This is a genomic window from Legionella birminghamensis (assembly GCF_900452515.1).
Classification (GTDB): domain Bacteria; phylum Pseudomonadota; class Gammaproteobacteria; order Legionellales; family Legionellaceae; genus Legionella_C; species Legionella_C birminghamensis.
The window spans coordinates 114,359-204,136 of sequence record NZ_UGNW01000002.1 but is presented as its reverse complement, the minus strand read 5'-3'; the positions used below and the strand labels follow the sequence as shown (position 1 = coordinate 204,136).

The following is an 89,778-nucleotide window of genomic DNA, read 5'->3' as shown; positions in this document are numbered from 1 at the left end:
GTTCATTATCCGTAACTTGGTAGTTGAGAATTGCTATTAAATTCTAATAACAAAGCATTATTGTTAAGTTTAAACTTAGAGTGAAATATAGCGCAGAGCTCTCATTCTTAATTTCCTTATTTTTGAATGAATTAGCTTGCTTTAAATGGTATTATTGAGGCTAAGACATTCGTTTGTGTAATGTCGGTTACACCAAGAGTACTGTTTGGCGACTGCGCTCTTGGTGTTATAAATTCAGAATGATCTTAACTTTAGCGAAAATAAATTTCAACTTTTTACTCGATTTTTTTTCGACTAAAATGTATGATTGTCAAAAACTTCAAAAGAATTACATGGCCAACTGTGTACAGTACAATTGCTCTTGGGATGATATAAAACAACAGGTACTCCAAGTTAACCCTTCGCTCTATAACATTATTGAGAGTGATAGGAGTTTGGTACCAGATACCGTTACAAAGCTCAAATATCGTTACGGTCAACAAGTTGGGGACGAGTCGTTCTTTTACTTCCCAAACTGTCAAAAATCTCAAACTATGCCGTTTTGCATGGTTCTTGAGAACAATTTCGAGATGTATATGGAGTTTAATGATAATATATCACCTTGGAAGATATATAAGCCTGGTCAGGTTTTTCCTTACACTAAATTTTTAAAAAATAACTATCTTTATGAACCTTCCGACATATTAAAGATGACAGCTGGTATAAAAAACTCTTTTATTTTGTTAAATAAATTTAGTGACAAGAAAAAACACGCTAATTTGAAAAAAAGATTTAACCTTTCCTCCGAGCCTCCAAAATGCTTTACAGAACAATTTCATATTTTTAAAGAAATTTGTGATTATGCAAAACCAGACTGGACAGCCACTCTTCTAGCCTTTCCTACATCGTGGGAGGAAAAAGCTTACCGATCACCCGAGTTTGCCAACTATCTGAATCGTATCGCAAATGAAGACCATCTATTTAAAAGAAACTCTTTACTTTATGACTATATTTTAACAACTGTCATTTTAAAGAATCGAATTACATCAAATAGTTTCATAAAAGAGATTATTAAATATCTTCTATACGTGGCATGCGGTGATCAATCTGCATATATGCCATCTTTATGTGAAGCGAATGCTCCAATCAGTTTTTTAAGAAATACCTACATAGAGGTATATAAATCTGAATCAACACCAATATTTATGGTCCCACACAAGCTTGTTCCCTTTGAGTCAACCGAAACAGTTTACTACTCTTTAAATAAAGATGATTTTCTATTCAAACCAAATCAAATTTCTAACTTAAATAAATTATCCCAAGAAATCAAAATTGCATTTACAAACACGCTTCATGAGCTTAAGTCTTGTGAGATTGCAACCAACACCTTACTTTACAAAAGCACTTCTGTGACTGAATTAGATATTAATCATCGCTGGAATGGGAGTCCTAGTGATAACAACCAAAGTTCTCTATCATTTTTTGAAGACCCAAACATACAATTGCAAAAGGTTAGTGCATTACAATTACCAATAAACTCCCAGTTTCTGTCAGGATGCTTTTCAATGAAATATCTCAATCAATTTAATGTACATAAAAAATAGTCAAATAGTTTTGTTAAATTTTCAAAAATCTTTTTTACCTGCGACATCGGTATTTCATTTTTGTTAAAATAATCATGAATAGCTTGTATAGAATCTAAATTTAGTTCTACCTTAACTTTCATGATGAATGGCTTTATTTTATCTTTGTTTGGGATTACTCCTGAGTATTTGTCTAAAACTGAAGCTATCCTCCCAATATAATCTGGTGGGATTGCTAAGAATTTACAGATATTTAAATAATCACCTTTGCAAGACAGGTTGGTTAGACATTCGGCTGCATTAATTTGTTCCAATCGATCTCGAATAAACTTTAACACCGACTTATATGAGTACATCTGTTGTGCTGAATTAAAATATATATTTGGAATAAACTTAATAGTTGGTGAAAATTTAGGCTCAATTTCATTACTAAAATAATTCAATACATCCTCTTTTTTAATATCCACATAGAGTTTGCGAAATTTGGCTAGGATATCACTTCCCAAATATGTGGATAACGTCTCCCAAGTTCTCTGTTTGAAGTGGATGTTTTTTATAATAGATAAATAGCTTTGAAGTTCATTATGCTCCAGGGCTGTTTTCCTAAAATTTATGATTGCCAGAGTTTTCGAATTAGAAGGATCTCGAGGGTCATACGACACTGCGACTTCGTCGTCTCCATCAACATAATGATTCAAGAATTGTTCGTACACCCAACCAAAACCCAACATCCCTACTTTTCTAAGCTCAAATGCTCTTAATGCCCCCATCGAGCCAATACCTACTACTTTAATACCACGAGATATCAACCACAAAATTTCTTTATGAGTAATGCTGGGCTGTTGATCAAATACACCATCAACAATAACAACCTCTTTAATTGTTGGATAGGAAAAATACAAATTCAATAAATGTCCTCTTCTTATACTTGGTAAGATAAGGTCAAAGTCTGTCAAATATTTTTTCATTTCTATATTTGATAATGTGGATTCGATAAAAATAGCCCTATCGATTCTCATATATCAACCAAAAATGACTTCAAAACAGTGATTTCACTCTGGATATAACAATAGTAGGCCAAATCTTTTTTATGTTGACTTAATATGTTTTTAATGTTTTTGAATTCTTCAGATACTGAGATCTCATAAAGAGCATAGTTTAATAGCATTCTTTCTATTCTAGGGGATTCTTTAAGTTCCGTTTTCTTACTGGCTCTCACGTATAATTCATCAGTAATATCGTCACGAACACCTGAGATCACTCCTACTTTTGATTGAATGGCCTCAAATAATGCTCTTTCCATAGCAAAGTAAATATTGGAATGACTAGCGTACCCTGCAAATATTTTACCGATATCTAAAGGACTCTTATTTCTAATTTGACACCCTACTACAGGAATACAAAAAGGACTTTCATACAGATAAAAAATACATTCAATATTGTCATCAATACAAAAAGAAAATTTTTTATCTACCAACAATTCACTCTTCTTGTTATTTTTAACTGAAATTCGTTCATTTAACTCCCAAAAACTATAAATAAGTGCTTCTTCAAAAGAATTTCCTGATGCTAAACCATTAGAGTTCTGACCTACCAGCCTATTCATTACGTTGTTACTGTCGAGGCTTAGGAAACAGTGTGGAATTAAGACCTCTTTTTGTAAATTAAGAAGAGTTCCCCAACACCAATCTATAGGAAACTCTTCACTAATTGACACAAATGAAGAAATTTGGTCAGGTCTTATAAAATAATTATTGCTCGAAATGATGTTTTTTAGTGAGGTGTTTGAAACATCTGGAAGAACCTCCTCTGCATAGAAGGTCTCAACCGACTCCATTAGAGCAGAGCATTTGGCATCTTCGATAGTTATGCCCTTTCCCATACTACTGGTAAGCGACTTTGCAGAAGGTCTTATTGCGGAATAAACAAAAAGCTTAAATGAACTATCTAGATAAGTTAAATCTGAAATCCTAGAAATACCAAATTTGTCTAGATTTTCTAATAAGTAATTGACGGTTTCCAATGATGGCTTAATTCGTGCCATAGACTATCCACCAGAGGTTGCAGAAATAATCAGTAAGCTATCTTTATCATGACAATGTAATCCTTTTAGATCTAAGACTTTACTTTTATTCAGATAGATAGCTATAAATGGTTTAGGTTTTCCATCATTGTTAAAAAGTATGTCATAGTCGCTACCAATCAGACATTTAAGCAGTTCAGTCCATAACTCATTAGAGTTAACCTCGTAATTGCCATTATATATCTCTAAACTACCTGGCAAACTTAATTGAATAAAAAACATTATATAAAATCAATAGAATTTAAAGATATGGACTCATCAGTATTACTTTCCTGATTGTCGAAATCAAAGAACTCAGAAATATCCTCATATCCAATTATTGTATCTTCAGTATCCACAAGTATACCTACCTTACATTTTGATATTCAATAATACTATTATTTTCTAACCAACGGAAATCATCTAGTAGGTTTTCAACGCTATCACTCTCACCAAGGAATGCTATTGAAGCATTACTAGCTGAAATAGGATGTTCACAAATATCCCCCACCTTCACTCGAACATCGAAATTGTACTCTCCCTTGAGCTTGGGTAATGTAATACTCATAACTTTACCCTTTTGCATGGGAATATATCCACTTATTTGAAAACCTTCAAAATTCTCTCTTAAAGGTAATGGCTTATTTAATTCTAAAAGTATCATCGCAGTTTCCATGCTAATACCCGATCGCTTCTTGTGAATTAGATTAATTGCACCGCCAGCTTGACGAATGTTAGTCTCAAGAAAAATAAGCGTTCCATCATTATCAACGAAAAACTCAGTGTGCATGACTCCATTAGTAAAATTCATAACACTTGCAACTAGTTTACTCGCTGATTTTATTTTCTCTTCTAGATAATGATTTTGTATGGGAAAACTAGAAATTATCTTACCTTTTAAAAAGAAGTGATTAGGGTAAGAGTATTGTCTTGCTTGTATATACTTAATTTGTCCTTGTTGTACATATAACTCACAATGAACCAACGGAAGGTTATAGAATTTTTGAATGATAAATTTGTTGTCACTCCAAGATTTAAATTTTTCCCAGCAACTTTCAATTTCTACAGATTTAACCTGCAAGGTGCCTTCTGCACCAGCTAAATTATCAGGTTTTATAAAGTAATCTCCCTCTCCTAATCTTTCTCTAAGTAACCTTGGAGTTATAGAAGAATCGAATACGACTGTTTTTGGAGTAGATAGTACTCCATAAAGAAGTTCATACATTTGGGATTTTATTTTAAATTTTGTGATTTCTCTAACCCCCATCCCGGGAATAGAGAAATGATCCCTTAATTGTGCAACCTGCATCAAAAAATTATCGTTATAGCAAACAATAGCATCTGTCTTTTTTTGAGATAATATTTCTATAAAATGTTGGAATGTTAAATCTTCATAATAAACTGCTTCAAATTCATCTGAAATGTTTGTATGCTCACTTCCTTTCTTGAAGGAGTAAATTGGGTAAATATTATTCTCTTTTAGAATTTGAGAATCTATCTGGTCATACAAAAACGATGGCCCTATAAGTAACACGGTTTTCTGTTTCATATCTTACTGAAATATTTTTGCATTAAGCTGCATAATGTTGAGAAAATAGTTAAAATTACAATTGCTATTATCAAAATGTGCTTTAGCTCTAATAATGTTAATTTTGATAGTCCACGAATGAGCAAATATAGTAAGGCTGGACTTAATCCGTTTAAAACAAGAGAATGAAAGTTAGTTAATTTTGCACCCTGCAACTCGTTATACTGCTCTAATTGTGCAATCTGTCGAACATAAAACAAGCTTAAATACTCCAAGAGTGCATAGGCAGCAAAAATAAGCAAGAATACACTCAAACCCATCACTTGTTTATTTATAGACCAAAAAAATAAACCCAAGAAAACAGGAACAAACAGGTTTATATAAAATATAGAACTCATTAGCTCTTTTCTAGAGAATGTTACATTTCTTTTTAAAAGAAATAAGGTGAATACGAGGCCAATAAGTATGGAGAAAAAAGGTTCGCAAGAATAAGTATAATTAAATACATTTAAAATATTGGACTCATTTTTAACAAAATAGGTTAGAATTGAACCCGTTAATACAGCTAACACCAAACCATAACCAAGGCCAATGCTAACTAGCAACTGCAAATCAATTTTTTCGACTTCTATTTGATGAATTTTATAGAAGTAGGCAATGAATATCAGTATCAATAAAGCACCAACCCAACCTGAAAGCATGAATGCAGTTGAGACTATTGATGCAACAATCAACATTAAAAAGATCAGTGAAAAGGCAATTAAAATTTGTATGAATGAATATTGACCACAAATTTCTTTGAAAGATAGATGATATCTACGAACAAATACCAGATAACAAACAAACGCCATCTCCAAAACCATACAGAATGTCCTGTATTGCTCGGTATAATCATTTGCGAAAAACCAACTAAAGATTCCAAGCGTTATTACGCCGGAAAAATTCAAAATAATTCCGAAATAATTATTACCATGAGCAGTAGATAAATTAGTTTTTCTGGAGTTGCTAATTTCCTCTCTGACTAATAACTGGAAATAACAGATAACAAAATAGTGTGCCCCGCTCCAAGCATACAGTGAAAGTATATTATGTGGATTCATTACAAAGTAGCTGGTGATAGTAAAAAAACAACTAAAAACTATAGCTAACAATCTGTATATATGTAGGATGTGATTCTCACCGCCTTTTTTTGTTAATGCTTTACTGAGAAATTGATAGAAGAACGACAAGAGCATACTATTACATGCTAACAACATGGTAATTTGAGAAAAATATAAAATTAGCTCTAATGGGCTGCTCGAAACTTCGTCATAAAAATGAGTTTCGATTCCTAATGCTCTTATTGGAATATATACAGGAAGAATAAAGAAATAGATGAAACCAATGCTTGAGAATAGTCCATTAACAACCATATTCCTTGAACTACTCATTATAGATATCTTCCTAACCTTTTAATTTAAAGTAGGTTATTATACCTAGAGCTTCAATTCGTTCAAATATCCCAAAGTATTTTCTATATGAATAATAGATATTGTAGACAAATCCCAATTTTGGGAAAAGAAGGCCAGTATAATTTGGAAAACACCTCTGTATTAATCATTGGGGCAGGAGGAGTAGGATCGCCACTTAGTTTATACCTTGCCGGCTCTGGTATTAGTACTCTAGGACTTATTGACTTCGATGATGTTGACCTGACAAATCTTCATCGCCAAATTCTATTTTCTGAAAAAGATATAGGAAAAAACAAAGCTCTCCAAGGTGTTCAGAAACTTAAAACTTTAAACTCTGGAATTAGTATTAACCCCTATCCAGAGAAATTAACGATTAAAAATGCAAAGAGAATTTTTCAAAAATACGAACTTATCATTGATGGTTCTGATAATTTTCAAACTAGATATTTAGCAAATGATATTTGTTGTCAGTTAAATTTACCACTTATTAGTGCTAGTATCTACAAATCGCAAATTCAAATTGCCACAATCAATCCCAAGGTCGCATGCTATCGCTGTATTTTTCCCGAACCTCCACCTCCGAACCTTGTCCAAAGCTGTTCTTTATCAGGAATTATTGGCACTACCTCTGGTATTGCTGGTAGTATTGCAGCTTCAATTGCCATTCAAATAATCTGTCATAAAACCCCATTGGAAAGCAAGATACTCAGAATTAACTGCAATGATTTCTCTTCTGAAAAGCTTGAAATTCTTAAGAATCCAACTTGTACGTCTTGTAAGGTTAAATTAGTTTCATGGCCAGCAATTAGCTATAGAATCAGGCTAGAAGACATAGAGGTGAATGATTATTTAGTTATAGATGTTAGAGAGTTAAATGAAGATCGTTCCAAAATGCTTGTATTAAACCAGCTACACTTACCATTCTCCGAGCTAATCAAATGCCTTCCCCAATTACCTGATAAAAAAATACTTGTATATTGTTCACAGGGAGTAAGAAGTGAATATGTGGCACATCTTCTACGTAGTAGAGGGTTTGAAGCATTTTCCTTAGGTATATGTATATCATTAGACGGGAAATAGATTTGTGAACTGCGTCTCAAAAACGAGGTTCATCAGAGCCACTACCTTCGACTAAGGAAGGAAGTGGCTCTGCGAAATTTAATTTGAGATTAAAACCTGCGGACTTATTCATTATCGGACATAATTTTGTCAAAAAAAGCTTTATCTCCCAAGCTAAGTCTAATAGACACTGATTTTCTTATTAATCCGATCCTAACGTCCTTCATCAAAGGTCTTGTAAGCTTTATTTTCTTTTCAAGCTCTATTATCTTTTCTTGAGTTTCTTGAGTGAAAAATACTTGAGTTGGCCCTTCTAATGGTGATTGGTTCAATCCTTCGTGAATGTCATCAATCAGTTCAATATAATCTGGATCTCTTTCATAATCCGCCCAATTTATTTTTGATATGGTATACAAATAGTAATTCACTGCATCCTCTATTAAACTAGACTGCTTACTCCGACCTGGGTAATCTCTTTCTGCCTGAATCTTTAGTTTTTTCTTAATATCGGTTGGAAAACGCACGCACACTAACCATTTCTCTTTTTTTTGTGGTGATCGAAAAATCATTTTTTTCTTCTTAAAGCCCTCGGTCATAATCATTCCCATTCATAATCAAAAAAATCTACATAAGCAAAATTACTTTAAAATTCAATAAGTTGAAAAATTATGACCCGGGTCATAATTTTTCGTTAATGGCTAATTCTTTCACTTTATATAGTAGGTCTTCTAAGCTTTTGAATGTAATTTCCTTGTTCACGTCGTCAATCTCAGGAAATCTCGAAAGAAGAACTTTATAAAGAACTGATGTTTCTCTTTCATCACTAACTTTAAATGTTGCATATTTCTTTTTAGCTCCTCCCTGACGACCTCTGGGCTGAGGTTTATGTTCCGGCTTAGACTTAACAGGTTCACCACCGTTCAAAATATTTTCAATTTCTGCGTATGTTTTTGGAACAAGCATACGTATCGTTTTAAAAGATAATTGATTGGCATTCAGTTTGGAAAAAAAAATGGGAGGAAACTTCTCTGGCTTAAGACAAATAATTTTCAATGCACTAGCTATTGCTTCATTTAAACCTATTATTGAAGACAACTCTTTATTGGATAAACTAATAGTTTCATCATCTAATAATAGATTTTGAACTATCAAAAAATTTTGAGCAACTGTTAGGCCTTTCCTTAAGTTATTTTCAGAAAGTTGTCTTCTTAATTTCCTGTGTTTTACTTTGAGTTTAGCAAGCAAGCTTTCATCAGTAATTTCTATACAAGTTACATTAGGAACACCAGCCATAATTGCGGCTAACCTCCTTTGATGCCCTTCTAAGATGACATACCCGTATTGCTTCTCGGAATTAAGGAAATAATCTGGATCATTTTCTTTATCAGCCAAAAAAATTTCAATTGGCTCTATCAAACCATCATTTCTTATTGAATAGGCAAGATCTCTTAGAAAGTTATAACTATCTTCTAACTCATCATTATCTAAAGTACAAACTTCAGAAAAGCTTGGAATTATATACTCTCCTGTTGTTGGGTCTAATCGACAAAGGCTTTCTTTTGTATCTATTTTAAGATTGTGCCTAATCCATGCATCATCGATTTTATCTCCTGGCCTAGGATTATAAGGATCTGGTATTAAGAGTAATGGATCATGCTCCACTAATTGTTTGCCTCTTGTATATTTTGTATTAGCAGTTATACCTGCACGCATAACCGTATCTGGCTTACTATTTTTAAGCTTGAGCGAGGTTGCAATGATTTTCTTTTTCATTTCTCTTATCCTTATCATTTAATACTTTTTGATACACAAACTCACCGAGCTCAATTGCTTCTATGGCGAACCTATCATTTTCTTTTAACTCAGTGTAGGGAGCAGTTATGGGAGCTTGATCTTCATCAATATCAACGGCTCTAGGGGAATCATGTATCTCAACATTATCTAAAAGTAATTTACAGAGCATTTCATTTGATTTTATGGTTTCGACAATACGATTCTGCGGAGTCCGTTTATTGTAATCCACTTTATTTTTTAGCAGTCCAATAATTTTAGCTTGAGCGTTTGCTGGTCTATGTATATTTTGTCGATTTACTAAATCAACCATTCCTGCTAACCCTTGCAAAGATTTATTACTTAGTTCTATTGGAATGAGAACATGCGTAGCAGCACGGATAGCGCTTTGGGTCAAAGGGCCTTTTGCTGGTGGAGTGTCAATTATTACCAAATCATAACCACATTCAATAAAATCATCCATTGCAAAGAAATCGTACGCTCTTTGAACTATACTTTCTAAGGTTTCGCTATATTCAAATGATTCGATATCCTTAATTAGGCTTGCATTACTAGGTAAGATATCTAAATTTTCGAGATCAGTAGGGTAAGGAACTACTGGATTTCCTGTCCACATATCTAGTGCAGAGGATCGCCCATCCCATCCCTCGTCATCTTTGCTATTAGGATCATAATCAGGATGCAATGGGGGTTTATAGTTAGACATTTCCCTAATACGAGTATCTCGCAAAAACCTATATGACATATTTCCTTGTGGATCAAAATCAAGAACCAGAACTTTTTTATTTTTTTTAAAAGCGATATATGTCGAGATCAACTGGCTTATTAGGCTCTTACCTACTCCTCCTTTATTGTTGGCTACAACCAAAACACGCGGGGTTTTAGATTTCATTTATCACTCCAATTTGTAATTTCTCGAAGTTAACAATACATAATTACTCACCAATACTCAATACTGTATTGAGTATTTTATATAGAATAATTAATTAGCCTCACTTATGTGTCTAATCGAAGTAAAATCAGTAAGTTATAGTAGTAACAAATTCCAATTGAATTTGCCGTGTTGAGTATTGACACGAAGACTTCAGATCACGTATAAATCCAGATAGTGATAAATTCATAGACTCTTATAGTCGAACAGAAAAACATTTCAGATAAGCTAAGGGAAAAAAATGTAGAAGATAAAAGAAGACGACAGTTGTGAAGAGCGGCAACTCCTCACAACTGTGAAAACAAGCCAAGAATGAAGCTAAATACATTCTCGAATGAATTTGATCGAGATATGTTGCTTGTTTATAAACACACCCATATATTAGCTTCGTTCCCTAAAAAAAACAATAAGATAAGGAATTATCTATGGGGAACTTTTGTTCTATTTTTCACGCGAGATTTAAACATCTAGTCGCGGTTATACCCTCAGTAACAAAAGCACATTTTATGGATTACCTTCTGTTAGGATGGGAAAAAAGCACCTATCAATTAAAAGGATCCAGTAATAAATGGTTCATGAAACCATATGAAGAAATCGCTACTGATACAGGCATTCCCAAGGGAACTTTTCAGCGTTATTTAAAAGAGTTTTCTGATAAGGGCTTTATTGAACGTCGTCAGGCTTTATTTACACGAACGGCAAATGGTGAGTTTCAAGTTAAGAAGGGTGCGTATATCAATATTACGGAGAAATTTCTCTCTATTCTCAAACAACCTGGAAGCGAATCGAAAAACGTGTCGGATGAAAGTAATTCAATTCACAGCAAAAGGGGTAAATCAAACACCGACATTACTTCAAACAACATGAAGCCAACTTGTTCAAATAAAAGCACTTTTGATATGATCGAACCTCTCAATTTGCGCAGTCTATATATAAGTGATCTTTATAACACTTCTCTTAAAACTAATGTTATTAGTAGAAATTTATTCCCATCTGTGGATAAAGACAAGAATCAGCGAACCGTTAAACAATTTGAAGCAGTACAGCAGTTTTTATTTTCTGACGTTAAAGAAGAAATACCGGAGCCCATAAAAGAATTGATCTCCGGTACATTTTTCAATTTACTGGTTAAAAACAAGGTTCAGATATCCGCACCGAAACAGCTGGCAGCAGAGTACTTATTTGCCTTGTTAAACACGCAGTACTATCTGCCTAAAGTCACTTGTTTCAAACACAGAAATAATATCCTTTCCAAGCTCTTACGGGCGAATCAATGGCAAACCCCCAAGGGGTTTTATAACCATTTTTATCTGGGGGGCCAGTTTAAAGATAAGCAAGTGCTTCGTGAAACCCGTTGGCAAGAAGATAAAGACGCAGAGATTAATCCCCGCACTAATCTATGCAAGGAGGACAATCAAGAGCCTCGTTTGGCGGCAATTGAGGCAGCCATTTACGCAAAGGCCGCCTTGTTAGAGACGTTGAAGCAGGCGATTATCCAGCAATCCGATGAAGAAAGTATTTTACTCATGCGAAAGAAAATACAAGAGGCTCGTCAAGAACTGGAAGCATTATGGGAGCAGCAAAGAATCTTTGAATTAGAATTGGAACAACAAACGATTGAGAATCATTCATTGCTTTGTGCCTAAGTGTTGCTTGGCATGAGAATAAAAGAATAGGGAAGAGGTACTCTAATCTTTTTTCTCATTGAGCCAATCCTCAATGGCTTGGGTAGTTGCAAGAACCGCATGCACTGTTTGTTGATATAGTGGCTCTAATTGCTCGGTTTGGCCTGATTTCCAGTATTGATCAAAGTACTGGCAAGCCATCTTTAACTGAGTGGTGCCCACATACACCGCGCCGCCTTTGATTTTGTGAATGAGTTGCTGGGTTTTTTCCCAATCACTGGCTTGGTGTGCCAGCTTTAATTTTTGCATGTCTTCAGGCAGTGATTCTGTAATCATAAAGCGAAGCATATCGGCTACATTGGTCTCGGCTCCCAGTGTTTTTATTCCTTCTGCAATATCAAGTAAGGGGAACTCAGCCAAGGATAGGGGCGGCCGCTCTGTTGAACTTGCCAGTTGAGAGGGCGTTAATTCTTTTTGGCGTCCGGGAATAAAGGCATTGATCATATCCGCACAGTTTTTAGCCGTGAGTGGTTTGGTCAGTACGGCATTCATTCCGGCATCGATACAGCGTTTTTTATTTTCGTCGCCGGCATGTGCCGTTAAAGCAATAATAGGCGTATGCGTTTTTTTGGTTAATTCCTGCACGCGAATCGCATGCGTCACCTCGTAACCGTCTACATCAGGCAAGCCGATGTCCATCAGGATCAAATCATAGTGTTGCGTTTTCCATAAATCGAGCGCGGTCTTGCCGTCTTCTGCGATATCAACGGCACATTGAAGTTTGGATAATAATGATCGGGCGGCATGCTGTGCAATGATGTTATCTTCAACCACGAGTACTCGGTGCTCAGCGGATTCTACGGAGGGGCAGGGTGGTGGTTTAATTTGCTGTGCATACGTCGTTTCGTACAGTTGATCGACCAGCGAATCCTGTTCTTCCATGCCTAAATCATTATCGAGAAGCGGCTCCTGGAGAGGGATGACGCAGGTGAAGGATGAGCCCTTGCGAGGCTCACTTTTAACATAAATTTCACCGTTTAATTCATCCACAAATTGCTTCACTACCGATAAACCCAAGCCAGCCCCTTTATAAATGCCCTGGTAGGAAGGGGTTAAGCGCTTAAATTGAACATAGATTTCCTGCTGTTTGTCTTTGGGAATGCCCATGCCTGAATCTTCAACAACCAGCATTAACACCAATTGCTTCCCTTCCTGTTTAGCAAGATGCGCGGATAATTTCACAAATCCAGTATCCGTGAAATTTAAGGCATTGGCCACTAATTCAAGGATAATGCGATGAATACGCACCTTATCCCCTATGACATAACGGGGGATAGCTTCATCAAATTGTAAAGACAGCGATAATCGTTTCTGGGCGGCTCTCGCCATGTTCAATTTAATGACATGCTCTAATGCTGCTTTTAAATCAAACTTCTTTTTAAGCCTGGGGATTTCTCCTGAACTGACACGAATGGCTTCAAGCACTTCATCCAATAAATCCAATAGGGCATGGCTGGAGGCTACCAAGTTCTCAGAGTATTCTTTGATGTGGGGGTTATCCGATTCCATTTTAAGTAAATCGGCAAACCCTACAATACCGGTTAATGGGGTACGGATATCGTGGCGCATGTTCTCCAGAAATTCTGTTTTCGCCTGGCTGGCTGCTTCAGCGCCTTTTTTAGCTTCAATGAGTGATTTTTGCAGTTGTTCTATTTCGGTAATGTTAATGGATATCCCCATTATTCCTACCGTTTCATTATTTTTATTTTTTAAAGGCACTTTTTGAGATAGAAAAGTGGATTGAACGCCGTTGATTAACCCGGTTTCTTTGATGGTAACGGGCTCTCCGGTGCGCATCACTTCCCTATTGGTTTGATTCACTGTTTCGGCAATTTCTTTCCAGGGCATATCGTCGTTCGTTTTTCCAACAATATCCAATCGGTTACTAAGACCAATATTGTTGGCATGCTCCTGATTGCAGCCCAGATAGCGATTGTTTTGATCTAACCAATAAATATGCCCAGGAATATAATTCATCATGTGATGATAAAAGGATAATTCCTCTTCAAGCTCCCGAAGACGTTTTAGTAATTCATCCTGCAGTAGTCCGTTAGGATTATCGCTCATTTAGTCTTAGCCATTCTGACATAGTTTATTTTTCTAGCTAATTATAGTTCAGTTTCATTGAACAATAGTTCCTGATATTTACGGGGTGTTGGGTCATACAGGGGATAATAAGTAATTGAATCACAAAACACATGGTTTAAAAACAAAAGACTAGGGTTTTCAAAAGTGCATCCCTCTTTTTTTGCGAAATAAGCATGCTGATTAAACGCCTCCCATTCCTGTGCGATAGGGGCCTTGAATGCGCTGTTATTTTCATAGGCTTCCTTGTAAATACAGGGCGTGTTTCTTAGATTGCCTGAAAATTGAGGATGCGCTGCAAAATTCGCCAAAAGGATTTGTATAGGCGACTGTTGATTTAAACGATTAACATAGGTCTCGGGCCGTTCAACACCGTCTGGGTAGTTTACAATTCCTTCACAGATTATCGCCGCTTGACACTTATTATCGAAACGGGGTGTTAAGTAAAATTCTTTTTTGTCGAGGGATGGTGTAAACCCTAACAAGAGTTCATCATGATAGCGGTGCTTTACAAAACGAGAAACCTTAATGATGAGTGGAATATTGTGTTGCAAAGCGCTCAAAAGGATCACTTTGGCTGTTGGATACTGTGGAAGATAGCTGCGTTTATGATCGTCGTAACGAATGACTAACAATTCCATTAGTGCTGGGTTATCATACAGCTGACTATGTCTCTGAATAATTTGGCACGACATAAAGGACAACTCTTTCTGCGCACTGGAAACGAAAGACTTTATTTTATTGTGCACTAATCCAAGACCATTTAATGCCTCCAAACAGGTTTTTTCATAGAGCATAAACGACGAAGAGGGCAGTTGTTTTTTAGTCAGGGTTAGCAAATAAGACAACACGATAAATTTAACATCGAAAAGCAATTCATTATCAAACCCAAGATAGAGGCCATGTTCCTGAAGATAGCTCTCAATGGTTTGTCTTGTATGCTCATTGATTGGCGGTAATGCGCTTATTTTTTCAATGATTGTATTGAAGGATTGCATCACCGAATGCCAAACAGAGAAAGCGCTCGTATCGCGATACTTATTAGTCATATGCCATAAAGCAAATGCTCTAATGTGGCAAGCATTCTCACAAACCAGCGGGTCTAGGGCATTCAGCTCGTTGGTTATGAACAGGTGAACGGCTTCCTGGCAAAGCATGAAGAGGTTTTTCAATGTTTCTTTAGGAAAGTTAATCAGTTTATGAAGAAAGTCTTGAGGAAAGAGGTGCGAGAGATTTTGGGTCATAAATGTATTATCCATAATTACATGGACGATGATTGTACAAAAAATAATCATAAAAAGCAATATGTGATCAATTAATAAAGCGGGTTGTTTTAAAATAAATTCTAGAGTCGCACTGCCTGCGGAAAGAAATAAGGTAAACTTGATTAATTATCAATGAGATAGAGAAAATAATGTCTCTAAAGAAAACAGCGGAAAAAGTCAAGACTGGTTCTTCTTAAAAAAAGAAGATACAATGCATCTCCCAAATCTTTATCCAAAGCCAGGCTTTTGTGGATAAGTTTTTTTGAACATCGCTCTATAAACCCCTCTTTTATTGCTTTCCTCCTTCAAGCCCCTTGATTACAAAGGCTTATCGCGTATTAACGACAAGAAATCACGGTTTCACTTATCCACAAAATCTGTGGATAACGATGTGTATAGAATGTTAGAGCGCTGATAAGTAAAGGAAAAAAGCCACTGCCCAGACATTTTTTAATCTGTGTTGAGGCGAAGAGCACTATGATGCTCGTCTGCTTGCCAGATACTGGAGACGTTGGCATCTTTGAGGAGTTGATTGCCATGCAAATGCTCCCAGGCTGCATGGCGGCAGGCGATTTGCGATTCGACCGGCAAGGACTCAACGTCAATTCGTTCATCAGAGTCCATCACCTCAATGATATCGATACTCCCGTATCGTTTGTGCTGCCAAAGGACGTATGCTTTTGGCCAGTAATAGCGGAAATGAACGGTCACTTGTTTTCCATCCAAATGACAATCGGTTTGATGCAGAGACATGGTATTCACTCCTTAGAAAGACCACAGTAGGGTAGGGGAGTGTTTAATAAAAGACAAGACTGGAAAAATCGGCGCATTATCGTTAAGCTTCGCGCATGAAAACCGTATCGCTCTTAATTATTCTTTTATTTAGCCAGGTGTGTGATGCAGTACCGCCTACTAATTTCGCGCAAGCTAAAAAAATAGCAACGGCCGTATTTGAGTCACATCCCATCACCCTGTATTGCCAGTGCCATTACCAAAACAAGCAAATTGATTTGGCAAGCTGCCAGATGAATGCCGCCGCCGATAAAAAACGCGCCCTGCGCCTGGAATGGGAACATATGATGCCCGCCGCAAATTTTGGCCGGCAATTCGCCTGTTGGCGGGAGCCGCTTTGCCGACGTACTAACGGAACACCTTATAAAGGGCGGGCTTGTTGTGAAAAAATAGAGCCGCGGTTTCGTCAAGCGGAAGCTGAGCTTTATAATTTATGGCCGGAAGTTGGTTTGTTAAATCAGCTCCGTTCTGATTATCGCTATGCCGAGCTCCCTAATAAATCCAAAACCTACGGCTGTGAGTTTTACGTGGATAGCGCTACACGTCGGATTGAGCCTGCCGATGCGGTGAAAGGCCTTGTTGCCCGTGCAAACCTTTTTATGGCTGACCGCTATGGCATTGCATTAAGTGGCGCACAAAAACAATTATTTCTTGCCTGGCATCGTCAGTTTCCGCCAACGGCTTGGGAAAAAGAGTGGGCTAGTCAAGTGGCTGGTATTGAAGGTTATTCTAATCCCTGGATTGATGCGGCTTCTTAGACCATTAATTGATGATGGGTGTTCGTTTTTAAAGTCGGCTTATTGCCTTTTTGCGACAATTTGACAGCCCGTATGGCTTTACTATACTTAAAGTGTAGACAGAAGATCGCGAAAGCGAACTCTTTAGTCTGCATCAGAAAACCACCTCAGGGTGGTTTTTGTTTTTCTGTCACAAGCATTGGAGAAACCATGGGCTTAGGGCAGTATCGCGCCAAACGAAATTTTTCCCGTACCCGTGAACCTCCGGGCTGTGAATCTTTCACTAATCAGTTCCGCTTTGTTATCCAAAAGCATCAAGCCTCCCATCTGCATTATGACTTTCGCTTAGAGCTTCAAGGCGTTTTAAAAAGCTGGGCGGTGCCAAGGGGGCCGAGTTCTAATCCCGCTATCAAACGCACCGCTTTTCAAACAGAAGACCATCCATTGGATTACGCGGAATTTGAAGGGGAAATTCCAAAAGGGGAATATGGTGCGGGTACGGTAATACTTTGGGATAACGGCATTTGGGAGCCGCTCGATGACAATCCCATCGGCTGTTTCTATAAAGGACATTTACGATTTAGCTTACACGGTGAGAAACTCCAGGGGGATTGGGAGCTGATTCGAAGTGCCACAGAAAACACCTGGCGATTAGTGAAGATGAACGATGAGTTTAGTGACTTCAATCCCATCCCCATTGTGGACCGAATGCCTGCGAGTGTATTAAGCGGCTTAACGCTGGAGGAGTTCGCTGATAACCCACATGCGAAGCCACAATTAGTTCATCGAAGCGCAAAACAACGAATCGATGAGCGCCTGGCTCGGTTACACAATGAGGCGATGCCTGAGAAAATGTCACCTCAGCTCGCCACCCTGGCAGATATACCGCCAACAGGGGATGCCTGGCTTCATGAAATTAAATGGGATGGTTACCGGATGCTGGCCTTTAAGAAGGGCGATACGGTATATATCATGTCCCGCAATCACATCGACTGGACAATATCCTTTCAGGTGATTGCTGATAAAATTCGTCTGTTGCCATTTGAAAACCTCATTCTCGATGGCGAAATGGTCATTTTTGATGAATCCAATCGCGCGAGTTTTCAGTGCATGCAAAATGCCATTGATGCCGGTTCCCATTCACCATTTCGTTATTATTGTTATGACATGCCGTATTACCACAGTAAAAGCTTACTATCTTTGCCGCTTATTGAGCGTAAATCGCTACTAAAAGCAGTACTTCGCCAGGCACCAAGTGCTATTCGCTACAACGACCATATTATTGGCGAGGGCCGTGAGGTGTTCGCCAATGCCTGTCGTTTGGGCCTTGAAGGCATTGTGTCTAAATTAGCGGATAGCCCTTATCAGACCAAACGCAGCAAAAGCTGGCTTAAAATCAAATGCGTCAAACGCCAAGAATATGTTATCGCGGGATTTACACCGCCGCAGGGGGCCAGGCGTTATTTTGGCTCTTTATATTTAGGGGTTTTTAATGAGAAAGGGAAGTTGGAGTACAGCGGCAATGTGGGTACGGGGTTTACGGAAGCTTCGTTAAAAACAGTTTATCAGGCATTACTGCCGCTGGTTATTGAAAAAAATCCCTTCACCACCAATCCACCGGGTTGTCGCACCGCCACTTGGGTTAAACCGGAATTAGTCGCTGAGGTGGAATTTAGCGAATGGACTAAAGAAAGTAATTTAAGGCATCCGAGTTTTAAGGGGCTTCGGCGTGATAAGACCGCAAAGACGATTCACCGGGAAGAAACGCTTACGGTCTCGTTGCTTGAAAAGGTAGTACCTGAATCAGCGAAGCCATCTGAAAAATCCCGCGTTCGTCTGAGTCACCCGGAAAAACTTCTTTACCCAGAGGATGGGATTAGCAAACAGCAGCTGTATGATTACTATGAAGCGGTGGCTGAATGGATGTTGCCCTTCATTCGGGAACGTCCGCTCACCTTGTTACGTTGTCCTGGGGGTTATCAGCAGTGTTTTTATCAAAAGCATCGAACGGCTTCTTCAAGCCCTGCATTAAAACCGATTCCAATTCAAGACAAAAAAAACCGGCAATGGGAGGACTATCTTACGGTGGAGGATGAAAAAGGGCTTTTAAGTTTAGTGCAAATGGGGGTATTGGAAATTCATCCCTGGGGCAGCACCATTGCTCACCTGGAACAAGCGGATGTTATCGTCTTCGATTTAGATCCTGCCCCCGATGTGGCCTGGAAAGAGGTAGTTCTTGCGGCTCAAACCGTGCGCCATTACCTCAACACAATGCAATTGACCTCCTTTGTAAAAACCACCGGCGGCAAGGGCTTGCATGTGGTTGTCCCTATTCTGCCCGAACACGATTGGGAGGCGATTAAACGCTTTACCAAGGCGTTTGTCGAAACACTGGAAACCATCGCACCTGATCGTTATGTCAGTAACATGGCCAAGAAAAAGCGCCAAGGGAAACTCTTTATCGATTATCTGCGCAATCAATGGGACACCACCGCCATCGCCCCTTATTCTACCCGAGCCCGCCCAAAGGCGCCGGTGGCAGTGCCGCTTCATTGGGATGAATTAACCGACCAGTTTGAGGATACATTTTATACCATAGATTCATTACCAGAACGGCTTCAAGCCTTGCGAGAAAATCCCTGGCAGTTGATTTATACCCTTCGTCAATCCCTGGATTTGGATTGAAAAGAGGATCCGAACCCCGTAGCTTGTTGCGGTCTTTGCACTACTGGCTTGCTTAGTCACTTAGTGCAAAGAATGAGGCTTCCTCGGTGTCCGGTGACTAATAGAAGGTTTTCGCATTGTTCAATCAATGCCTTTAAGGCCTCTTCTGCGGAAGGAAACGTTTCTTCTGCTTTTAAGTGGCGGTCATAGTCAGTTCTATACAGCGCGTGCCCTGATTCACCGGTTATAATCTCTTCGATGCGTTCTTTTTGAATTGAAATATCCAGTGGAAATGTACCCTCGTTGGCGTCATGTTGTGCTTGCGAAAGCCAGTATACTGTATCACCAATACTTAACATCCTTGTTCGCCTTGTTTGGAAGCTGTAAACGCTTATCTTGATTGAAGTTCGATTGAATTACTGCATTCGGTAAAAATTGGAAAGTCGTTGCGTTGGATTGCTTAAAAACGCCATCGCTTGTTGCTTTAAAGCGTTCAATGCCTCTTCTTTATTTTTAAACACCTCATCCAGGCAAAAAGCGAAACGGGCGGTCACGATAGGATTTTGTTGAGACGTTTGCGGGCGAATGTCTTGGATAGTCTCTTTTACAATCGCAATCGATAAAGGGAATAAACCAAAATCTGGGGTGTGTTGTTGGCCTAACCAGTACACTGTCTCGCCGATTTGCCATTCCATAGACACTCCTTGTCTTTAAAAGGAATTTTGCGGTACAGATAATGGTGGCTTAAACGCGAAAGAAAATCCAGTGCACTGACGTTTGAAAATTGTACGGCCTCAGAAATCATTCTGGCATCGAGGTATCAGTCGAGAGGGCTTCAATGCAATCGTCCCCCTTGTACAGTGCGGAATTCACTTTAGGCGTTACGGGATGGCAGGCAAGCTCAACGGATTGGGCTGTTGGAGTAAAAGACTCACTTCCTCAGCGGAAAATGGGGTAGGGGAGAGCCATTTTGCTTGTCGGGTCTCGTCTAAAAACCAGGGCATGCGGTCATGAAGTTTCGCAACCAGCTCATTAGGAGAAGTGGTCAGTAAGCAGCAGGAAGGAATAATCAGGTCTGGCTCAGGCTCGAAGCGCTCCCAAATGGCCGCAACGGCTAAAAGAGCATTGTCTTTTTGGTGAATGTAATAGGGTTGTTTAACGGTTTTATTGTCTTGATGGTGATGCTGCCATTCAAAAAAACCATTCATCACTAAAAGACAACGCCGGTATTTAATCGCTTGTTTAAAGGCCGGTTTTTCGGCGGCTTGTTCTGCACGTGCATTAATGAGCAGCATGGATTTTTTGCCTTTCGCATACCAGGGCACAATGCCCCAGCGCATTTGAACCGCCTTTAAGCCTTCTTCCGTTCGTATAAGGCAAAGTGCAGCTTCGGTTGGTGCGACATTGCGGCTTTTAGGCAAAGGCTCCACAGTGGTGACTGCAAATTGCTGTTTTAGTTTTTCGATATCGGTGTCGACAGAAAATCGGCCGCACATGGTAATTCCTCCAAAGACTCTTTAATCCTAGTCAACGGCGTTTTCCTTGTCCATTGTCAGTATAAGCAATAGGTAAATCAGACCAGCGCGTGGTGTAACAAGGCGACATCAATTGCCGCTTCATCGACCAGGATTTTTGGAAGCCTTCAGCGGCTAAACGTAGGGTTCTTGCGCCATATTTTTGATTGATGCTATCCATTAAATGCATCAAGGTAGTCGAGTGCTGCAAATCACTTGGTTGGTTGAATAAATCGGCCTGGTAAAAGCGGTTGCTGGTTAAATCATTTAAGAGGACGCCTGATTTATGATAGAAAATACCTGGTTGATAAATTTTCTTTAAACAGTATTTCGCCCATTTGGTGATAACCCGCACATCATCGGTGGGGTTGACCAGGCGAAAGCCAATAGAGTTCGCATACTGCTTGGTATCTTCACGAAAAGGATTGGAGCGAATAAACACCGAAAGGTATTGGGTGGTTAACCCTTGTTTTCGCATCTTGGCCGATGCCGTGGCGCAGTGATGGCTAATGCCTTCTTGAATGACCTGATAGTCGGATTGCAGGCCGCCAAAGGAGCAGGAGGACATAATTGATTGCTTAGGTTCTGGCGATTCCAATTCCAAACACGATAGGCCATTCAATTCCAGCACGGTTCGCTGCATGACCACGCTAAATTTGTTGCGCATCAAATTGGCGTCAGATTCTGCTAAATCAAGTGCTGTTTGAATGCCTAGGCCATTGAGTTTTTTTGACCATTGGCGCCCAATCCCCCAAACATCCGACACTTCAAGCTGCTTGAGCCAGCGCGCCTCATGGCCCGTGATGTCAAAGACCGGGGTTTGCAGTTTTTTCTTGGCGATGAAATTAGCGGCTTTGGCCAGTGTTTTGGTTTTGCCGATTCCAATGGATGTTGGGATGTGCACGCCTTTTAGAATGGTCTTTTGTAATTTTTCGCAAAAGGAAAAGCGCATGCGTTCGGGCAAGGTGCTTAAATCCAGGAAGGCTTCATCGATGGAATAAATTTCAGTCTCCGGCCAGTGTTCTTCAATGAGGCGCATAACCCGATGGGAGATATCGCCATACAGCGTGTAGTTTGACGAAAACACGTTTACCTTGTGCTTTTTGCACAAGGCTTTGACCTCGAAAAAGGGTGCGCCCATTTTAATCCCTAAGGATTTGGACTCATTGGAGCGGGCAATGACACAGCCGTCATTGTTGCTGAGCACCACAATCGGCGTCGTGAGTAGGTCTGGCCTGAACAATCGTTCACAGCTTGCATAAAAATTGTTACAATCGATGAGTGCATACATGGCAAATCCTCAAGCAATGAGTCGTGATAGCCCTGTCCTTTTGAGTTATTCTTCTCGTGTTGAATGGGTTGGTTTGAAAAGCGTACTTAATTCAAATATACTCGTCTCTTTCATAGAATGTCAAATAATTGACAGACCACATGAGCGGAGTTGCAATGAAAGGCGGCAAACTAGAGGGGGCGGGGCGACCCAAAGGCAGTAATCAATACGGTGAATCCACTCAAGCGATGCGCATTCCCTTATCGCGTATCGAAGAGGTCAAACATTTCATTAGTGCCTCAAGTCCCTTAACGCTGCCTTTATACAGCTGTAAAGTCAAAGCAGGATTTCCATCCCCTGCGGATGATTACATTGAAGCGCATTTGAATCTAAATGAGTTTTTAATTAAACATCCCTCCTCGACTTTCTTATTAACCGCCTCCGGCGACTCCATGAAGGATGCCGGTATACATAACGGCGATTTGCTGATTGTTGACAGTAGCCTTGAGGCGACACACGGAAAAATTGTCATTGCCGCCATTGATGGAGAGCTCACTGTGAAGCGCTTATCAAGGACCGGAGGGCAAGTGCAACTTTTGCCTGAAAACCCAGCCTTTTCAGCCATCGATATTACTGAAAATCAGGATTTAGTCATTTGGGGCGTGGTTACGCATGTGATTCATCAGGCGGTATAGGCCTAATAGTTCAGAGCTCTGCATCCTTGCAGAAGGTAGCGTCCTGGTACCGCTAAAAAGTCCGTTTAAAACGTCCAATGTCTTTGCTCATCTGTCTTAAAGATAGACAAAGTGAAATAGAAAAGCAGTAGGTTATTGGCGCAGTGGAGGGCGAGAAATTTCTTAAAACACTGAGCGTATTCGGGCTTAGTGATTTACTCAGTGCCTTTTTCAAGGCGAAAGTATAGCGATGGGGTTATGGATCCCATTGCAGCCCGCCATCAATCGACTTGCTTGTAATATGCATTTTAAATCAACCCTGATATAAAGACGATTTGTGGAATTTACCGAATATAAGGGCATCATCATTATTATTTGCATTGGGTTGCCAAGCAGCTATCTGCCGAAAAGCCACCAGAGCCACCAGAGCCAGTCTCTTTCAGTGTTAGAGTTTCCACCAGAGCCAGAGTTTCCGCCAGCCCCAGAATCGCCGCCAGTGCCAGAGTTTGTTCCTTGAGTAGCATTACCCCCTCGACAAGTCGAGGGACGGTATTTATCGGGAAGTGTTCCGGCACGACAATCCCAGATCATTTCCCCTCCGGACTGTACTGTTGGAGTCAGTATGATCGTACCATTGCCAGCTAAGGGAGTGTAAGCGATTGTTATCTGACCATTTTGAATATTAATGGAAGAAACAGAAGGAGTAGCCGCTGGAGGTGAATAGCCTGCTGCGTTATTATCAGCCGGAAGCACCCCATTTTTAACTTGAGTGGTTTCCGATACGGTCTGTTTTGCAGCACTGGCTAAACTCAAACCTTCCGTCACGCGTGCTCTTATCGTGTAATCTTGATAAGCTGGAATTGCAATGGTTGCTAGAATTCCGATGACTACGACAACAATTAATAATTCGATAATTATGAATCCTAATGCTTTCATAGCATGGCAGCCTTTAAATTCCCATTATTTAGTATAGCTTCTATATTAGACTTAAATCCACTTTTCCAAGGCCGACTGTGACCGACAATGTTCATCGGATTCCAGGCTGAAAATGCCGCAAGAGATGAGGCAATTAGCTCGGACCTGCGTAATTAAGGTCAGTTTTATTTTTTTGTCAATGTTAAAACAATTAATAAGGGATTAAAGCTAGGGCGCATTCATTACAACTTCAAACACTGAAAGTGACTCATGGGATTACTCTCGCTAAAACTTAAAGACAAGCGTGAAAATATAAAAAATGCTCAAAAGAAAGTACTTAAGCTGTACACTCTCCATTTATAAAATATAGGCAAACTGAGTTCCGGTATTTGCTTAACCTGTGTGGTGGTTGTCGCTGAATAATCTGCTGTAAATTTTCACTGATGCCAGTTCCACAAATACCAGAGGCTATTCTGTTATCAATTAGGATACCCTATGGTCCCATCCATTATTTTGGGATTGTTTATACTTAGTAATTAAATCCTTCAACGTATCTTCTAAAGTCCATTGGTGCTGAAAAGACGTCAGTGCGAATAAGGTATTGAGGTTAGGGCAGCGTTGCTCAATATCCACATAGTCGACCCCATAAGCCTCATCATAAGGGATGTGAACAATTTCAGAGTTACTTTTTGAGTAACTTTTTGTTAATTCCGCCAGATTATTGATAGAGATTTCTCTATTATTTCCAATATTGATACTCTTACCAATACTCTCAGGGGTATTGATAACTAAATCAAGAGCCGCTACCACATCCCTTACGTCACAAAAAGAACGGGTCTGATGGCCATCCCCAAAAACAGTGAGTGGTTCATTCTCACAGGCTTGTCTTATAAAACGGGGGACAACCATCCCATATTGCCCTGTCTGCCGAGGGCCAATCGTATTAAATATTCGGGGTAAAATGACCGGTATATTTTTCTGATAAAAATGGGCATACCCGATTACTTCCTCAGAGAGTTTACTGATGGAATAAGTCATATGGGAGTTTGTAAGCGGTTTTAAGTTTAGGGAGCTACTTTCGCATAAACCTTTAGAATCTCCATACACAGCGGATGAGGAAACAATCACCGTAATAGGCTTTTTTTGAGCGTTAGCGATGGCCTGTAGCAAATGGTTGCAAGCAATAATATTATTATTGATTACAGCGATGGGATCATGTAGGACTTTAAACATTCCAACCGATGCGGCTAGATGGAAAATAACATCTGCCCAGCTCACTGTATCTTGCAAGTTTGGCCAAGTCAATAAATCGGCTTCCTCAAATGTAAATGACTGATGCTGTTGAAATTCACTGATATTTTCAATTTTTCCAGTGTCCAAATTATCAATGCACACCACTTTATGCCCTTTTTCAAGATAATATTGGGCAAGATGAGAGCCAATAAAACCGCAGCCACCAGTGATTAATATGTTCATTTAGTAATCCTTTTGGTTAAATTATCCCGCTTATGCCAATAGTGCTCTGGATTACAGGCAATTAAGCTGTTGCGCTCGAACTTGATTTTTTCCGCTTTTCTTCGCTTCATACAAGGTTTTATCGGCTACTGAAATGATTTGCTCCACGTTTTCCTCTGGGCAAGAAGGTGACACACTCACAATACCGATACTTAGTGTAGTTGCATTCGAAACTTCAGATTGAACCTTATTTTGTAATTTCCTGCATAATAAAATAGCCTCTTCCAATGAAGTGTTCGTAAGAATTGTCGCAAACTCGTCACCGCCAATTCGAAAAGAAGTATCATTTGCTCTTTGAGCAGATTTTTTGATGGCTGAAGCTAAATGCTTCAAAAACAAATCACCTGAAGGGTGCCCAAAGTTATCGTTAAGTCGTTTGAAGTCATCGACATCGATTAACACCAAGTTAATGGGGTGATGGTTTCGTTTGGCTCGAGCAAACTCTTCACTTAATCGTTGGTCAAAATATCGACGATTATAAAGACCCGTGAGTGAATCGGTGATGGACAACCGTTTGATTTCAATGAGTGCCTTCTCTTTTTCTTGGGTTAAGCGAATGGTGCTTTGTAAAATTCTAGACTGGGATTTTGCTGTAATGAGTAACATGAGAACAAATAAAGAGAACATCGTCGCTAAAATACTGTGATTAAATTCTCCTAACCAATAGTTGTAAACGATGAGAGGTAAAAACATCGGTAATAAATACGCACAGTAGGCGGGAAGGTAAACGGATAATGATGCGAGCGCGCCTGCAGCCATTCCCCCGAGAACCAAGGTAATGATATTTTGATTCACTTTTAAAAAGTAAGGATAAAATAATAGATAAGAGCTACCCCATAATGCACCCATTAGGAATGTCAAGGCAATAAATAGGTGTAATGTCTGTTTTTTCTTTTTAATATAACGCTTTGATTTAATGCAATACTTACTATACAGCAAGCGTGCTATGCTTAAAAAGATGACAGCAAGTAACCAAGTCATCACCCAATAAAGTGGTGCTTGTCGGTAGAGTAGATAGAAGGATATCAATACCGATAATAAGCCGTTGAAAGGAATTGACCTAAGGGAGCTTTCCAGTAATAACAAAAAGCACTCGTCTTGTAGTTGAGAGCGGTTTGGTTTCATGTTCTCTGCAATAACCTTTTTAATTAATGTTACCGATAGATTATTTTCTATTAGCGTTAACTCCCATTATCAATTATAGCCTGTATACCACGTCGTTTCTTCGGCGGTGTTCTGGGTAAAGCATGGACGAACAGAGCCATTCACATCATTGTTCTTGTTCCAAAGGTTGACTCAAACAAGCTATCACATGATGTTGTAATAAAAATACACAAGTCGTTGCTGCCCATTGCAAAACTATATTGTTGTGATAGGTCTTTGTTAAACCGGGGGCAGAATTTTTTTTTAAGCTCTCAAAAAGTGCATGAAGCTCAGTGTAGTGACTGAGGGAATCACTAAATAAACACTCCTCAACATGGAAAAAATCTCTATACGCTTGATTATTTAAAATCATAGTCCCTTCTGTATCACAGAGAAAGGCAGGATATGGGTATTCTTCAATGAAGTGCAAGCTCATAGTTGCTCTGGGGTAAGAGACTAAAGAATAAATAGTACTAATAAAACGAATGTTATACTAGATACACTCAATCGAATGATAGTATGGACCTCGTACTCGTTTGAATTCACGGCCTACAAGAAGCTGGCCTGTATTTAGCTGCTAATGTTCCCCCGGTGCAGGTCCAAGTCAAATCACCATTTGCATTTAAAGTAGGCGTTAATAGGATGGTACCGCCTCCGGCAGCTGCTGTATAAGTAATTGTTATCACTCCGGTATTGGCTGCAATGGTGATAGAAGAGACGTTTGCCGTAGCGGCCGGTGAGACATAACCAGTAGCGGCTTGAGAGGTGGGAAGTGCATTTCTAGCGATGGTGGTTTCGGCGACCGCCGCTTTTGCAGAGGAAGCTAAACTTAATCCCTCTGTCACTCGAGCGCGAATCGTATAGTCTTGATAAGCAGGGATTGCAATCGCTGCTAAAATGCCTACGATAGCCACAACAATCATTAACTCAATCAGTGTAAATCCCTTATGTTTTTTCATCTTATTATCCAAATCCTGTGACACTTCCGAAGTAACCATTAAACTGATAAACTGATAAACCAGAACCACCACGTGGTGGTTCTGTGCGATTGTCGTTTTGGAACTTTTGCAACTCCCAATATAAGAATAGTACATTTGAGGAACAAAAGTTATACTTTACAGTGAATATAGTTTTCAAAAGCACGCTAGTTTATTTTAACCTCTTCGTTGTTAATTTATACAGTATGTGGAAATGGAGCTTTCGTAAGTGTCTGTTTAAATAGCTCTGTTGTGTATTGGATAATAAATGAGTCCACCCTTCCTTTATGACAGTACCAACATAAATTAATGGTCTCGTTAAAACCTGCTAATTTAAGTTTTACTAATTCCGGATCACAATAATGCAATGGCAATACACTCCAGCACAATCCTGCCTTTACTAATTTGCCTAATGCTTCGAATGAGTAAAGCTCATGCTCAATCATCAGAGGTAATTCAAGTCTGGTAAATATTCGATCCAGCCGGTCGCGTACTGAAAAACCTGACGGCGAATGTACACAAGGGTATCTGGATAAATCATCCCAGCTAATTTCTTTCCTGCTTGCCAGAGGATGTCTGGGCGACACCACAATAAATAATTCCTCTGAGGAAAGTACAGTGCATTGAATAGAGGAATCTACAATTAAATCTTCAGTCGCCAACGCAAGATCTAAAATTCCATTGAGCAAGGAATCCACTAATTCCTTTTTTGGCAGCTGTCTGATATGAAATTGGGGGTAGGCAGCTTGGTCGTTGGATATAAGCTCTATAAATGCGGGAATGAAATCGAGTGCTGGATAAAGAGTAGTTCCCAGCGATACGGATAGTTTGGATAACTGATTTCCTCTTAAATCAGAGTAAGTATTATTCAAAATATTGATTAATTGTCGAGCATAAGGAACAAGTAGTTTAGCTTTAATTGTAGGTAAAACCATATTAGAGCGATTTTCAAATAGTTTTACCCTTAACTCTTTTTCCAGATTAAAAATGCGTTTACTAATAGCAGATTGAGTAACAAAAAGTTTCTTCGCTGCAATTGAATAGGAGCGATATTCATACACCAGCAAAAAGGATTTAAGTTCATTACTATTCATTTAACCCTGCTTCAATCCACTCACGGCTATAGAAAATGTAGTGGTCTAATATGCCTGGACACTTTTATAGGTTAAAATATAACCAATAGGAGTGAAGTATTGAATCAAAGAAAGAGACCGTATTTTAGTTTAGAATTCAAACAGGATGCTGTTCAATTGGTGCTATCAAAAGGCTATAGCATTCCAGAGGCAGCTACAAGTTTAGGTGTTTCGATTAGTGCCCTAAGGAAATGGGTTAGTATGGAAAAAGGGGCTGAAAAGAAAGGGGCTAGTACCTCAGGCTCTCAGCTGAGCTTAAACGAACGCGAAGAGTTGTTACGCCTCAGAAAGAAAATAACAAGCTCAGGATGGAGAGAGAAATCTTAAAAAAGGCCGCGCTTTCTTTGCTCAGGAACAGAAATAAAATATCAATTTATCAAAGAGCAAGAGAAAGCCTACTCGATTAAACTGTTATGTAAAATGATGCAGGTTAGCCGAAGTGCTTATTATCGCTGGTGTTCTAAGGTCCACCATCCCAAACCACAAGACACAATGCTTGAATGTATGGACTTTGGAGGGCTGGATGTATATTGCAATCGTTATGGACCTGTATTCACGCCAAATCATCGGTTGGGCAGTCGATGATCATATGCGCACATCTTTGTGCTCCAAAGCTCTGCGGATGGCGTTTTGGCGCAAAAAACCCTCTCCAGGATTACTGCACCACTCAGATCGCGGCAGTCAATATGCGAGTTATGAGTACCGAGAGCTATTGAAATTAATGAAAATGCAGCAGAGTATGAGTCGCAAAGGCAATTGTTGGGATAACTCCCCTACAGAGCGTTTTTTTCGCAGCATCAAATATGAATCCTTGAATTACCATCGATTCGCTACTAAAGCCTGTGCCAAGCTTGCCGTGATTGACTATCTTGCCTTTTATAATGGTAGACGGCTTCATTCAACTTTAGGCTATAAAACACCGTTAGCGTTTGAACAGGAGTTTTATCAGAGAATCGCTTGAAACTGCTCAATCAGGAGCGCTGGACTGCGCGGGATTGAGGAGTCGACAAACCGCGGAAGTGGTGCGTCAGCAGGGAGGAATTTTGTTTAGTAAGTTGTTTAAATAAGTGTCCGAATTTACTTGACCATTACAGTACATGACTTTTATTTAAGAGCTGCGCCTATATGGGTATTTGATTTTAAAAATGATAATCACGTAATGCCCTTAAGTTTAGGTGCGGGTAAAGTAATTAATCAGGAAAAACCGTATACAATTTATTTGTAGAACCTCAATTTTCTGTGTCCACTAAAGGCATTGCTCAACCTACCACACAAGTATATGCTGGCCTAAATCTACAATTCTATACCTAAATGCTCATCGTACTACCCCTCTTGATCTTCATACCTTTTGTAGCGGCTGTGTTAAATAATTATCCGCGCACGCTCAAACAAACAGAGTAAATAACCAAAGCTTTGTAGAATCAGCACTAAACAGCTCTCCAAATGATGTAAGCCAATTACTTTCAAGAAGAAAAATGGCCTAATTACCCAAACGGAAACCGCCTTTATTTAATACATTATAATCATGTGGCACTTGAGACATTAGATTCGACCGAACAAATAAGGTCAATGAGTTAATAATGCAGCCAATCCCCCTTGCCATTTCCCTGAGCCAAGTACTGACGGATTTGCTGTAGGCGCTATAATGGGAGGCCCTTTCAATCTGGTTTGATTTTTAGGAAGAGTCAAGGCCATTTTCTTGCTGAATGTATAATGCGAACAATAAACAATGTGTTGTCCTTTACTTGGTACACAACAATAAGAGGAGTTCCACTAACAACTAATTCTTTAGTGCGGGGAACCCGTCCTGTTCGACCAATACTTGGAAAAGTTGCTATATGTTCTATTGCCTCCATAATGCGCTGCATTACTGTAATTGCTTCATCTGGTTTATCTTGGCTAATATAGTCTTTGGTTGTTTGTAAGTCATTCAGAGCAAGCCGAGTCATTTTGATCTTCAATTATTGATTCCTAATTCTTTCTTGACATCAAAAAAATCGATAACTTGTCCTTGTTCAATTTCTTTCAATCCTTCGTGGATAGCCTGAACTTGCCATTCATGAAGGTCAAGATATTCTTCAATAGCCTCAGCTGCAAGCCAAGATTTTGAGCGCTCAACTGTTTGAGATAAATGCTCTAAGCGCTCAGCAACTTCTGAAGGCACTCGAACTGAAATAAGAGATGTGGCAGCCATGATCATCCTTTGTATACAAGTGAATTATTAATCATAATTATAGCATCTTCTATTCATCACGCAATCTAGGGTTTGTTGAGGTAGATAACGTACCTTATCTACCCCAACAGGGTATGATGAAAAAAGTACTCAGTAGACGGTCTTGAATTTATTGATTGATAAAATGACAAAATCAAAAGTTTGGGGGTAGATAAGGTACTTCACCCTCTGGATGTTCATTTTGATACCAACTTTTATCAGCTTGGTAACACTTCCTTTGCCATCCTGACGCCACTTTTTTTAAAGCTTCCGGTGATTCCATGAAAGAAGCGGGCACTCATCATGGGGATTTATTGATTGTGGATGCGAACTTATCGCCTTCGCATAGAAAAATTGTCATCGCGCTATCGATGGGTAGTTAACGGCCAAACGGTTATCTCGAATCCATGGCGAAGTACAGCTCTTACCTGAAAACCTTTCCTTTCCTCCCATCGCTATTACCGACAGTCAGGGGTTGGTGATTTGGGTTGTTGTAACGCATGTGATTCACCAGGCAATCTAAGTGGTTACAGTAGCGAACATAACCAGAAAGAACCCATGATGGGAAGAGAAATGCTCTCTCCTAATTAAAAATTTTGCTATAAAGGGATTGCCCTGCAATTTAGGTAACCTTTTCTAAACGGAGATTAAATGAAAAACGGAGTCTTATTTTATGTTGAGCATTATTGCAGGTTCATCGGATCCCAAATTGATTATTCGTTCAGTGGCTCATTATTTCACATTGATAGAGAGGAGTTTGGGCCCTATAAAACAATGGGGAATAAACAAAATTTGATTTACAACACCATTAATGACCTGGCAGCTGAGCATGACCACTACGCTTGCATTCGTTTAATGCTTCAATATCGCATTGGCGACTGTGGGGATCAATCCGCCTATTTATCGGCCCTGCTATCCAATACCACTTACTTATCTAAACGCTATAGAGTGTTCTATGCAGCCTATGAAAGCGAACGGGTCAATCACGGCTTTGTACTCATGGTTCCACGTTCTAATCAATTACTTCAAAGCGATCCGTTTCAAAACAAGACCGGCCCAATGATTGTCGATGCTGAAGTATTTTTAGATAATGAAGCCATTATTGTTGCTGATCCCTGGCAGAATAAAATTTTTCCCAATGGGATAAACCAATCGAATAATCCCTTTAACTTTACATCTGAAGTTAGTATTTCAGCGCAACAATGGGTTTTGCAGGAGTTTAAAGTCTCTAACCGTTTTCAGCACCTTCAATTGCATTGCCTTGACTCTCTGATAGAAGGTTTTGACTGTCTTGATAGAACAGTGAAGCTAGAAATTAGAGATACTGTCAATTATCAAAAGGTCTTAATCGATTCAGCAGCACGACCCGATCAAATTGAATTGACAAGAATATTGCTATGTAATATTCCATTTATACCCCTCTCCACAACTCCCGACGATGTGTTAAAACAAGCAAAATCCACCGCGATACTGGCTGATAATTGCACCGGACTGGAGCTGATAAACGCCTTCATCGCTCAAAAAGAATTGGAAAAAACAAGCAAACACAATAAAGCGCGAATGGGATTCTTTGATGAAGCCATTGTGGATGAAAATCCGCTCTGTAGCAACACGTCAGGCGAAACGATATCGCTAATAAAAAATTGAGATAAAGGGGGATATCAATTGAATTAACAACGAATAGCATTTTCTCTTTCGTCAGTCTTAACGCCAATCCCGACTACACGGGGCAGTTATTCTTTAGGCGGGCAGGATAGTAATACCAGGAGCCGATAAAGAAATCGTTTTGTATGGGAAGAATGTAAAGTTTTCGGCAGGCGTAACGGCCCGTAAGGTGATTTTTCCTAAACCGGGCGTTAAGCCATCCGCCTCCGGCCTTGGCTTTTGCAATCTCCTCTTGAACGACTAAAACGCCCAAATCATCTTTATACAACCATTGATTAGTTCCTATCATTTCGGGATGAATAGGGGAGGCGAGCACTGTACCATTCAGTTTAATGGCAAAAATCTGACTTGAATTTTTTTGAAACGCATTCAACGCCGCCTTTTTTCCCTTTGTCTCGATTAATATCCTGGCTTTGGTCACACGGTTGATGACCTTTTTCTCTTCAGTGGTTAAAGATTCCATCGCGAACGCATTCATAGCCGGGAAAGTCGCGAGTAAGAAATAAAAAGTATAAGGCCACTTGCTAAAACTCATTCGATTGCTCGCTCATTAGAATGCGGTTTGTTAACACCACCGGATAACGTTGTAAGCCAGTTCCACCGCCCGGACAGTGGTCGGAGTCACTGGAGACCATTGACCAATAGTCTACGCTATCCGACCGGGGCTTGGAACATGGAAACTAGTTCCTTACGTTCTTCAGACTCTACCATTCCAGGAATCACCAAACCGTTTGCTTAAATGGGCCTGGTGCTCAACATCCGTTTTCTTCGTTATAGCCAGGCGCATATACTCAAGTCTTCCCACGCAAAACTGAACGCGATTTAAACTTAAAGCCCCGTCGGTGAATTGTTCGATTGCAGGGACTAATTCGTCTATATAAAACACATTGGGAGGTTTGGCGCTTTTAAATACGGCTTTCCCGCTAAAAACGACGATATTATGGACATGATGAGGCTCTATAAAATCAAGCGCTTTCTGGATAGCCTTAACGTGTTTATAATTCTGACGGAGGGGATTTTGAAATCTGAATTTATCGTAATAAAGGGATTGAGACCAGCTTCTGGCGTTTTCTTTCGCGAATATCCACCCCTTGTAATGCTTGGTTTCTATCACGAAAATACCTTTTGGGGTGATTAGAATATGATCGATTTGAGTGGTGGAACCATCCTCCAAGCGTAGGGTAATATTAGACAGAACATGAGCCTCCTTGTTTTGACAATACTGTGTTAGCCTGTGCCTGACTCGGGCCTCACCACAATTTTCAGCGTTGTGTTTACGATTTCGTCCGGCAGCATAACCCACTACCAGACCTATAAAAAATACTGACAAGAAAATAAAAATATCCACATCAACCACACATCCTACCTCCAATAAGCCCATTATTTTAACAGTGCCCTCTGGCTTCTCCAAAGATTGTTAAAAACAGTGATTGCATTGGATAAGAACCAATTCAAATTGAATAGATTAGCCCTACAGTTATTTCCGGGATTTAAGTCAATTAGCAGGACACATCAAGAAGTCGATTAGCCCTTGTTTACCTGCTGCAAGAAGCTTCTCAAACAGCCCGCTATGGAACCAGGATGTTCTTCTTGGACTTTTTTAGTTTGGTTTGCCGTAGCCTCATACATAAACTGATATCCTAAGGCCGCGAAGACCCCTAAAAGTTGATTCGAGATATTAAAGGCTGTAATTAGATCGCTTTCTTCATGCTTATCTAACCAGGGCGAAACGCAAAGTTGTTGTAGGAGACGATACTGCCTATCAGTCTGCTTTAAGTTGTGAAAATACGTCAGATTCCATAAGCAGGTATTCAGCGAAAAAAAGGGATGGCTAATTACAGTTTCTCCCCAGTCAATAATACTGACTTCTCCTGTCGCTTTGGAAAGCAGCATATTGTTTTCTTGAAAATCACAATGATTGATGGTTTCAGGAATGTGGTAGCTTGACAGTCTTTCACATTGCTCTACACACCAATCATAGGCATGATGAAGCGATGCGATTTCTTGACGCGTCAGGCCATCGACAACTAAGCAATCTGTTTCCTGTATGAGCTCACGATATAACAAAGGAAATTGGTCTAGCCGCCAATCGGGGATGCCAAAGTTGAGTAATGTAAGTGTATCACTCTCCACGATTCTTTGAATAGAAAGGTAATGATAGATCCCCTTCTCCAATACATTCATATCGATGCCACCGTTTGAAAACAATTCACGCAGAGAGATATCGCCACAGGCGGCTGTCAAGAAAGAATGATAGTAGTCATTTTTTGCAATAACGACAGGAATTTGCTGACATCCATGGGTTTGAAGCAGAGCGATGGTATCAGGCTCACGAAATAGGGCAGGCGGTGTTTGTTTCAAATAGAAGAGCCCTTGCGATGTGGTTATTTTAGTCACTATCGAATGAGCGGGTTCAGCCACTTTTTCTAGTGCAATTACCTTGCAATGACGAGATCTCAAATAATCAGTTGCCCATTGAATCGCTGCGTTATCGTTATTCAAGTGCGTATATCCTGTGATTCAACAATTAGGAATTAGTATAGGATGATCCTGTATTATAGTGACAATGCTTAATCGGAAATAAATCGTAATTAGGGTTACACAAGCATCGAAGAGTCTTCCAACCTTCTGAGCAGGGACAGACTTTGATTGCATCCTTTCGGTGAGTTCACCATAAAGCGTTTATCGCGCGTCAATGGAAAGGGCCATTGCAACTTAAACCATTATTGCTTGGAAAGTAAACGATACCGCAAGGTGTCGGTGCTAGCATTCAACAGAATGTAGAGTTGGCCATTGAAGAGCAGGGGTTCTATGGATGAAAAAATTTGCTACAATCGCTTTCTTTTTTGGGCAGGCCTTGCATGTCAAAATCGATAGTTCTAGCCGCCATTCGAACCACCGGTTTAAAAATAACCCAAGACCGTATTATTGAGATTGCATTAAGCCGATATCACCCCGATGGGGAAAGAGAGTGTTGCAGCATAATCATTCCCTCCTCTTCACCCGAAACAGGGTTGGCACTCAGTGAGGCACAATCCATCGCTGATTGGTGCGCAGGCAGCATTCTGTTGGCATGGAATGTGCGTCTAACCCATAGTTTCTTGAAAAACACCCTGCAAGGACAGGGATTAGCCATTCAGTGTAAGCAGCTCAATTTGGATGCATTAACGCTGCATTTGCTTCCTGAATCGCCTCTTCAGTCTTTAGAGGACCTCAAAGCGTTTCTCAATTGGAATGAATCATTACAACAAGCCATTGATGAACGGGATTTATTAGATGCTTATCTTTTGTATCTTTTCAGACGTTTTGAAAAGGGTACTGTTTGGGAAGTAATTCATGGTCTGGCGAAACGGCGTAGTTCCCCGCCTAAATTAAAAACCGATATTTCAACCATTCCTAATGCTCCGGGCGTCTATCTTTTTTATGGTGAGCATAGTGAGTTACCTATTTATATCGGTAAAAGCATTCGGCTTCGTCAGCGCATTTTGTCTCATTTTCAACAAGACCATTGTTCTGAAAAAGAATTCAAAATGGCACAGCAAGTCGCGTGTATCAAATGGATAGAAACCCCTGGTGAGCTCAGTGCCTTATTATTGGAGTCCAAACTGATTAAAGAGCAGTTACCGCTTTATAATCAAAAACTACGACGAAAAAAACGCATTGTCGGGTATCAACTCAAGACCAATGTTCTGGGCTATCTGACGCTGCACATTCACACGCAAATGGTCATGGAGGATACCGAAGAGGAGACTGTACTGGGTGCATTTACCAGTGTCCATGCCGCCAAGCGCCACCTGGAACGATTAATAAAAAGCTATCAATTATGTCCCAAGCTTTGTGGACTGGAAAAAACAAACAGTGTCTGTTTTTCATTTCAGTTGGGCCGCTGTCTTGGGGCTTGCAATGAAGAGGAGGGGGTCTTGTCTTATAATAAACGAGTTCATGAGGCGGTTACTCTCTTTAAAAACGCAATCTGGCCTTATCCTGGCAGCATTGCGATTAAAGAACAACACCTGAAGGGCGCACAGTGGCTTTTGTTTAATCAGTGGCGCTATCTGGGAACCTTCGATAATGAGCAGGACTTAAACGCTTTCACAGGGAACTTGCACGCAGTCGATTGGGATAGGGATACGTATCGAATTTTAAAGCAGTTTTTAAAGGAAGAACGGCCCCAGGATGAAGTAGTGGTTCTATAGGGGTTAGACTAAGCATTTATTAGGGTGACGTTTAAGAGTAGTAATCCACATCCTTGTGGAGGGCATCTTCCTGATGCCGAGAAAAATTCCGTGTATGACATCCATTGTCTTTACTCTTCTTAAATAGAGTATTCAAAGAAAAGACAAAAAGCAGTAGGTAATCCGCGCAGTGATTTGTAAGACATTTCTCAAATAAGAGGGATTAGCGATTACAACGTGGTGGCCAATTCGATTGCGATGAAGCCTAATGCGAAGTAGTCCTATGCTGCTGGTTGTTCAATTGAACAGCATCTAACAGGGAGTTAAAGAGGGTAAGCCGGGTAGCTCTATAATTTATTTCTTAGATTAGGATGTGGCCGTGGGAAAAGAAAACGCTTGCCCTCTCTGTTCTTCTGTAGCTACTTCATTGATCATCTCTTCCATTGTTGAATCGATTACGCCGTCATTACGGCATTGGAAATACCAATCCCAAATCAAATCAACGACATTTTCTTCATTTGTTTCCTTAAAAAAGCCAATATCCATGTTGTTCGCTTTACAAAGGGCTTCAATGGGTTCCCAATTGAAGAGTAAATTACTCGTGGGTAGGCGTTTACAGGTCAATTGGGAAAAGTGAATATCAGCGGGAATATTAATTTGAATTGCTTTCATAGAAAATAAGGGTTATTAGTTTTATTTTAAAGGGTATATAGGCCTGATTGTTAAAGCAAGTTTGATTAATAAATTATTTTGAATATAAATCTTAAGAGAATCACAGAGTACAATTGGAACAGGGGCTTTTGTAATACTAATGGTATTAGTATGCATTATACGAGAACAGGCGGCTGGACAATTCCCCTAATTCTGCTCCATGGATTAATTGCGAACGGAAACTGCTGGGCAGACGTAGCGTCGTATCTGATGTTGGACGGCGATGTTCTCATGCCTGACGCGAGAGGGCATGGACAATCCTCTTCGCCTGCTGATGAATATCGATATGAGAATCATGCCCAAGATGTAGAGGGTCTAATTAACGCATTAAGGCTCGCTCCTTCAGTGGTAATTGGTCATTCAATGGGAGGCATGACAGCCGCTTTGCTGGCGTCTCAGAAAAAAACGAGGCTTCGAGGGCTTGTTCTAGCTGAGCCTGCTTTTTTAGAGAGCAAATTACAGCATCAAGTGTATGCTAGCGATATTGTAGAACAGCATCGACAATGGCTAAAGACGCCATGGCGAGACTATTTGTCGTACTTACAGACGAAACATCCTAATCGCTCGCTCACTATGCTGACTCGCCTGGCGAGAGCTCGGTATCAAACACGCATCAATGCATTTCAAGTGTTGCGACCTCCCATCCCTTGTTTCAGGCAATTACTTAAGGAGATTGACATTCCCATGTTGCTTGTCATTGTGGAACGCAGTGTGATTTCTCCAGAAACAATTAGAGCACTGACCATTGATTATCAAAGTATGAAGATTAAGAGAATAAAAGGGGCGGGGCACGGGCTTCATTATGATAAGCCCAAGGAATTTGCCACCATCATTCAATCGTTTGTACGTTCGATTGACCATGGAGTTTAACCTGGTATCGAATTCCCAAGACTCATCAAGAGAGGAAAGCGAACAATTTGCCGGAGATGAAGGAAAATGAACAACGAATACGAGCTTGGATTACCATTGGAATATCAGCAAATGCCTGAATACTTCGATGCACATAATGTCAGTGAGCAAACAGACTATAAAAATGCGTTGATTGAGAAACTTTTAAGAGACCAGGGAGTTAAAACGGTCCTTGATATGACTTGCGGAACTGGCTCGCAAGTATTTTATCTTGCCGAAAGAGGCTATAACGTGGTGGGCAGTGACTTCAGCCCAAAATTACTTGAGTTTGCACGGGAGAAAGCCAAAGCAATCAATAAAGATATCCCTTTTATTGACGGTGATATGCGAACGCTTGCCGCAGGACAGTTTGATGCAGTGATTACCATTTTCAATGCAATCGGTCATCTAACGAAAGTAAATTTTGAAAAGGCTCTACACAATATAAAGTCTAATCTTAACGAGAAAGGCATTTATGTTTTTGATATTTTCAACCTGGAAGCCATCACGGCCGAAAGGTTAAGAGAGTATGTAATGGATACAGAGCACTTTGTTAATGAAGTACATATCCGCCATAAACAGTATTCTGAGGTGGATAGGGAAAAAGGGCTTCTTACCTCGCATGACCACTACCTAATTTCCAACGGCTCGGATGAACCGGTAAGTCGCAACCACCGTTTCAGTCTTCAAATCTATACCGCCTTCGAATTACAGACCATTCTTGAACGAAATGGGTTTGACGTCATAAAACAATGGGATATGGAGGGAAATGATTTTATAGCTGAGCATAGTATAAGCATACTCACGGTGGCGAGGAAGAAAATATCACGCTGACGAGATTCGGAGTAGCATGGACCATGTCATAGGTTTAATGCTATTCCCCAAAAGTACCCCGAACAGGGTTTCAATAATTAGAAATTCAATGGACCAGGGACCGGTTATTGCTAAACCGATCGCAGACTAAACTAAATCTATGAATAGGCCTAGCGTTTCAGATTGGGTGTTCTGCTGCAAAAATTTTAATTTCAGATAAGAAAATCCTCAATAACATTGTGTTATATTTCCCCGTGCCTCAGCCAGGTTTAGTTTCAAAAGGATCTCTTAACATGGATTGAGGAAAATTTAACCAATAGAAAGAGGTAGTATGCTTGTTTTTATAAAGCGCATTAAGATATGGCCAGCCATCATTTTAATGATTGTAACAACCACAATGTTTGCTAGGAGTTTGGCAATGGAAAATAACCCATCTGAGATACAGAAAAAAATAAAGACCCTTTGTCTGGACAGAGCCCAATCACCAGGTGATTTCACAGAGTTTACGAATACATTAATGTCGTTAGGAATCATTAGGCAAACTTATGATGTCTTAGAAAATAGTCTCTATTTTTATTCTAAAGAGACAATGTTGTATCGACTACCTGTATCCGAAATTGAAAAATCAGATAGTGCCCCATACATTATTGGAGATACATTGGATGTAGCCAAGGTTAAAAGTGCAATTGAGGATCTCGAAGAAAAAAAACTATCGATTATTGAGTTCCACAGAGAGCTTGCTAAAGCAGGCGTTGTATATGTCAGTGTATTTTTAAATAAAAAAACAATCTACTATTTTGGTCAGGATGCCAAGTATTTCCTTGAAGCGTACTAACTTAAACGTAATTTTATTGAAATCTATTCAAAGTTCGGTATCGCTGAGTTTGAGTGCGATCTTATCGTGAACGAACCAGCGTTGAGTTATAGTCGAAAGTGGTGTATGACAAAATAAATTAGGTGGCGTATTCTGTTGCTTGTTCTTGTCGGAACACAAATCAACAAAGGAGATACGCCATGAAGGATTGTAATCTAAAGCAGTCATCGACACCAGCGGTAGCCAAGGGCTTTGAAGACCCGTTAACGGAGGTGTTGAGACAAGGAGCAAAAGAGTTGATAAGGAAAGCGGTTGAGGCCGAACTATCAGAGATGCTCTCAGCGTACTCAGACGTGCGTTTACTGGATGGTCGTCCAGCAGTAGTCAGGAATGGTTATCTCCCCGCGAGACAGCTTCAGACGGGGATAGGAGAAGTAGAGGTTCAAGTCCCGAAGGTACGAGATCGTAGCGGTTCAGGTATTCATTTTAGCAGTCAGTTGTTGCCGCCCTACTTGAGACGGACGAAGAGCATGGAAGAACTCATTCCTTGGCTGTATTTAAAAGGGTTATCAACAGGAGATTATACAGAAGCCTTATCCGCGTTAGTTGGCGAGAGTGCGCGCGGACTGTCAGCCAATACAGTGTCGCGATTAAAAGAAAAATGGCTTGATGAACACAAAGAGTGGCAACGCCAGGATTTAAGCGACAAACGCTATGTTTATTGGTGGGCTGATGGTATTTACAGCAAGGTTCGCATGGATGACAAGGTGTGCCTTCTAGTCATCATTGGTGTTACTGAGAGCGGGGTAAAAGAGCTTGTAGCGGTTAATGATGGGTATCGAGAGTCCGCAGCGAGCTGGAGTGAGGTGCTTACTGACCTGCGCCAACGAGGCCTTCCAACGGCTCCGAAGTTAGCCGTGGGGGATGGGGCATTGGGATTCTGGAGTGCCCTTGGAGCCATTTACCCTGAAACACGGCAACAGCGGTGCTGGGTGCACAAAACAGCGAATGTATTAAACAAGCTACCCAAATCGATGCAGCCAAAGGTAAAGGCCGCTTTGCATGAGATTTGGATGGCATCGACCAAAGAAGAGGCCTATAAGGCGTTTGATAATACGGTGGAGCTTTACAGCGCTAAGTACCCAAAAGCGATGGAGTGCCTGGCCAAGGACAAAGAGGAACTGTTGGCCTTCTACGATTTTCCGGCCGAACACTGGATTCACATACGGACAACCAATCCCATTGAATCTGCCTTCGCTACAGTGCGTCTGAGGACTAATAAGTCCAGAAACTGTGGCTCCAGAGACACCACCCTGGCAATGGTCTTTAAGCTCATGGAAGTGGCTCAAAAACGATGGATTAAAATTAGAGGGTTTAACCTATTAACATTAGTTGTTAATAATGTGAAATTTGTAAACGGAGTGCAAGTTAATGAGCAGTCAAACAGAGTGGCCGCCTAATGGGCATACACCAGATTTGACAATAACTCACCAGCGTTGTATTCTGATGAGAACATGACACAACAAAACCATCTTAGAAGTATAAAAATGTTTACGTTACTGTGTCTTTGAAAACAATTCATCAAACAATGCCTGAGCCTTCAGAGCGTTGACCTCGAAGAGTTCTTTTTGAAACTGCTCTTGGCTAACGAGATAACAACGATCAAGCTCAAAACGGCTTAATTGCTTTGGTGGACGATAGGGCGTAAGGTGCCTTATTAATCGATAGTTCCCCTTCCACTGCATATAATAAATAGTTCTTCATTCTTATCTTTCCTGAAATCAGTACGAATAGAACTTTCCCCATCAATGGGCCAGAATAAATGCTTGATATCACAATGTTTATAACGATTTTTTCCTTTTAAAAGGTCATTTAAGAAATTTTCTAAGCCAAGAGTACCGAAATACGTGTGGCCGGGATCGCCATAATGGCTAAAAAAGGATTCAGATAGACGCCTAAGAGGCCTAGCGCTCCGGAACTTGCGCCCTGATGCAAAAAGACAAAAGATCAGACTGGGAAGTCTCCTATAACATCATTATATTTCTCTTGTGCATCGGCCAAACTTAATTTGGAATAAATTTCCAGCGAGTCTCTTTTCGCATGTCCTGAATAGGGCTGAATAAAAGCATCATCAATATTTTTCTTTTTAAGCCAAGTAAACAAAAAATGTCTTAATTTATGAGGTGAGATCGATCGCTCAATCCCGGCGAGCTTGGTATATCTCATCAGAATTTTTCTAATTCCTCGATCAGTGTAGTGGCGGCGAAATCCTGACTCGAATAGAAAAAGTCTATTTTCATTTTTATATTGTCTTATATGAAGAGCTAAAGTTTCTTTAAATGCTGGTGAAAAAGGTACAACTCTATCTTTTTTACCTTTGCCCTGATTAATTTTTATTCGGCAACTCGTTAAATCAACATCGATTAATTGTATGTTGACTAATTCACTGACCCTTATTCCTGTATAAAGCAAAACTTTAACGATGAGCATAGGAACAATATCATGAGATTCCCAAACCGCTTTATAAAAAAGCCTGATTTCTTCTTCTGTGGGCACATAAGGTAAGCGTTTTGGTGTCGTGGTTACTTCGATATTAAGATTTTCTCTTACAAACCGAAATACGTCTCGAATATAATCATAATTAGGATTCTGTGCTTTAAGCAAATTTGAAACCTTTTGGGCCATTTTTTTAGCTGATATTCGCTCCATTATGCAGCTTCCTTATAGTGCAGATGCGGCAGACGTGTTGATAAATCTAGTGGGAATAAGCCGTAAGGATTTACGTGCTCATAAATAAGTGGTGTTAATACTCTTTTATCTTCCTTTGTTAATTTGTTTTTTAGCCCATGTTCTTCTATTATTTGCTGAATCATTAAGGTGTTGATATATACCATTGAGAGTTGTAAAAGGTGTAAAGACAATACAGATAATGTCTGCGTCTTCGCATGGTTAGAAGAAATTTCGCCTGAACGACCATAAAAAATGAATTTGGCTACGCCATTCCAAAGCTCAACTACATTCAATCCTTCTTGAATTTCTTGCCTGATAGATTCATGCATTAAGTATTCACAGATGAAGATGGTTTTTAATACTTTGCCCAACTGTGATAATGCTAAATAGATTGGATGTTTCAGGTTGTTTTGATTAAAGCGTCTAAGAATAGATTCTGGATCGGCATGACCGGCCTTCATTGCAGCAGTATATTTTACAATTTGACTATATTGCTCTTTAATTAACTGCCAATTAATACTATCCATCAGCACTGCTTGTAGATTTGTATACTTTTGATAATCTCCAAGTTCACATTGTGCTAATTTTTGTTTATTCAAATTAGCAAGCCGTGGCATAAGTGAAAAACCAAGAAGATGCGCGAATGCAAACCCAACTTCGCTTTGGCCATGTGTATCAACATAGTTTTTCTGAACCGACATTTCAGTGCAGTGTCTCAATACTCCCTCGATCATGGCGGAAACTTCAGAACTTGATACACTTTTTAATTGTGAATGGATGCAACAGGCATTTTTTTCCACATGCCAGTATATCATTACGCCTCTTCCTCCATAGCGATTATGATATTCTGAAATCAAATTTTGAAAATAAGCTGAAAATTGCGTTGAGTCACTGGCAACAGCGATGGGCATGTCACCCCATATTTCTTCTAATCTAATCCTAAATAACGCATTTGCCACTTTGCTGAGTGCATTTTTTAAATTATCGGTTGATAAAAAATAGTTCTTAATGTGTCTGAGCTGGTGCTCACTAATATGGGAATTTCCTGCGCACATGTGTTTTAATCCAACGTTTGTTCCTAGGCCAAATATGGTAAGCAAGATCCTTTCTGAAATTTCGTGGGGTTTTAAATAAATTTTTTCACCATAGGAAATAAAATCATGAGTAAAATGATTTTCTAAATCAACTTCTTTAATCATATCAATGAGATTAGTTCCCTCCCATTTATCCTGTAAATTTTTTTTGATAATTACAATATTGTTTGATTCTGCCTGAGCTGTGAGTGGGGTTACAATAATGCGACCACCATTTTGAGAGCTAATTTTAACTTTTGTATTTTGGGGGATATTGTTATTTAAAGCAGTTAATGCACTGACATGGCGGTGTTTTAATTGTTCAATAAACACATCACCATCAATGGGCAAAGAAAGGTCCTTAAAATGCGCTTCTTTGTTTTCTTCAAAGTTATTCGGCAAATCTTCATCTGGGTTTCGATGTTTAAACGATCCCTCTATCCATATTTCACGACACCTAATCCTGTCTGCAAGCTTTTTTAAAATATAGACCTCATAACAAATTCTCTTAATTTTGCCACTATTCGGATCAACAATGCGCCTTTTCCATTTATCTGGCAAACAATCAATCGGAACATACTCATGATCTGGGAAGTAAATTTTATTACTATCAAAATATTTTTTGATAAGTAGCAATGCGTCCAGTATTGGTTGATGCTCGGCGTTATTAGAACGAAAAGCCATATTTTCTAATAATGGTTGAATCATTCGTCGGTAATGACTAGCATAAGAGCTTCTAATCTGCTGATGTAGAAGGCTTTGGTATTTTGGCCCTTTTTTCTTATATTCATCAATAATGTTTTTTAACTTGTCTTGACCAATAATAGGGAAAATTTTGTCTCTAATTGTGCCATCTGGTTGCTCTAAGCATATTTCCGCTATATTAAACAGGATGGTATCTTTGCCGTAGACTTTTTTCACATCATTAATAAGCTTTTTAACTACACGCTTTTCTGATTTATGAATCACATTACGGATAATGCGATTAAACATGTCGATTGTTTTATCGATAAGTTCTTCTTTTCTTGTATGACAATACATAAATGAATGAGCGCATCGCTTATTATCAGTCATTTGTTTTAAATCACTAGGATTTAAACGGGTAAAGGCCTCTGAGTAATGCACTATTCTTTTTCGTGGAATGGCTTGAATAGCTGATAAATCAAAATTAAATCGATTCAAAACGGATAGCTGCTCCATTAATCCCAATATTGAGTCGAGGGATGGATTGTTAATCTCTTTATTTATCCAACCTAAATAGGATAAGCTTTCTTTGTAGGGCAACAACAACCCATTTAATTGAGCCTCATCTTCTGTAGATAAGCTATTCTGCAGTTTTTCAAATAAACAGTTCTCAAATGCATTGCTGGCATCGAGAATAATTCGTGTCATTGTTTTTTCTTTAAATGATTCAATCCCCCTATCTTTTAAGTACTGCAGAGCTTGATTTTTGATTTCGTCATCAGCTAGGTGATGATTAGGCAATAACACATCCCTTATCCAGATTTCAAGTTCTTTATAATGCGTTTTTTTAGAGAAGGAAGTTTTAAAATATTTTCTAATCAGTGAAATATAATTGCCATACGTTCTTAATGATATGTTACTGATAACAGGTGGAATATTAAGTTGATTTGCAACCTGATTGATAAGATAAACAGGTAGTTTAGTTAGGTCGTTGATGAATTCATGACTTTTTTGGTAATACTTAAAAAGTAAAGCAAATGCCAATTGTTTACTCGAATGTCTTGTCTTTATAAAGCCAATTTCTTCTTCAGTAAGATCAAATTCATTTATTGTTAAATCAATAACACTCATTTTATCAGTTCCTAGAATAGCCAGAGTCGGAACTCTAAAAGCTATATTCCTCCATTTTTATGTTGTAATTTATATAAATCTGATGCTAGTATCAACCACTAAATAAAAATAGGAACTAAAAGGATTTCATTCTGCTACTAACATTATGTTAATAGCCTATACATTTAAGGATTATTAATGAACAAAGGATGTTTACGGTTATTCTTAATGATTTGCGCTGCAAATGTATGGGCAAAGCATCATATCATCGATTTAACAGTTGCTTACGATACCTTTAATTTTACTGGGTACCCTGCACGAGCAATTGCTGTCAATCATCAGATTCCAGCCCCAACGCTTCGATTTAAAGAAGGGGATGAAGTCACTATAAACGTTCATAATCATTTAGATAAAGAAGCCGCAATTCATTGGCATGGGATTATTCTCCCTTGGCAAATGGATGGAGTCATGAACATTACGCAAAGGGGAATTCCTCCAGGAGCTACATTTCAATATCACTATACACTGCATCAATCAGGTACTTATTGGTATCATTCGCATGCAGGTCTTCAGGAACAAGAAGGCTTATATGGGGCTTATATCATCGAGCCTAAGTCTCCACCTCCTTTTAAATATAATAAAGACTTTGAAGTTGTTTTATCTGACTGGAAAAATACCAAGGCCGATCACATCCAAGCGAATTTAAAAAAAACAGGTGAATATTATGGTGTAAGATTTCCTTTACAGCCATCACTTCTACATTTTATTCAAACCTATAGTCAAGCTTCAAAAGAAGAGCGTAAAAAATTATTGATGGATTATAAAATGATGCAGTACATGCGTATGGGCATCTTTGATTTAAGCGATATTGCTTATGATACTTTTTTAATGAATGGCCATCCAACCTCTCGTCCATGGACACGTCAGGTTAAAGTGGGTGATGTTGTACGTCTGCGTTTTGTAGGGGCCGGTGCTAATACTTTTTTTCGCGTCAAAATACCTGGTGCTACCATGAAGATGGTTCATGTGCAGGGCAATGATGTTGTGCCCTATCCTGTAAAAGATTTTTTTATTGGTCCTGGAGAAACAAATGATATATTGGTCAAAATTGAACAAAACAAACCATACATCATTTATGCACAATCTTTTGATAAAGTTGGAAAAGCACTGGGCGCCTTAATTACAAACGCTAGTCAACCTGTTCTTTATGCAGAGGTTAAACCTTTTCCCGATCCAAAACCTACCACTCGTGGCAAAATGAAAAATGAAAAAAAGCGTGATTTAAAGCCAATGGCACACATGGGAATGCAGAGTGAACTTCACCATCAGCCGCGCATTAATACGATAGTGGCAGCCAATTTATTAACTGGAAGCCACGAGCAAACAAAACATCACCACAAGCAAAAAAATACAGTTACGATAGGTACCAAATATCAAAATTTAAAAGCAAAATATGAAACCAATGATCCTCGAAAGCCCATCTATAAAACGATTAATCTACAATTGTTCGGATTCATGGATCGCTTTATATGGTTTATTAATGGTGTTCCTGAATATAACGCCAAACCTATTAAACTATTGCCTGCAAAACGATATCGATTAGTTTTTATTAATAATTCCATGATGCATCATCCTATGCACTTGCATGGTCACTGGTTGATTCTCAGAAACGGTCATGGAAACCACGATCCTTTGCTACATACTATTGATATCCCGCCAGGCAGTGAAGTTACAGCTGATTTAGATACCGATGCTAGTGGTCAGTGGTTTTTCCATTGTCATATGCTAAATCACATGGCTTCTGGTCTTGCCAGAACATTTCAATATTCTTCTATTATTGAAATTGCGAAAGGCAAAGAACAACCAAAAAATATCATTAAACATACATCCTACTATAACCGTCCAATTGTTCGAGTAGATGAACTACGTCCTATTTCGTTGCCGATGGTGGAGCATCCAGTGCACACACACAATAAATTTTTTGCAGCATCCTTTATTGAATTCGGTGGTGATTTCTCCAAAAATCGACAAACACTGACTTATTATGGATTATATGGTCCTGATTTTAACAAATTACAGCTATATATTAATGATGCTGAGATGGAAAAGGGTAATATTTCCAACGCCGATATTGATATATTTTATTGGCGACAAATAAGCCAGTTTTGGATGATAAAAGGTGGCGCAAATTATTTTTATCGCCCATCAAAAACACCTTACTGGCAGCCTGGGATCGGTTTTGAAGGACTGATGTATTATTTTATCACTAACAATTCCAGGTTCTATTATCATAAAGAGAGTATTAAGGCGGATATTGAATTTGGTCGTAATACTCAGCTAACTAATAATTTATTTTTAGGTACTCTTTTCAGAGCTATTGCTGCAACGAAAACCATTCCAGAAGATGAAATTAGTAAAGGTCTTAATGAGACGCAATATGTGATTCGTCCAAACTACAGGCTTACACCAGGCATTTCTGCCTTTATGGAATACGAGTATACCAAATATCACAGTATCTTAAGAAATATCAGGCGAAGAAATGGAGAACCAGTAGCCGAAAATTCGCTTTTTTTTGGTTTAAATTTTATCATTTAATCCAAAACAGATTCTCGATATTTTAAATCAGAGTGGTATTTAAAAAGGAGTGAAAATGGAAAAACAAAATCAAAGGGGAAGTATGGGTTGGGGACGATTTGTTGCAATGATCACACTCTCTACTTTTATAATGTTCTTTTTGATGTACCAGCTTGTATATTCGTTTGACCATGCCATGTTTAGTTTAAACCGGATGATTGCTTCATTGGTAATGGGGTGCCTTATGTGTATTGTAATGCTAGGCTTTATGTGGTCTATGTATGAAGGTATAGTAATTAAAGTTAGTGTTATCATCGTCGCAGCAATAATAGGTGTTATCTTGTTGGTTATTAATCGAGGTCAGTTCGTTATCACTGATATCAGCTTCATGAAATCAATGATTCCTCATCACTCCATTGCTATAAATAACTCCAGAAAAGCAACCATTAGAGACCCTCGTGTTCGTAAATTGGCAGATCAGATAATAGAGGCTCAAGTCCGCGAAATAGCCGTGATGGAACTACTTATTAAAGATATTGAACAAAATGGCCCACGCGGTATGACAAAGCTTCCTCCTCGCTCAACTGAGATAACCTCTGAGATGGAGCAAGAGATCAGAAAAGCTGTTCAGTAGTAAGCAACAGTCCAAAAATATTTATAACAGCTTCTGATATACATTAAATTGAAATTGAATCGGTTCGATTAATCTATTTTCGTTGTAATGCCAGATAAATTTTCTGAGGCAAGCAATTAGCTGTTCAATACAAGAAAATCCGCTAGCACCATAAATTTTCCGCTTTAACCACTTCCAAAATAGCTCAATTGGATTATATTCCGGTGAATAAGGTGGCAAATAAAATAACTCAATCCATTCATGCTTTTTTACAAATTTCGCAACTATTTTGCTTCGATGAATAGAACCGTTATCAATAATCATCACTATTTTTTTATTCGGTTTAGCTTTATGTAATTGATGTAAAAACTGGATAAATACCTTTGAATTCCCTCTCTCTGCTTGTTTCCAGTAAAAAGTTTGTGTGCTTAAGCTCAGTGCACCAAATAATGTTTTACTCTCCCTATTTTTATTGGTGTGGGCCGATTTTTTTTTCTCCCCGTTTAAACCAACCTCGTTCAACATAAGGTTCATTGGAAAAGTGTGATTCATCAGCAAACAATACTTCTATTTCATGCTCCAACCCTTGTTTTTCAATGGTTGCTACCATTTTTTCAATGTGAGCCGCTTTTTCTTCTTTGGTCGGTGCATTTATCGGAGGCTTTTTAGAAAATCGCTTATATACCCATCCATGCTCATGAAGCGCACGTTTTACTGTTGTCGCACTGACAGAGTCAATCGTTTTCTTCAATTGATCTAATAGCAGATTAATTTGCCAGCCAGATTGTTGATAGCCATATTTTTTAGGGGATTCCTCCAGCAATTGATTGAGTTGTTTCCTTACTTCTTCCCTCAATTGATTTGGTCGGCCGCGTGAAGATTTATCCCTTAGTCCAGAAATTCCATAGCGTAGGTATCGTTTGATCCAACATCTTACTGTGTGGGGGTTACGAGCCATTTGCTCCGATATCTTATTAATACTTTTTCCCTCAGAGGACAGTAACACGTAGTGCGCTCGTTCTGCTGTATTCTTACCCGTTCGGGAATTTCTTAATTTAAATAACTCTTCCTTTTGTGCATCTGTTATAACTGCTGTGATAGCTTTTGGCATCCTTTCAATTCAACTACTCAATGAAAAACAGGGGCTACAATACACTATCTTCTTATTTTATAAAAGATTATGGTTGGTTGCTTATGAGATAAGTATTTTGCGTCAGAGCGCAAGTTCCGGAGCGCTACGCCAATTAATGTCTTTAAAGGGAACAGCGGAAAAAAGTCAAGACTGGTTCTTCTAAAAAAAAGAAGATACAATGCATTTCTGAAATTTCTATCCCAAGTCTTGCTTTTGTGGATAAGTTTTTTCAAACATCTCTCTATTAGCGCCTTGTTTCCTTCGTTCCTTCTTCAAGCCCTATGATTACAAAGGCTTATCACCTTTCAAATGCGAGAAATCACCTTGTCACTTATCCACAAAATCTGTGGATAACGATGTGTATAGAATGTTAGAGCGCTGATAAGTAAAGGAAAAACCCTACTGCCCAGACATTTTTCAATCTACGCCGATGCGAAGAGCACTACGCTGCTCATCTGCTTGCCAGATATTGGCGATATTGGCTTCTTGAAGGAGTTTATTGACATGCAAATGCTCCCAGGCCGCATGGCGGCAGGCAATTTGGGATTCTACCGGCAAGGACTCAAAGTCAATTCGCTCATCAGAGGTCATCACCTCAGTGATATCGATACTCCCAAATCGCTTGTGCTGCCAAAGAACGAAAGCATTCGGCCAGTAATAACGGAAGTGGACGGTCACTCGTTTCCGTACAAAAGGCAGTCGGTTTGATGCTGGGACATGTTATTCACTCCTTAAAATTACACGGCATGGTAGGGCAGTGTTTAAAAAAGACAAGACTGGAAAAACCGGCGCATTATCATTAAGCTTCGTACATGAAAACAAAAACAATATTGCCCTTCATTGTTCTTTTAACTTTGAGCCAGGTGTGCGATGCCACACCGCCTGCTAATTTCGCGCAAGCCAAAAAAATAGCAGCAGTCGTATTTAAGCCGCATCCTATCACGTTGTATTGCCAGTGCCATTACCAAAACAAGCAAATTGATTTGGCGAGCTGTCAGATGGATGCCGCCGCCGATAAAAAAACGAGCGTTGCGCCTGGAATGGGAGCATATGATGCGTGCGACACGAGGTCGCATAACAAACTGCTTTCATAATCAGGAAGAATATAGAAAGCCTGTTGTTTCGCCAGCAGTTCCCTATCTGGACATGCATCTGTGGCAACGCAGGGGTATGAAGCTCTAGAGACATTGTAACCGCGGATAACCGTAAGAGAAGCCGTAAGGTGACTCCGAAACTGCTAGCATCAAGCGGTGAGGTGCTTGGGATAAATGGTATGGCTAGCTTATGCAAACTTCTTATAAACACCGTCATGTTCAGAAAGCCAAAGATGCTGATAGGCTTTAACCAAAAGGTAAGTGGTCAAGATGCAGGTTTACATCATGCCGCATCGCGAATGTAGTGCCGCCGGTGAAGTGGAAGAGCCTAACCCATTTTGTTTGTTATGCGAAACGTGGAAACCCTGCAGTAGTCCTGAGAATAGGAAGGTACTCTGTAAAGATTGCTGATACTGCTGCAGGAATAGGAGGTTGGAAAAAGCGAAGGCATTGTTGTAATCGCAATGATACGGATTTAAATATTATCCGGCACGAAAGTGAGCCCACGTCCAACTGGTCTTAATCGCAAGATAGCTTGCAGAACCAATAGTATGAGGAAAAGCAAATGACGGCTAGAATTAAACACTCTACTGGTGCATCTTCAACAAGCGAACTCGATTGGAATGCCATCCCTTGGCATCAAGCTCAGAAGTTTGTACATCGGCTACAAGTGCGTATTGCGAAGGCTTATAAAGAGGGTAAACACGGCAAAGTTAAATCCTTGCAATGGCTGCTCACTCACTCCTTTTACGCTAAAGCATTGGCTGTAAAACGAGTTACCCAAAATAAAGGAGGAAAAACAGCCGGGATTGATAAAATAGTATGGAGCACACCAAAGCAAAAGATGAGAGCCATAAAATCGCTAAAGCGGCGAGGGTATAAACCATTACCTCTTCGGCGAATTATGATTCCCAAAAAACAAAAAGGAACATTTCGTCCTCTTAGCATTCCGGTGATGAAATGCCGTGCCCAGCAGGCTTTATATGTTTTAGCACTTATTCCCATCTCCGAAGCAATAGCGGATAAAAGTTCTTTTGGATTCAGGCCTTTAAGATCAACAGCGGATGCTATCGAGAGATGCTTCAAAATTCTCTCTCATAGGCATTCTGCAAAATTTATCTTAGAGGGGGATATCAAATCATGCTTCGACAGTATTTCGCACCAATGGCTTATTAACAATGTGCCCATGGATAAAGACATACTGAAGAAATGGCTAACGGCAGGATACATGGCGGAAGGAACCTTATTTCCTACCTTAGAAGGCACTCCACAAGGCGGCATCATTTCACCAATATTATTGAACATTACATTGAGTGGACTAGAAAAAGCCATCACTGATGGTAAAGATGATAGGCTTAATAAAGTTCATACTGCCATCTATGCAGATGATTTCATTGTATCTGGGGCAAGCAAAGAACTATTGGAAGAAAAGATAAAGCCAAGGATTGAAGCATTCCTTGTTGAGCGGGGCCTAACATTATCTCCAGAGAAAACTAAAATTACGCATATAGACAACGGATTTGATTTTCTCGGCGCTAACATAAGAAAATTCAATAACAAACTTATTATAGTGCCCGCTAAGGACAGCATTAAAAGTTTCCTAAAAGACATTAGGACAACGATAAAATCGAATCCAACCTTATCTGCTGAAAAACTTATCTACTTGTTAAATCCTAAAATTCGCGGGTGGACAAATTATCACAGAACAATATGCGCAAAAGAAACTTTTTCTAAAGTTAGCCATCTTATCTTTTTTGCAATCTGGAAATGGGCCAGAAGACGTCATCCAAATAAAGGAACTGGGTGGATACTTAAGAAGTACTTCCGTTCCGATTCCAAACGAAATTGGATATTCTCTACTACCGTCAAGGACAAGGATGGAAAGACGACCTATCTCGACATTGTCGAGCCAACGAGAATACTTATCAGACGTCATATCAAAATCAGAGCTGAAGCATATCCATTTGACCCAAAATTCAAAGAATATTTTGAAAAGAGGAAGCAACTTAAAAACAAACGGATCGCTGCTGAACCCTTAAATAAAATGGTATAAGCTGGGTCATTTATATGGCCTTATAAAGGCTTGAGCGGAGTGCGGTGAAAGTCGCACGCTCCGTTCTTAGGGGACGGAGTCGCAGCAATGCGACTCTGTTACCCGACCTGCCGAAAATTTTGGTCGGCAGTTCGCCTGTTGGCGGGTACCGCTTTGCCATCATGCCAACGGCACACCTTATAAAGGGCGGGCTTGTTGTGAAAAAATAGAGCCACGATTTCGCCTGGCGGAAGCTGAGCTTTATAACTTATGGCCAGAGGTGGGACTGTTAAATCAGCTCCGTTCTAATTATCGCTATGCCGAGCTCCCTGGTAAACCAAAAACCTACGGCTGTGAGTTTTATGTGGATAGCGCTACACGTCGCATTGAGCCAGCCGATGCGGTAAAAGGGCTTGTTGCACGCGCAAATCTTTTTATGGCTGACCGGTATGGCATTGCATTAAGTAGCGCACAACAACAATTATTTATTGCCTGGCATCGGCAGTTTCCACCAAGCGCCTGGGAAAAAGAGTGGGCCGTTCAAGTGGCCGGCATTGAGGGCTACTCCAATCCCTGGATTGATGCGGTTCCTTAGATCCTAATGGATGATAAAACGTTGGGATTTTCATGATCTAAGTCAGAGGTGAGCTCCGTGGTCACTCGGTCTTTAAGTTGAGATTTCAGCGCGATAAAATCGTTAGTCCTGATTGTAAGTAATGCGTTCATAGCATTCAAATCGCTGGCGGGCTCGTCCCCCACGCATACCTTTTTTAACCACAGACCTATATTAGAGCCTTTATAGACTGCAAATGTAACAGACAGTTGAGGAATGATGCTAAACCAACTTTGGATTTTGTCCGTGTATAGATTAAGGAACTGTTTCGATGGGCTTGGCTGAGCGACGAACTGGGGTAGTGGGAAAAACCTTCCATGGGAGCAGTATTCATCCACTATATGCATCGGTAACAGCTTTTGCGCTCTACCTACCCCTTCTATCCATTGTCTATCGATACTATCCCAATCCTTTTCTCCTGTCGCAGTGATCAAATCAACTTGGGTTTGCAGTTCTTTAATGAGCGTGTTTTTGAGATCGAAATGGCTCTCAGTAATTGTTTTCCCTTCTAGCGTGTAAGTAACTCCCTTTTTGCGTAGATTCTCGTATTGATGACTCAACAGGCAAAGTACTGAATTGCCTTTTTCATTTTTCGGAATGCACTCGAGCATTAGTGTCCACATATGTTTATCCAGCGCCCAGAGCGCATATTCAAAAGGACTGATGTTGAAAAATGTACGACCAGAGCAGTCGGTGACGGACCATTTTTCATAAATTAAATTGAAATTGTTTTCTAGGGCCGCTTTAACTTGCTCATGCTCACCATGCACTACATGAAGCAAGAGCTTGCGCACAGCCAGTTCGGTTTTAAAGAAGTTAAATTGCTTTTTAGATGTTAATGCAAAATTTAATAGTGTAACGCTTGAACAATGCCTCGCTATTTCCTTTTGCAATTTTAAATTTAATAATACCTCAGAGGACTTAATTTGATTTTGCATGCCCGTTAACTCTTTTCTGAAATGAGTAATTATAATTCAATTAATTGATAATTAATACATCATTGTATTTTTGTTTGTCACTATGCTTGTAATTATAACGATTAGTAGGATTTGGCAGTGGATTGAAGCTTTAGAAAAAGCATAAGCAAAAAAAGCACTGACCTCATGTGTTTATAGTGGCTAACGGACTTTTATCGGTCATTTGACAGCCAGTATGGCTTTACTATACTTAAAGTGTAGGCAGTTGAAACGCGAAAGCGTTCTCAGATGCTTGCATCAGAAACCACCTTAGGGTGGTTTTTGTTTTTCTGTCGCAAGCATCGGAGAAACCATGGGCTTAGGGCAGTATCGCGCCAAACGCAATTTTTCCCGCACCTGTGAACCTCAGGGCAGTGACTCTTTCACTAATCAGTTCCGCTTTGTTATCCAAAAGCATCAAGCCTCCCATCTGCATTATGACTTTCGCTTAGAGCTTCAAGGCGTTTTAAAAAGCTGGGCGGTGCCAAAGGGGCCGAGTTCTAATCCCGCTATCAAACGCACCGCTTTTCAAACAGAAGACCATCCATTGGATTACGCGGAATTTGAAGGGGAAATCCCTAAAGGGGAATATGGTGCGGGCACGGTAATACTATGGGATAACGGCATTTGGGAGCCGTTCGATGACAATCCCATTGGCAGTTTCTATAAAGGGCATTTACGATTTAGCTTACACGGTGAGAAACTCCAGGGGGATTGGGAGCTCATTCGTAGTGCAAAGGAAAACACCTGGCGACTAGTGAAGATGAACGATGAGTTTAGTGACTTCAATCCCATCCCTATTGTGGAGCGAATGCCGGCGAGTGTATTAAGCGGCTTAACGCTTGAACAGTTCACTGATAACCCACAAGCGAAGCCACAATTAGTTCATCGAAGCGCCAAACAACGAATCGATGAGCGCCTGGCTCGAGTACCCAATGAGGCAATGCCTGAGAAAATGTCACCTCAGCTCACCACACTGGCAGATACACCGCCAACAGGGGATGCCTGGCTTCATGAAATCAAATGGGATGGTTACCGGATGCTGGCCTTTAAAAAGGGTGATGCGGTACGTATTATATCTCGCAATCACATCGACTGGACAGTGTCCTTCCAGGTAATTGCCGATAAAATTCGTCTGCTTCCGTTTGAAAACCTCATTCTCGATGGCGAAATGGTCATTTTTGATGAATCCAATCGCGCGAGCTTTCAGTGCATGCAAAATGCCATTGATGCCGGTTCCCATTCACCATTTCGTTATTATTGTTATGACATGCCGTATTACCACAGTAAAAGCTTACTATCTTTGCCGCTTATTGAGCGTAAATCGCTACTAAAAGCAGTACTTCGCCAGGCACCAAGTGCTATTCGCTACAACGACCATATTATTGGCGAGGGCCGTGAGGTGTTCGCCAATGCCTGTCGTTTGGGCCTTGAAGGCATTGTGTCTAAATTAGCGGATAGCCCTTATCAGACCAAACGCAGCAAAAGCTGGCTTAAAATCAAATGCGTCAAACGCCAAGAATATGTTATCGCGGGATTTACACCGCCGCAGGGGGCCAGGCGTTATTTTGGCTCTTTATATTTAGGGGTTTTTAATGAGAAAGGGAAGTTGGAGTACAGCGGCAATGTGGGTACGGGGTTTACGGAAGCTTCGTTAAAAACAGTTTATCAGGCATTACTGCCGCTGGTTATTGAAAAAAATCCCTTCACCACCAATCCACCGGGTTGTCGCACCGCCACTTGGGTTAAACCGGAATTAGTCGCTGAGGTGGAATTTAGCGAATGGACTAAAGAAAGTAATTTAAGGCATCCGAGTTTTAAGGGGCTTCGGCGTGATAAGACCGCAAAGACGATTCACCGGGAAGAAACGCTTCCGGTCTCGTTGCTTGAAAAGGTAGTACCTGAATCAGCGAAGCCATCTGAAAAATCCCGCGTTCGTCTGAGTCACCCGGAAAAACTTCTTTACCCAGAGGATGGGATTAGCAAACAGCAGCTGTATGATTACTATGAAGCGGTGGCTGAATGGATGTTGCCCTTCATTCGGGAACGTCCGCTCACCTTGTTACGTTGTCCTGGGGGTTATCAGCAGTGTTTTTATCAAAAGCATCGAACGGCTTCTTCAAGCCCTGCATTAAAACCGATTCCAATTCAAGACAAAAAAAACCGGCAATGGGAGGACTATCTTACGGTGGAGGATGAAAAAGGGCTTTTAAGTTTAGTGCAAATGGGGGTATTGGAAATTCATCCCTGGGGCAGCACCATTGCTCACCTGGAACAAGCGGATGTTATCGTCTTCGATTTAGATCCTGCCCCCGATGTGGCCTGGAAAGAGGTAGTTCTTGCGGCTCAAACCGTGCGCCATTACCTCAACACAATGCAATTGACCTCCTTTGTAAAAACCACCGGCGGCAAGGGCTTGCATGTGGTTGTCCCTATTCTGCCCGAACACGATTGGGAGGCGATTAAACGCTTTACCAAGGCGTTTGTCGAAACACTGGAAACCATCGCACCTGATCGTTATGTCAGTAACATGGCCAAGAAAAAGCGCCAAGGGAAACTCTTTATCGATTATCTGCGCAATCAATGGGACACCACCGCCATCGCCCCTTATTCTACCCGAGCCCGCCCAAAGGCGCCGGTGGCAGTGCCGCTTCATTGGGATGAATTAACCGACCAGTTTGAGGATACGTTTTATACCCTTCACTCATTACTGAAACGGCTTCACACTTTGCGAGAAAACCCCTGGCAGTCTTTTTTTACGCTTCATCAATCCCTGGATTTGGATTGAAAAGCGGATTGTACCCTTTGTATCTGATTGCGGTCTTTGCACTACTGGCTTGCTTAGTCACTTAGAGCAAAGAAGGAGGCTTCCTCGGTGTCCGGTGACAATAGAAGGGTTTCGCATTGTTCAATCAATGCCTTTAAGGCCTCTTCTGCGGAGGGAAATGTTTCTTCTGCTTTTAAGTGGCGGTCGTAGTCAGTTCTATACAGCGCGTGACCTGATTCACCGGTTATAATCTCTTCGATGCGTTCTTTTTGAATTGAAATATCCAGTGGAAATGTGCCCTCATCGGCATCGTGCTGTGCTTGTGAAAGCCAGTATACTGTATCACCAATGCTTAACATCCTTGTTCTCCTTGTTATGGAAGCGTTTCTTTGCCTAAACGCTTGTCTTGATAGTGCCGACCTCGATTGAATTACTGCATTCGATAAAAATTGGAAAGTCGTTGCGTCGGATTGCTTAAAAGCGCCATCGCTTGTTGCTTTAAAGCGTTCAATGCGTCTTCTTTACATTTAAATACCTCATCCAGGCCAAAAGCGAAACGGGCAGTCACGATAGGATTTTGATGAGGGGTATGCGTGCGAATGTCTTGGATAGTCTCTTTTACAATCGCAATCGATAAAGGGAATAAACCAAAATCTGGGGTGTGTTGTTTCTGGCCTAGCCAGTACACGGTCTCGCCGATTTGCCATTCCATAGACACTCCTTGTCTTTAAAAGGAATTTTGCGGTACAGATAATGGTGGCTTAAACGCGAAAGAAAATCCAGTGCATGGATGTTTGAAATTGTAGGGCCTCAAAAATCATTCTGTCATGGAGGCATCAGTCGGCAGAACTTCAATGCAATCGTCCCCCTTATACAGTGCGGAATTCATTTTAGGCGTCACGGGATGGCAGACGAGCTCAACCGACTGTGGTTGATGGAGTAAGTTACTCACTTCCTCAGTGGAAAACGGGGCAGGGGAGAGCCATTTTGCTTGCTGGGTCTCGTTTAAAAACCAGGGCATTCGGTCATGGAGTTGACTGACCAGTTCGTTAGGGGAGGTGGTCAGTAAGCAGCAGGAAGGAATAATCAGGTCTGGCTCAGGCTCAAAGCGCTCCCAAATGGCAGCGACCGCTAAAAGGGCATTGTCTTTCTGATGAATGTAATAGGGTTGTTTGACGGTTTTATTGTCTTTAGGGTGATGCTGCCATTCAAAAAAACCATTCATAATTAAAAGGCAGCGCCGGTATTTAATCGCTTGTTTAAAGGCCGGCTTTTCGGCGGCTTGTTCAGCGCGTGCATTAATGAGCAGCATTGATTTTTTGCTTTTCGCATACCAGGGCACAATGCCCCAGCGCATTTGCACGGCCTTTAAGCCTTCTTCAGTGGGAATAAGGCAAAGGGCGGCCTCCGTTGGCGCGACATTGCGACTTTGGGGTAAAGGCTCAACCGTTGTGACTTCAAATTGCTGTTTTAGTTTCTCGATATCGGTGTCGACAGAAAATCGGCCGCACATGGTAATTCCTCCAAAGACTCTTTAATCCTAGTCAACGGTGTTTTCCTTGTCCACTGATGGCCAGTTCCACAAATACCAGAGGCTAATCTTTGATCAATTAGGATGCCCTATAGTTCATCCATTATTTGGGGATTGTTTGTACTTAGTAATTAAATCCTTCAAAGTCTCTTCTAAAGTCCATTTGTGCTGAAAAGACGTTAGCGTGAGTAAGGTGTTAAGGTTAGGGCAACGTTGTTCAATATCCACATAATCGACCCCATAAGCCTCTTCATAAGGGATGTGAACAATTGTAGAGTTACTATTTGAGTAACTTTTTGTTAATTCCGCCAGATTATTGATAGAGATTTCTCTATTATTTCCAATATTGATACTCTTACCAATACTCGCAGGAGTATTGATAAGTAAATCAAGAGCCGCTACCACATCCCTTACGTCACAAAAAGAGCGGGTCTGATGGCCATCACCAAAAACAGTAATTGGCTCATTCTCACAAGCTTGTTTTATAAAACGTGGAACAACCATCCCGTATTGCCCTGTCTGCCTGGGGCCAATTGTATTAAATATTCGGGGTAGTATGACAGGTATATTTTTTTGATAAAAATAGGCGTACCCGATTATTTCCTCAGTTAGTTTACTTATGGAATAAGTCATATGGGAGTTTGTAAGAGGTTTCAAATTTAGGGAACTACTTTCGCACAGCCCTTTTGAATCACCATAAACAGCAGATGAGGAAACAATGACCGTAATAGGTTTTTTTTGAGCCTTATCGATTGCCTGTAGCAAATGGTTGCAGGCAATAATATTATTATTTATTACAGCGATTGGATCATGTAAGACTTTAAACATTCCAACCGATGCGGCTAGATGGAAAATCACATCTGCCCAACTCACTGTATCTTGCAAGTTTGGCCAAGTCAATAAATCGGTTTTCTCAAATGTAAATGAATGATGCTGTTTGAATTCATTGATATTTTCAATTTTTCCAGTGTCTAAATTGTCAACGCATACAACCTTATGCCCTTTTCCAAGATAGTATTGGGCAAGATGAGAGCCAATAAAACCGCAGCCACCAGTGATTAGTATGTTCATCTAGAATCCTTATTTCTTGGAACTATTTTAAATGCTGCTTATGTCAATATTGCTCTGGATTATAGGCAATGAAGCTGTTGAGAGCGAACTTGATTTTTTCCGCTTTTCTTTGCTTCATACAATGTTTTATCGGCTACTGAAATGATTTGCTCTACGTCTTCCTCTGGGCAGCTTGGGGACACACTCACGATACCAATACTCAGTGTAGTTGCATTCGACACTTCAGATTGAACTTTATTTTGTAATTTCTGGCATACTAGAATAGCGTCCTCCAGTGAGGTGTTCGACAGAATAGTAGCAAATTCATCTCCCCCAATCCGAAAAGAAGTATCATTTGCTCTCTGGGCAGAATTTTTTATGGCTGCAGCTAAATTCTTTAAAAACAAATCACCTGAGGGGTGGCCATAGTTGTCATTAAGTCGTTTAAAGTCATCAACGTCGATTAACACCAAGTTAATTGGATGATGATTGCGTTTGGCTCTAGCAAACTCTTCACTTAGTCTTTGGTCAAAATATCGCCGATTATAAAGGCCCGTCAGTGAATCGGTGATAGATAAACGCTTGATTTCAATAAGTGCTTCCTCTTTTTCTTTGGTTAATCGAATAGTGTTTTGTAAAATTTTAGATTGGGATTTTGCTGTAATGAGTAACATGAGAACAAATAAAGAGAACATCGTCGCTAAAATACTGTGATTAAATCCACCCAACCAATAGTTGTAAACGATTAGAGGTAAAAACATCGGTAATAAATACGCACAGTAGGCAGGAAGATAAACGGATAATGATGCGAGAGCTCCTGATGCCATTCCCCCGAGAACCAAGGTTATGATATTTTGGTTCATTTTTAAAAAGTAAGGATAAAATACTAGATAAGAGCTCCCCCACAAGGCACCCATTAGGAATGTCAAGGCCATAAAGATGTGTAGGGCTCGCTTTTGCTGAGGAAGATAACGCTTTGATTTAATACAATACTTACTATACAGCAAGCGTACTATGCTTAAAAAGATGACAGCAAGTAACCAGGTCATCACCCAATGAAGTGGTGCTTGTCGGTAGAGTAGATAGAAGGATATCAATACCGATAATAAGCCATTGAAAGGGATTGACCTAAGAGAGCTTTCCAGTAATAACAAAAAGCACTCGTCTTGTAGTGGAGAGCGATTTGGTTTCATGTTCTCTGCATTAACCTTTTTATTTTTTTAATTAATGTTACCGATGGATTATTTTCTATTAGAGTTAACTCCTATTATCAATTATAGCCTGTATACCACCTCGTTTCTTCGGCGGTGTTCTGGGTAAAGCATGGACGAACCGAGCTATTCATATCATTGTTCTTGTTCCAAAGGTTGACTCAAACAAGCTATCACAGGATGTTGTAATAAAAATAAACAAGTCGTTGCTACCCATTGCAAAACTATAGTGTTGTGATAGGTCTTTATTAAACCGGGGGCAGAATTTTTTAAAATTTCAAAAAGTGCATGAAGCTCAGTGTAGTGACTGAGGGAAACACTAAATAAACACTCCTCAACATGGAAAAAATCTCTATACGCTTGATTATTTAAAATCATAGTCCCTTCTGTATCACAGAGAAAGGCAGGATATGGGTATTCTTCAATGAAGTGCAAGCTCATAGTTGCTCTGGAGTAAGAGACTAAAGAATAAATAGTACTAATAAAACGAATGTTATACTAGATACACTCAATTGAATGATAGTATGGGTCTTGTACTGGTTTGAATTTACGGCCTACAAGAAGCTGGTCTGTATTTATTTGCTAAAGTTCCCCCGGTGCAAGTCCAAGTCAAATCACCATTTGCATTTAGAGTAGGCGTTAATAGGATGGTACCGCCTCCGGCAGCTGCTGTATAAGTAATTGTTATCACTCCAGTATTTGCTGCAATGGTGATGGAGGAAACGTTTGCCGTAGCGGCCGGCGAGACATACCCAGTAGCGGCTTGAGAGGTGGGAAGTGCATTTCTAGCTATTGTGGTTTCGGCGACTGCCGCTTTAGCAGAGGAGGCTAAACTTAAGCCCTCTGTCACTCGAGCGCGAATCGTATAATCTTGATAAGCAGGGATTGCAATAGCTGCTAAAATTCCTACGATAGCCACAACAATCATTAACTCAATCAGTGTAAATCCCTTATGTTTTTTCATCTCATTATCCAAATCCTGTGACACTTCCGAAGTAATCATTAAAATGATAAACAGAACCACCACGCGATGGTTCTGTGCGATTGTCTTTTTGGAACTATTTGCAACTCCCAATGTAATAATAGTACAAGGCTTGGCAACCGCTGTTTCAGCATGCGTACCAGCCAAGCCGAGACTGCCAAGCCAAGGACGATGAAGAAGTAGCGTTGCCAACCGCCCGCGCCTGCCAGAAAGCTGAATGCGGCCCCCGGATTCAGTACATGAACGAAATTGAAGAATGGCGTGACTTCGACCTGTTCGCCATAGGCATACGTGCGGACGACGGCGAGCTTGGCGAACTGGTCGGCCATGAAGGCGCACACGGCCACCACATACCAGACCGAGGCCGACGTGTGGCGAGCCGTCTGCCACGTGGGAGCGACAAGCGGTATCAGCCGTCCGGCAAGAACGGTGCTGCCCAATCCTAGACACCAGCCCGCCAGCACATCAGCCGGGAAGTGCATTCCAGCAGCAATGCGCGACCATCCGACCAAGACGGCATAAAGCACCAAACCGACGCGGCCACGGCGACCCATCAAAGGCCAAAGCGCGCCGATAACTAACGCCGAATAGGTAGCATGCCCACTGGGCAGGCTGTAGTGCCGCTCATGCTCACTGATGATGCGCACTAACTCGCCGAAGACGGCGGGCGGACGCGGGAAGTCGAGCCACAGCTTCAAGACAGTGGCGGCCAGCAAGGCCAGCAGGAAGGCGGTGCCAAAAACAATGAGCCGATGCCAAACTGCATCAGCGCGGGCTAAATTGGTTGCTGACTTCGACCACCACCACAGACCCAGCAGCGTCAAGGGCGCTGTCCAGTAATTGCCTACGAGGCTGAAGAACCACACCAGCGGTCCCAGCGCGGCAGGCGTTCCCGCATTGATGACCTGGAACAACGCGACGTTCAGACCATACCAGTCATAGAGAATGAATTTCCAGTTCATCGGCGCAACAGCCTCAAGCCATTGCCCACGACAAGCAAGCTGGCTCCCATGTCGGCAAACACGGCCATCCACATGGTCGCGTGACCAGTGAAGGTGAGTACCAGAAACACCGCTTTAATGCCCAGTGCCAGCACGATGTTTTGCATCAGTACCTGAGCCGTCGCACGTGACAGGCGCACAAAAGTCGGAATCTTGCGCAAGTCATCGTCCATCAGGGCGACGTCCGCCGTCTCAATGGCCGTGTCGGTGCCAGCGGCCCCCATTGCAAATCCGATGTCAGCACGTGCCAACGCCGGGGCATCGTTGATACCGTCGCCGACCATCCCGACCTTGCCAGTCTGCGCCAGTTGTTCGACCTCGCGCAGTTTGTCCTCTGGCAGCAAATTGCCCTGCGCCCGATCAATCCCGGCTTGTGTGGCAATTGCCTGCGCGGTGTGCGGGTTGTCGCCAGTCAGCATCATGGTGTTGATGCCGAGCGCATGCAGCTCGCCGATAGCGCTCCTGCTGCTGTCCTTGATGGTGTCTGCCACCGCGATCAGGGCTTGCGCACGCTTTGTGCTCACCAGGATCACTACAGTTTTGCCTTCGCGCTCCATCGCAGCGATGCGCTGCTCCAATTCAGGTGGACAATGCCCCAGCTCTTCGAGCATCCGATGGTTGCCAAGGTGATAGGTCACACCGTCAATGCTGCCTCGCACGCCACGACCGGGCAGTGCAACGAACTCGGCAACATCGTGTAGCGCAACCCCTTCGGCATGCGCTGCCTGCGCTATGGCTTTGGACACGGGATGGTCAGAGCGAGCCGCGAGACTGGCGGCAATGCTTCGGCTGCTGGCTGGTAGCGCATCGCCCCACGCGACGAAATCGGTTTGCGCAGGTTTGCCGTGCGTGATCGTGCCGGTCTTGTCCAGTGCCAGCCAGCGCAGCTTGCGGCCTTCTTCCAGATAGACGCCACCCTTGATAAGAATGCCGTGCCGCGCCGCCGCCGCCAAGCCGCTAACGATGCTGACCGGTGTGGAGATTACCAGCGCGCACGGGCAGGCGACGACCAGCAAAACCAGCGAGCGGTAAATCCAGTCCAGCCACGCTGCGCCCATGAATAGCGGGGGAATCAGTGCGACCGCAACCGCCACACCGAATACGGTTGGCGTGTACCAGCGTGCAAACTGATCGACAAAGCGTTGAGTAGGTGCGCGGCTACCTTGGGCAGCTTCCACCGCGTGGATAATGCGGGCCAATGTGGAGTTGCTGGCCGTGGCCGTAACGCGATACTCAAACGAGCCGGATTCGTTGATGGTGGCGGCGAACACCAGATCACCAGGCGCTTTTTCAACTGGCAGGCTTTCACCAGTGATCGGCGCTTGGTTGACCGTAGAGCGTCCTTCCAGCACTTCGCCATCGAGGGCGATACGCTCACCCGGCTTGACCCGAACCCGGCTGCCGATGGCGACCTGCTTGGCATCCTCTTCGCGCCACGAACCATCCGGCTGCTGCACCGTGGCTTGTTCCGGGGCAAGGTCGAGCAGGCCACGAATGGCGTTGCGAGCACGGTCCAGCGACTTTGCCTCGATCACTTCAGCGAGTGCAAACAGCACCATCACCATCGCTGCTTCCGGCCAGTGACCGATCAACATGGCGCCCGTGACGGCTATTGACATCAGGGCGTTCATGTTGAGGTTGCGGTTCTTGAGCGCAATCCAGCCCTTCTTGTAGGTGGAAAGGCCGCCCGCGAAGATCGCGACGAGCGCCAGAACAACGACTGACCAATGGTTGCCGTTGTGGAACCAGTAGACGGCTTCCGCAGCCAATGCAGCCGCCAAGGAGATGCCAAGCGGCCCCCAGTTGGTAGATGCGACTGTCGATATCGCCGGCGAGGCGTTGGCTTCCTCCGCATTGAGCACTTGCGCCTCGAAGTTCAGAGATTTCAGCGCGGCCAATACTTCCGGCAGGGTGTGGGCAGCATGGCGCACGGACAGGGTGCGCTGCATCAGGTTGAAATCGAGATTGGTCACCCCGGCTACCGTGGCAAGCTTGTTGCGGATCAGCGCTTCTTCGGTTGGACAATCCATCTTGGCGATGACCAGCTTGGTCGTCTGCTCGTCAGAAGCTTTATCCATGCGCACGGCCTGCATGCCGATGGCCTTCAAGGCTTGCTCAACCGGAGTCAACGATGGCAGTTCATGCCGCACGGCCAAGGTGCGCTGCATCAGGTTGAAGTCAAGCCCGACCACGCCCGGCAGCGCGGCTAGCTTGCTTCGGATCAGCGCCTCTTCCGTGGGGCAATCCATGTTCTCGATGCGGTAGACCGCTTGGGCCGATTCAGCCGTTAGCTGGGCTTGCGCAGGGGGCTGGCTGATCGGCACGGTCGAGCAGCCGCACCCCTTTGAACCGCATTCGCTCATGACAATTCCTTTACGCAGATTTCTGTATTGCTCATTAAAGACCCTATAGCTACTATAGAGTCAAGTTTTAAATGAGGATGAAATATGGAAATCAGGATTGGTGAACTTGCCAAGCGGACAAGGTGCGAGATCGTCACCATCCGCTATTACGAGAAGGAGGGGCTATTGCCAAAGCCAGCGCGCAGCGGCGGCAACTTCCGGCTATACGGTGACGCTCACGTCGAGCGCTTGCAGTTCATCCGCCATTGCCGTTCGCTCGACATGACGCTGGGAGCAATCCAGGCATTGCTGGACCTGCGAGATAACCCGAATCAGGATTGCGGCGAGGTCAATGCGCTACTGGATGGCCATATCCAACAAGTAGAGGCCCGCGTGGAAGCGTTGTTACAGTTGAAGAAACACTTGGCCGTTTTGCGCGAGAGGTGCTCAGGCGCTCGACAGGTAGAAGCATGCGGCATCTTACAAGGGCTGGCAGATTGTTGTAGCCAGGCCGTTTCCGCCTCAAATGCGCCTGTGGCGTGACCTGCCAACTGCATGATCGAGCTTTCGCTTAGCGTGCTTTATTTTCCGTTTTCTGAGGCGACCCCATCCAGCATGGACTTTACGCAGTAATTTGGATAATAACCCTATGGTATGGATGATTATGGTGAATGGTTTTATTATCGATGCCAGAAGAGCCACCTATGAAATCCAAGAGCAAGCATATAGAGCCGGCATTATTCCTTATATTCCCTCAAACAAAACAACTGCTTAGGTAATTAAGTTGTCAATATTTGATATATATCAAAAAAGGATATACAATACTGTTATGGTCTGGAAAATAATAATACCAACCAAAGTTGGAAAAAAATATTAAAGCTACCAAAATCGGTTCAGGCTGCCGTGTTATTGTTGGTTCGCCATCTTGAACATCATGGCCCAGCGACTGGTGGGGGTTGGAAAAATTATAGCAAGTTACAAGGTATGCCTGGAGATAAACGCCACTGCCATCTGAGTAAAGGGAAACCAACTTATGTATGCTGTTGGGAAGTTATCGATAAAAAATTGAAAATTACGGAAATATATTATGTCGGCACTCACGAAAAAGCACCATACTGATGATGTTGCCAAAATATCTTGGCATGGGGGACTTTATGCGGTTCCAATTGAAGTGATGGAACGTTATAAAGTTACATCTGATGATAAGTACATTTCGATTGATGATCTATTTAGTGATTTGACTCAAGAATCTGGTGAACCAGGTATGTTATTAAAAGGCTTAAGATATCGGGAGGGATTGAGCCAGATTGATTTTGCTAAAAAATTAAACGTCAGTCAAACCAATCTTTCTGCCATGGAAAATGGAAGACGTGCTATCGGTAAAGAACTTGCGAAGCGAATCGCTGATCTTTTTGAAGTAGATTACCGAATCTTTCTATGAAACGGTATTTTTAAATTTTTGCGTCAGGGCGCAAGTTCCGGAGCGCTAGGCCTAAGAGGACTTTTTTCGGTTATAAAGTACAAAGGCCAGAGAATAATTTTTCGAATCAGATAGCTTTTAAATCCTGGCCTTTTAGCAAAGAGAGCAAATTGGGTTTCTTCTTTCCATTGTCGAAAACCTTTCAGGACAATCCGTGTTATGCGTAGATTGATTAAGATCCCCAAGAGGTAAATGACAGCAACAATTTCGAAGGCTCCCATCTCTTTATCCCTATAACACGTTATGACGGGGGATTCTAACTAAATAAAGAGACTCAATCAATTCTCTCCACTGTTGGCTTAGCGGCAGGGGTCGTTCTTCAGGAATCTCATTCATTGTTTGCTTGTAAATTGAAGAGCGCGACGCTCCTTACTCCGAAGAGTTTAGCACATTACCCATAAGACGTCGTCCACCATAGAGCAGCCTCTCACTCCGAACTCTTCTTCTGGTGGAGTGGTTGGGGCGGAGGGATTTTCTATTAACTAATTAGGGTAATGTGCTAAACTTTTTATAAAAAGGATAGGGTATGAGTAGTGCATCACAAGTCATTTCTTGTTTTAAAAAGGTGCTAACGGCAGGAGAGGACTTAAGGCATCATCTGATTTCCCTGGATACGAACGCGGTATGGATTAACACGCCACTAACCCGCGATTTTATAAATGACTCCTCTCATCTTGCAGCGGCTATTCTGGATTTTTATCCGCTCATTGATAACAATCCGCAGTCTACTAGCGCTTATCAAGGGGCCATTGGCGGCACCCAAGCCACTTTGCGATTAGCCGAAACGTTTAATTCGGCAAAAGATTTGTTTTGTTTAGCCGCCAGGGCTTATATGAAAGAACAGAAACAACGAGAAACAGTCATTATCCATGACCTATTGAGAAATGCCGGTTTTCCACCCATAAAATTACGCCAAGTCTATCGACATGTTCCTATTGTTAATTTTCATCCGAGGCTCATAAGTTTCTGTATGCTACGGCATAATTCTAAGATTAAGATTTCCCAGCTCGAGGCTCAGGAGCGTTTAGCTAAAGCTGGGAAGGGGCTTCATATTGACGTACAACTAAATAAGCTACGTCAGCAAGATAACCTTGTCATTCATCGAGAAACGGCCTCCATATGGGCCGCCAATATCAGTACCTTTAAGGAAATATCAAACCGAGTAACAACTCATAAGATATTAACTTCATTGCCGATAATTTACCCTCATGATACTCGATATCCTTTCCCTCAAGTAAAATACAGTGAGAGCCGGGCGCGCAATGCACGCCGTGATAAATGCATGGAAGATGATGTGTTTTTGAAATCCATCCATGCTTATCGATATGTCAAGTAGTTTTCAGTCATCGATTGAGCGAACATGACCTTCGCAGTGTGTTGGTTTAAATTACAGAAACGGGGCAAATGCGAACAGAAATGTAGGGAATTTTACAAACCAGCTCGCAGAATTAAAAATAAGGATTAGTCATTTTGAGCTATTTATAGAATGAAGTGGTCAACTCCATAAATTTTCCAGGAAGGGTAGGGCTTAGAAGTCTCCTTGAGAGCAAAAAAGAGTTTTATAAATGGGGGGCAAACAATTGGCGCTAAACCTAAGTACCAAAAGCTTTTAATTGATCTATTTTTTAAAAGGGTAACAAAAAGTTTGAATGTTAGCGTTTTTTTTCTGAACGATGCCTGCTTCGTTTGAACAGGCATGAAACGCCTCACTCTCAACAGTATTGCTAATTGTAATTAATGTCTTAAACTCGGCACCGAACCCAATATTTCATTGCTCCTCTTAAAGCTTGTCTTGGTTAAGGCTTAAGCCCGCAGTTTGGAAGCACACCAGTTTATGGATTAAATACTATGAAGACGATTGTTTTTTTTGCCGATGCGATCGGGCAGGCGTATAACTGTATTGCCATTGCCCAAAACATTCCCAAAGATAATTTCAAAATCATTTTTGTGGCGGACAACTCCTTTGCCGGTATGTTTTCTAAATATGGTTTTACCGAGCATTTGCTGGATATTCATGGAAACGATGAGGAAAGCCAAGTCGCTCAGTCCTGGTCCAATGTAGTACATGAAAATAATGCGGCGCATCGTCTGCCCACTATTGAACAAATTGATACTTATATCACTGCTTATTATAAAGCCATTGTGGAGGGGGCAATTAAAGCGAACCCCTTGCTTAAAAAAGCGCTCGCCGAAATTAAGCCTGATCCTATCTGCTTTGATGATGTAGTCCTTTATCCGGCATTTAAACAGCAGGGCTGCCCATGGGTGCGTATTATTTCCTGCAATGAATTGGAGGTGCCTGATCCGAAGTTGCCGCCCGCATTATCAGGTTACAGTACTTCCGACTCTACTTCGTATGCGCGTTTTAGGTATCAATTTCTAGCATCCATTCAGCCAATCCATGAACAGTTCAATCAGTTTTTGGCGGATCATCATGAGAAACCGTATCCTAATGGACAGTTTCTTGAGCTGTCCCCTTTTCAAAATCTGTTTATCTTTCCTCGCGCAGTCGCTTATTCCCGCTCTGAGGCATTTCATTGGAATAAAGTAACTTATTTAAATGGCTGTGTCCGGCAGGAGGCTCCCTATGTCATTCCCTCTTTTGGTGTCGACATCGCCTGACTTGGGTCAAGCAAAATTATATCCGTGCTGAAACATTGGTTCGCGCCAATGCAAGATTAGTTGATCACCAGGCCACCATCCCACTGGCAAAAAAGTGGGGTGGTGGTGATGTAGCCTCTGCTGACGGTATGCGTTTTGTTACCCCAGTCCGCACTGTTAATGCGGGTCCAAACAGAAAGTACTTTGGTACCAGCAAGGGCATTACATGGTACAACTTTGTTTCTGATCAATTTTCAGGTTTCCACGGTATTGTTATACCGGGAACACTCAGAGATTCTATCTTTATTTTGGAAGGATTGCTGGAACAACAAACAGGATTGAACCCAACTGAAATCATGACGGATACCGCAGGCGCAAGTGATATTGTATTTGGTTTGTTCTGGCTCCTTGGATATCAATTCTCTCCACGATTAGCAGATGCTGGAGAATCTGTTTTCTGGCGTATTGATAAAGATGCAGATTATGGCGTATTAAATGAGCTTGCTCGTAGTTGCGCAAATCCTCAACGTATCGAACAACAGTGGGATGATATGATGAGAATCGCCGGTTCACTAAAACTGGGTACTGTGCAAGCATCTGAACTCATTCGTTCATTATTGAAAAGCGATAAACCATCCAGTCTGGCAAAGGCAATTATTGAAGCTGGTCGGATTAACAAGACATTGTACCTTCTCAACTATATTGATGATGAAGATTATCGTCGTCGAATACTGACACAATTAAACCGTGGCGAAGGAAGACATAATGTTGCCAGAATTATTTGTCATGGCCAACGTGGAGAAATTCGTAAACGATATCGTGAAGGGCAAGAAGATCAGCTTGGTGCTCTTGGTTTGGTGACTAACGCAGTTGTTCTCTGGAATACAATTTACATGAATGCAGCCCGGGATTATTTGGAGCAACAGACTATTTTAATAAAAGAAGAGGATGAGGCCAGACTTTCACCTCTCCAACACGGGCATATTAATGTTCTTGGTCATTACTCATTTGCCCTAAGTGATATGGTCATGAAAGGTCAGCTCAGACCATTTAATCAGCTGCCAGAAAATATTGAGGTTCCTTAGCGTACGTTTTCGTGTGCGACACGATGTCGTTCATTTGAGTTGTTCCCAAGGATGGAACTGCCCGTGCTACCGGGTAAACCTAAGGCCATGAATAAAGAGCTGGCCTGACAATGTAACAAAGCCTACCGGCGGGGCACTAATCGTAAGAAGCATGCCTTCCTGATAATCACAAATCGGGTAAGTGCTAGGTAGTTGGTATGGTGAACATATGTGAATCTGTAAACAGACCGTCAGTACTGAGGTGCGTAAGTGATTGACACGCATTATCCAAACGGAGCCGACAGCAGGAAGGTGATGACGAAATGCACCTTCGTAGCCACTATTGCCGTCCGGTCAAAAGCAGGCACCTAACCCAACGTCACTCATTGAGCGGAACGTGGCAACCCAGTATAGTTCCCTCTGGGTAAATTCACTGTGAAGTGAATGAATATTATGCTGGTGTAGGATGCTGGAAAAAGCAAAGGCTTGGTTGTAATGATCAAGATATAGGTTTAAACGTTACCTGACACGAAAGTGAGCCCACGTCCAGTTGGTCTTTTATTGCAAGAGAGTTTAGAGAATCAACAATATGAGGAAAAGCAAATGACAGCGACTTGTTTGACTGGTGCATCCTCAGCTAATGATCAATGGTCATCCATAGATTGGAAAGCAATTGAATCACAAGTATGTCGACTCCAAATGCGTATTGCAAAAGCATTTCGCGATAAGCGATACGGCAAAGCTAAAGCGCTGCAATGGTTACTAACTCACTCACATTCAGCAAAGCTACTGGCTATCAAGAAGGTAACTTCTAATGCTGGCAGCAGGACTTCCGGTGTGGATAAAGTGAGATGGACTAGCGCGCAGCAGAGGCTAAATGCTGTTAATCAGTTAACTCGACAGGGATATACTGCGCAGCCACTGCGCCGCATTTATATCCCTAAAAGTAATGGTAAGAAACGTCCGCTAGGAATTCCTGTAATGAGAGATAGAGCTATGCAGGCACTACACTTGCTTGCGTTGGAACCTATATCGGAGATTACAGCAGATATAAATTCTTACGGATTCAGACCTAAAAGATCGTGCCATGATGCCATTAGTCAATGCTTTCTTGCACTAGCAAGGAAAACATCGGCCCAATGGATATTAGATGCGGATATAAAAGGATGCTTTGATAATATCAGCCATATATGGTTACTCGACCATATTCCAACAGACAAAATTGTCCTTGGCAAATGGCTACGATCTGGCGTCCTCGATCAGGGTATGCTTTACGATACAGAAGCAGGCACACCACAAGGGGGCATCATCTCCCCGGTGTTGGCCAATATGACACTAGACGGTCTTGAGAAAGCTGTGAAAAAGGCTGTCTCTTCAAAAGACAAACTCTGTGTGGTGCGTTATGCGGATGATTTCATTGTTACTGCTCATTCAAAGGAAATGTTGGAACAGAGCGTTAAACCAGCGATTGAGCAGTTTTTGAGTGAGAGAGGTCTCCAACTTTCTGAGGAGAAAACCAAAATCACTCATATTGATGATGGCTTTGATTTTCTTGGGTTCAATGTTCGAAAGTACAACGGCAAGCTACTGATTAAACCCAGTCGTAAATCGTTGAAGAACTTGCTTCAAGAGTTAAGAGAAATCATTAAATGCAATCAATCGTCAAAAACTAGCGATCTATTGTATAAGCTAAACCCCAAAATATTGGGATGGTGCTATTACCAAAGACACGTAGTATCCAAAGCAACATTCAGCTATATCGACACAAAACTGAATGAGGCTTTAATACGTTGGATCAAACGTAGACATCCAAACAAAAGCGCGGAATGGCAAACGAAGAAATACTTTCGTAGCCAAGGTGCCAGAAAGTGGATATTTAGCTCTAGGGAGGTTAACTCCACAGGGCAATTGATCAATTATGACTTGGTAACAGCAGCCACTATTCCAATTCGACGACATCTAAAGATCAAAGCAGAGGCTACTCCATTCCATTCAGAGTACATTGAATATTTTGCTAAACGCAAAAAGCTGGGTCACTTAATGTGGCCTTAAAAAGGCTTGAGCCGTGTGCGGGGAAACTCGCATGCACGGTTCTTAGAGGACTGCTCCTCAGCAATGAGGAGTGGTTACTCGACACCATTGGACTTCAAACCCCGTTATTGCGGCAAAAAGGATGCAACTGGACAAACATATTTCCATCAAAGAAATTTGTAATGCTTTAAAGAAATCTAGGCCTAGCTTGTATCGATACCTGAGTATGTAGAGATTGGAAAATGTAAGGGGTCTTAAATGACAAAACCAGACAGACAGTTTTTAGTAAAAAAGTGTGTATTACTTGGCTTGACAAGACATATCAGATCGAAACCCTTTATAGCACAGGAGAGGTTGAGCAGGGAGCCTTTGTTTTATATTCTTTAAGAGAAGGTTTGAAGGAACTAAGTAACGATCTGGAAAAAGAAGGTACTCTTTAATACAAGTTGCTGATCCTAGATCGACTACTTGTGGCTTTCCATGCAGCTGCGGAGTTTATTAATTATCCATCATGCAATCGAGTTGTTTTTTTGCCATAAGAGGTAAGCAATAAGGCGTGTTTTTTTTGCACGTTTATGATTTGTTTTCTTGAAGTAATCGGAAGTCGAGCAATGCTGTTGCTCGGCGATGGCCATGGCTGCATGAGTAAGCGAGGAGATTGTTATGATAATGCCGCAATGGAAAGCTGGAATCATAGTTTCAAGGTGGAAGCAATTCATGGAGAGCGATTTGTAACACGTGAATGTGTTAAGAAACAGGTGTTCGAATATATTGAAATTTATTACAATCGGAAACGGCTTCATTCGATGCTTGGATATAAATCGCCCGCAGCATTTGAAAGCCAAAAAGTGGCTTAGTAATGTGTCCGATTTTGACGGGTAAGATCAATAGATTGTTGATCACTTTTGACGACTACTTTGTTTGAAAGTTTATGATTCGGTATTAATTTATATTATCTTACGTTTGTTGCTTAGTAGTTATGGTTAAAATAATAATCCGCTTCTTAAAATCGAACAGCAGCGGTGGATATAGCAAAAATAACTGATTGGTTGTATGGTGCCTGTGTTTATACATACACATCTGCGCAAGGGGCTTTGTATTATCCATTTGAAGCGGAATGCCAGAAATTCTAGCATAGACCGTTAAAGGGATAATCCTGAACGCTACCAAATTATTCTTTTATGAAAAGGGATTTGAGTGGTATATGCTATGTATTTTTTTGCTTAAGCCATTTGGCCGTTCCATTGCCAACCCCGATATTTAGAAAATGTGGGACATTTGTTTTGGGAGTAAACCCCTACTCCCTTGAAATTGACTTACTATATATTTCTGGAGCAGGTCCGATAATTTTCAATTCTGGTGAAGCCCAATAGATAGCTTTATTATTGCCCAAAATTTTAAAAGGTAAAAAAACCACATCTCCCATATTCCAAAGAGTTATAGTCGAAAGTGGTGTATGACAAAATAAATTAGGTGGCGTATTCTGTTGCTTGTTCTTGTCGGAACACAAATCAACAAAGGAGATACGCCATGAAGGATTGTAATCTAAAGCAGTCATCGACACCAGCGGTAGCCAAGGGCTTTGAAGACCCGTTAACGGAGGTGTTGAGACAAGGAGCAAAAGAGTTGATAAGGAAAGCGGTTGAGGCCGAACTATCAGAGATGCTCTCAGCGTACTCAGACGTGCGTTTACTGGATGGTCGTCCAGCAGTAGTCAGGAATGGTTATCTCCCCGCGAGACAGCTTCAGACGGGGATAGGAGAAGTAGAGGTTCAAGTCCCGAAGGTACGAGATCGTAGCGGTTCAGGTATTCATTTTAGCAGTCAGTTGTTGCCGCCCTACTTGAGACGGACGAAGAGCATGGAAGAACTCATTCCTTGGCTGTATTTAAAAGGGTTATCAACAGGAGATTATACAGAAGCCTTATCCGCGTTAGTTGGCGAGAGTGCGCGCGGACTGTCAGCCAATACAGTGTCGCGATTAAAAGAAAAATGGCTTGATGAACACAAAGAGTGGCAACGCCAGGATTTAAGACCCCCGGCCGGGATCCTGGTAAAAAAGGGTCATGTTCAATTTTTAATCCCTATTAATACCAAATTGTAATGGCATTGTCTGTCGTGACCTGGACAAATCAAAAACACCATAGCGATTAATATTCTCCCTGAAATACGCTGATAAAATCGATAAATCATCCTTACTATATTTGACTTCTTCAGCAGAAAGTTGGTTCAAAACATTGGTTGTGTTGGCAACAGTGTAGAACATCACCGCATTAGCAACCATCCTGCCAAACGCAATAATTTTTTGCTGAATTATACTATTATTTTCGTGAATAACACCGTCTTTGCCAAAGGTGATCCAATCAATAAAATCATTAAACTCCTCACTTTTACAAGTAGCTGCTTGAATCTTTTTACGAAGGTCAACATCAGCAATATACTTTAAAAGAAAAATGGTTCGTACCACTCGTCCCAATTCACGGAACGCTTGATGCAGCTTATTCTTTTTGCTATTGGAGCGCAGCTTTTTCAATATAGTTGACGCTTTAATTTTGCCACTTTGGATTGACATAACAACGCGCAACATATCGTAGTACATTGACTCTATGAGTTGCCAGTTGGGCTCTTTCGATGTAAAAATATCATTGATATGTTGGTATGATTTTTCATTCATTTCGGCTGGTCGATAAAAATTGAGATGCTTGAAACTACGTATTCTGGGCATAAGTGTTATTGCCAACAAATAGGCAAACCCAAATACCACTTCGTTTTGCGCATGCGTATCCCCATGGATTGTATCTGGGCGTAAGGTTTCATTACTTTCATAAATCCCATCGAAAATGTACATGGCCTCATAAACACCACACGGGATAAAGTTTCCAAACAAAGCAACATACTGATCAGAAACGTGATAATAGCCAATCCCTCCATATTTTCCATAACGAATATGGTGCTCTGCCAGTAGATTATTGGTATACATATCCCAATAAGTCCCATCAACAGAAGCACTTTCACCATTGCCCCAAATGTAAGGCAGCTCAAACTGTTTGTATGCCTTGATAATGACTTCACTAATTTTATTGAGACGGAGCTCTGTAATGTGGTGATTGAATAGCCAAGCAATTTGTTTACGTGAATATTTTTTCAAGCATCGTTCAGCTTGAACTGGGCCAACATTACAACCATATGCGAAACTGGTAGCAATAAACCGTAAATCATAATCATCTATTTTGGGTTCGTACCCTGATAAGGGTTTTAAATGGCGACTGATACCAAGCCAATTTTCCACGTCAGTAAGTACAGAGACGATATCCGTCAGCGGCATTTTGGATGCTACCAAATTTGAAAATTTTTCTTGTTGCTGACTCACTTTCTTACTGATAGCTCGCTTTAATACTGGCTCACCGTTGATAATGTTCAAATATTCATTATCGACAAAATTTTGATTCACCTTTTCAGCAGCTTGCTGATGCTCTACCTGTAGTTCTTTTACAAATAGCCTGGGGTCGTCAGACTTACCTATCAGCTCAGCATAAGGCTTTAGGTTTTGGTAAAATTCGTCCCATGGAATAAATTGCTTATTGGGATCATCGTTCTCATAGCTGTTAAGAGCAAAGGCATCGGCACAGTTAATTTCATCCATGGCAAATCTAAAAATAGCCAATTCTAACTTCTGTTTATTAACGGTTCGAATTTGATTGGTGTAACGCTTGGTTTTGCCCTCGGTAATGAACTGAAACCATTGGTCATCAATCCATTCTAAATTGCTAAACTCTTCTGGATTGATTGCAACATATTCTCCATGGCTTCGTTGGTGTACCAATATGAATTCGACTAACTTTTCTACTAGCACATCTTTTGAAGCTGATTTGATCTCTATCTGCTTCAGCAAACGAAGCATAGTATGTCTTTTTGCTTGATAATACTTCAACATTAAAGGTAAATCGTTATCATCAGCATAAGCCAGATATTGTTCGCAGGCTTCAATTGAAGCATCGATATCATTTGGCAAACTTTGCTCAATAAGCACTAATTTTTCTTCTGGGGTTCGGGCAGTTTGTTTGCTTGCGACGAGAACTTGTTTAAGGCTGCCAATAAGTTGATCTGTTATTTTTTGGTTGGAATTTCTGATTTCTTGTAGTGCTTCCGCTGCATCAGTTTTTATTTTACGCAGCCAGCGTGTCAGCACAGTGACAATGCTATCAAGTGATTTTGCGTACTGATGATATAACAACATGGCTGATAAAGCATATCTTTTGGCTTCTTTAATACGGCGCATATCGGCAATATCTAAAGCCATTGCCTCAGCAACATATTGATCTAAACGGTGCTCAGGAATATCAGAAAGATCAATTGGGCTTTCATCTCGCCATTTACGTAATTGATCCAGGTAATCGGTAAATTCTCGGATGTTTGTGACAGAAGGTTTTTTCATTTCTTGTTTAAGATATTCCCAACCACTAGTGAAATCATGAACTGGTGAGGTGGATAGCAATAACTTATCAAAAAATTGTTTAGTCTCATCGGTAAGTTGGTCGCTAATTTTTTGATACAGTACCGAGCTAACAATAGCTCGAGCAGCACGTGCAAGTCTCAGCAATGTTGAAAATGCCGGAATTTCAAAATTGTTTTTGATGAGTTCTTCGAGCATATCATTGATTATGTCAGCTAAATTTTCTTTAATGGAAGCAGATTTTAATCCAGCAGACTTCATGATTGACTTGCGTTGCTGCTTGCATTCATTAATGGACAGAAATTTACGGATAATTATTTTGTGACGCTTGCGTTGTTTGAGCTGCATGTAATTTTGTAGCTTTACTTTATCCACTTTGATATCAATGTTGTTTGCAATATATTCGATAATCGGTTTAGGAATTGTGTTGATTGGAATGTGATAGCCTAAACATTGATAACATTTTAGTGAAAGCATAAAACCAAGTCGGCTATGAGGTGATTTCTCACTGGTGCTTTTATTCAGTAGTTCAAGCTCTGCTTTTATTGGCAAAAAATTCTGTTTGAGTTCCTGTTCGTCAGGATTTGGTTTCAATCTTGGATAAGCGGTGTCATGAATTGCTGTCATTGTGAATTTAAGGTATCTTTTGTGGCGGCCGAAAACAGTAGTTTATGGCCATGTAAAAATCAAGGCTTTCGATCCTTATATTTAAAGGGTTTTAGACGGACGAGTTTTCAGGGGTTTTTGGCCAGGTATGAAAGCAGGAATTTATGCCAGAGTTTCAACACATGATCAGCATACTTTAGATATGCAAATTGAAGCGATGAAAAAATATGCTAGAGCTCGTGATTGGCAAATTGAAATAGAAGTTGCTGAAATTGGATCAGGTGCAAAAGATTCTCGACCTCAACGTGAAGAACTTATCAACCAAGCAAAACGACGCCAGATCGATGTAATTATTGTTTGGAAGTTAGATCGCTGGGGTCGTTCAGTCAATGATCTTTTTCACACACTGAATGAATTAAACACTCTTGGTGTTGGTTTCATTTCATTAACTGAAGCCTTAGACTTAACCACCGCAACAGGCAGAGCTATGGCAGGTTTGTTAGCAATTTTTGCTGAGTTTGAAAGAGAAATCCTTCGTGAACGGGTTAAAGCAGGTATTGCACACGCAAGAACTAAAGGGAAAAATCATGGAAGACCACCTACTGCTAGTTTACTTTCTGAAAAAATTAAAGAGTTAGATCGCCAAGGAATGAGTAAATCGGAAATTGCTAGACAATTAAAAATAGGTAGGACATCTGTTAGACGAGCGCTCATGGTTAAGTGAAAAAATACACTGAAGTATTTTTATAGGATAATAATTAAGAATAAAAGGGAGAGAATGTGGAAACAAATGAGCTATATATTACAATTCCTGATGGCAAAATATATGTGAAAAAATGGACTCCTGCAACCGTTACGGAAGAAACTCCCATTATTCTATTGCATGACTCATTAGGCTCTGTTGACTTATGGCGAAATTTTCCAAAAGAATTATCTGAAAATCTTTCTCAACCAGTTATTGCATATGATCGGTTAGGTTTTGGAAAATCAGATTCAAGAGAAAAACTACCTTCTATAGAATTTATACATGAGGAAGCTTCCAAGTATTTTCCAATAATTAAAGAAAAGCTTAATATTCAAGAATACATACTTTTTGGACATAGCGTTGGTGGAGCAATGTCTATATGTATTGCAGCACTAGATCGATATTGTAAAGGAGTGATTACTGTTGCTGCACAGGCATTTGTAGAGGACAAAACGATAGACGGAATAAAAAAAGCTAAAGAGTTTTTTGAATCAAGTGGGCAATTACAAAAATTAGAAAAATGGCATGGAGAAAAAGCTTTATGGGTACTTCGTGCATGGACAGATATTTGGTTATCCTCCGAGTTTTCTTCTTGGAGTCTGCAAAACTGTATACAGCATGTTAAATGTCCGGTGTTGGCGATTCACGGTGAAGATGATGAGTATGGTTCGATCGCTTTTCCTGAGTTTATTGCTAAAAATACAGGTGGAGTGGGTCAGTTATCAATAATTAAAAATTGCAAACATATGCCTCACAAGGAGCAATCGGAAAAAGTAATAAATCTTACAAAACACTTTATACAAAAGCATATCCTTTCTTCAAAATGAACTTTAATTACAGACAACTGTCTGATAAAAAATTACACATGACCCTTTTTTACCAGGATCCCGGCCGAGGGTCATTATAGTATGCTTTTAGTGCTCTCCATCCATTGCCTTGCAAGATATAATCTTCAAAGTGAGTCATTTCATACAAAGCATCTATTTCATCAGCTTGTTTTAAGACTGATTTAATTGCGCCGTAAAAACGTTCATTTCCTGTTTCTATCGCTTTTTTAATTTGGTCGTTGGAAAAATCAATAAAAATCCCTGGGGAATCGGTGTGATAACCGAGTCGCCCAAACGTAAATGGAAATTCATCAACTTCTATACCTACTAAGTATGACATACAAGCATCCTATTAATTATTATTAATTCCTTGCGGTATTTGGATTGTCATTAACTAATCCGGGGAGTTCCAAGGGTCTATGCCTTGTTGGAGCAAAATATATGGTTCATGTTCATTTAGCTTGGTTTGAACATGATCTACTTGCCTAGCCAATTCATATACGTAAGATTCTAGTTCTTGTAATTGTTCTGCAACATCATGCACATAAGACTTAGGGTTATTATCATAGGACATTTCGTTATTCTCTGTATTGCGAGTAAGCAGGGCTAGCATAGTATTCCAATCTTTATAGCCATTTATCTTTGCTACAGCCTGTAAGCAGGATGAATGTGAAATATTGCTATTTTTTTCGAATAGGAATGTTTTAAGTATGTGGGCTTGTTTTTTAACAGATTGCACAGACAACATCATAAGTTCCTCATCATTGGGAAAATGCCAATGTCTGCGTTGTGGAGTCCCTTTATGATTTAGAATAAAGATGATTACATATAAAATTTTTGATTTAAACTATTTACCTTTTCCTTTGAGGATGCAGACGGATGGGTTAGTTTCAAACCTTGAATAATTGTTTCACTTTTTGTAAATAGTGTCAAATATATTTATCAATATCCCGAAGCATGCCATCAGCTCAGTTCATATAACAGCTAATGCTTAAACCGCTTTCCAAACAATGCAGTTAAAAAGACGGCTATAAGAATCCATATGAAATCGTCTTCTGCCGCGCTAAATATCTCAAAGTTATCGAGAGCTTGGCTAAGAAACAAGGAGGAATTGCCAGTTTTTATGTGAGATGGTTGACTTGAACTGACAGTTGTTTAAATGGGCGATTATGCCCTGATTTAAATTGCAAACATATCATCTTGTGATATAATTAAAGAATGAAAGCAATCGATCATTCATTGGAAAACTTATTAGACCTTAATGGTGAGATAATCAAAATTGATGAATCTCTCGGATTATGGGTTAAGTTTGAAGTTATTAAAACATCAAATAGACATCAAGGTATTAAATACTCGTTGACATTACATGATGAATCACAAAAAAGAATAATGGGCTTTGATAATAGCCATGAAATAGAGTATGGCGCAAAGAGGGGAGTTCGTCCTGAAAGAACATTTGACCATTGGCACTATGATGAGAATGATCAAGGGAGACCCTATCATTATATTAATGCTGGGCAATTATTAGAAGATTTTTGGAAAGAGGTTGACAAGCGTGTTGAAGCGCTTAAGGAGAGTAAATAATGAATAAGGTAAAAATAGGCATTATGTCCCTTGAGCAGTATAAGCAACGCACAATTGCTATTGCAAAGGGGCTATATAAACCTAAAAAAGATGAACCCAAAATTTGGTTTACATCTATGAAATCGTTGGCAAACGTACTCTCTGAAGAGAATCGGCATTTGTTAAAGTTAATTATTGAAAATAAACCCAAATCGGTTTCTGATTTAGAGGCATTAACTGGATATAAGCGGAAGGCTAATAATATTTTAAGAACCTTAAGAACCATGGAGCAATATGGTTTGGTTAAGCTGGAAGAAAGTCCGAATAGAGTTCGTAGGGGAAGGGCGCCTTTAATGCCTAAAGCATTGTACGATGAGTTTGATGTTGAAATTTCGCTTCAACAGGTGTGCTAATGTGAGTAGTTCAAGCTGCTCTGACAGTTTGTCGGTTTTGTCGAAATGTCTCTCAGTGCGGTTTGAGCTACTACAATTTAAGACACTAGGAGGGGAATTTGAGCGTACAACTCAGCTTTTGGGTTTTACCGCATATCCAGCCCAAACTGGCAATGAGATAGCTAAGCGACTTTAAGTGCTAATATTTTATCCATATTGAACAACATATCCTGAGTAAAATCATATTCCTCATGCAAATTAACGTAATGCCAGATTAAAGTCGATCCATTGCGAATAATGGTTAACAGTGCCTTTCGGGTTTCTTCATCTTCCAGCAGAGCCAATCTATCACCATTTGCAAAAGCACATTTTAATATGCTTGGTCGATATTCATTCTCGATGCCAGAAATTAAGGTCACTAAGAGATCTAATAATCCTTAAGTCGGTTGGCCGTTCCATTACTCCCCAAGCCCCAGCCCTGGCCTGAGCTTAAAAGCATCTCATTTTGCTGTTCTACAAGGCTCTTGTTTACATTTTTAAAAATCCATACAACATTATCTGACATAACCAACCTCAAAAAAAATTATATTAGATAGACACGTTCCCTTTGTACTGACTAGTGTGTTAAGGCTTTTTCTAAATCATAGTTTTCCCAATTTAATCGGTATCCTCTGTGCGCAAGCCATTTGTCCACATAACTCATAGTTATCTCACCAGCCTCAACCCCATCAAGCATTGCCCTTAAATCAGAATAGAATAATTTTTGTTCTATTTGAATTTCCCATTTCTTAACGGATATTATTTCCATGTTAATACCTCTGTCGATCCCAGAATGCATAAGCCAAGTGCTCCAACTTATAACTCCTGAAAAATTTAAAAACCCGCCCCTTGGAAATTAAGCCTGTAATTGTAGTTTTAAATGCATGTTGAGTGCATCCGCAATCTTAACCAAGGTTTCCAAAGAGGGAATAAATGAACTATTGCCGCTTTCCAGACGAGAAATGACCGATTGTTTAGTTCCAATTTTATTAGCCAATTCGGATTGGGTCATATTGCGTTTTTTACGGGCATTTACAATCATTGCAGCTATATTATTAATAATTTGCTCACGCTCATAGTGTTTGGCAAATTCTTCAACCTGTTTAATTTTGTCGTCAATAAATTCATTTAAGGTAAGTGCTTTCATTATCGTATACCTCCATCATTCGTTTTTCAGCCAGTTCAATGTCTTGCTTGGGTGCTTTCTGCGATTGTTTTTTGTAAGCATGCAAAAGAACAATGATTTCTTTTTGAATACACACGTAAAAAAAACGGTAACCACTGCGGGATGTTTTAATTTTAATTTCCCAAAGCGAGCCTTTTATCTGCCTGAACTGTACTCTTGGACTATCAAAGCCCAGCTCTTCAACACTTTTTAAACAGCCGGCAAGCCGCGCAATTTCGTCAGACGGCAAATCGTTTAGAAATTCCGCCACAGGGTTCTTGCCCGATTGTTTTTGGTAAAATTTTATTATCATAATATTTATAGCATAAATGTGATATTTTAAAAAGAATTTTAACTAAAATTAGCCATGGCATTTAGTTTCTTACTTAACGCTTCAGCGTTATTTAAAGAGCCAAGATATACACGCAGCTCATTAAGGGGTCTATGATTTTTTAATAATGGCGTTGCCCATAAAAACAAGATATCGCTATCAGATAATATTTTTTGCACCACATCTGGCTTTTCTTCTAGTAAAATCTCAATTGCACAAGCCACCAACCATTTAGAGGTGGATAATTCGCCTTTTGCGATCTCTTCAATAGTCTTGGGAGCAATACTTTTATCTTTGTTAAAAAGAGTTCTGGCTTTTTGGTGCAGTTTTTCTGATTTATTGTGTATGGATAGTAGCTCAGCAAATACGGCTTGAATTTTAAATGACACGTCTGCCTTTACATTCTCGGACAGCCCCAGCTGATTAAGAATGGCCAGTGCATGCTGCTTTTTGTCATCAGGGAGGCTGGCGGTATTTATTTTAAGTTGCCCAATAGCTGCACTGATCATAGCATCATAAACATTCAAGTTAATATGTTCTTTAAGGCAAAGCTTACCCAACTCGTCAATAGCGTCAATAAAGCTGCCCGGCAACCTGATTCTAAAATCTTTTTGTTCGGACAGTGCCTTTGTAGAGAAGTAATGCTCAATCGCCTCCAGATTATTCATGTAATGTTTTAACTCAATGGCTTCCTCCTGGCTTAATTTATCCCAGCTGTCAAATTCATTGCAGTGATTTGCTTGAAATGAACCATAGGTTGTCTTTTTATCAGCTGATTGCACATGAACTCTAGGCGGTTTGTTCATGTTTGCCTTCACGGCAAACGATAATTTTTTCATGAGGCGGCTCCTGTTAATACATTCCCCCTAAAGGAGGGATGATATCAGTATTTATAATCCGGTATTTTTTCAATTCTATTATCTATGAATTCAACGAGTTGATCGCAATAAACCCCCTTCATCGGTTTATAGGGAATTTGTGGCCATATGATCATGTCTTGAAAATCTTTATTCAAATAAAAGGAAATATTGTATAAGTCTCGGGCTTCATCCAGTTCTATACACACAAAACCATCTAAGTAACGCGCGTGAACTCTCATTGCAAGAGCGTTATCTGAAAGCTCATACCATTTAGATACTCCCCACGACCAGACGATCGCTTTGTTGGTATGGAGCAGTTGTTGTTGAATACGTTCTGGAATAGTCATTGTGTTCTCCTATGTTTTTACTATTGGTCATAAAGACAAGAACAGTATAACAAATCCAATAACATATTCAACTTATTTGATAAGTTTTATTTATCAAATAAGTTGATAATACATGTTGACATTCGTTGGTATTCTTGCGATACTGTATCTGTTCCTTGAGAACAATAGTAAAAACATAGGAGAACAACATGTTACCCGTATTATCAAAAGAAAAATTATTCAAATTAGCGCCATCCATCTTCACACAAGCAAAATCTCATCAAACCAGCACCAAGTACTCCCCCATCTCAACTGAGCAAGTCATTGATAAACTCATGTCAGAAGGGTTTTTCCCCACTTGGGCAACTCAGACCAAAAGCCAGAACCAAGAATCAAAAGTATTTGCAAAGCACATGCTTCGTTTTCAACGCCATGATGTCATGCAAAATAATCAGGGACTTTACCCAGAACTGGTTCTCATTAATTCTCATGACGGTTTGTCATCCTATCGCTTAATCGCTGGTCTTTTCAGGGTTGTCTGTGGTAATGGACTGATTGCAGGACAATCGTATGACGAAATCAGAATTAAACATCAGGGCAATGTGATTGAAAATGTCATTGAAGGCACCTATAAGGTGATAGAAACGGCGAATAACATGCTTGATGCATCGGATGATATGGCCTCAATTCATCTGAACGATGAGGAAAAAATGATTTTTGCCGAAGCAGCCCATTCACTAAAATTCTCGGATACAGAGGGAGGCATGAGCGTTAATCCTCAGAGTTTATTGCAACCAAGGCGTTATAGGGATCAAACAGATAATGATCTATTTACCGTGTTCAATATCCTTCAAGAAAATTTAATTAAAGGCGGGATCCGTGGCCATCGTTTCAATAAATAGGGGTTTGAAGTCCAATGGTACGAAAACGTACGCTAAAAAATTAATCATAAGCACATGCTTGGAACTCTTTTTCGACTAAATGTGATTTGTTGTTAATAACTTGGCCACTTAAGTTACCCAATTCTCCCTGAGCTTGGGTTAACATCCAAATAAAAAGAGATTCCAAATTATTTCCAGATCGTTTTGTGATTTCAAAATCATCAAAATATATTTTTGCAGTGTAAGTAAACATTTTAATTCTCGATATAAAGAAGATAAAGGCGCAAATATGAATGCGAACTAGAAAGTATAATATGATGAGGTCGAAAAAAAACGTTTATACACTCTAATTTAATTATAGCACCGGATAGATATCCTAATAATTTTAGGGCTTAAAAAACTTATATATTAAAATAAATAAAACTCCTGCTACAGCACAAAAAATACTGGCCAATAGTATCCCTAAACGAGCAGCATTGATAACTTCTTGATTGAACGCTAAATTAGCGATAAAAATAGCCATTGTAAATCCAATCCCAGCTAATATACTGCCACCAGCTAACAAAATCCAATTAAGATCTTTAGGTCGAGTTGCTAACCCCAAAAATACGGCGATAAAACTAAACCCAAAAACACCTAGGGGTTTCCCTAAAATGAAGCCTAAAAATACCGCAGCGGTAATTTCATGAGTAAAATCTGCAGAAGATATAGGTATGCCTGCATTAGCTAAGGCAAATAAAGGTAAAACTAGATAGCCGATCCATGGGTGTAAAAAAAACTCCAATCGCTCAACTGGAGAAAGAACCTCACGAGCAGCTACTTCAGTCACGTGAAGTGCTTTGCGATCTTCCGTATCGCCACTCCAGTGCTCGAGTTATTGTCAAATCTGGTGTATGCCCATTAGGCGGCCACTCTGTTTGACTGCTCATTAACTTGCACTCCGTTTACAAATTTCACATTATTAACAACTAATGTTAATAGGTTAAACCCTCTAATTTTAATCCATCGTTTTTGAGCCACTTCCATGAGCTTAAAGACCATTGCCAGGGTGGTGTCTCTGGAGCCACAGTTTCTGGACTTATTAGTCCTCAGACGCACTGTAGCGAAGGCAGATTCAATGGGATTGGTTGTCCGTATGTGAATCCAGTGTTCGGCCGGAAAATCGTAGAAGGCCAACAGTTCCTCTTTGTCCTTGGCCAGGCACTCCATCGCTTTTGGGTACTTAGCGCTGTAAAGCTCCACCGTATTATCAAACGCCTTATAGGCCTCTTCTTTGGTCGATGCCATCCAAATCTCATGCAAAGCGGCCTTTACCTTTGGCTGCATCGATTTGGGTAGCTTGTTTAATACATTCGCTGTTTTGTGCACCCAGCACCGCTGTTGCCGTGTTTCAGGGTAAATGGCTCCAAGGGCACTCCAGAATCCCAATGCCCCATCCCCCACGGCTAACTTCGGAGCCGTTGGAAGGCCTCGTTGGCGCAGGTCAGTAAGCACCTCACTCCAGCTCGCTGCGGACTCTCGATACCCATCATTAACCGCTACAAGCTCTTTTACCCCGCTCTCAGTAACACCAATGATGACTAGAAGGCACACCTTGTCATCCATGCGAACCTTGCTGTAAATACCATCAGCCCACCAATAAACATAGCGTTTGTCGCTTAAATCCTGGCGTTGCCACTCTTTGTGTTCATCAAGCCATTTTTCTTTTAATCGCGACACTGTATTGGCTGACAGTCCGCGCGCACTCTCGCCAACTAACGCGGATAAGGCTTCTGTATAATCTCCTGTTGATAACCCTTTTAAATACAGCCAAGGAATGAGTTCTTCCATGCTCTTCGTCCGTCTCAAGTAGGGCGGCAACAACTGACTGCTAAAATGAATACCTGAACCGCTACGATCTCGTACCTTCGGGACTTGAACCTCTACTTCTCCTATCCCCGTCTGAAGCTGTCTCGCGGGGAGATAACCATTCCTGACTACTGCTGGACGACCATCCAGTAAACGCACGTCTGAGTACGCTGAGAGCATCTCTGATAGTTCGGCCTCAACCGCTTTCCTTATCAACTCTTTTGCTCCTTGTCTCAACACCTCCGTTAACGGGTCTTCAAAGCCCTTGGCTACCGCTGGTGTCGATGACTGCTTTAGATTACAATCCTTCATGGCGTATCTCCTTTGTTGATTTGTGTTCCGACAAGAACAAGCAACAGAATACGCCACCTAATTTATTTTGTCATACACCACTTTCGACTATAACTCCCAGTGCTCTCCAGTGGATATGAAACCATGTGTTCTAAAATCATATGTAGTCGTTTATCACTTACCCAAGTTTTAGTAGGAGTCATTAATCCTAAAATAACTCCGGTTACCGTGGGATGAATTCCTGATGCATCTATTGCCATCCAAATGAAAGAACCAACAAAAAAATAGGCGCTAATATTTCGAATCCCCAGGTTTTTCATTATTTGTATAAAAAACAACCCTAATACCGATATAAAAAGAGCTGTCCAAGAAAGGCCGTGACTATATCCGATGGCAACAACCAAAATCGCGCCAATATCATCAATAATCGCCAGGGACAACATGAACATACGGAGGCTTTGAGGAATATGTTTACCCAGAAGTGCCAAGCAGCCAATCACAAAAGCAGTATCAGTGGCCATAACCGTGCCCCATCCTTTCTGCCCTGGTCCGCCGGATTGGAGCATGAGATACATTAGAGCAGGCAGGAGCATTCCGCCCAAGGCGGCCATAATAGGAAATGCGGCCTTCCTGGGCTCTCGTAGCTCACCAAATACTATTTCTCTTTTCAATTCTAAAGAGACAAAAAAGAAAAACAACGTCATTAAGCCATCATTAATCCATGCGTGCACTGAGCGAGAAAATTCGAAAGTACCCACGTGGATTCCTAATGATATTTCCCAAATAGATAAAAAAGAGCTTGACCAAGGAGAATTTGCAATAATTAGTGAAACAACGGTAAATAACAATAATAAGCATGCTGTACTTGTCTCAACACGAATATAGTACACAAAAGGTTTTGATATCAGATGAATGGGTTCTTTAGGTAATTGTGGATTTATAGGCACTAATTATAACTCCATTTAATGTGTACTATTATTTTTAATAAGTCATCTAACCTTATCTTGAAGCAGTTTATATACGGTTGATCTGCCAATTCCGATTTGCTTAGCAATTTCTGTTGCGCCTATGCCAGAAGTATAAAGTGAAATAATTTTATCTCTGTCTACAGTGCGTTTTCGTCCAAACTTCACTCCTTTGAGTTTAGCATCAATGCGACCTTCATTCGTTCGCTCAAGGATACGTTGACGTTCTGCCTGGGCAACAGCAGCTAAAATGGTTACTACCATTTTTCCCATAGGACCTTCTGTACTGATTCCATCATCGAGGAAACGAATTGATACTCCCATAGCATCAAATTCTTTGATTAATTGAATCATATCCGCAGTGTCTCGTCCGAGTCTATCCAATTTTTTAACCAAAATGACATCACCTTCCTCAACTTTAATACGAAGCGTTTGTAATCCATCACGATCACAATGACTACCAGTAGCTTTGTCCGTAAATAGTCGATGTGATTTAACACCAGCATCCTTGAGCTCTTTAATTTGAATGTCTAAAGATTGCTGATTGGTTGAAACACGAGCATATCCAAAGAGCCGCATAGGTTAAAAGTGTCTCCTTAATCGATTTGTAGAAACAATGTCTAATAATCAGATAAAATACGATTTTATAGACAGTTTATGATAAGGTTTTTTGATTGTCTATCAATTTATAATATTGTAGACACCTTTTAATTATGTTCTACAAATGATGTTGATATGAGAGAGTGGTATGGCAGTAGATTTTTTAACCGCAGAACAAAAAGCACAATATGGTCAGTATGCAGGTGAACCCAATGAAATTCAGCTTGCGCGCTATTTTCACTTGGATAAAACAGACTTGGCATTTATTGGCTTAAGACGTGGTGATCACAACCGACTTGGTTTTGCCCTTCAATTAACCTCAGTCCGATTTTTAGGGACATTTCTTATAGATTTGTCACTTATACCCCTTAATGTTCAAATTTTTGTTGCTAATCAATTATCAATCACTGACATCACCATACTAAATAATTATGCCAAACGTGATACAACGAAACGGGAGCATACTGCACTTATCCGAGAATATTATGGGTATCGAGATTTTGCTGAATGGCCATGGGTATTTCGTTTGAGTCGACTACTTTATGCCAAAGCATGGATAAATAATGAAAGACCAAGTTTGTTATTCGATTTCTCTACAACATGGCTGGTTCAAAACAAAATAGTTTTACCGGGTGAGTCTACCTTATCCAGATTAATTTCTGAAATCCGAGAAAGATCTGCTCAGAGATTATGGAAACGTTTATCCTTTTTGCCAGCAAAAAAACAAAAAATTGAACTTGAAGCCATTCTGCAAGTACCCAAAGGAGAACGCTCGTCTCGCTTTGATTACTATCGAAAAGGGCCTGTAACAATCAGTGCCCTAGCATTTAAAGAGGCAATTAAGCGTTATCTGGAGTTACAGGCTTTTGGATTTAGTAATTTTGATTTTTCTCATATCCCTCCTGCACGATTAAAAAATTTGGCACGTCATGCGGGTGTAATTTCTGCAAACAAAATATCAAGGATGCCTGAAAATAAACGAATTGCCACTTTAGTAGCCTTCGTTAGAACCTACGAAACTATAGCTCTTGATGATGCATTAGAGTTGCTAGATCTGCTTATTACAGAAATTTCAGGTAATGCAAAAAAAATTGGCCAGAAAAAAAGATTACGAACATTAAAGGATTTAGATAAGTCTGCCCTGACCTTGGCAAGAGCCTGTGAGATCCTTTTAAATGAAAATGC

Annotated in this window: 90 protein-coding genes and 4 pseudogenes (1 of these 94 running past the window's edge); 36 read left to right on the top strand and 58 right to left on the bottom strand. The window is 40.7% G+C overall.

What is annotated here, in order from left to right:
* Positions 1 to 332: 332 nt before the first annotated feature.
* Positions 333 to 1,583, top strand: coding sequence for a hypothetical protein (locus tag DYH42_RS16415; RefSeq protein ID WP_131793043.1), 1,251 nt, complete (start codon positions 333 to 335; stop codon positions 1,581 to 1,583).
* Here the strand turns inward: DYH42_RS16415 and DYH42_RS16410 are convergent.
* The 5 genes from DYH42_RS16410 to DYH42_RS16390 all read right to left on the bottom strand — a co-directional run bounded on the left by DYH42_RS16410 (position 1,559) and on the right by DYH42_RS16390 (position 6,564).
* A complete protein-coding gene (locus DYH42_RS16410) occupies positions 1,559 to 2,581 on the bottom strand; it encodes a TfuA-like protein (protein ID WP_058523521.1) in 1,023 nt (340 codons plus the stop codon). The genes DYH42_RS16415 and DYH42_RS16410 overlap by 25 nt on opposite strands.
* Positions 2,578 to 3,606, bottom strand: a complete 1,029-nt coding sequence (locus DYH42_RS16405; RefSeq protein ID WP_058523522.1) for a YcaO-like family protein — start codon at positions 3,604 to 3,606, stop codon at positions 2,578 to 2,580. Before DYH42_RS16405 ends, DYH42_RS16410 begins: the two co-directional genes overlap by 4 nt.
* Before the next feature lie 3 nt (positions 3,607 to 3,609).
* Positions 3,610 to 3,867, bottom strand: a complete 258-nt coding sequence (locus DYH42_RS16400; RefSeq protein WP_058523523.1) for a ubiquitin family protein — start codon at positions 3,865 to 3,867, stop codon at positions 3,610 to 3,612.
* A 124-nt stretch (positions 3,868 to 3,991) separates the two neighbouring features.
* A complete protein-coding gene (locus DYH42_RS16395; protein WP_058523524.1) occupies positions 3,992 to 5,173 on the bottom strand; it encodes an ATP-grasp domain-containing protein in 1,182 nt (393 codons plus the stop codon).
* A complete protein-coding gene (locus DYH42_RS16390) occupies positions 5,170 to 6,564 on the bottom strand; it encodes a hypothetical protein (protein ID WP_058523525.1) in 1,395 nt (464 codons plus the stop codon). The genes DYH42_RS16395 and DYH42_RS16390 overlap by 4 nt, the downstream gene beginning before the upstream one ends.
* Positions 6,565 to 6,669: 105 nt before the next feature.
* On the opposite strand from DYH42_RS16390, the gene DYH42_RS16385 reads away from it, so the two are divergent.
* Positions 6,670 to 7,683 (top strand): HesA/MoeB/ThiF family protein, encoded by a 1,014-nt coding sequence (locus DYH42_RS16385; RefSeq protein ID WP_058523526.1) that lies wholly within the window; start codon positions 6,670 to 6,672, stop codon positions 7,681 to 7,683.
* A 104-nt stretch (positions 7,684 to 7,787) separates the two neighbouring features.
* Here the strand turns inward: DYH42_RS16385 and DYH42_RS16380 are convergent, their stop codons facing one another.
* The 3 genes from DYH42_RS16380 to DYH42_RS16370 form a co-directional block, all read right to left on the bottom strand.
* Entirely contained in the window at positions 7,788 to 8,270 is a 483-nt protein-coding gene (locus DYH42_RS16380) for a hypothetical protein (RefSeq protein ID WP_237759008.1), read from the bottom strand.
* Positions 8,271 to 8,340: 70 nt separating this feature from the next.
* The gene (locus DYH42_RS16375; protein WP_058523528.1) at positions 8,341 to 9,435 is read right to left on the bottom strand and encodes a ParB N-terminal domain-containing protein; all 1,095 of its coding nucleotides are present in this window, start codon (positions 9,433 to 9,435) and stop codon (positions 8,341 to 8,343) included.
* Complete coding sequence (locus DYH42_RS16370) at positions 9,398 to 10,345, bottom strand: ParA family protein (protein WP_058523529.1); 948 nt, start codon at positions 10,343 to 10,345, stop codon at positions 9,398 to 9,400. Before DYH42_RS16370 ends, DYH42_RS16375 begins: the two co-directional genes overlap by 38 nt.
* Positions 10,346 to 10,890: 545 nt before the next feature.
* Between DYH42_RS16370 and DYH42_RS16365 the strand changes: the two genes are divergently transcribed.
* Positions 10,891 to 12,030: a helix-turn-helix domain-containing protein gene (locus DYH42_RS16365; protein ID WP_237759009.1), complete on the top strand. Its 1,140-nt coding sequence runs from the start codon at positions 10,891 to 10,893 to the stop codon at positions 12,028 to 12,030.
* Positions 12,031 to 12,072: 42 nt separating this feature from the next.
* Here the strand turns inward: DYH42_RS16365 and DYH42_RS16360 are convergent, their stop codons facing one another.
* The 3 genes from DYH42_RS16360 to DYH42_RS16350 all read right to left on the bottom strand — a co-directional run bounded on the left by DYH42_RS16360 (position 12,073) and on the right by DYH42_RS16350 (position 16,172).
* Positions 12,073 to 14,136, bottom strand: a complete 2,064-nt coding sequence (locus tag DYH42_RS16360; protein WP_115317204.1) for a response regulator — start codon at positions 14,134 to 14,136, stop codon at positions 12,073 to 12,075.
* 41 nt (positions 14,137 to 14,177) lie between these two features.
* The gene (locus tag DYH42_RS16355; RefSeq protein WP_058523985.1) at positions 14,178 to 15,398 is read right to left on the bottom strand and encodes a hypothetical protein; all 1,221 of its coding nucleotides are present in this window, start codon (positions 15,396 to 15,398) and stop codon (positions 14,178 to 14,180) included.
* 471 nt (positions 15,399 to 15,869) lie between these two features.
* Positions 15,870 to 16,172 (bottom strand): hypothetical protein, encoded by a 303-nt coding sequence (locus DYH42_RS16350; protein WP_058508232.1) that lies wholly within the window; start codon positions 16,170 to 16,172, stop codon positions 15,870 to 15,872.
* Between the two features lie 95 nt (positions 16,173 to 16,267).
* On the opposite strand from DYH42_RS16350, the gene DYH42_RS16345 reads away from it, so the two are divergent.
* Positions 16,268 to 16,969: an endonuclease gene (locus tag DYH42_RS16345; protein WP_058508231.1), complete on the top strand. Its 702-nt coding sequence runs from the start codon at positions 16,268 to 16,270 to the stop codon at positions 16,967 to 16,969.
* Positions 16,970 to 17,158: 189 nt separating this feature from the next.
* Positions 17,159 to 19,633 (top strand): DNA ligase D, encoded by a 2,475-nt coding sequence (ligD, locus tag DYH42_RS16340; protein ID WP_115317202.1) that lies wholly within the window; start codon positions 17,159 to 17,161, stop codon positions 19,631 to 19,633.
* 56 nt (positions 19,634 to 19,689) lie between these two features.
* Here the strand turns inward: ligD (DYH42_RS16340) and DYH42_RS16335 are convergent, their stop codons facing one another.
* From DYH42_RS16335 to DYH42_RS16320, 4 genes are all read right to left on the bottom strand, one after another.
* The gene (locus DYH42_RS16335) at positions 19,690 to 19,971 is read right to left on the bottom strand and encodes a hypothetical protein (protein WP_058524221.1); all 282 of its coding nucleotides are present in this window, start codon (positions 19,969 to 19,971) and stop codon (positions 19,690 to 19,692) included.
* 57 nt (positions 19,972 to 20,028) lie between these two features.
* Positions 20,029 to 20,307, bottom strand: coding sequence for a hypothetical protein (locus tag DYH42_RS16330; protein WP_058524220.1), 279 nt, complete (start codon positions 20,305 to 20,307; stop codon positions 20,029 to 20,031).
* A 186-nt stretch (positions 20,308 to 20,493) separates the two neighbouring features.
* Positions 20,494 to 21,108, bottom strand: coding sequence for an SOS response-associated peptidase (locus tag DYH42_RS16325; RefSeq protein WP_058524219.1), 615 nt, complete (start codon positions 21,106 to 21,108; stop codon positions 20,494 to 20,496).
* A gap of 31 nt (positions 21,109 to 21,139) precedes the next feature.
* Positions 21,140 to 22,417 (bottom strand): Y-family DNA polymerase, encoded by a 1,278-nt coding sequence (locus DYH42_RS16320; protein WP_058524218.1) that lies wholly within the window; start codon positions 22,415 to 22,417, stop codon positions 21,140 to 21,142.
* A gap of 140 nt (positions 22,418 to 22,557) precedes the next feature.
* Here DYH42_RS16320 and DYH42_RS16315 point away from each other — a divergent pair, with 140 nt between their 5' ends.
* Entirely contained in the window at positions 22,558 to 23,091 is a 534-nt protein-coding gene (locus DYH42_RS16315) for a LexA family protein (RefSeq protein ID WP_058524217.1), read from the top strand.
* 510 nt (positions 23,092 to 23,601) lie between these two features.
* Here the strand turns inward: DYH42_RS16315 and DYH42_RS16310 are convergent.
* The 6 genes and pseudogenes from DYH42_RS16310 to DYH42_RS16285 all read right to left on the bottom strand — a co-directional run.
* A pseudogene (locus DYH42_RS16310) lies at positions 23,602 to 24,006 on the bottom strand (pilin); the annotation flags it as partial.
* Positions 24,007 to 24,468: 462 nt separating this feature from the next.
* Positions 24,469 to 25,461 (bottom strand): NAD-dependent epimerase/dehydratase family protein, encoded by a 993-nt coding sequence (locus tag DYH42_RS16305; RefSeq protein WP_058524216.1) that lies wholly within the window; start codon positions 25,459 to 25,461, stop codon positions 24,469 to 24,471.
* Positions 25,462 to 25,512: 51 nt separating this feature from the next.
* On the bottom strand, positions 25,513 to 26,625 hold the full coding sequence (locus tag DYH42_RS16300; RefSeq protein WP_065232836.1) for a GGDEF domain-containing protein: 1,113 nt from the start codon (positions 26,623 to 26,625) through the stop codon (positions 25,513 to 25,515).
* Positions 26,626 to 26,770: 145 nt separating this feature from the next.
* Positions 26,771 to 27,079 (bottom strand): hypothetical protein, encoded by a 309-nt coding sequence (locus DYH42_RS16295; RefSeq protein ID WP_103989374.1) that lies wholly within the window; start codon positions 27,077 to 27,079, stop codon positions 26,771 to 26,773.
* Between the two features lie 106 nt (positions 27,080 to 27,185).
* Positions 27,186 to 27,602, bottom strand: coding sequence for a pilin (locus DYH42_RS16290; RefSeq protein ID WP_058524236.1), 417 nt, complete (start codon positions 27,600 to 27,602; stop codon positions 27,186 to 27,188).
* Positions 27,603 to 27,817: 215 nt separating this feature from the next.
* Positions 27,818 to 28,714, bottom strand: a complete 897-nt coding sequence (locus tag DYH42_RS16285) for a LysR family transcriptional regulator (protein ID WP_058524214.1) — start codon at positions 28,712 to 28,714, stop codon at positions 27,818 to 27,820.
* Positions 28,715 to 28,813: 99 nt separating this feature from the next.
* Between DYH42_RS16285 and DYH42_RS16280 the strand changes: the two genes are divergently transcribed.
* The gene (locus tag DYH42_RS16280) at positions 28,814 to 29,080 is read left to right on the top strand and encodes a transposase (RefSeq protein ID WP_160037293.1); all 267 of its coding nucleotides are present in this window, start codon (positions 28,814 to 28,816) and stop codon (positions 29,078 to 29,080) included.
* A gap of 112 nt (positions 29,081 to 29,192) precedes the next feature.
* The gene (locus tag DYH42_RS16275) at positions 29,193 to 29,714 is read left to right on the top strand and encodes an IS3 family transposase (RefSeq protein WP_272946879.1); all 522 of its coding nucleotides are present in this window, start codon (positions 29,193 to 29,195) and stop codon (positions 29,712 to 29,714) included.
* A 724-nt stretch (positions 29,715 to 30,438) separates the two neighbouring features.
* Here the strand turns inward: DYH42_RS16275 and DYH42_RS16270 are convergent.
* A complete protein-coding gene (locus DYH42_RS16270; RefSeq protein WP_058524213.1) occupies positions 30,439 to 30,714 on the bottom strand; it encodes a type II toxin-antitoxin system RelE/ParE family toxin in 276 nt (91 codons plus the stop codon).
* Positions 30,711 to 30,947, bottom strand: a complete 237-nt coding sequence (relB, locus tag DYH42_RS16265) for a type II toxin-antitoxin system RelB family antitoxin (protein WP_058524212.1) — start codon at positions 30,945 to 30,947, stop codon at positions 30,711 to 30,713. The genes DYH42_RS16270 and relB overlap by 4 nt, the downstream gene beginning before the upstream one ends.
* Positions 30,948 to 31,246: 299 nt before the next feature.
* Between relB and DYH42_RS16830 the strand changes: the two genes are divergently transcribed.
* Both DYH42_RS16830 and DYH42_RS16255 read left to right on the top strand, forming a co-directional pair.
* Positions 31,247 to 31,348 carry a hypothetical protein gene (locus tag DYH42_RS16830; RefSeq protein WP_083499146.1) on the top strand — a complete coding sequence of 34 codons (102 nt, stop codon included), beginning with the start codon at positions 31,247 to 31,249 and terminating at the stop codon, positions 31,346 to 31,348.
* A gap of 268 nt (positions 31,349 to 31,616) precedes the next feature.
* The gene (locus DYH42_RS16255; RefSeq protein WP_058524211.1) at positions 31,617 to 32,612 is read left to right on the top strand and encodes a hypothetical protein; all 996 of its coding nucleotides are present in this window, start codon (positions 31,617 to 31,619) and stop codon (positions 32,610 to 32,612) included.
* A 73-nt stretch (positions 32,613 to 32,685) separates the two neighbouring features.
* Here the strand turns inward: DYH42_RS16255 and DYH42_RS16250 are convergent, their stop codons facing one another.
* From DYH42_RS16250 to DYH42_RS16240, 3 genes are all read right to left on the bottom strand, one after another.
* Entirely contained in the window at positions 32,686 to 33,093 is a 408-nt protein-coding gene (locus DYH42_RS16250; protein WP_058524210.1) for a cache domain-containing protein, read from the bottom strand.
* Positions 33,094 to 33,327: 234 nt separating this feature from the next.
* On the bottom strand, positions 33,328 to 34,011 hold the full coding sequence (locus DYH42_RS16245) for a nuclease-related domain-containing protein (RefSeq protein ID WP_237759042.1): 684 nt from the start codon (positions 34,009 to 34,011) through the stop codon (positions 33,328 to 33,330).
* Positions 34,012 to 34,154: 143 nt separating this feature from the next.
* A complete protein-coding gene (locus tag DYH42_RS16240; RefSeq protein WP_058524209.1) occupies positions 34,155 to 35,132 on the bottom strand; it encodes a phosphotransferase in 978 nt (325 codons plus the stop codon).
* 359 nt (positions 35,133 to 35,491) lie between these two features.
* On the opposite strand from DYH42_RS16240, the gene DYH42_RS16235 reads away from it, so the two are divergent.
* Positions 35,492 to 36,826, top strand: coding sequence for a GIY-YIG nuclease family protein (locus DYH42_RS16235; RefSeq protein WP_058524208.1), 1,335 nt, complete (start codon positions 35,492 to 35,494; stop codon positions 36,824 to 36,826).
* 345 nt (positions 36,827 to 37,171) lie between these two features.
* Here DYH42_RS16235 and DYH42_RS16230 read toward each other — a convergent pair whose 3' ends face one another.
* A complete protein-coding gene (locus tag DYH42_RS16230; protein WP_058524207.1) occupies positions 37,172 to 37,477 on the bottom strand; it encodes a hypothetical protein in 306 nt (101 codons plus the stop codon).
* Positions 37,478 to 37,627: 150 nt separating this feature from the next.
* Here DYH42_RS16230 and DYH42_RS16225 point away from each other — a divergent pair, with 150 nt between their 5' ends.
* The 4 genes from DYH42_RS16225 to DYH42_RS16210 all read left to right on the top strand — a co-directional run bounded on the left by DYH42_RS16225 (position 37,628) and on the right by DYH42_RS16210 (position 41,491).
* A complete protein-coding gene (locus tag DYH42_RS16225) occupies positions 37,628 to 38,386 on the top strand; it encodes an alpha/beta fold hydrolase (RefSeq protein ID WP_058524206.1) in 759 nt (252 codons plus the stop codon).
* Between the two features lie 66 nt (positions 38,387 to 38,452).
* Positions 38,453 to 39,238 (top strand): class I SAM-dependent methyltransferase, encoded by a 786-nt coding sequence (locus tag DYH42_RS16220; protein WP_058524205.1) that lies wholly within the window; start codon positions 38,453 to 38,455, stop codon positions 39,236 to 39,238.
* A 310-nt stretch (positions 39,239 to 39,548) separates the two neighbouring features.
* Positions 39,549 to 40,052 (top strand): DUF1398 family protein, encoded by a 504-nt coding sequence (locus DYH42_RS16215; RefSeq protein WP_058524204.1) that lies wholly within the window; start codon positions 39,549 to 39,551, stop codon positions 40,050 to 40,052.
* Between the two features lie 179 nt (positions 40,053 to 40,231).
* On the top strand, positions 40,232 to 41,491 hold the full coding sequence (locus tag DYH42_RS16210; protein WP_115316897.1) for an IS256 family transposase: 1,260 nt from the start codon (positions 40,232 to 40,234) through the stop codon (positions 41,489 to 41,491).
* A 96-nt stretch (positions 41,492 to 41,587) separates the two neighbouring features.
* Here the strand turns inward: DYH42_RS16210 and DYH42_RS16205 are convergent, their stop codons facing one another.
* From DYH42_RS16205 to DYH42_RS16195, 3 genes are all read right to left on the bottom strand, one after another.
* Positions 41,588 to 41,776 (bottom strand): hypothetical protein, encoded by a 189-nt coding sequence (locus DYH42_RS16205; protein WP_058524234.1) that lies wholly within the window; start codon positions 41,774 to 41,776, stop codon positions 41,588 to 41,590.
* Between the two features lie 262 nt (positions 41,777 to 42,038).
* The gene (locus DYH42_RS16200) at positions 42,039 to 42,740 is read right to left on the bottom strand and encodes a tyrosine-type recombinase/integrase (RefSeq protein WP_058524233.1); all 702 of its coding nucleotides are present in this window, start codon (positions 42,738 to 42,740) and stop codon (positions 42,039 to 42,041) included.
* Positions 42,740 to 45,649: a Tn3 family transposase gene (locus tag DYH42_RS16195; RefSeq protein WP_058524232.1), complete on the bottom strand. Its 2,910-nt coding sequence runs from the start codon at positions 45,647 to 45,649 to the stop codon at positions 42,740 to 42,742. Before DYH42_RS16195 ends, DYH42_RS16200 begins: the two co-directional genes overlap by 1 nt.
* Before the next feature lie 177 nt (positions 45,650 to 45,826).
* Here DYH42_RS16195 and DYH42_RS16190 point away from each other — a divergent pair, with 177 nt between their 5' ends.
* Both DYH42_RS16190 and DYH42_RS16185 read left to right on the top strand, forming a co-directional pair.
* On the top strand, positions 45,827 to 48,223 hold the full coding sequence (locus DYH42_RS16190) for a multicopper oxidase domain-containing protein (RefSeq protein ID WP_058524231.1): 2,397 nt from the start codon (positions 45,827 to 45,829) through the stop codon (positions 48,221 to 48,223).
* Positions 48,224 to 48,278: 55 nt separating this feature from the next.
* Positions 48,279 to 48,836 carry a DUF305 domain-containing protein gene (locus DYH42_RS16185; protein ID WP_058524230.1) on the top strand — a complete coding sequence of 186 codons (558 nt, stop codon included), beginning with the start codon at positions 48,279 to 48,281 and terminating at the stop codon, positions 48,834 to 48,836.
* A gap of 21 nt (positions 48,837 to 48,857) precedes the next feature.
* On the opposite strand, the gene DYH42_RS16180 is transcribed toward DYH42_RS16185, so the two are convergent.
* From DYH42_RS16180 to DYH42_RS16480, 3 genes are all read right to left on the bottom strand, one after another.
* Complete coding sequence (locus DYH42_RS16180) at positions 48,858 to 49,340, bottom strand: IS630 family transposase (RefSeq protein WP_058524229.1); 483 nt, start codon at positions 49,338 to 49,340, stop codon at positions 48,858 to 48,860.
* Positions 49,285 to 49,926: an IS630 family transposase gene (locus DYH42_RS16175; protein WP_058524228.1), complete on the bottom strand. Its 642-nt coding sequence runs from the start codon at positions 49,924 to 49,926 to the stop codon at positions 49,285 to 49,287. The genes DYH42_RS16180 and DYH42_RS16175 overlap by 56 nt, the downstream gene beginning before the upstream one ends.
* Before the next feature lie 438 nt (positions 49,927 to 50,364).
* A complete protein-coding gene (locus tag DYH42_RS16480) occupies positions 50,365 to 50,625 on the bottom strand; it encodes a hypothetical protein (protein WP_058524227.1) in 261 nt (86 codons plus the stop codon).
* Positions 50,626 to 50,759: 134 nt separating this feature from the next.
* Here DYH42_RS16480 and DYH42_RS16170 point away from each other — a divergent pair, with 134 nt between their 5' ends.
* The 3 genes from DYH42_RS16170 (at position 50,760) to DYH42_RS16160 (ending at position 53,668) form a co-directional block, all read left to right on the top strand.
* The gene (locus DYH42_RS16170; protein ID WP_058524226.1) at positions 50,760 to 51,041 is read left to right on the top strand and encodes an HNH endonuclease family protein; all 282 of its coding nucleotides are present in this window, start codon (positions 50,760 to 50,762) and stop codon (positions 51,039 to 51,041) included.
* 565 nt (positions 51,042 to 51,606) lie between these two features.
* Positions 51,607 to 53,094, top strand: coding sequence for a group II intron reverse transcriptase/maturase (gene ltrA / locus DYH42_RS16165; RefSeq protein ID WP_058524225.1), 1,488 nt, complete (start codon positions 51,607 to 51,609; stop codon positions 53,092 to 53,094).
* 205 nt (positions 53,095 to 53,299) lie between these two features.
* Positions 53,300 to 53,668 carry an endonuclease gene (locus tag DYH42_RS16160; RefSeq protein WP_337589143.1) on the top strand — a complete coding sequence of 123 codons (369 nt, stop codon included), beginning with the start codon at positions 53,300 to 53,302 and terminating at the stop codon, positions 53,666 to 53,668.
* Here DYH42_RS16160 and DYH42_RS16155 read toward each other — a convergent pair.
* Positions 53,665 to 54,624, bottom strand: coding sequence for a hypothetical protein (locus DYH42_RS16155; protein ID WP_058524223.1), 960 nt, complete (start codon positions 54,622 to 54,624; stop codon positions 53,665 to 53,667). The two genes, DYH42_RS16160 and DYH42_RS16155, sit on opposite strands and share 4 nt — an antisense overlap.
* 331 nt (positions 54,625 to 54,955) lie before the next feature.
* Here DYH42_RS16155 and ligD (DYH42_RS16150) point away from each other — a divergent pair, with 331 nt between their 5' ends.
* The gene (ligD, locus tag DYH42_RS16150; RefSeq protein ID WP_115317200.1) at positions 54,956 to 57,430 is read left to right on the top strand and encodes a DNA ligase D; all 2,475 of its coding nucleotides are present in this window, start codon (positions 54,956 to 54,958) and stop codon (positions 57,428 to 57,430) included.
* Between the two features lie 53 nt (positions 57,431 to 57,483).
* Here the strand turns inward: ligD (DYH42_RS16150) and DYH42_RS16145 are convergent, their stop codons facing one another.
* The 9 genes from DYH42_RS16145 to DYH42_RS16105 form a co-directional block, all read right to left on the bottom strand.
* Positions 57,484 to 57,768 (bottom strand): hypothetical protein, encoded by a 285-nt coding sequence (locus DYH42_RS16145; protein ID WP_058508229.1) that lies wholly within the window; start codon positions 57,766 to 57,768, stop codon positions 57,484 to 57,486.
* 71 nt (positions 57,769 to 57,839) lie between these two features.
* On the bottom strand, positions 57,840 to 58,121 hold the full coding sequence (locus DYH42_RS16140) for a hypothetical protein (protein WP_058508228.1): 282 nt from the start codon (positions 58,119 to 58,121) through the stop codon (positions 57,840 to 57,842).
* 105 nt (positions 58,122 to 58,226) lie between these two features.
* A complete protein-coding gene (locus DYH42_RS16135; protein ID WP_058508227.1) occupies positions 58,227 to 58,922 on the bottom strand; it encodes an SOS response-associated peptidase in 696 nt (231 codons plus the stop codon).
* A 114-nt stretch (positions 58,923 to 59,036) separates the two neighbouring features.
* On the bottom strand, positions 59,037 to 60,011 hold the full coding sequence (locus DYH42_RS16130; RefSeq protein ID WP_058508226.1) for an NAD-dependent epimerase/dehydratase family protein: 975 nt from the start codon (positions 60,009 to 60,011) through the stop codon (positions 59,037 to 59,039).
* A 59-nt stretch (positions 60,012 to 60,070) separates the two neighbouring features.
* On the bottom strand, positions 60,071 to 61,183 hold the full coding sequence (locus tag DYH42_RS16125) for a GGDEF domain-containing protein (RefSeq protein WP_065232819.1): 1,113 nt from the start codon (positions 61,181 to 61,183) through the stop codon (positions 60,071 to 60,073).
* Between the two features lie 153 nt (positions 61,184 to 61,336).
* The gene (locus DYH42_RS16120; RefSeq protein WP_058523797.1) at positions 61,337 to 61,642 is read right to left on the bottom strand and encodes a hypothetical protein; all 306 of its coding nucleotides are present in this window, start codon (positions 61,640 to 61,642) and stop codon (positions 61,337 to 61,339) included.
* 106 nt (positions 61,643 to 61,748) lie between these two features.
* Positions 61,749 to 62,165, bottom strand: a complete 417-nt coding sequence (locus DYH42_RS16115) for a pilin (protein WP_058523800.1) — start codon at positions 62,163 to 62,165, stop codon at positions 61,749 to 61,751.
* Positions 62,166 to 62,203: 38 nt separating this feature from the next.
* Positions 62,204 to 63,145, bottom strand: coding sequence for a phosphatase PAP2 family protein (locus tag DYH42_RS16110; RefSeq protein WP_083503128.1), 942 nt, complete (start codon positions 63,143 to 63,145; stop codon positions 62,204 to 62,206).
* Positions 63,142 to 65,547 (bottom strand): heavy metal translocating P-type ATPase, encoded by a 2,406-nt coding sequence (locus DYH42_RS16105; RefSeq protein WP_058523796.1) that lies wholly within the window; start codon positions 65,545 to 65,547, stop codon positions 63,142 to 63,144. The genes DYH42_RS16110 and DYH42_RS16105 overlap by 4 nt, the downstream gene beginning before the upstream one ends.
* Before the next feature lie 84 nt (positions 65,548 to 65,631).
* Here DYH42_RS16105 and cadR point away from each other — a divergent pair, with 84 nt between their 5' ends.
* The 9 genes and pseudogenes from cadR to DYH42_RS16045 all read left to right on the top strand — a co-directional run.
* Positions 65,632 to 66,069 (top strand): Cd(II)/Pb(II)-responsive transcriptional regulator, encoded by a 438-nt coding sequence (gene cadR / locus DYH42_RS16100; RefSeq protein ID WP_003052301.1) that lies wholly within the window; start codon positions 65,632 to 65,634, stop codon positions 66,067 to 66,069.
* A gap of 106 nt (positions 66,070 to 66,175) precedes the next feature.
* Complete coding sequence (locus DYH42_RS16880; protein WP_256595726.1) at positions 66,176 to 66,301, top strand: hypothetical protein; 126 nt, start codon at positions 66,176 to 66,178, stop codon at positions 66,299 to 66,301.
* A gap of 312 nt (positions 66,302 to 66,613) precedes the next feature.
* Positions 66,614 to 66,967, top strand: a complete 354-nt coding sequence (locus tag DYH42_RS16090) for a helix-turn-helix transcriptional regulator (protein ID WP_058523794.1) — start codon at positions 66,614 to 66,616, stop codon at positions 66,965 to 66,967.
* A 565-nt stretch (positions 66,968 to 67,532) separates the two neighbouring features.
* The gene (locus DYH42_RS16080; protein WP_058523792.1) at positions 67,533 to 68,342 is read left to right on the top strand and encodes a hypothetical protein; all 810 of its coding nucleotides are present in this window, start codon (positions 67,533 to 67,535) and stop codon (positions 68,340 to 68,342) included.
* A gap of 512 nt (positions 68,343 to 68,854) precedes the next feature.
* On the top strand, positions 68,855 to 69,628 hold the full coding sequence (locus DYH42_RS16070; protein WP_058523791.1) for a hypothetical protein: 774 nt from the start codon (positions 68,855 to 68,857) through the stop codon (positions 69,626 to 69,628).
* Positions 69,616 to 70,692: pseudogene (locus DYH42_RS16065) on the top strand (transposase); the annotation flags it as partial. The gene DYH42_RS16070 and the pseudogene DYH42_RS16065, both read left to right, overlap by 13 nt.
* 513 nt (positions 70,693 to 71,205) lie before the next feature.
* Positions 71,206 to 72,723 carry a group II intron reverse transcriptase/maturase gene (ltrA, locus tag DYH42_RS16060; RefSeq protein WP_237759020.1) on the top strand — a complete coding sequence of 506 codons (1,518 nt, stop codon included), beginning with the start codon at positions 71,206 to 71,208 and terminating at the stop codon, positions 72,721 to 72,723.
* 620 nt (positions 72,724 to 73,343) lie between these two features.
* Positions 73,344 to 73,559: pseudogene (locus DYH42_RS16055) on the top strand (IS3 family transposase); the annotation flags it as partial.
* Between the two features lie 673 nt (positions 73,560 to 74,232).
* Positions 74,233 to 74,733: pseudogene (locus DYH42_RS16045) on the top strand (transposase); the annotation flags it as partial.
* Between the two features lie 45 nt (positions 74,734 to 74,778).
* On the opposite strand, the gene DYH42_RS16040 reads toward DYH42_RS16045, so the two are convergent.
* On the bottom strand, positions 74,779 to 77,781 hold the full coding sequence (locus DYH42_RS16040; RefSeq protein WP_058522412.1) for a Tn3 family transposase: 3,003 nt from the start codon (positions 77,779 to 77,781) through the stop codon (positions 74,779 to 74,781).
* 127 nt (positions 77,782 to 77,908) lie between these two features.
* Between DYH42_RS16040 and DYH42_RS16035 the strand changes: the two genes are divergently transcribed.
* Together DYH42_RS16035 and DYH42_RS16030 are read left to right on the top strand one after the other, a co-directional pair.
* On the top strand, positions 77,909 to 78,484 hold the full coding sequence (locus DYH42_RS16035; RefSeq protein WP_058522411.1) for a recombinase family protein: 576 nt from the start codon (positions 77,909 to 77,911) through the stop codon (positions 78,482 to 78,484).
* Between the two features lie 56 nt (positions 78,485 to 78,540).
* Positions 78,541 to 79,332 (top strand): alpha/beta fold hydrolase, encoded by a 792-nt coding sequence (locus DYH42_RS16030; RefSeq protein WP_058522410.1) that lies wholly within the window; start codon positions 78,541 to 78,543, stop codon positions 79,330 to 79,332.
* Between the two features lie 49 nt (positions 79,333 to 79,381).
* On the opposite strand, the gene DYH42_RS16025 is transcribed toward DYH42_RS16030, so the two are convergent.
* On the bottom strand, positions 79,382 to 79,672 hold the full coding sequence (locus DYH42_RS16025) for a hypothetical protein (protein ID WP_058522409.1): 291 nt from the start codon (positions 79,670 to 79,672) through the stop codon (positions 79,382 to 79,384).
* 54 nt (positions 79,673 to 79,726) lie between these two features.
* Positions 79,727 to 80,083, bottom strand: a complete 357-nt coding sequence (locus tag DYH42_RS16020; protein WP_131793065.1) for a glyoxalase superfamily protein — start codon at positions 80,081 to 80,083, stop codon at positions 79,727 to 79,729.
* A gap of 467 nt (positions 80,084 to 80,550) precedes the next feature.
* Here DYH42_RS16020 and DYH42_RS16015 point away from each other — a divergent pair, with 467 nt between their 5' ends.
* Together DYH42_RS16015 and DYH42_RS16010 are read left to right on the top strand one after the other, a co-directional pair.
* A complete protein-coding gene (locus tag DYH42_RS16015; protein WP_058522407.1) occupies positions 80,551 to 80,916 on the top strand; it encodes a toxin-antitoxin system TumE family protein in 366 nt (121 codons plus the stop codon).
* Positions 80,916 to 81,308 carry an HVO_A0114 family putative DNA-binding protein gene (locus tag DYH42_RS16010; RefSeq protein ID WP_058522406.1) on the top strand — a complete coding sequence of 131 codons (393 nt, stop codon included), beginning with the start codon at positions 80,916 to 80,918 and terminating at the stop codon, positions 81,306 to 81,308. The genes DYH42_RS16015 and DYH42_RS16010 overlap by 1 nt, the downstream gene beginning before the upstream one ends.
* Before the next feature lie 161 nt (positions 81,309 to 81,469).
* On the opposite strand, the gene DYH42_RS16005 is transcribed toward DYH42_RS16010, so the two are convergent.
* From DYH42_RS16005 to DYH42_RS15980, 7 genes are all read right to left on the bottom strand, one after another.
* Complete coding sequence (locus DYH42_RS16005) at positions 81,470 to 81,706, bottom strand: hypothetical protein (RefSeq protein WP_058522405.1); 237 nt, start codon at positions 81,704 to 81,706, stop codon at positions 81,470 to 81,472.
* Positions 81,707 to 81,714: 8 nt separating this feature from the next.
* Positions 81,715 to 81,852, bottom strand: a complete 138-nt coding sequence (locus DYH42_RS16685) for a hypothetical protein (protein WP_157062378.1) — start codon at positions 81,850 to 81,852, stop codon at positions 81,715 to 81,717.
* A 51-nt stretch (positions 81,853 to 81,903) separates the two neighbouring features.
* Positions 81,904 to 82,095 carry a hypothetical protein gene (locus tag DYH42_RS16000; RefSeq protein WP_131793066.1) on the bottom strand — a complete coding sequence of 64 codons (192 nt, stop codon included), beginning with the start codon at positions 82,093 to 82,095 and terminating at the stop codon, positions 81,904 to 81,906.
* 87 nt (positions 82,096 to 82,182) lie between these two features.
* On the bottom strand, positions 82,183 to 82,473 hold the full coding sequence (locus tag DYH42_RS15995; protein WP_058522403.1) for a helix-turn-helix domain-containing protein: 291 nt from the start codon (positions 82,471 to 82,473) through the stop codon (positions 82,183 to 82,185).
* Complete coding sequence (locus tag DYH42_RS15990; RefSeq protein WP_058522402.1) at positions 82,451 to 82,804, bottom strand: type II toxin-antitoxin system RelE/ParE family toxin; 354 nt, start codon at positions 82,802 to 82,804, stop codon at positions 82,451 to 82,453. Before DYH42_RS15990 ends, DYH42_RS15995 begins: the two co-directional genes overlap by 23 nt.
* Positions 82,805 to 82,842: 38 nt before the next feature.
* Complete coding sequence (locus DYH42_RS15985) at positions 82,843 to 83,661, bottom strand: hypothetical protein (protein WP_058522401.1); 819 nt, start codon at positions 83,659 to 83,661, stop codon at positions 82,843 to 82,845.
* 44 nt (positions 83,662 to 83,705) lie between these two features.
* Complete coding sequence (locus DYH42_RS15980) at positions 83,706 to 84,029, bottom strand: hypothetical protein (RefSeq protein ID WP_058522400.1); 324 nt, start codon at positions 84,027 to 84,029, stop codon at positions 83,706 to 83,708.
* Positions 84,030 to 84,217: 188 nt separating this feature from the next.
* Here DYH42_RS15980 and DYH42_RS15975 point away from each other — a divergent pair, with 188 nt between their 5' ends.
* Positions 84,218 to 84,910: a DUF932 domain-containing protein gene (locus DYH42_RS15975; protein ID WP_083503042.1), complete on the top strand. Its 693-nt coding sequence runs from the start codon at positions 84,218 to 84,220 to the stop codon at positions 84,908 to 84,910.
* Positions 84,911 to 84,950: 40 nt separating this feature from the next.
* On the opposite strand, the gene DYH42_RS15970 is transcribed toward DYH42_RS15975, so the two are convergent.
* The 5 genes from DYH42_RS15970 to DYH42_RS15950 form a co-directional block, all read right to left on the bottom strand.
* A complete protein-coding gene (locus DYH42_RS15970) occupies positions 84,951 to 85,142 on the bottom strand; it encodes a hypothetical protein (RefSeq protein WP_058522399.1) in 192 nt (63 codons plus the stop codon).
* A 132-nt stretch (positions 85,143 to 85,274) separates the two neighbouring features.
* Positions 85,275 to 85,718: a Na+/H+ antiporter NhaA gene (locus tag DYH42_RS15965; RefSeq protein WP_058522398.1), complete on the bottom strand. Its 444-nt coding sequence runs from the start codon at positions 85,716 to 85,718 to the stop codon at positions 85,275 to 85,277.
* Between the two features lie 71 nt (positions 85,719 to 85,789).
* Complete coding sequence (locus tag DYH42_RS15960) at positions 85,790 to 87,049, bottom strand: IS256 family transposase (RefSeq protein ID WP_115316897.1); 1,260 nt, start codon at positions 87,047 to 87,049, stop codon at positions 85,790 to 85,792.
* A 62-nt stretch (positions 87,050 to 87,111) separates the two neighbouring features.
* Positions 87,112 to 87,975 carry a Na+/H+ antiporter NhaA gene (locus DYH42_RS15955; RefSeq protein ID WP_083503139.1) on the bottom strand — a complete coding sequence of 288 codons (864 nt, stop codon included), beginning with the start codon at positions 87,973 to 87,975 and terminating at the stop codon, positions 87,112 to 87,114.
* Between the two features lie 42 nt (positions 87,976 to 88,017).
* Complete coding sequence (locus DYH42_RS15950) at positions 88,018 to 88,572, bottom strand: recombinase family protein (RefSeq protein WP_058523948.1); 555 nt, start codon at positions 88,570 to 88,572, stop codon at positions 88,018 to 88,020.
* Between the two features lie 169 nt (positions 88,573 to 88,741).
* Between DYH42_RS15950 and DYH42_RS15945 the strand changes: the two genes are divergently transcribed.
* Positions 88,742 to 89,778 carry the 5' end (the start) of a Tn3 family transposase gene (locus DYH42_RS15945; protein WP_058523949.1) on the top strand. Its footprint extends 1,975 nt past the window's final position, so the window shows 1,037 of its 3,012 coding nt (coding positions 1-1,037); its start codon is at positions 88,742 to 88,744; its stop codon lies off the right edge, out of view.

Coding starts and splice junctions, on each gene's coding strand:
- ligD (WP_115317202.1), top strand. CDS start 17,159: ATGGGCTTAGGGCAGTATCGCGCCAAACGAAATTTTTCCCGTACCCGT.
- DYH42_RS16400 (WP_058523523.1), bottom strand. CDS start 3,867: ATGTTTTTTATTCAATTAAGTTTGCCAGGTAGTTTAGAGATATATAAT.
- DYH42_RS16365 (WP_237759009.1), top strand. CDS start 10,891: ATGGATTACCTTCTGTTAGGATGGGAAAAAAGCACCTATCAATTAAAA.
- DYH42_RS16325 (WP_058524219.1), bottom strand. CDS start 21,108: ATGTGCGGCCGATTTTCTGTCGACACCGATATCGAAAAACTAAAACAG.
- DYH42_RS16295 (WP_103989374.1), bottom strand. CDS start 27,079: ATGAGCTTGCACTTCATTGAAGAATACCCATATCCTGCCTTTCTCTGT.
- DYH42_RS15990 (WP_058522402.1), bottom strand. CDS start 82,804: ATGATAATAAAATTTTACCAAAAACAATCGGGCAAGAACCCTGTGGCG.
- DYH42_RS16105 (WP_058523796.1), bottom strand. CDS start 65,547: ATGAGCGAATGCGGTTCAAAGGGGTGCGGCTGCTCGACCGTGCCGATC.
- DYH42_RS16110 (WP_083503128.1), bottom strand. CDS start 63,145: ATGAACTGGAAATTCATTCTCTATGACTGGTATGGTCTGAACGTCGCG.
- DYH42_RS16010 (WP_058522406.1), top strand. CDS start 80,916: ATGAATAAGGTAAAAATAGGCATTATGTCCCTTGAGCAGTATAAGCAA.
- DYH42_RS16190 (WP_058524231.1), top strand. CDS start 45,827: ATGAACAAAGGATGTTTACGGTTATTCTTAATGATTTGCGCTGCAAAT.
- DYH42_RS16230 (WP_058524207.1), bottom strand. CDS start 37,477: ATGAAAGCAATTCAAATTAATATTCCCGCTGATATTCACTTTTCCCAA.
- DYH42_RS16120 (WP_058523797.1), bottom strand. CDS start 61,642: ATGAGCTTGCACTTCATTGAAGAATACCCATATCCTGCCTTTCTCTGT.
- DYH42_RS16355 (WP_058523985.1), bottom strand. CDS start 15,398: ATGACCCAAAATCTCTCGCACCTCTTTCCTCAAGACTTTCTTCATAAA.
- DYH42_RS16130 (WP_058508226.1), bottom strand. CDS start 60,011: ATGAACATACTAATCACTGGTGGCTGCGGTTTTATTGGCTCTCATCTT.
- DYH42_RS16285 (WP_058524214.1), bottom strand. CDS start 28,714: ATGAATAGTAATGAACTTAAATCCTTTTTGCTGGTGTATGAATATCGC.
- DYH42_RS16015 (WP_058522407.1), top strand. CDS start 80,551: ATGAAAGCAATCGATCATTCATTGGAAAACTTATTAGACCTTAATGGT.
- DYH42_RS16195 (WP_058524232.1), bottom strand. CDS start 45,649: ATGAGTGTTATTGATTTAACAATAAATGAATTTGATCTTACTGAAGAA.
- DYH42_RS16300 (WP_065232836.1), bottom strand. CDS start 26,625: ATGAAACCAAACCGCTCTCAACTACAAGACGAGTGCTTTTTGTTATTA.
- DYH42_RS15975 (WP_083503042.1), top strand. CDS start 84,218: ATGTTACCCGTATTATCAAAAGAAAAATTATTCAAATTAGCGCCATCC.
- ligD (WP_115317200.1), top strand. CDS start 54,956: ATGGGCTTAGGGCAGTATCGCGCCAAACGCAATTTTTCCCGCACCTGT.
- DYH42_RS16185 (WP_058524230.1), top strand. CDS start 48,279: ATGGAAAAACAAAATCAAAGGGGAAGTATGGGTTGGGGACGATTTGTT.
- DYH42_RS15995 (WP_058522403.1), bottom strand. CDS start 82,473: ATGAAAGCACTTACCTTAAATGAATTTATTGACGACAAAATTAAACAG.
- DYH42_RS16830 (WP_083499146.1), top strand. CDS start 31,247: ATGAAAGAAGCGGGCACTCATCATGGGGATTTATTGATTGTGGATGCG.
- cadR (WP_003052301.1), top strand. CDS start 65,632: ATGGAAATCAGGATTGGTGAACTTGCCAAGCGGACAAGGTGCGAGATC.
- DYH42_RS16090 (WP_058523794.1), top strand. CDS start 66,614: ATGTCGGCACTCACGAAAAAGCACCATACTGATGATGTTGCCAAAATA.
- DYH42_RS16370 (WP_058523529.1), bottom strand. CDS start 10,345: ATGAAATCTAAAACCCCGCGTGTTTTGGTTGTAGCCAACAATAAAGGA.
- DYH42_RS16000 (WP_131793066.1), bottom strand. CDS start 82,095: ATGGAAATAATATCCGTTAAGAAATGGGAAATTCAAATAGAACAAAAA.
- DYH42_RS16140 (WP_058508228.1), bottom strand. CDS start 58,121: ATGGAATGGCAAATCGGCGAGACCGTGTACTGGCTAGGCCAGAAACAA.
- DYH42_RS16245 (WP_237759042.1), bottom strand. CDS start 34,011: ATGGGCTTATTGGAGGTAGGATGTGTGGTTGATGTGGATATTTTTATT.
- DYH42_RS16020 (WP_131793065.1), bottom strand. CDS start 80,083: ATGATGTTGTCTGTGCAATCTGTTAAAAAACAAGCCCACATACTTAAA.
- DYH42_RS15950 (WP_058523948.1), bottom strand. CDS start 88,572: ATGCGGCTCTTTGGATATGCTCGTGTTTCAACCAATCAGCAATCTTTA.
- DYH42_RS16405 (WP_058523522.1), bottom strand. CDS start 3,606: ATGGCACGAATTAAGCCATCATTGGAAACCGTCAATTACTTATTAGAA.
- DYH42_RS16410 (WP_058523521.1), bottom strand. CDS start 2,581: ATGAGAATCGATAGGGCTATTTTTATCGAATCCACATTATCAAATATA.
- DYH42_RS16395 (WP_058523524.1), bottom strand. CDS start 5,173: ATGAAACAGAAAACCGTGTTACTTATAGGGCCATCGTTTTTGTATGAC.
- DYH42_RS16315 (WP_058524217.1), top strand. CDS start 22,558: ATGAGCGGAGTTGCAATGAAAGGCGGCAAACTAGAGGGGGCGGGGCGA.
- DYH42_RS16415 (WP_131793043.1), top strand. CDS start 333: ATGGCCAACTGTGTACAGTACAATTGCTCTTGGGATGATATAAAACAA.
- DYH42_RS16305 (WP_058524216.1), bottom strand. CDS start 25,461: ATGAACATATTAATCACTGGTGGCTGCGGTTTTATTGGCTCTCATCTT.
- DYH42_RS16345 (WP_058508231.1), top strand. CDS start 16,268: ATGAAAACCGTATCGCTCTTAATTATTCTTTTATTTAGCCAGGTGTGT.
- DYH42_RS16040 (WP_058522412.1), bottom strand. CDS start 77,781: ATGACAGCAATTCATGACACCGCTTATCCAAGATTGAAACCAAATCCT.
- DYH42_RS16070 (WP_058523791.1), top strand. CDS start 68,855: ATGAAGACGATTGTTTTTTTTGCCGATGCGATCGGGCAGGCGTATAAC.
- DYH42_RS16115 (WP_058523800.1), bottom strand. CDS start 62,165: ATGAAAAAACATAAGGGATTTACACTGATTGAGTTAATGATTGTTGTG.
- DYH42_RS16360 (WP_115317204.1), bottom strand. CDS start 14,136: ATGAGCGATAATCCTAACGGACTACTGCAGGATGAATTACTAAAACGT.
- DYH42_RS16125 (WP_065232819.1), bottom strand. CDS start 61,183: ATGAAACCAAATCGCTCTCCACTACAAGACGAGTGCTTTTTGTTATTA.
- DYH42_RS16685 (WP_157062378.1), bottom strand. CDS start 81,852: ATGTCAGATAATGTTGTATGGATTTTTAAAAATGTAAACAAGAGCCTT.
- DYH42_RS16880 (WP_256595726.1), top strand. CDS start 66,176: ATGGTATGGATGATTATGGTGAATGGTTTTATTATCGATGCCAGAAGA.
- DYH42_RS16175 (WP_058524228.1), bottom strand. CDS start 49,926: ATGCCAAAAGCTATCACAGCAGTTATAACAGATGCACAAAAGGAAGAG.
- relB (WP_058524212.1), bottom strand. CDS start 30,947: ATGGCTGCCACATCTCTTATTTCAGTTCGAGTGCCTTCAGAAGTTGCT.
- DYH42_RS16385 (WP_058523526.1), top strand. CDS start 6,670: ATGAATAATAGATATTGTAGACAAATCCCAATTTTGGGAAAAGAAGGC.
- DYH42_RS16180 (WP_058524229.1), bottom strand. CDS start 49,340: ATGTTGAACGAGGTTGGTTTAAACGGGGAGAAAAAAAAATCGGCCCAC.
- DYH42_RS16170 (WP_058524226.1), top strand. CDS start 50,760: ATGAAAACAAAAACAATATTGCCCTTCATTGTTCTTTTAACTTTGAGC.
- DYH42_RS16225 (WP_058524206.1), top strand. CDS start 37,628: ATGCATTATACGAGAACAGGCGGCTGGACAATTCCCCTAATTCTGCTC.
- DYH42_RS16135 (WP_058508227.1), bottom strand. CDS start 58,922: ATGTGCGGCCGATTTTCTGTCGACACCGATATCGAGAAACTAAAACAG.
- DYH42_RS16210 (WP_115316897.1), top strand. CDS start 40,232: ATGAAGGATTGTAATCTAAAGCAGTCATCGACACCAGCGGTAGCCAAG.
- DYH42_RS16215 (WP_058524204.1), top strand. CDS start 39,549: ATGCTTGTTTTTATAAAGCGCATTAAGATATGGCCAGCCATCATTTTA.
- DYH42_RS15980 (WP_058522400.1), bottom strand. CDS start 84,029: ATGACTATTCCAGAACGTATTCAACAACAACTGCTCCATACCAACAAA.
- DYH42_RS15985 (WP_058522401.1), bottom strand. CDS start 83,661: ATGAAAAAATTATCGTTTGCCGTGAAGGCAAACATGAACAAACCGCCT.
- DYH42_RS16320 (WP_058524218.1), bottom strand. CDS start 22,417: ATGTATGCACTCATCGATTGTAACAATTTTTATGCAAGCTGTGAACGA.
- DYH42_RS16220 (WP_058524205.1), top strand. CDS start 38,453: ATGAACAACGAATACGAGCTTGGATTACCATTGGAATATCAGCAAATG.
- DYH42_RS16290 (WP_058524236.1), bottom strand. CDS start 27,602: ATGAAAAAACATAAGGGATTTACACTGATTGAGTTAATGATTGTTGTG.
- DYH42_RS16025 (WP_058522409.1), bottom strand. CDS start 79,672: ATGTCATACTTAGTAGGTATAGAAGTTGATGAATTTCCATTTACGTTT.
- DYH42_RS16145 (WP_058508229.1), bottom strand. CDS start 57,768: ATGTTAAGCATTGGTGATACAGTATACTGGCTTTCACAAGCACAGCAC.
- DYH42_RS16255 (WP_058524211.1), top strand. CDS start 31,617: ATGAAAAACGGAGTCTTATTTTATGTTGAGCATTATTGCAGGTTCATC.
- DYH42_RS15970 (WP_058522399.1), bottom strand. CDS start 85,142: ATGTTTACTTACACTGCAAAAATATATTTTGATGATTTTGAAATCACA.
- DYH42_RS16380 (WP_237759008.1), bottom strand. CDS start 8,270: ATGGGAATGATTATGACCGAGGGCTTTAAGAAGAAAAAAATGATTTTT.
- DYH42_RS16235 (WP_058524208.1), top strand. CDS start 35,492: ATGTCAAAATCGATAGTTCTAGCCGCCATTCGAACCACCGGTTTAAAA.
- DYH42_RS16350 (WP_058508232.1), bottom strand. CDS start 16,172: ATGTCTCTGCATCAAACCGATTGTCATTTGGATGGAAAACAAGTGACC.
- DYH42_RS16155 (WP_058524223.1), bottom strand. CDS start 54,624: ATGCAAAATCAAATTAAGTCCTCTGAGGTATTATTAAATTTAAAATTG.
- DYH42_RS16080 (WP_058523792.1), top strand. CDS start 67,533: ATGAGTAGTGCATCACAAGTCATTTCTTGTTTTAAAAAGGTGCTAACG.
- DYH42_RS16250 (WP_058524210.1), bottom strand. CDS start 33,093: ATGGAATCTTTAACCACTGAAGAGAAAAAGGTCATCAACCGTGTGACC.
- DYH42_RS16205 (WP_058524234.1), bottom strand. CDS start 41,776: ATGCAGTGGAAGGGGAACTATCGATTAATAAGGCACCTTACGCCCTAT.
- DYH42_RS15960 (WP_115316897.1), bottom strand. CDS start 87,049: ATGAAGGATTGTAATCTAAAGCAGTCATCGACACCAGCGGTAGCCAAG.
- DYH42_RS16035 (WP_058522411.1), top strand. CDS start 77,909: ATGAAAGCAGGAATTTATGCCAGAGTTTCAACACATGATCAGCATACT.
- DYH42_RS16335 (WP_058524221.1), bottom strand. CDS start 19,971: ATGTTAAGTATTGGTGATACAGTATACTGGCTTTCGCAAGCACAACAT.
- DYH42_RS16390 (WP_058523525.1), bottom strand. CDS start 6,564: ATGGTTGTTAATGGACTATTCTCAAGCATTGGTTTCATCTATTTCTTT.
- DYH42_RS16330 (WP_058524220.1), bottom strand. CDS start 20,307: ATGGAATGGCAAATCGGCGAGACAGTGTACTGGTTAGGCCAACAACAC.
- ltrA (WP_058524225.1), top strand. CDS start 51,607: ATGACGGCTAGAATTAAACACTCTACTGGTGCATCTTCAACAAGCGAA.
- DYH42_RS16375 (WP_058523528.1), bottom strand. CDS start 9,435: ATGAAAAAGAAAATCATTGCAACCTCGCTCAAGCTTAAAAATAGTAAG.
- DYH42_RS16200 (WP_058524233.1), bottom strand. CDS start 42,740: ATGGAGCGAATATCAGCTAAAAAAATGGCCCAAAAGGTTTCAAATTTG.